This is a genomic window from Actinoplanes sp. NPDC048796, assembly GCF_040650035.1.
Taxonomy (GTDB): Bacteria; Actinomycetota; Actinomycetes; order Mycobacteriales; family Micromonosporaceae; genus Actinoplanes.
Genome location: NZ_JBEZGO010000002.1, coordinates 718,335 through 828,697 on the forward strand (window position 1 = coordinate 718,335; position 110,363 = coordinate 828,697).

122 protein-coding genes, 4 tRNA genes and 1 pseudogene (2 of these 127 cut by a window edge) are annotated in these 110,363 nt (G+C 69.9%); 26 read left to right on the forward strand and 101 right to left on the reverse strand.

Features of this window, described 5'->3' with window-relative positions; genetic code table 11:
• The 4 genes from AB0C26_RS11640 to thiC all read left to right on the forward strand — a co-directional run.
• Positions 1-314, forward strand: partial view of a thiazole synthase gene (locus AB0C26_RS11640; RefSeq protein WP_360245506.1) — the 3' end only. It extends 433 nt beyond the left edge of the window; 314 of the gene's 747 nt are visible here — the last part of the coding sequence; its start codon lies off the left edge, out of view; its stop codon occupies positions 312-314.
• A complete protein-coding gene (locus AB0C26_RS11645) occupies positions 308-892 on the forward strand; it encodes a thiamine phosphate synthase (RefSeq protein WP_360245509.1) in 585 nt (194 codons plus the stop codon). Before AB0C26_RS11640 ends, AB0C26_RS11645 begins: the two co-directional genes overlap by 7 nt.
• On the forward strand, positions 889-1,647 hold the full coding sequence (gene thiD / locus AB0C26_RS11650; protein WP_360245512.1) for a bifunctional hydroxymethylpyrimidine kinase/phosphomethylpyrimidine kinase: 759 nt from the start codon (positions 889-891) through the stop codon (positions 1,645-1,647). The genes AB0C26_RS11645 and thiD overlap by 4 nt, the downstream gene beginning before the upstream one ends.
• 76 nt (positions 1,648-1,723) lie before the next feature.
• Positions 1,724-3,247 (forward strand): phosphomethylpyrimidine synthase ThiC, encoded by a 1,524-nt coding sequence (thiC, locus tag AB0C26_RS11655; RefSeq protein ID WP_360245515.1) that lies wholly within the window; start codon positions 1,724-1,726, stop codon positions 3,245-3,247.
• Here thiC and AB0C26_RS11660 read toward each other — a convergent pair.
• Positions 3,244-4,890 (reverse strand): ATP-binding cassette domain-containing protein, encoded by a 1,647-nt coding sequence (locus AB0C26_RS11660; RefSeq protein ID WP_360245518.1) that lies wholly within the window; start codon positions 4,888-4,890, stop codon positions 3,244-3,246. The two genes, thiC and AB0C26_RS11660, sit on opposite strands and share 4 nt — an antisense overlap.
• A 32-nt stretch (positions 4,891-4,922) precedes the next feature.
• The gene (locus AB0C26_RS11665; RefSeq protein ID WP_360245521.1) at positions 4,923-5,531 is read right to left on the reverse strand and encodes a methyltransferase; all 609 of its coding nucleotides are present in this window, start codon (positions 5,529-5,531) and stop codon (positions 4,923-4,925) included.
• Between the two features lie 95 nt (positions 5,532-5,626).
• Between AB0C26_RS11665 and AB0C26_RS11670 the strand changes: the two genes are divergently transcribed.
• The gene (locus tag AB0C26_RS11670) at positions 5,627-6,415 is read left to right on the forward strand and encodes a hypothetical protein (protein WP_360245524.1); all 789 of its coding nucleotides are present in this window, start codon (positions 5,627-5,629) and stop codon (positions 6,413-6,415) included.
• On the opposite strand, the gene truA is transcribed toward AB0C26_RS11670, so the two are convergent.
• The 12 genes from truA to secY form a co-directional block, all read right to left on the reverse strand.
• Positions 6,393-7,202, reverse strand: a complete 810-nt coding sequence (gene truA / locus AB0C26_RS11675; protein ID WP_360245527.1) for a tRNA pseudouridine(38-40) synthase TruA — start codon at positions 7,200-7,202, stop codon at positions 6,393-6,395. The genes AB0C26_RS11670 and truA overlap by 23 nt on opposite strands.
• 67 nt (positions 7,203-7,269) lie before the next feature.
• On the reverse strand, positions 7,270-7,854 hold the full coding sequence (rplQ, locus tag AB0C26_RS11680; protein WP_360245530.1) for a 50S ribosomal protein L17: 585 nt from the start codon (positions 7,852-7,854) through the stop codon (positions 7,270-7,272).
• A 36-nt stretch (positions 7,855-7,890) separates the two neighbouring features.
• Positions 7,891-8,913: a DNA-directed RNA polymerase subunit alpha gene (locus AB0C26_RS11685; protein WP_097322755.1), complete on the reverse strand. Its 1,023-nt coding sequence runs from the start codon at positions 8,911-8,913 to the stop codon at positions 7,891-7,893.
• Between the two features lie 87 nt (positions 8,914-9,000).
• Positions 9,001-9,627 (reverse strand): 30S ribosomal protein S4, encoded by a 627-nt coding sequence (rpsD, locus tag AB0C26_RS11690; protein WP_097322756.1) that lies wholly within the window; start codon positions 9,625-9,627, stop codon positions 9,001-9,003.
• Between the two features lie 17 nt (positions 9,628-9,644).
• Positions 9,645-10,052 (reverse strand): 30S ribosomal protein S11, encoded by a 408-nt coding sequence (gene rpsK, locus AB0C26_RS11695; protein WP_014440747.1) that lies wholly within the window; start codon positions 10,050-10,052, stop codon positions 9,645-9,647.
• Positions 10,053-10,069: 17 nt separating this feature from the next.
• Positions 10,070-10,450, reverse strand: coding sequence for a 30S ribosomal protein S13 (rpsM, locus tag AB0C26_RS11700; protein ID WP_097322757.1), 381 nt, complete (start codon positions 10,448-10,450; stop codon positions 10,070-10,072).
• A gap of 147 nt (positions 10,451-10,597) precedes the next feature.
• Complete coding sequence (gene rpmJ, locus AB0C26_RS11705) at positions 10,598-10,714, reverse strand: 50S ribosomal protein L36 (protein WP_015619018.1); 117 nt, start codon at positions 10,712-10,714, stop codon at positions 10,598-10,600.
• 49 nt (positions 10,715-10,763) lie between these two features.
• Positions 10,764-10,985, reverse strand: a complete 222-nt coding sequence (gene infA / locus AB0C26_RS11710; RefSeq protein ID WP_007073013.1) for a translation initiation factor IF-1 — start codon at positions 10,983-10,985, stop codon at positions 10,764-10,766.
• Between the two features lie 189 nt (positions 10,986-11,174).
• Positions 11,175-11,747 (reverse strand): DUF1707 domain-containing protein, encoded by a 573-nt coding sequence (locus AB0C26_RS11715; RefSeq protein WP_360245536.1) that lies wholly within the window; start codon positions 11,745-11,747, stop codon positions 11,175-11,177.
• Between the two features lie 44 nt (positions 11,748-11,791).
• On the reverse strand, positions 11,792-12,625 hold the full coding sequence (map, locus tag AB0C26_RS11720; protein WP_360245539.1) for a type I methionyl aminopeptidase: 834 nt from the start codon (positions 12,623-12,625) through the stop codon (positions 11,792-11,794).
• Position 12,626: 1 nt separating this feature from the next.
• On the reverse strand, positions 12,627-13,280 hold the full coding sequence (locus AB0C26_RS11725; RefSeq protein WP_360245542.1) for an adenylate kinase: 654 nt from the start codon (positions 13,278-13,280) through the stop codon (positions 12,627-12,629).
• Between the two features lie 68 nt (positions 13,281-13,348).
• On the reverse strand, positions 13,349-14,692 hold the full coding sequence (gene secY, locus AB0C26_RS11730) for a preprotein translocase subunit SecY (protein WP_360245545.1): 1,344 nt from the start codon (positions 14,690-14,692) through the stop codon (positions 13,349-13,351).
• A 484-nt stretch (positions 14,693-15,176) separates the two neighbouring features.
• Between secY and AB0C26_RS11735 the strand changes: the two genes are divergently transcribed.
• On the forward strand, positions 15,177-15,569 hold the full coding sequence (locus AB0C26_RS11735; protein WP_360245548.1) for a hypothetical protein: 393 nt from the start codon (positions 15,177-15,179) through the stop codon (positions 15,567-15,569).
• A gap of 67 nt (positions 15,570-15,636) precedes the next feature.
• Here the strand turns inward: AB0C26_RS11735 and rplO are convergent, their stop codons facing one another.
• The 44 genes from rplO to AB0C26_RS11955 form a co-directional block, all read right to left on the reverse strand.
• Positions 15,637-16,080, reverse strand: a complete 444-nt coding sequence (rplO, locus tag AB0C26_RS11740) for a 50S ribosomal protein L15 (RefSeq protein WP_360245551.1) — start codon at positions 16,078-16,080, stop codon at positions 15,637-15,639.
• On the reverse strand, positions 16,080-16,262 hold the full coding sequence (gene rpmD, locus AB0C26_RS11745) for a 50S ribosomal protein L30 (protein ID WP_014687772.1): 183 nt from the start codon (positions 16,260-16,262) through the stop codon (positions 16,080-16,082). The genes rplO and rpmD overlap by 1 nt, the downstream gene beginning before the upstream one ends.
• Positions 16,262-16,885: a 30S ribosomal protein S5 gene (rpsE, locus tag AB0C26_RS11750; RefSeq protein ID WP_360245554.1), complete on the reverse strand. Its 624-nt coding sequence runs from the start codon at positions 16,883-16,885 to the stop codon at positions 16,262-16,264. Before rpsE ends, rpmD begins: the two co-directional genes overlap by 1 nt.
• 13 nt (positions 16,886-16,898) lie before the next feature.
• Positions 16,899-17,294 carry a 50S ribosomal protein L18 gene (rplR, locus tag AB0C26_RS11755; protein ID WP_360245557.1) on the reverse strand — a complete coding sequence of 132 codons (396 nt, stop codon included), beginning with the start codon at positions 17,292-17,294 and terminating at the stop codon, positions 16,899-16,901.
• Positions 17,291-17,830: a 50S ribosomal protein L6 gene (rplF, locus tag AB0C26_RS11760; RefSeq protein ID WP_360245560.1), complete on the reverse strand. Its 540-nt coding sequence runs from the start codon at positions 17,828-17,830 to the stop codon at positions 17,291-17,293. The genes rplR and rplF overlap by 4 nt, the downstream gene beginning before the upstream one ends.
• A 17-nt stretch (positions 17,831-17,847) precedes the next feature.
• On the reverse strand, positions 17,848-18,255 hold the full coding sequence (gene rpsH / locus AB0C26_RS11765) for a 30S ribosomal protein S8 (protein ID WP_360245564.1): 408 nt from the start codon (positions 18,253-18,255) through the stop codon (positions 17,848-17,850).
• Positions 18,256-18,328: 73 nt separating this feature from the next.
• Positions 18,329-18,514: a type Z 30S ribosomal protein S14 gene (locus AB0C26_RS11770; protein ID WP_014440734.1), complete on the reverse strand. Its 186-nt coding sequence runs from the start codon at positions 18,512-18,514 to the stop codon at positions 18,329-18,331.
• Between the two features lie 2 nt (positions 18,515-18,516).
• Entirely contained in the window at positions 18,517-19,086 is a 570-nt protein-coding gene (rplE, locus tag AB0C26_RS11775; RefSeq protein WP_360245567.1) for a 50S ribosomal protein L5, read from the reverse strand.
• Entirely contained in the window at positions 19,086-19,406 is a 321-nt protein-coding gene (gene rplX, locus AB0C26_RS11780) for a 50S ribosomal protein L24 (protein WP_097322767.1), read from the reverse strand. Before rplX ends, rplE begins: the two co-directional genes overlap by 1 nt.
• Positions 19,403-19,771, reverse strand: coding sequence for a 50S ribosomal protein L14 (gene rplN / locus AB0C26_RS11785; protein WP_007073026.1), 369 nt, complete (start codon positions 19,769-19,771; stop codon positions 19,403-19,405). Before rplN ends, rplX begins: the two co-directional genes overlap by 4 nt.
• Positions 19,772-19,866: 95 nt before the next feature.
• Positions 19,867-20,145 carry a 30S ribosomal protein S17 gene (gene rpsQ / locus AB0C26_RS11790; RefSeq protein WP_203761916.1) on the reverse strand — a complete coding sequence of 93 codons (279 nt, stop codon included), beginning with the start codon at positions 20,143-20,145 and terminating at the stop codon, positions 19,867-19,869.
• Complete coding sequence (gene rpmC / locus AB0C26_RS11795) at positions 20,142-20,375, reverse strand: 50S ribosomal protein L29 (protein WP_360245572.1); 234 nt, start codon at positions 20,373-20,375, stop codon at positions 20,142-20,144. Before rpmC ends, rpsQ begins: the two co-directional genes overlap by 4 nt.
• The gene (rplP, locus tag AB0C26_RS11800; RefSeq protein ID WP_097322770.1) at positions 20,375-20,800 is read right to left on the reverse strand and encodes a 50S ribosomal protein L16; all 426 of its coding nucleotides are present in this window, start codon (positions 20,798-20,800) and stop codon (positions 20,375-20,377) included. Before rplP ends, rpmC begins: the two co-directional genes overlap by 1 nt.
• Before the next feature lie 3 nt (positions 20,801-20,803).
• Positions 20,804-21,661, reverse strand: coding sequence for a 30S ribosomal protein S3 (gene rpsC / locus AB0C26_RS11805; RefSeq protein WP_203761914.1), 858 nt, complete (start codon positions 21,659-21,661; stop codon positions 20,804-20,806).
• Positions 21,661-22,122: a 50S ribosomal protein L22 gene (gene rplV / locus AB0C26_RS11810; RefSeq protein WP_360245576.1), complete on the reverse strand. Its 462-nt coding sequence runs from the start codon at positions 22,120-22,122 to the stop codon at positions 21,661-21,663. Before rplV ends, rpsC begins: the two co-directional genes overlap by 1 nt.
• A 31-nt stretch (positions 22,123-22,153) precedes the next feature.
• On the reverse strand, positions 22,154-22,435 hold the full coding sequence (gene rpsS, locus AB0C26_RS11815) for a 30S ribosomal protein S19 (RefSeq protein ID WP_097322773.1): 282 nt from the start codon (positions 22,433-22,435) through the stop codon (positions 22,154-22,156).
• A 13-nt stretch (positions 22,436-22,448) separates the two neighbouring features.
• Entirely contained in the window at positions 22,449-23,288 is an 840-nt protein-coding gene (rplB, locus tag AB0C26_RS11820) for a 50S ribosomal protein L2 (RefSeq protein ID WP_203761912.1), read from the reverse strand.
• 14 nt (positions 23,289-23,302) lie between these two features.
• Positions 23,303-23,605, reverse strand: a complete 303-nt coding sequence (gene rplW / locus AB0C26_RS11825) for a 50S ribosomal protein L23 (RefSeq protein ID WP_097322775.1) — start codon at positions 23,603-23,605, stop codon at positions 23,303-23,305.
• Positions 23,602-24,249, reverse strand: coding sequence for a 50S ribosomal protein L4 (gene rplD, locus AB0C26_RS11830; RefSeq protein WP_360245581.1), 648 nt, complete (start codon positions 24,247-24,249; stop codon positions 23,602-23,604). The genes rplW and rplD overlap by 4 nt, the downstream gene beginning before the upstream one ends.
• On the reverse strand, positions 24,246-24,896 hold the full coding sequence (rplC, locus tag AB0C26_RS11835; protein ID WP_360245584.1) for a 50S ribosomal protein L3: 651 nt from the start codon (positions 24,894-24,896) through the stop codon (positions 24,246-24,248). Before rplC ends, rplD begins: the two co-directional genes overlap by 4 nt.
• Positions 24,897-24,909: 13 nt before the next feature.
• Positions 24,910-25,218: a 30S ribosomal protein S10 gene (rpsJ, locus tag AB0C26_RS11840; protein ID WP_007073037.1), complete on the reverse strand. Its 309-nt coding sequence runs from the start codon at positions 25,216-25,218 to the stop codon at positions 24,910-24,912.
• A gap of 307 nt (positions 25,219-25,525) precedes the next feature.
• On the reverse strand, positions 25,526-26,719 hold the full coding sequence (gene tuf / locus AB0C26_RS11845) for an elongation factor Tu (RefSeq protein WP_360245587.1): 1,194 nt from the start codon (positions 26,717-26,719) through the stop codon (positions 25,526-25,528).
• A 129-nt stretch (positions 26,720-26,848) separates the two neighbouring features.
• Positions 26,849-28,945 (reverse strand): elongation factor G, encoded by a 2,097-nt coding sequence (fusA, locus tag AB0C26_RS11850; RefSeq protein ID WP_360245590.1) that lies wholly within the window; start codon positions 28,943-28,945, stop codon positions 26,849-26,851.
• Between the two features lie 89 nt (positions 28,946-29,034).
• On the reverse strand, positions 29,035-29,505 hold the full coding sequence (rpsG, locus tag AB0C26_RS11855; protein ID WP_043531103.1) for a 30S ribosomal protein S7: 471 nt from the start codon (positions 29,503-29,505) through the stop codon (positions 29,035-29,037).
• A 1-nt stretch (position 29,506) separates the two neighbouring features.
• Positions 29,507-29,881: a 30S ribosomal protein S12 gene (gene rpsL, locus AB0C26_RS11860; protein ID WP_014440718.1), complete on the reverse strand. Its 375-nt coding sequence runs from the start codon at positions 29,879-29,881 to the stop codon at positions 29,507-29,509.
• A gap of 417 nt (positions 29,882-30,298) precedes the next feature.
• Complete coding sequence (locus AB0C26_RS11865) at positions 30,299-30,760, reverse strand: hypothetical protein (RefSeq protein ID WP_360245594.1); 462 nt, start codon at positions 30,758-30,760, stop codon at positions 30,299-30,301.
• A 26-nt stretch (positions 30,761-30,786) separates the two neighbouring features.
• Positions 30,787-31,101: a hypothetical protein gene (locus AB0C26_RS11870; protein ID WP_360246534.1), complete on the reverse strand. Its 315-nt coding sequence runs from the start codon at positions 31,099-31,101 to the stop codon at positions 30,787-30,789.
• Between the two features lie 99 nt (positions 31,102-31,200).
• Positions 31,201-35,091 carry a DNA-directed RNA polymerase subunit beta' gene (locus tag AB0C26_RS11875; protein WP_360245597.1) on the reverse strand — a complete coding sequence of 1,297 codons (3,891 nt, stop codon included), beginning with the start codon at positions 35,089-35,091 and terminating at the stop codon, positions 31,201-31,203.
• Between the two features lie 87 nt (positions 35,092-35,178).
• Positions 35,179-38,619 carry a DNA-directed RNA polymerase subunit beta gene (locus AB0C26_RS11880; protein ID WP_360245600.1) on the reverse strand — a complete coding sequence of 1,147 codons (3,441 nt, stop codon included), beginning with the start codon at positions 38,617-38,619 and terminating at the stop codon, positions 35,179-35,181.
• A 466-nt stretch (positions 38,620-39,085) separates the two neighbouring features.
• Complete coding sequence (rplL, locus tag AB0C26_RS11885) at positions 39,086-39,472, reverse strand: 50S ribosomal protein L7/L12 (RefSeq protein ID WP_360245603.1); 387 nt, start codon at positions 39,470-39,472, stop codon at positions 39,086-39,088.
• 54 nt (positions 39,473-39,526) lie between these two features.
• Entirely contained in the window at positions 39,527-40,072 is a 546-nt protein-coding gene (gene rplJ / locus AB0C26_RS11890) for a 50S ribosomal protein L10 (protein ID WP_360245606.1), read from the reverse strand.
• A gap of 270 nt (positions 40,073-40,342) precedes the next feature.
• Positions 40,343-41,020 carry a hypothetical protein gene (locus tag AB0C26_RS11895; protein ID WP_360245609.1) on the reverse strand — a complete coding sequence of 226 codons (678 nt, stop codon included), beginning with the start codon at positions 41,018-41,020 and terminating at the stop codon, positions 40,343-40,345.
• On the reverse strand, positions 41,017-41,862 hold the full coding sequence (locus AB0C26_RS11900; RefSeq protein ID WP_360245612.1) for an ABC transporter ATP-binding protein: 846 nt from the start codon (positions 41,860-41,862) through the stop codon (positions 41,017-41,019). Before AB0C26_RS11900 ends, AB0C26_RS11895 begins: the two co-directional genes overlap by 4 nt.
• 69 nt (positions 41,863-41,931) lie before the next feature.
• Positions 41,932-42,645, reverse strand: a complete 714-nt coding sequence (gene rplA, locus AB0C26_RS11905; protein ID WP_360245615.1) for a 50S ribosomal protein L1 — start codon at positions 42,643-42,645, stop codon at positions 41,932-41,934.
• Positions 42,646-42,709: 64 nt separating this feature from the next.
• Complete coding sequence (nusG, locus tag AB0C26_RS11910) at positions 42,710-43,441, reverse strand: transcription termination/antitermination protein NusG (RefSeq protein WP_360245618.1); 732 nt, start codon at positions 43,439-43,441, stop codon at positions 42,710-42,712.
• Positions 43,442-43,522: 81 nt separating this feature from the next.
• Complete coding sequence (secE, locus tag AB0C26_RS11915; protein ID WP_360245621.1) at positions 43,523-43,888, reverse strand: preprotein translocase subunit SecE; 366 nt, start codon at positions 43,886-43,888, stop codon at positions 43,523-43,525.
• Between the two features lie 104 nt (positions 43,889-43,992).
• A tRNA-Trp gene (locus AB0C26_RS11920) sits at positions 43,993-44,065 on the reverse strand.
• A 117-nt stretch (positions 44,066-44,182) separates the two neighbouring features.
• On the reverse strand, positions 44,183-44,566 hold the full coding sequence (locus tag AB0C26_RS11925) for a MaoC family dehydratase (protein WP_360245624.1): 384 nt from the start codon (positions 44,564-44,566) through the stop codon (positions 44,183-44,185).
• The gene (locus tag AB0C26_RS11930) at positions 44,567-45,016 is read right to left on the reverse strand and encodes a MaoC family dehydratase N-terminal domain-containing protein (RefSeq protein WP_360245627.1); all 450 of its coding nucleotides are present in this window, start codon (positions 45,014-45,016) and stop codon (positions 44,567-44,569) included.
• A 72-nt stretch (positions 45,017-45,088) separates the two neighbouring features.
• Complete coding sequence (gene rpmG / locus AB0C26_RS11935; protein WP_067495822.1) at positions 45,089-45,256, reverse strand: 50S ribosomal protein L33; 168 nt, start codon at positions 45,254-45,256, stop codon at positions 45,089-45,091.
• A 106-nt stretch (positions 45,257-45,362) separates the two neighbouring features.
• Positions 45,363-45,435 (reverse strand) — tRNA-Met (locus AB0C26_RS11940).
• 46 nt (positions 45,436-45,481) lie between these two features.
• Positions 45,482-45,554: transfer RNA gene (locus AB0C26_RS11945), tRNA-Thr, on the reverse strand.
• 120 nt (positions 45,555-45,674) lie between these two features.
• Positions 45,675-48,209 (reverse strand): bifunctional diguanylate cyclase/phosphodiesterase, encoded by a 2,535-nt coding sequence (locus tag AB0C26_RS11950; protein ID WP_360245630.1) that lies wholly within the window; start codon positions 48,207-48,209, stop codon positions 45,675-45,677.
• Positions 48,210-48,268: 59 nt separating this feature from the next.
• Positions 48,269-48,415: a hypothetical protein gene (locus AB0C26_RS11955; protein WP_360245633.1), complete on the reverse strand. Its 147-nt coding sequence runs from the start codon at positions 48,413-48,415 to the stop codon at positions 48,269-48,271.
• Positions 48,416-48,674: 259 nt separating this feature from the next.
• On the opposite strand from AB0C26_RS11955, the gene AB0C26_RS11960 reads away from it, so the two are divergent.
• Entirely contained in the window at positions 48,675-49,001 is a 327-nt protein-coding gene (locus AB0C26_RS11960) for a hypothetical protein (protein ID WP_360245636.1), read from the forward strand.
• Here AB0C26_RS11960 and AB0C26_RS11965 read toward each other — a convergent pair.
• From AB0C26_RS11965 to AB0C26_RS11975, 3 genes are read right to left on the reverse strand one after another with little or no spacing between them, the layout of a single operon-like run.
• Positions 48,996-49,805, reverse strand: a complete 810-nt coding sequence (locus AB0C26_RS11965; RefSeq protein WP_360245639.1) for a sulfurtransferase — start codon at positions 49,803-49,805, stop codon at positions 48,996-48,998. The genes AB0C26_RS11960 and AB0C26_RS11965 overlap by 6 nt on opposite strands.
• Before the next feature lie 15 nt (positions 49,806-49,820).
• Positions 49,821-50,129 (reverse strand): hypothetical protein, encoded by a 309-nt coding sequence (locus AB0C26_RS11970; RefSeq protein WP_360245642.1) that lies wholly within the window; start codon positions 50,127-50,129, stop codon positions 49,821-49,823.
• A 30-nt stretch (positions 50,130-50,159) separates the two neighbouring features.
• The gene (locus AB0C26_RS11975) at positions 50,160-50,654 is read right to left on the reverse strand and encodes a YajQ family cyclic di-GMP-binding protein (protein ID WP_360245645.1); all 495 of its coding nucleotides are present in this window, start codon (positions 50,652-50,654) and stop codon (positions 50,160-50,162) included.
• 149 nt (positions 50,655-50,803) lie between these two features.
• On the opposite strand from AB0C26_RS11975, the gene AB0C26_RS11980 reads away from it, so the two are divergent.
• Positions 50,804-50,884: transfer RNA gene (locus tag AB0C26_RS11980), tRNA-Tyr, on the forward strand.
• A 109-nt stretch (positions 50,885-50,993) separates the two neighbouring features.
• Here the strand turns inward: AB0C26_RS11980 and AB0C26_RS11985 are convergent.
• The 3 genes from AB0C26_RS11985 to AB0C26_RS11995 are packed head-to-tail and all read right to left on the reverse strand — an operon-like array spanning position 50,994 to position 52,920.
• A complete protein-coding gene (locus AB0C26_RS11985; protein ID WP_360245648.1) occupies positions 50,994-51,407 on the reverse strand; it encodes an arsenate reductase ArsC in 414 nt (137 codons plus the stop codon).
• 24 nt (positions 51,408-51,431) lie between these two features.
• Positions 51,432-52,511 (reverse strand): ACR3 family arsenite efflux transporter, encoded by a 1,080-nt coding sequence (gene arsB / locus AB0C26_RS11990; protein ID WP_360245651.1) that lies wholly within the window; start codon positions 52,509-52,511, stop codon positions 51,432-51,434.
• 46 nt (positions 52,512-52,557) lie between these two features.
• Positions 52,558-52,920: a metalloregulator ArsR/SmtB family transcription factor gene (locus AB0C26_RS11995; protein WP_360245654.1), complete on the reverse strand. Its 363-nt coding sequence runs from the start codon at positions 52,918-52,920 to the stop codon at positions 52,558-52,560.
• Positions 52,921-53,022: 102 nt separating this feature from the next.
• On the opposite strand from AB0C26_RS11995, the gene AB0C26_RS12000 reads away from it, so the two are divergent.
• Positions 53,023-54,435 carry an FAD-dependent oxidoreductase gene (locus AB0C26_RS12000; RefSeq protein ID WP_360245657.1) on the forward strand — a complete coding sequence of 471 codons (1,413 nt, stop codon included), beginning with the start codon at positions 53,023-53,025 and terminating at the stop codon, positions 54,433-54,435.
• Positions 54,436-54,456: 21 nt separating this feature from the next.
• A complete protein-coding gene (locus AB0C26_RS12005; RefSeq protein WP_360245660.1) occupies positions 54,457-55,761 on the forward strand; it encodes an MFS transporter in 1,305 nt (434 codons plus the stop codon).
• On the opposite strand, the gene AB0C26_RS12010 is transcribed toward AB0C26_RS12005, so the two are convergent.
• The 3 genes from AB0C26_RS12010 to AB0C26_RS12020 are packed head-to-tail and all read right to left on the reverse strand — an operon-like array spanning position 55,662 to position 58,200.
• On the reverse strand, positions 55,662-56,330 hold the full coding sequence (locus AB0C26_RS12010; RefSeq protein ID WP_360245663.1) for an MOSC domain-containing protein: 669 nt from the start codon (positions 56,328-56,330) through the stop codon (positions 55,662-55,664). The genes AB0C26_RS12005 and AB0C26_RS12010 overlap by 100 nt on opposite strands.
• The gene (locus tag AB0C26_RS12015) at positions 56,327-57,148 is read right to left on the reverse strand and encodes a GNAT family N-acetyltransferase (protein ID WP_360245666.1); all 822 of its coding nucleotides are present in this window, start codon (positions 57,146-57,148) and stop codon (positions 56,327-56,329) included. The genes AB0C26_RS12010 and AB0C26_RS12015 overlap by 4 nt, the downstream gene beginning before the upstream one ends.
• A 41-nt stretch (positions 57,149-57,189) precedes the next feature.
• Entirely contained in the window at positions 57,190-58,200 is a 1,011-nt protein-coding gene (locus AB0C26_RS12020; protein ID WP_360245669.1) for an LLM class flavin-dependent oxidoreductase, read from the reverse strand.
• Between the two features lie 113 nt (positions 58,201-58,313).
• Here AB0C26_RS12020 and AB0C26_RS12025 point away from each other — a divergent pair, with 113 nt between their 5' ends.
• On the forward strand, positions 58,314-60,443 hold the full coding sequence (locus AB0C26_RS12025) for an acyltransferase family protein (RefSeq protein WP_360245672.1): 2,130 nt from the start codon (positions 58,314-58,316) through the stop codon (positions 60,441-60,443).
• On the opposite strand, the gene AB0C26_RS12030 is transcribed toward AB0C26_RS12025, so the two are convergent.
• Positions 60,440-60,898: a DUF1707 domain-containing protein gene (locus AB0C26_RS12030; RefSeq protein ID WP_360245675.1), complete on the reverse strand. Its 459-nt coding sequence runs from the start codon at positions 60,896-60,898 to the stop codon at positions 60,440-60,442. The genes AB0C26_RS12025 and AB0C26_RS12030 overlap by 4 nt on opposite strands.
• 58 nt (positions 60,899-60,956) lie before the next feature.
• Here AB0C26_RS12030 and AB0C26_RS12035 point away from each other — a divergent pair, with 58 nt between their 5' ends.
• Entirely contained in the window at positions 60,957-61,577 is a 621-nt protein-coding gene (locus AB0C26_RS12035) for a class I SAM-dependent methyltransferase (protein ID WP_360245678.1), read from the forward strand.
• Here the strand turns inward: AB0C26_RS12035 and AB0C26_RS12040 are convergent.
• Together AB0C26_RS12040 and AB0C26_RS12045 are read right to left on the reverse strand one after the other, a co-directional pair.
• Positions 61,568-62,026 (reverse strand): DUF4396 domain-containing protein, encoded by a 459-nt coding sequence (locus AB0C26_RS12040; RefSeq protein WP_360245681.1) that lies wholly within the window; start codon positions 62,024-62,026, stop codon positions 61,568-61,570. The genes AB0C26_RS12035 and AB0C26_RS12040 overlap by 10 nt on opposite strands.
• 41 nt (positions 62,027-62,067) lie before the next feature.
• Positions 62,068-62,955 carry a calcium-binding protein gene (locus AB0C26_RS12045; protein ID WP_360245684.1) on the reverse strand — a complete coding sequence of 296 codons (888 nt, stop codon included), beginning with the start codon at positions 62,953-62,955 and terminating at the stop codon, positions 62,068-62,070.
• A gap of 144 nt (positions 62,956-63,099) precedes the next feature.
• Between AB0C26_RS12045 and AB0C26_RS12050 the strand changes: the two genes are divergently transcribed.
• Positions 63,100-63,579, forward strand: coding sequence for a hypothetical protein (locus tag AB0C26_RS12050; RefSeq protein ID WP_360245687.1), 480 nt, complete (start codon positions 63,100-63,102; stop codon positions 63,577-63,579).
• Positions 63,580-63,661: 82 nt separating this feature from the next.
• On the opposite strand, the gene AB0C26_RS12055 is transcribed toward AB0C26_RS12050, so the two are convergent.
• The 8 genes and pseudogenes from AB0C26_RS12055 to AB0C26_RS12090 all read right to left on the reverse strand — a co-directional run bounded on the left by AB0C26_RS12055 (position 63,662) and on the right by AB0C26_RS12090 (position 72,800).
• Positions 63,662-64,930: an MFS transporter gene (locus AB0C26_RS12055; RefSeq protein WP_360245690.1), complete on the reverse strand. Its 1,269-nt coding sequence runs from the start codon at positions 64,928-64,930 to the stop codon at positions 63,662-63,664.
• Positions 64,931-65,080: 150 nt separating this feature from the next.
• Positions 65,081-65,968: a zinc metalloprotease HtpX gene (gene htpX, locus AB0C26_RS12060; protein ID WP_360245693.1), complete on the reverse strand. Its 888-nt coding sequence runs from the start codon at positions 65,966-65,968 to the stop codon at positions 65,081-65,083.
• Between the two features lie 84 nt (positions 65,969-66,052).
• Positions 66,053-67,513 (reverse strand): proton-conducting transporter membrane subunit, encoded by a 1,461-nt coding sequence (locus tag AB0C26_RS12065; RefSeq protein ID WP_360245696.1) that lies wholly within the window; start codon positions 67,511-67,513, stop codon positions 66,053-66,055.
• Positions 67,510-68,970: an NADH-quinone oxidoreductase subunit M gene (locus tag AB0C26_RS12070; protein WP_360245699.1), complete on the reverse strand. Its 1,461-nt coding sequence runs from the start codon at positions 68,968-68,970 to the stop codon at positions 67,510-67,512. Before AB0C26_RS12070 ends, AB0C26_RS12065 begins: the two co-directional genes overlap by 4 nt.
• Complete coding sequence (locus tag AB0C26_RS12075) at positions 68,967-70,862, reverse strand: NADH-quinone oxidoreductase subunit L (protein WP_360245702.1); 1,896 nt, start codon at positions 70,860-70,862, stop codon at positions 68,967-68,969. Before AB0C26_RS12075 ends, AB0C26_RS12070 begins: the two co-directional genes overlap by 4 nt.
• Complete coding sequence (nuoK, locus tag AB0C26_RS12080) at positions 70,859-71,239, reverse strand: NADH-quinone oxidoreductase subunit NuoK (protein WP_360245705.1); 381 nt, start codon at positions 71,237-71,239, stop codon at positions 70,859-70,861. Before nuoK ends, AB0C26_RS12075 begins: the two co-directional genes overlap by 4 nt.
• A 455-nt stretch (positions 71,240-71,694) precedes the next feature.
• Positions 71,695-72,186, reverse strand: a pseudogene (locus tag AB0C26_RS12085) (NADH-quinone oxidoreductase subunit J); the annotation flags it as partial.
• Entirely contained in the window at positions 72,183-72,800 is a 618-nt protein-coding gene (locus tag AB0C26_RS12090) for an NADH-quinone oxidoreductase subunit I (protein WP_360245708.1), read from the reverse strand. The pseudogene AB0C26_RS12085 and the gene AB0C26_RS12090, both read right to left, overlap by 4 nt.
• Before the next feature lie 107 nt (positions 72,801-72,907).
• On the opposite strand from AB0C26_RS12090, the gene AB0C26_RS12095 reads away from it, so the two are divergent.
• Positions 72,908-73,474: a Uma2 family endonuclease gene (locus AB0C26_RS12095; RefSeq protein WP_360245711.1), complete on the forward strand. Its 567-nt coding sequence runs from the start codon at positions 72,908-72,910 to the stop codon at positions 73,472-73,474.
• An 11-nt stretch (positions 73,475-73,485) separates the two neighbouring features.
• The gene (locus AB0C26_RS12100) at positions 73,486-74,043 is read left to right on the forward strand and encodes a Uma2 family endonuclease (protein ID WP_360245714.1); all 558 of its coding nucleotides are present in this window, start codon (positions 73,486-73,488) and stop codon (positions 74,041-74,043) included.
• Position 74,044: 1 nt separating this feature from the next.
• Here the strand turns inward: AB0C26_RS12100 and AB0C26_RS12105 are convergent, their stop codons facing one another.
• The 6 genes from AB0C26_RS12105 to AB0C26_RS12130 form a co-directional block, all read right to left on the reverse strand.
• On the reverse strand, positions 74,045-75,004 hold the full coding sequence (locus tag AB0C26_RS12105) for a complex I subunit 1 family protein (RefSeq protein WP_360245717.1): 960 nt from the start codon (positions 75,002-75,004) through the stop codon (positions 74,045-74,047).
• A complete protein-coding gene (locus AB0C26_RS12110) occupies positions 75,004-75,609 on the reverse strand; it encodes an NADH-quinone oxidoreductase subunit C (protein ID WP_360245720.1) in 606 nt (201 codons plus the stop codon). The genes AB0C26_RS12105 and AB0C26_RS12110 overlap by 1 nt, the downstream gene beginning before the upstream one ends.
• A gap of 24 nt (positions 75,610-75,633) precedes the next feature.
• A complete protein-coding gene (locus AB0C26_RS12115) occupies positions 75,634-76,932 on the reverse strand; it encodes a DUF2252 domain-containing protein (protein WP_360245723.1) in 1,299 nt (432 codons plus the stop codon).
• 11 nt (positions 76,933-76,943) lie between these two features.
• Positions 76,944-77,501 (reverse strand): NADH-quinone oxidoreductase subunit B family protein, encoded by a 558-nt coding sequence (locus AB0C26_RS12120; protein WP_360245726.1) that lies wholly within the window; start codon positions 77,499-77,501, stop codon positions 76,944-76,946.
• A gap of 9 nt (positions 77,502-77,510) precedes the next feature.
• The gene (locus AB0C26_RS12125) at positions 77,511-78,980 is read right to left on the reverse strand and encodes an aminotransferase class V-fold PLP-dependent enzyme (RefSeq protein ID WP_360245729.1); all 1,470 of its coding nucleotides are present in this window, start codon (positions 78,978-78,980) and stop codon (positions 77,511-77,513) included.
• Between the two features lie 72 nt (positions 78,981-79,052).
• Positions 79,053-80,381 carry an MFS transporter gene (locus tag AB0C26_RS12130; protein WP_360245732.1) on the reverse strand — a complete coding sequence of 443 codons (1,329 nt, stop codon included), beginning with the start codon at positions 80,379-80,381 and terminating at the stop codon, positions 79,053-79,055.
• 49 nt (positions 80,382-80,430) lie between these two features.
• Between AB0C26_RS12130 and AB0C26_RS12135 the strand changes: the two genes are divergently transcribed.
• Positions 80,431-81,822, forward strand: a complete 1,392-nt coding sequence (locus AB0C26_RS12135; RefSeq protein WP_360245735.1) for a gamma-glutamyltransferase — start codon at positions 80,431-80,433, stop codon at positions 81,820-81,822.
• Between the two features lie 4 nt (positions 81,823-81,826).
• On the opposite strand, the gene AB0C26_RS12140 is transcribed toward AB0C26_RS12135, so the two are convergent.
• Positions 81,827-82,759: an NAD-dependent epimerase/dehydratase family protein gene (locus AB0C26_RS12140; RefSeq protein ID WP_360245738.1), complete on the reverse strand. Its 933-nt coding sequence runs from the start codon at positions 82,757-82,759 to the stop codon at positions 81,827-81,829.
• A 103-nt stretch (positions 82,760-82,862) separates the two neighbouring features.
• Here AB0C26_RS12140 and AB0C26_RS12145 point away from each other — a divergent pair, with 103 nt between their 5' ends.
• The gene (locus tag AB0C26_RS12145; protein ID WP_360245741.1) at positions 82,863-83,543 is read left to right on the forward strand and encodes a TetR/AcrR family transcriptional regulator; all 681 of its coding nucleotides are present in this window, start codon (positions 82,863-82,865) and stop codon (positions 83,541-83,543) included.
• On the opposite strand, the gene AB0C26_RS12150 is transcribed toward AB0C26_RS12145, so the two are convergent.
• Positions 83,536-83,847 carry an MGMT family protein gene (locus tag AB0C26_RS12150; RefSeq protein WP_360245744.1) on the reverse strand — a complete coding sequence of 104 codons (312 nt, stop codon included), beginning with the start codon at positions 83,845-83,847 and terminating at the stop codon, positions 83,536-83,538. The two genes, AB0C26_RS12145 and AB0C26_RS12150, sit on opposite strands and share 8 nt — an antisense overlap.
• A gap of 61 nt (positions 83,848-83,908) precedes the next feature.
• On the opposite strand from AB0C26_RS12150, the gene proB reads away from it, so the two are divergent.
• From proB to AB0C26_RS12165, 3 genes are all read left to right on the forward strand, one after another.
• Positions 83,909-85,021 (forward strand): glutamate 5-kinase, encoded by a 1,113-nt coding sequence (proB, locus tag AB0C26_RS12155; protein ID WP_360245747.1) that lies wholly within the window; start codon positions 83,909-83,911, stop codon positions 85,019-85,021.
• A 10-nt stretch (positions 85,022-85,031) separates the two neighbouring features.
• Complete coding sequence (locus tag AB0C26_RS12160) at positions 85,032-86,279, forward strand: glutamate-5-semialdehyde dehydrogenase (RefSeq protein ID WP_360245750.1); 1,248 nt, start codon at positions 85,032-85,034, stop codon at positions 86,277-86,279.
• Between the two features lie 182 nt (positions 86,280-86,461).
• Entirely contained in the window at positions 86,462-86,806 is a 345-nt protein-coding gene (locus AB0C26_RS12165; RefSeq protein WP_360245753.1) for a hypothetical protein, read from the forward strand.
• A 457-nt stretch (positions 86,807-87,263) separates the two neighbouring features.
• Here the strand turns inward: AB0C26_RS12165 and AB0C26_RS12170 are convergent, their stop codons facing one another.
• The 6 genes from AB0C26_RS12170 to AB0C26_RS12195 form a co-directional block, all read right to left on the reverse strand.
• Positions 87,264-87,776 carry a hypothetical protein gene (locus tag AB0C26_RS12170; protein WP_360245756.1) on the reverse strand — a complete coding sequence of 171 codons (513 nt, stop codon included), beginning with the start codon at positions 87,774-87,776 and terminating at the stop codon, positions 87,264-87,266.
• Between the two features lie 249 nt (positions 87,777-88,025).
• Positions 88,026-88,832, reverse strand: coding sequence for a prenyltransferase/squalene oxidase repeat-containing protein (locus AB0C26_RS12175; protein ID WP_360245759.1), 807 nt, complete (start codon positions 88,830-88,832; stop codon positions 88,026-88,028).
• A gap of 106 nt (positions 88,833-88,938) precedes the next feature.
• The gene (moeZ, locus tag AB0C26_RS12180) at positions 88,939-90,120 is read right to left on the reverse strand and encodes an adenylyltransferase/sulfurtransferase MoeZ (protein ID WP_360245762.1); all 1,182 of its coding nucleotides are present in this window, start codon (positions 90,118-90,120) and stop codon (positions 88,939-88,941) included.
• Positions 90,121-90,226: 106 nt separating this feature from the next.
• Complete coding sequence (locus AB0C26_RS12185) at positions 90,227-91,036, reverse strand: DUF3152 domain-containing protein (RefSeq protein WP_360245765.1); 810 nt, start codon at positions 91,034-91,036, stop codon at positions 90,227-90,229.
• Positions 91,037-91,177: 141 nt separating this feature from the next.
• A complete protein-coding gene (locus tag AB0C26_RS12190) occupies positions 91,178-92,140 on the reverse strand; it encodes an alpha/beta hydrolase (RefSeq protein WP_360245768.1) in 963 nt (320 codons plus the stop codon).
• A complete protein-coding gene (locus AB0C26_RS12195) occupies positions 92,137-94,623 on the reverse strand; it encodes a hypothetical protein (protein WP_360245771.1) in 2,487 nt (828 codons plus the stop codon). Before AB0C26_RS12195 ends, AB0C26_RS12190 begins: the two co-directional genes overlap by 4 nt.
• Positions 94,624-94,766: 143 nt before the next feature.
• Between AB0C26_RS12195 and AB0C26_RS12200 the strand changes: the two genes are divergently transcribed.
• From AB0C26_RS12200 to AB0C26_RS12210, 3 genes are all read left to right on the forward strand, one after another.
• Complete coding sequence (locus tag AB0C26_RS12200; RefSeq protein WP_360245774.1) at positions 94,767-95,426, forward strand: TetR/AcrR family transcriptional regulator; 660 nt, start codon at positions 94,767-94,769, stop codon at positions 95,424-95,426.
• A 38-nt stretch (positions 95,427-95,464) separates the two neighbouring features.
• Positions 95,465-95,689: a DUF3107 domain-containing protein gene (locus AB0C26_RS12205; protein ID WP_097322850.1), complete on the forward strand. Its 225-nt coding sequence runs from the start codon at positions 95,465-95,467 to the stop codon at positions 95,687-95,689.
• Positions 95,690-95,933: 244 nt separating this feature from the next.
• Entirely contained in the window at positions 95,934-97,886 is a 1,953-nt protein-coding gene (locus AB0C26_RS12210; protein ID WP_360245777.1) for a DEAD/DEAH box helicase, read from the forward strand.
• A 35-nt stretch (positions 97,887-97,921) separates the two neighbouring features.
• On the opposite strand, the gene AB0C26_RS12215 is transcribed toward AB0C26_RS12210, so the two are convergent.
• On the reverse strand, positions 97,922-98,221 hold the full coding sequence (locus AB0C26_RS12215) for a DUF2470 domain-containing protein (protein ID WP_360245780.1): 300 nt from the start codon (positions 98,219-98,221) through the stop codon (positions 97,922-97,924).
• A gap of 4 nt (positions 98,222-98,225) precedes the next feature.
• A complete protein-coding gene (locus AB0C26_RS12220) occupies positions 98,226-98,885 on the reverse strand; it encodes a biliverdin-producing heme oxygenase (RefSeq protein ID WP_360245783.1) in 660 nt (219 codons plus the stop codon).
• Between the two features lie 94 nt (positions 98,886-98,979).
• Between AB0C26_RS12220 and AB0C26_RS12225 the strand changes: the two genes are divergently transcribed.
• Entirely contained in the window at positions 98,980-100,110 is a 1,131-nt protein-coding gene (locus AB0C26_RS12225; protein WP_360245786.1) for an SAM-dependent methyltransferase, read from the forward strand.
• Here the strand turns inward: AB0C26_RS12225 and AB0C26_RS12230 are convergent.
• The 4 genes from AB0C26_RS12230 to AB0C26_RS12245 are packed head-to-tail and all read right to left on the reverse strand — an operon-like array spanning position 100,107 to position 103,888.
• Entirely contained in the window at positions 100,107-101,192 is a 1,086-nt protein-coding gene (locus tag AB0C26_RS12230; RefSeq protein WP_360245789.1) for a hypothetical protein, read from the reverse strand. The two genes, AB0C26_RS12225 and AB0C26_RS12230, sit on opposite strands and share 4 nt — an antisense overlap.
• A complete protein-coding gene (locus AB0C26_RS12235) occupies positions 101,185-101,397 on the reverse strand; it encodes a cation transporter (protein WP_360245792.1) in 213 nt (70 codons plus the stop codon). Before AB0C26_RS12235 ends, AB0C26_RS12230 begins: the two co-directional genes overlap by 8 nt.
• 23 nt (positions 101,398-101,420) lie before the next feature.
• Positions 101,421-101,726, reverse strand: a complete 306-nt coding sequence (locus AB0C26_RS12240) for a metal-sensitive transcriptional regulator (RefSeq protein WP_097326679.1) — start codon at positions 101,724-101,726, stop codon at positions 101,421-101,423.
• A 47-nt stretch (positions 101,727-101,773) separates the two neighbouring features.
• On the reverse strand, positions 101,774-103,888 hold the full coding sequence (locus tag AB0C26_RS12245; protein ID WP_360246536.1) for a DEAD/DEAH box helicase: 2,115 nt from the start codon (positions 103,886-103,888) through the stop codon (positions 101,774-101,776).
• A 194-nt stretch (positions 103,889-104,082) separates the two neighbouring features.
• On the opposite strand from AB0C26_RS12245, the gene AB0C26_RS12250 reads away from it, so the two are divergent.
• The gene (locus tag AB0C26_RS12250; RefSeq protein WP_360245796.1) at positions 104,083-104,652 is read left to right on the forward strand and encodes a hypothetical protein; all 570 of its coding nucleotides are present in this window, start codon (positions 104,083-104,085) and stop codon (positions 104,650-104,652) included.
• A gap of 9 nt (positions 104,653-104,661) precedes the next feature.
• Here the strand turns inward: AB0C26_RS12250 and AB0C26_RS12255 are convergent, their stop codons facing one another.
• Positions 104,662-105,387 (reverse strand): SDR family oxidoreductase, encoded by a 726-nt coding sequence (locus tag AB0C26_RS12255; protein WP_360245799.1) that lies wholly within the window; start codon positions 105,385-105,387, stop codon positions 104,662-104,664.
• A gap of 9 nt (positions 105,388-105,396) precedes the next feature.
• Positions 105,397-106,599 (reverse strand): MFS transporter, encoded by a 1,203-nt coding sequence (locus AB0C26_RS12260; RefSeq protein WP_360245802.1) that lies wholly within the window; start codon positions 106,597-106,599, stop codon positions 105,397-105,399.
• 260 nt (positions 106,600-106,859) lie between these two features.
• On the opposite strand from AB0C26_RS12260, the gene AB0C26_RS12265 reads away from it, so the two are divergent.
• Entirely contained in the window at positions 106,860-109,058 is a 2,199-nt protein-coding gene (locus tag AB0C26_RS12265; protein WP_360245805.1) for a protein kinase, read from the forward strand.
• 7 nt (positions 109,059-109,065) lie between these two features.
• Here the strand turns inward: AB0C26_RS12265 and AB0C26_RS12270 are convergent, their stop codons facing one another.
• On the reverse strand, positions 109,066-110,363 hold the 3' portion of the coding sequence (locus tag AB0C26_RS12270; RefSeq protein WP_360245808.1) for a fused MFS/spermidine synthase. Its footprint extends 193 nt past the window's final position; 1,298 of the gene's 1,491 nt are visible here — the last part of the coding sequence; its start codon lies beyond the right edge, outside the window — the gene reads right to left on this strand; its stop codon occupies positions 109,066-109,068.

Sequence of the window (110,363 nt, forward strand, 5' to 3'; positions counted from 1 at the left end):
CGGGTTCGCCGATCGGCTCCGGCCTGGGTATCTCCAACCCGCACCACATCCGGCTGATCCGGCAGAGCGTCGACATCCCGGTCGTGCTCGACGCGGGCATCGGCACGGCTTCGGACGCGACCCTGGCGATGGAACTGGGCTGCGACGCGGTGCTGATCGCCAGCGCCATCACCCGGGCCGACGACCCGGCGGCGATGGCGTCGGCCATGCGCCACGCGGTCCTGGCCGGAAGGCTGGCCTACACGGCGGGGCGCATCCCACGGCGCTTCCACGCGCTGGCGTCCACGTCGGATGAAGGGCTGGCCCAATGGTGACGCCGGGCGGGCTCGTCGTCCTCACCGATCGGCGGATCGCCACGGGCCCGCTGGTCTCGGTGGTCCGGGCCGCGATCCGCGGCGGCGCCGAGTGGGTCGTGCTGCGCGAGAGAGATCTGCCGTACGCCGAACGGGCCGCGCTCGCCGAGCAGTTGCGCTCGCTGCTGCCGCCCGGACGACTGATCGTGGCGGGCCCTGATCCGCTGGGCGGGAACGCGGTGCACCTGGCCGAGGCGGACCTGCTGCCGGTCAGTGGTGTCGAGCTGGTCGGGCGCTCGGCGCACGGAGTACCGCGCCTGTCCACTGAGGACTACGTGACGTTGTCGCCGGTGTTCCTGACGAAAACCAAGCCGGGGTACGGGCCGGCGCTGAGCCCGGAGGGGGCGGCGGCGCTCGCCGGGAAGGTGCCGTGGCTGGCGCTGGGCGGGATCGACACACCATCGCGGGCGGCGGCTTGCGTCGCGGCCGGGGCACGCGGGGTCGCCGTCCTCGGGGCCGTCATGCGGGCTCCCGATCCGGAACGAGCCGCCGGGGAACTGGCGGAAGCCCTGTCGGCGAGCCCGGCGGCCGCGCGATGACGCCGCCGGTCGTACTCACCATCGCCGGCTCCGACTCCGGCGGCGGCGCCGGCATTCAAGCCGACCTCAAGACCTTCGCCGCCCTGGGCGCCTACGGCACCTCGGTCATCACCGCCGTGACCGCCCAGAACACGCTCGGCGTCACCGCCATCCACCCCATCCCCGTCGACATCGTCGCCGCGCAGCTCGACGCCGTCCTGGCCGATTTCCCGGTCGCCGCCGTCAAGGTCGGCATGATCGGCGACCCCGCCGTGGCCGCCCTGATCGCCGACCGCGCCGACCGCCTGCCCAACCTCGTCGTAGACCCGGTGCTGGTCGCCACTTCCGGCGCCCGCCTGGCCGACACCGCGGCCGTCGCGCCCCTGGTCTCGCACCACTGTGTCCTGACCCCGAACCGCCAGGAGGCCGGCGCCCTGACCGGAAGCCCGGTCGAGACGCCCGAGGAGATGGTCGCGGCGGCCGAGCTGCTGGCCAAGCGGGGCGCACGCGCTGTGGTGGTGACCGGCAGTGAGACCGCCGCCGATGTCCTGTGGCACGACGGCGCCGCCGAGACGTTGCACGGCGAGTCCGTGCCGACCGCGAACAACCACGGCTCGGGCTGCACCTTCTCCTCGGCCGTGGCCGTGCGTCTCGCGGCCGGGGACTCCATGCCGGTGGCCGTCCGCGCGGCCAAGCGTTACGTGACCGCCGCGCTGTCCGGCGGGAGCGACTGGCGGCTGGGTGCCGGGCCCGGTCCGCTGAACCACTTCATCTAAAAGGCTCCGACGGCTGCGGTACGGGAATCCGTGCTGCCACTCGCCGCCGGTTTTGTCACGATTGGGGAGGAAAAGCATGAGGCGCAAGGTGTACGTCGAGGGATCGCGCCCCGACCTGAAGGTGCCGTTCTCGGAGGTCGTGCTGAGCGACGGGAACGACCCCGTACGGCTCTACGACACCTCCGGCCCGGGCAGCGATCCGGCGGTGGGCCTGCCCCCGTTGCGGAAACCGTGGGCCGGCGGCCGGACGCAGCTCGCCGCCGCCCGGGCCGGCGAGACGACGCCCGAGATGGAGTTCGTCGCCATCCGTGAGAACGTTCCGGTGGAACTGGTCCGCGACGAGATCGCGGCCGGCCGGGCCGTTCTGCCGGTGAACGTCAACCACCCCGAGTCGGAGCCGATGGTGATCGGCTCCCGCTTCCTGGTGAAGGTCAACGCCAACATCGGCACCTCCGCGGTGACCTCGTCGGTCGCCGAGGAGGTCGAGAAGATGACCTGGGCGACCCGCTGGGGCGCGGACACCGTGATGGACCTGTCGACCGGCCCGCGCATCCACGAGACCCGCGAGGCGATCATCCGGAACTCGCCGGTGCCGATCGGGACCGTGCCGATCTACCAGGCGCTCGAGAAGGTCAAGGGCGACCCGGTCAAGCTGACCTGGGACCTGTTCCGCGACACCATCATCGAGCAGGCCGAGCAGGGCGTCGACTACATGACGATCCACGCCGGCGTGCTCCTGCCGCACGTGCCGCTGGCCGCCGACCGGGTCACCGGCATCGTCTCCCGCGGCGGCTCCATCATGGCGGCCTGGTGTCTCGCCCACCATGAGGAGAACTTCCTCTACACCCACTACGACGAGCTGTGCGAGATCTTCGCCCGGTACGACATCACGTTCTCCCTGGGCGACGGCCTGCGCCCCGGTTCGATCGCCGACGCCAACGACGCGGCCCAGTTCGCCGAACTGCGCACCCTGGGCGAGCTGACCCACCGGGCCTGGGAGTACGACGTCCAGGTCATGGTCGAGGGTCCCGGCCACGTGCCCATGCACAAAATCAAGGAGAACGTCGACCTGCAGGTCGAGCTCTGCGGCGGCGCACCCTTCTACACGCTGGGCCCGCTCGCCACCGACATCGCCCCCGCCTACGACCACATCACCTCGGCCATCGGCGCCGCGATGATCGGCATGTACGGCACGGCGATGCTCTGCTACGTCACCCCCAAGGAGCACCTGGGCCTGCCCGACAAGGACGACGTGAAGGCCGGCATGATCGCCTACAAGATCGCCGCACACGCGGCCGACCTGGCCAAGGGCCACCCCGGCGCCCAGGCCTGGGACGACGCCCTGTCCAAGGCTCGCTTCGAGTTCCGCTGGGAGGACCAGTTCGAGCTGGCCCTGGACCCCGAGACGGCCCGCGCCTACCACGACGAGACCCTGCCCGCCCCCGCCGCCAAGACCGCCCACTTCTGCTCCATGTGCGGCCCCAAGTTCTGCTCCATGAAGATCAGCCACGAACTGAAGGCCAAGGGCATGCAGCAGAAGTCGGAGGAGTTCACCGCAAGCGGCGGAAAGGTCTACGTCCCGCTCACCACGCAGTCCTAGCGGACGTCCCAGACCGGCTCGGGGGTTTCGACGACCTCGCCGTCGCCCTGGAAGAGGATGAAGCGGTCGAAGGAGCGGGTGAACCAGCGGTCGTGGGTCACCGCGATCACCGTGCCCTCGAACTGGCGCAAGCCCTCCTCCAGGGCCTCGGCCGAGGCCAGGTCGAGGTTGTCGGTCGGCTCGTCGAGCAGCAGGACCGTGGCGCCGGAGAGTTCCAGCAGCAACACCAGGAAGCGGGCCTGCTGACCGCCGGACAGGGTGCCGAAGCGCTGATCGCCCTGTCCGGCCAGCTCGTAGCGGTTCAGGGCCTTCATCGCGCCGGCCCGGTCCATGCCGGAGCGGTGGTCGTCGCCCCGCCACAGGATCTCGACCAGGGTGCGTTCGAGCAGTTCGGGCCGGTCGTGGGTCTGTGAGAAGTGGCCGGGCCGCACCCGGGCGCCGAGCCGGGCCACGCCGTTGTGGGCCACGTGGGCCAGCGGCGCCCCGTCGACCGGCTTGTTCTCCGCTTCCGGGTCGCTGCCGCCGGCCGCCAGCAGGCGCAGGAAGTGGGACTTGCCGGTGCCGTTCGCGCCGAGTACGGCCACCCGGTCGCCGTACCAGATCTCCAGGTCGAACGGGAACGTCAGGTCCTCGAGTTCCAGCTGTTCGAGGATCACCGCTCTTTTCGCCGTACGGCCGCCGCGCAGGTTCATGCGCAGCGACTGGTCTTTCGGCGGCAGCGGCGGCGGGCCGATCTCCTCGAACTTGCGCAGCCGGGTCTGCGCCGACTGGTAGCGCGACGCCATGTCGGAGTTGTAGGCCGCCTTCTGCTTGTACATGAACATCAGTTCGCGCAGCTTCTGATGTTCCTCCTCCCAGCGGCGGCGGTTCTCCTCCAGCTTGGAGTGGCGATGCACGCGAGCCTCGTGCCAGGACGCGAAGCCGCCGGGGTGGGTCCACGCGCTGCCGCCCTCGACCGCCACCACGCGGTCGGCGGTCTGCGCCAGCAGTTCCCGGTCGTGCGAGACGTACAGGACCGATTTCGACGACTCGCGCAGCCGGGACTCGAGCCAGCGCTTGCCCGGCACGTCGAGGAAGTTGTCGGGCTCGTCGAGCAGCAGCACCTCGTCGTCGCCGCGTAGCAGCAGGTCGAGCGCGAACCTTTTCTGCTGCCCGCCGCTGAGGGTCCGGACCGGACGATGCCGCACGTCCTCCCACGGCTTGCCGAGGATCGCCACGGCCACGGTGTCGAACAGCACCTCGGCGTCGTATCCACCGACCTCGCCCCAATGGGCGAGGGCGTTGGCGTACGCCAGTTGGCTGCGCTCGGAGTCGTCGAGCGCCGCCGCGGCCCGTTCGAGCCGCTCCCCCGCCTGCGACAGCGCCGGTTTCACCAGCGACAGGGCCAGGTCGGCCAGCGTACGGTCGTCGCCGATCATGCCGATGAACTGGCGCATCACGCCGAGCCCGCCGGAGCGCGCGATGCTGCCCTCCGGGGTGGACAGATCGCCGGCGACCAGCCGCATCAGCGTGGTCTTGCCCGCGCCGTTCGGCCCGACCAGGGCGACCTTGGCCCCTTCGCCGACCCGGAACGACACATCGGCGAACAGCCGCCGCCCGTCGGGCAGCACGAATCCGGCGCCGGCGACATCCACGTACCCCATGGCCGACATCCTTCCTGGCGACTGGCCGGAAGTCAGGCGGTTTTCTCGGGCGCGGACGTCACACGCAGCACCCGGAAGCCCTTCTTGCTGGCCACCCGCGTCACCGCCCAGCCCTTCCCGACCAGCCAGGTGTGCAGCGAGTCACCGCCGAGGTTGCGGTTGATGACCAGCCAGGCCACGCCGCCGGGAGCGAGCCGGGGCAGCCAGCGCTCCATGATCGCGTGCAGTTCGGCCTTGCCGACGTGGGTGGGCGGGTTGCTCCAGATCTCGTCGAACGTGACGTCGGCCGGCACCTCGTCCGGCGCGGCGACGTGGATGGTCAGCCCGAGCGAGGCCGCGTTCTCCACCGTCAGCTGCCGGGCCCGCGCGTTGACGTCGACGGCGTGCACGACCGCGCCGGGCGCCGTCCGGGCCAGCACGCACGCGATCGGCCCATAGCCGCACCCGAGGTCGAGCAGCGTCCCGCCGGTCGGCAGGTCACCCTTTTCCAGCAGTACGGTCGTGCCGGGGTCGAGCCGTCCCGACGAGAACACGCCGGACGCGGTGGCGAGCTTGTAGTCCTGGCCCGAGACGCTGAACTGGATCTCACGGCGCTGCTCGGGCCCCGTCGGCTCAGAGCTGAAGTAATGGTCGGCGGTCACCCGTCAAGTCTGCCGGTTTTCAACGCGGCACCAACCTCCGGGGTGCCGCACAAACTGTGCGTTCATTGATCACCATGCGCTCCTAGCGTGGCCGCATGCGGTACGGCACCCCTTCCCGACCGGCCCACCGCGCGACCGCCGACGGCGGCCTGGTTCTGCTCGCCCGCGGCGTCGCCCCCGCCGGACAGCATCGTCCGGCCCCTTCCCCGCCCCGGGTTCGGCGCCGCGCCCGAGTGGAGCCGTTGCGCCCTTTCCAACTGCTCACCCGCGGCCTGGCCGCGCTGATCCTGGTGGCCCTGCTCGGCATGTTCGGTTTCCTGGTCTTCGCCGACCGGTTCCGCGACCGGGCACCGGCCACCACTCTGGCGCCGGCCGGCGTCTCCCAGCCGCGGACGCTCTCGCTCGGCGAGGTCTTCCCGGCCGACGACGGGATACGCCCGGCCGGGGCGGCCGGGCCGTACGCCGTCGACCTGCGGCACATGAGCGCCGAGTGCGCCGAGGCGACGACGGGTGAGATCGGCGCCTTGCTCGAGCGTTACGGCTGTACCGAGGTGGTCCGGGCCGGCCTGATCGCGCCCTACCCGGGTTACCGGGTCACGGCCGGCGCCTTCAACCTGGCCGATCCGGCCGGCGCGGCCGAGGTCGAGGACCTGCTGCGCGGTCTGGTCGAGGGCGGTGACGGCGGGTTCGCGACGCTGCCCGCGTCCGAGGCCGGTACGACCCCGCCGCAGGTGGGCTGGCACGCCCGGGGCCACTATCTGCTCTACTGCGTGATCACCCGGGCCGACGGTTTGCCGGACGATGAGGTGGCGACCCGGATCACCACCGAGATCATCGACACCCATCTGGCCGAGTCGCTGCTCAGGCCCGTAGCCGCCGGGTAGCTTCGGCCCGTACGGCGTACTCGGTCTCGGCCGGATAGCCCACCTCGACCAGGGTCAGCCCATGGGCGGGGGCCACCGTGACCTCGCTGGAGCGTTCCGTGCGGCTCAGCAGGGTGGCCGGCCAGCCCGGGTCGCGGCGGCCGTCACCGACCGCCAGCAGCGCGCCGACCAGGCTGCGGACCATCGACTGGCAGAACGCGTCGGCCTGCACGGTGGCCACGCAGACGCCGTCCGGGTCACGCCGCCAGTCGAGCCGGTTGATGGCCCGGATCGTGGTGGCGTGCTCCTTGCGTTTGCAGTACGCGGCGTAGTCGTGTTCGCCGGTGAGCCATTGCGAGGCCGCGTTCAGCCGGTCCAGGTCGAGCGGCCGCACCCAGTTGATGGTGTCGTGCCGGCGCAGCGGCTCCGGCCCCCAAACGGTGTCGGCGACCCGGTACTCGTACCGGCGGAAGGTGGCTGAGAAGCGCGCGTCGAAGGTCGGCGGCACCGGCCGCACCGCCCGGACCCGCGCGTCCGGCGGCATCAGTGCGGCCAGCCGCCGCAGCAGCGACGCCTCCAGCCGCTCCCACGCTTCGGCGGGCAGATCCACATGGCAGACCTGCCCACTCGCGTGCACGCCCGCATCGGTACGTCCCGCGACCGTCAGCCCCAGCGAAGAGGCGTCGACCAGCCGCCCGAGCGCTTCGACGAGCACCCCGGCGACCGTCCGCCGGCCGGGCTGCGCCGCCCACCCGGAGAAGTCGGCCCCGTCGTACGACACGTCCAGCCGCAGCCGGATCGATTCCATCTCTCCCCCACACAAAGAAAAGACCCGGTGCTCCCACAGATGGGAGCACCGGGTCTTTCGCGTTACGTCACGCCTTGGTGTCGTCGCCCTCGGCCTGGTCGCCCGGGCCCTCGGCGCCCTTGTCACCGGACGCGTTGACCGGAGCCTCGGCGTCCTGGTCACCGTCGGTGTCGGCCTTGGCGGCCGGCGCGGTGGCCGGAGCCTCGTCCTCGCGGGCCAGGGCCTCGACCTTGTCCTGCTGCGCGGTGGCCTTGCGGGCCGCCTTCTTGGCCGGCGCGGTGGTCGCCGCGACCTGGAGCTCCTCGACCAGCTCGATGACGGCCATGGGAGCGGCGTCACCCTTGCGCGGGCCGGTCTTGGTGATCCGGGTGTAGCCGCCGGGGCGGTTGCCGTAGCGCGGCGCGATCTGCTCGAACAGGGCGTACACGACGTCCTTGTCCTTCACCGTGGCCAGCACCCGGCGACGGTTGTGCAGGTCGCCGCGCTTGGCCTTGGTGATGAGCTGCTCAGCCAGGGGGCGCAGCCGGCGGGCCTTGGCCTCAGTGGTCTTGATCTTCCCGTGCCGGAAAAGCTCGGTGGCCAGGTTGGCCAGGATGAGCTTCTCGTGCGACGGGCTGCCGCCGAGGCGGGCTCCCTTGGTGGGCGTGGGCATTTCCAATGCTCCTTTAGATGGCCGAGCTTAAAAAACTCAGAGCTGCTCGGTCTCGCGGTAATCGTCGGTGTCGTAGTCCACGTCGCCGAACGAGTCCACGACGTGAGCGGGGTCGAAGGACGGCGCGCTGTCCTTGAGGCCCAGCCCCATTCCGGCGAGCTTCATCTTGACCTCGTCGATGCTCTTCTGACCGAAATTCCTTATATCCAGAAGGTCGGCCTCCGTCCGCCCGATGAGCTCACCGACGGAGTTGATGCCCTCGCGCTTGAGGCAGTTGTACGACCGGACGGTGAGGTCCAGCTCCTCGATCGGCAGGGCCAGGTCGGCAGCGAGCTGCGCGTCCTGCGGCGACGGACCGATGTCGATGCCCTCGGCGGTCTCGTCCAGCTCACGGCAGAGCCCGAACAGCTCGACCAGGGTCGAGCCGGCCGAGGCCAGCGCGGTGCGGGGCGAGATGGACGCCTTCGACTCGACGTCGATGATGAGGCGGTCGAAGTCGGTGCGCTGCTCGACACGGGTCGCCTCGACGCGGTAGGTCACCTTCATGACCGGCGAGTAGATCGAGTCGACCGGGATACGGCCGATCTCGGCGCCGGCGCTCTTGTTCTGCGCCGCCGTGACGTAGCCACGGCCCCGCTCGACGGTGAGCTCCATGTCGAGCCGGCCCTTGCTGTTGAGCGTGGCCAGCTTCAGGTCGGGGTTGTGCACGGACACGCCGGCCGGGGGCTGGATGTCACCGGCGGTGACGTCGCCCGGGCCCTGCTTGCGCAGGTACATGCTGACCGGCTCGTCGTGCTCGGAGCTGACGGTGAGCTCCTTGACGTTCATGACCAGCTCGACCACATCCTCCTTGACACCGGGGATGGTGGTGAACTCGTGCAGAACGCCGTCGATCTTGATGCTGGTGACAGCAGCACCGGGGATGGAGGACAGCAGAGTACGCCGCAGCGAGTTGCCGAGGGTGTACCCGAAACCGGGCTCCAGGGGCTCGATGGTGAACCGGGAGCGGGTCTCGCTGATCGACTCCTCGGAGAGGGTCGGCCGCTGGCTGATGAGCACGCTACTTCTTCTTTCTGTCGGGCCACCCACTATTTGATGGCCGTCGGTGATGCACCGGGGGCGCCGAGTGGCGCCCCCGGTAGAGCACTACTTGGAGTAGAGCTCGACGATCAGCTGCTCCTGGACCTGCGTGTCGATGACAGCGCGGGCCGGGAGCGAGTGCACGAGGACCTTCATCTCGCTCGGGATCGGCTCCAGCCACGCCGGAACCGGACGCGAACCGGCCTGAGCCTGGGCGACGACGAAAGGAGTCATCTCCTTCGACTTCTCCCGGGTCGTGATGATGTCCTTCTCCTTGACGCGGTACGACGGGATGTCGACCTTCACGCCGTTGACCAGGAAGTGGCCGTGCTTGACCAGCTGCCGGGCCATGTCGCGGGACTGGGCGAGGCCGGCCCGGTAGACGACGTTGTCGAGACGGGACTCGAGGATCTGCAGGAGGACCTCACCGGTCTTGCCCTGCTTGTTGACGGCTTCCTCGTAGTAACCGCGGAACTGCTTCTCGAGCACGCCGTAGACGCGGCGGGCCTTCTGCTTCTCGCGGTGCTGCAGCAGGTACTCGGTCTCCTTGGTCCGGCCACGGCCGTGCTGGCCGGGCGGGAAGGGACGCGACTCGAACGGGCACTTCGGCCCGTCGCACTTGCTGCCCTTGAGGAACAGCTTCATCTTCTCGCGGCGGCAGCGCTTGCAGTCCGCACCTGTGTAACGAGCCATTGCTTCTTGTCTCTCCCTTAGACCCGGCGGCGCTTCGGCGGACGGCAACCGTTGTGCGGCTGCGGCGTGACGTCGGAGATCTGCCCGACCTCGAGGCCGGCGGCCTGCAGCGAACGGATGGCGGTCTCACGGCCGGAGCCCGGACCCTTGACGAACACGTCCACCTTGCGCATGCCGTGCTCCATGGCACGGCGAGCGGCGGCCTCGGCGGCCAGCTGCGCGGCGAACGGGGTCGACTTGCGGGAGCCCTTGAAGCCCACCTGGCCGGACGAGGCCCAGGAGATGACAGCACCGGTCGGGTCGGTGATCGACACGATGGTGTTGTTGAAGGTGCTCTTGATGTGCGCCTGCCCGTGGGCGACGTTCTTGCGTTCCTTGCGCCGGACCTTCTTTACAGCGGCCCCAGCGCGTGCCTTCGGTGGCATAAGTCAGTGCGCTCCTATTACTTCCGACCGGGCTTCTTCTTACCGGCGACCGTGCGCTTCGGGCCCTTGCGGGTACGAGCGTTGGTCCGGGTCCGCTGACCGCGCACGGGCAGGCCCCGGCGGTGGCGGATGCCGGCGTAAGAGCCGATCTCGACCTTGCGGCGGATGTCCGCGGCGACCTCGCGGCGCAGGTCACCCTCAACCTTGAAATTGCCCTCGATGTAGTCGCGGAGCTGGACCAGCTCCTCGTCCGTGAGGTCCTTGGCGCGCTTGTTCAGGTCAATCGCGGTGGCGGTCAGTGCCTCGACGGCACGGGTGCGACCGATCCCGTAGATGTAGGTGAGCGCGATCTCCATCCGCTTCTCGCGGGGAAGATCGACGCCGACGAGTCGTGCCATAAGCGGGCGAACTCCTCAGAATCGTTCGGAGGTCTGGGCCTTCCCACCCCGTCTGCCCGGACGGGCCCCGGCCTCCGCGCCGGGGGTGTAGTCACCGAAGTGACTGGGAAAGGCTCTTGCATGTACCGGATCTGGCAGTACCGGGGCTCAGCCCTGGCGCTGCTTGTGGCGCGCGTCGGTCTTGCAGATGACCATGACGCGACCGTGCCGCCGGATGACCCGGCAGTTGTTGCAGATCCGCTTGACGCTCGGCTTGACCTTCACGGTTTGCCTTAACTCTCAGCGGGACGGGATACGAGGTCCCCGCGCCCAGTCACTTGTAGCGGTAGACGATTCGCCCACGGGTGAGGTCGTACGGCGACAGTTCGACGACGACTCGGTCCTCGGGAAGGATACGGATGTAGTGCTGCCGCATCTTGCCGGAGATGTGTGCAAGAACCTTGTGACCATTTGCGAGCTCAACGCGGAACATGGCGTTCGGCAGGGGCTCGATCACGCGGCCCTCGATCTCGATGGCTCCGTCTTTCTTGGGCATGTCCTCCGCTACCTGACACTGGGAATCGGGGCTAACGCGACCTGACGTCTCACACAGGTCACACAGTGACCTATGCCAGCCGCGGCTCCCGGCAGTCCTCGAAGCGCTGAGGACATGCGGGAGTGGACGCAGGCGCGCCAGCTAGCCAGTGTACGCCCGCTCAGCAGGGACACCAAACCGAGGTCGCCGCTACCCGTGGTCGGGTGTGTCGGCGACTTTGGAATCGGACATATTCCATTTTTCCCCTGCCGAGGGCGGCAATGCGGCCCGCATCGCCCGGCGCTCACGTTTGCGCTGCTTACGCTCGCGTTTGCGCTCCCGCTCCTCGACCATCTTGCGCGGGGCGCCGCCGCTTAGGCCGCCGATCGTCGCGAACAGCTGGAGGACGCCCCAGGGGCCGGCGACCCAGATCGGCCAGAAGTATTGCCACTCGTCACCGGCGAGGCTGGTGATGAACCAGATGGCGGTCGTGAGCAGCGTGACGAACAACCACGAGCCCCACACCTGGCCGATCCACTCGGCGGTCGCCCCGCGACCGGCCGCCTTCACCGGATTCGCCACCGGCGCCGGCTGGGCCGGCCGGCTGCCCGGAAGATCGGCGATCAGAAGATCCAATTCGGCGTACGTCTTCGCGGCGTACGCCTGCTGGAGGCGCTCGTCGTACTCGGAGAGGTCGAGCCGGCCCTCGTCCAGCGCGGTCTTGAGCGTGTCGGCGATCTGCCGTCGATCGTCGTCGGCGGCGCGCATCTGGTCACGGCTCATACCACCCAGAGTGCCAGTCCGGCACCAGAACCGGAAGGCCGGCCTCAGGGCTGTCGGGACGTCACCAGATCGCCGAGACGGGCCCGGCCACCGTCGGGCGCCGTGGTGACCCACACGCCGTCCTCCAGCAGCGCCATGGTGTGCTCCACGTGGGCGGCGTACGAGCCGTCCCGGGTCACCACGGTCCAGCCGTCGTCGAGTTCCGCCGTGCGCGGCGAGCCCATCGTGATCATCGGCTCGATGGCCAGGCACAGGCCGGGCACCAGCCGCGGGCCCTTGCCGGGCTTACCGTGGTTGAGCACGTGCGGGTCCTGGTGCATCTCGGTGCCGATGCCGTGACCGCCGTAGCCGTCCACGATCCCGTACCGCCCGCCCTTGCGCACGACTTTCTCCACGTTGAAGGAGATGTCGGTGAGCTTGCCCCGGCCGTTGGCCGCGCCGCGGGCGGCGGCCGCGATGCCGGCCCACATGGCGTCCTCGGCGACCTCGGCCATGCGCAGCAGCGCCGGGTCGGTCTCGCCGACCCCGACCGTGATGGCCGAGTCGCCGTGCCAGCCGTCGAGGATGGCCCCGCAGTCGAGCGAGATGAGGTCGCCCTCCTTGAGGATCTGCTCGTTGCTCGGGATGCCGTGGACGACCTGGTCGTTCACCGAGGCGCAGATCGAGGCCGGGAAGCCGTGGTAGCCCTTGAACGACGGGATCGCGCCCGAGTCGCGGATGACCTTTTCGGCGATGGCGTCGAGGTCGCCGGTGGAGACCCCGGGCGCCACGGCCTCACGCATGGCCTCGAGCGCGGCGAAGACGACGAGGCCGGCGCCGCGCATCTTCTCGATCTGCTCGGGCGTCTTCAGTTGGATGTCGAGTTGGGGGCGGCGCACGTCAGCCCCCGTAGGACCGCAGGGCGTCGATGGCGCGCACCGTGACGTCCTCGACCGGCCCGGTGGCGTCGATGCCCACCAGCTTGCCCTGAGCGCCGTAGAAGTCGACCAGAGGAGCGGTCTTCTCCGCGTACTCGACCAGGCGGTTGGCGATCGTCTCGGCCTTGTCGTCGTCCCGCTGGAACAGCTCCGACCCACAGCGGTCGCAGATGTTCTCCTTGGTGGTCGGGTCGAACTCGACGTGCCAGATCTTGCCGCAGCCGCGGCAGGTCCGGCGGCCGGAGAGCCGCCGGATGACCTCGTCGTCGTCGACCACGAGCTCCATCACGAGGTCGAGCGCGGTGCCCAGGTCGGCCAGGAGCTTGTCGAGCGCCGACGCCTGCGGAACCGTGCGCGGGAACCCGTCGAGCAGGAAGCCGTCGCCGGCGTCCGGCTCGGCCAGCCTGTCCCGGACCATGTTGATGGTCACCTCGTCCGGAACGAGCTGTCCCGCGTCCATGTACCGCTTCGCCTCGACACCGAGCGGCGTGCCCTGCGACACGTTCGCCCGGAAGATGTCGCCCGTAGAGATCTTCGGTACGGCGAGATGGGCGGCAATGAACTCAGCCTGGGTCCCCTTGCCGGCCCCCGGAGGGCCCACCAGCACCAGCCGCACCTACATCGCCTCGCTTAGGTGAGTCGTTGAGATCCTCGACGCCAGAGCCCCCCGGCTCCGCGCCGCCACTACCGGAGGAATCCTTCGTAGTTGCGCTGCATCAGCTGGCTCTCGATCTGCTTCACCGTCTCCAGACCCACACCCACCATGATCAGCACGGCCGTACCACCGAACGGGAAGTTCTGGTACTGCTGCTGGTCGAGCCAGATGAAGAAGAAGTTCGGCAGAACCGAGATCAGGCCCAGGTAGAGCGCGCCCGGCAGGGTGATACGGCTGAGGATGAAGTCCAGGTAGTCGGCGGTCGGCTTCCCCGGGCGGATGCCCGGCACGAACCCACCGTACTTCTTCATGTTGTCAGCGACCTCGGTCGGGTTGAACGTGATCGAGACGTAGAAGTAGGTGAAGAAGATGATCAGCAGGAAGTAGACGCCGATGTAGAGCTCACTCGTCGGGTCGGCCAGCCACTTCTGGATCCAGATCTGGTAGCCCTTGAGGTTGTTCGGGTCGAAGAACTGCAGGTACAGCTGCGGCAGGTACAGCAGCGACGACGCGAAGATGACCGGGACGACACCGGCCTGGTTGACCTTGAGCGGGATGTAGGTCGACGTGCCGCCGTACATCCGGCGGCCGATCATGCGCTTGGCGTACTGCACCGGGATGCGGCGCTGGGCCTGCTCGATGAAGACGACCAGGGCGATGATGACCAGAACCAGCACGATCACCAGGAAGAACTTGGCGACACCGCTCGACTCCTTGATCGTCCAGCCCTCGCCGGGGAGGCGGGCGGCGATCGAGGTGAAGATCAGGACGGACATGCCGTTGCCGACGCCGCGGTCGGTGATGAGCTCGCCGAGCCACATGACCATGCCGGTGCCGGCGGTCATCGTCAGCACCAGGACCGAGAGCGTGAGCCACATCGGCAGGCCGGTGTTCTCCGGGATGATCTGCTGCGACGGGACACTCTGGTCACAGGCGTTACCGAACAGCTGGCCGGTCCGCGCCAGGGCGACGAAGGCCGAGGACTGCAGGACCGCGAGGCCGAGCGTCAGGTAACGGGTGTACTGCGTGATCTTCGCCTGGCCGGACTGGCCCTCCTTGCGAAGCTGCTCCAGGCGGGGAATCACCACGGTGAGCAGCTGCAGGATGATGGAGGCGGTGATGTAGGGCATGATGCCCAGCGCGAAGACCGACAACTGCAGTAGCGCGCCGCCGGAGAACAGGTTGAGCAGGTTCAGCACGCCGGACGTGCCGCTCTCCTGGCTCAGTTTGATGCAGGTCTGGATGTTGGTGTAGGACACACCAGGGCTGGGCAAGGTGGCACCCAACCGGTAGAGCGCGATGATAGCGACCGTGAAGAGCAACTTTTTGCGCAGATCAGGCGTCCGGAACGCACTGGTGAAGGCGGACAACAACTGATCCTCCTGCGTAGGTTGCCATGTGATGGAAGCGTGTTGCGCTCCCGCAAGTCGGGCATCACCCATCAAGCAGCCCAGATAGGCCGCCAGCGGAGGACTGTATCAGCACCCGCGCAGAAACCACCACTGAGCCCGGCACCCCGTTGTCGCACCAGGGCCCCAGAACGACTTGTCGGTTGCATCGTACCCGCTGATCGGCGGGTCACCGGTACACCGCCACGGCGCAGTCCGCGCCGAGGGCTGCCGGAATTAGCACGTACCTCGTCACGACGCGACCCCGCGATTCACGAACCCGCCGAAAGCAGACGACTTCCCGGCTTTTTCGGGCCCCGGGCGGCGCCGGGTGACCTCGGCCAACCGCCGGCGCACACGCTCCCACGTGCCAACTTCACAAAATATCGGCGTTGACCGATGTCACAACCCGTGCTCGGATGTTCACCGGCCTGCCGCGCAGGCCACGACAACCACACGGGAGGAACCCATGAAGCGCAGAACCGCAGCCGCCTTGGCCGCTCTCGGCATGACGATCACCGGAGTGGCCTTCGCACCGTCGCCCGCCTCCGCCGCCGAGTCGGACGTCTCGATCCAGGCGTGCACCCTGTCGGTGGGCGCGCCGACCAAGAGCGGCTCGACCATCACCGGAACCGGCTCCCGGACCTCCGGCTGCGGCACCGGAAAGACCCGCATCGGCATCCAGCGGTCCCGCTGGTACGGCTGGGAGTACATGGCGACCAAGGAGATCACCGGCTCCGGCTCGGTGAGCTACAACTGCGCCGGCACGGGCACGCACGACTTCCGCACCATCCAGGAAGGCCGGAACGTCGGCGGTAGCCCGCTCGTGGTCACCTCCGGCAGCCGCACCTTCAGCTGTTAGAAGCGGACCCGCGGAAAGCAGAAAGCCGTGCTCTCGAGTCCGAGAGCACGGCTTTCCCCAGTACTGACTACAGCTCGGTGGTGGAACCACCGGCGGCCGCGATCTTCTCCTTGGCCGACTCGCTGAACGCGTGGGCCGAGATGGTCAGCGAGACGCCGTCCAGCTCGCCCGAGCCCAGCACCTTGACCAGCTGGCCCTTGCGGACCGCGCCGGCCTGAACCAGCTCGTCCGGTCCGATCTCGCCGCCGTTCGGGAACAGCGCGGCCAGACGGTCCAGGTTCACGACCTGGAAGACGACCTTGTTCTTGTTCTTGAAGCCCTTCAGCTTCGGCAGCCGCATGTGGATGGGCATCTGCCCACCCTCGAAGCGGGCCGGAACCTGGTAGCGGGCCTTGGTGCCCTTGGTACCGCGACCGGCGGTCTTACCCTTGGAGCCCTCACCACGACCCACGCGGGTCTTCGGGGTCTTGGCTCCGGGCGCCGGGCGGAGGTGGTGGACCTTGATCGCCATTACTCGACCTCCTCAACAGTGACGAGGTGGTTCACGGCGAAGATCATGCCCCGAATCTCGGGACGGTCCTCCTTGACCACCACATCGTTGATCCGCTTCAGGCCGAGCGAACGCAGCGAGTCCCGCTGGTTCTGCTTGCGCCCGATCTCGGACCGGATCTGGGTGACCTTCAAACGAGCCATCAGTGCACCGCCGCTTCCGCACGCGCCGCCAGCATGGCCGCCGGCGCCACGTCCTCGACCGGAAGGCCACGACGGCTCGCGACCTGCTCCGGCGACTCGAGGCCCTTCAGAGCGGCCACCGTCGCGTGCACGATGTTGATCGGGTTCGACGAGCCGAGGCTCTTCGAGAGCACGTCGTGGATGCCCGCGCACTCGAGCACGGCACGCACCGGGCCACCGGCGATGACACCGGTACCGGCGGAGGCCGGCTTGAGGAGCACGACACCCGCGGCGGCTTCACCGGTGATCGGGTGCGGGATCGTGGCGCCGATCCGCGGAACCTTGAAGAAGTGCTTCTTGGCCTCCTCGACACCCTTGGCGATGGCCGCGGGCACCTCCTTGGCCTTTCCGTAGCCGATGCCGACGGTGCCGTCGCCGTCGCCCACGATCACCAGAGCGGTGAAGCTGAAGCGACGACCGCCCTTGACGACCTTGGCGACACGGTTGATGGCGACGACCCGCTCGAGATGCGGGGTCTTGTCGACGGGCGCGTTGCCGCGGCCGCCCTCGCGGCGGTTGTCCCGGCGGTTGCCACCCTCGGTGTTACCGCCGGACCCGCCGCCTCGGCGCTGCTGACCAGGCATTGGTCAATTCCTCCTAGAACTCGAGTCCGGCTTCGCGAGCGGCATCGGCCAGCGAGGCGATCCGCCCCGCGTACTTGTTGCCACCGCGGTCGAAGACGACCTTGGACACGCCCGCGGCCTTGGCCCGCTCGGCGAGGAGAGCGCCGACCTTGCCGGCCTTCGCGCTCTTGTCACCCTCGCCACCCCGCAGGGAGGTGTCGAGCGTGGAGGCCGAGGCCAGGGTGTGGCCCTTGAGGTCGTCGATGATCTGCGCGGTGATGTGCCGCGCGGAACGGGTGACGACCAGGCGGGGACGCTCGGCGGTGCCGAAGACGTTCCGGCGGACTCGGAAGTGGCGACGCGCCTTCCCGACAGCCCGCTTGGCGGACACACCCGCGCCGTTGCGACGCTTGAGAAGCGTGGCGGTCACTTCTTACCTGCCTTTCCAGCCTTGCGGCGGATGACCTCGCCCTGGTACTTGACGCCCTTGCCCTTGTAGGGCTCCGGCGGGCGGATCTTCCGAATGTTGGCGGCAACCTCGCCGACCAGCTGCTTGTCGATGCCCGAGACCGTGAACTGGGTCGGCTTCTCGACCGAGAAGCTGATGCCCGCCGGCGGCACGACGTTCACCGGGTGCGAGAAGCCCAGGGCGAACTCGAGGTCCTTGCCCTTGGCCGTGACCCGGTAACCGGTGCCGTTGATCTCGAGCGTCTTCTTGTAGCCCTCGGTGACGCCGACGATCATGTTGGCGACCAGGGTACGCGACAGGCCGTGGAGCTCCTTGGCCTTGCGCTCGTCGTTGGGGCGGTTGACGTGCAGCTCAGCGCCGTCCTTCTCGACCGTGATCGGTTCCGAGACGGTGTGCGACAGCTCGCCCTTGGGGCCCTTGACCTTGACGGTCTGGCCCGTGATGGTGACGTCGACGCCGGCCGGGACCGGGATCGACTTACGTCCGATTCGCGACATGGTTTCTCAGTCTCCAGTTACCAGACGAAGGCGAGGACTTCCCCGCCAACGCTCCGCTTGCGGGCCTGCCGGTCGGTCAGCAGCCCCTGGGACGTCGAAATGATCGCGACGCCCAGGCCGCCGAGCACGCGAGGGAGCTCGTCGGACTTGGCGTACACCCGGAGGCCGGGCTTGGAAACGCGCTTGATGCCGGCGAGGCTGCGCTCGCGGTTCTGGCCGTACTTGAGCTCAACGACCAGACGCCGTCCGACAGCGCCTTCCTCGGGCTCCTCGGCCGACCAGGAGGCGATGTAACCCTCGCTCTTGAGGACCTCGGCGATGTTCGCCTTGATCTTCGAGAAGGGCATGGTCACCTTGTCGTGGTACGCCTGGTTGGCGTTGCGCAGACGCGTCAGCATGTCTGCGATCGGGTCCGTCATCGTCATGGGTGTTCGTCAACCTTTCTCGCCGGGGTTCCCGCGGACGGGCCTACGGCGAAGCGGTAGTACAAAAAGTCGGTTACCAAGAAGCCTTCGACACGCCGGGCAGCTCGCCCCGGTGCGCCATGTCCCGCACGCAAACGCGGCACAGGCCGAACTTGCGGTAGACCGAGTGCGGGCGACCGCACTTCTGGCAGCGGGTGTAGGCACGCACGGCGAACTTCGGCTTCGCGGCCGCCTTGATGATCAGCGCCTTCTTAGCCATGCTCAGTTCTCCTTGAACGGGAAGCCCAGGAGCTTGAGCAGCGCCCGGCCCTCGTCGTCGGTCGTCGCGGTGGTGACCACCGTGATGTCCATGCCCCGCGGACGATCGATCTTGTCCTGGTCGATCTCGTGGAACACCGACTGCTCGGTCAGACCGAAGGTGTAGTTACCGTGCCCGTCGAGCTTGCGCCCGTCGAGGCCGCGGAAGTCACGGATACGCGGGAGGGCGATCGACAGAAGCCGGTCGAGGAACTCCCACATCCGGTCGTTGCGCAGGGTCACCTTCGCGCCGATCGGCATGCCCTCACGCAGCTTGAACTGCGCGATGGACTTGGTCGCCCGCCGCACGAGCGGCTTCTGACCGGTGATGGTGGTCAGGTCACGCACGGCGCCGTCGATCAGCTTGGCGTCGCGGGCGGCCTCGCCAACACCCATGTTCACGACGACCTTCACCAGGCCGGGAACCTGCATGGGGTTGCCGTACTTGTACTGCTCCTGGAGGCCGGCGACGACCTCCGAGCGGTACTTCTGCTTCAGACGCGGAAGCGTCTTGGTCTCGGTGGCGGCAGTCATCAGATTTCCTTACCGGTCGTACGCGCGATACGGACCTTGGTGCCGTTCTCGTCGACCTTGTACCCGATGCGGGTCGGCTTGCCCTGGTCGTCCACGATCTGCACGTTCGAGATGTGAACGGGGGCTTCCTGGGTCACGATGCCACCGGTCTTCGAACCACGCTGCGTGGTGCGAATACGTTCGTGCTTCTTGACGCGGTTGACGCCCTCGACGAGGACCTTGTCCTGCCGCGGGTAGGCCGCGATGACCTTGCCCTTGGCACCCTTGTCCTTGCCGGCGATGACGACGACCGTGTCGCCCTTCTTGATCTTCACGGTCAGAGCACCTCCGGCGCCAGGCTGATGATCTTCATGAACCGCTTGTCGCGCAGCTCGCGGCCGACCGGGCCGAAGATGCGGGTACCGCGGGGGTCCCCACCGTCCTTGATGATGACGGCGGCGTTCTCGTCGAAGCGGATGTACGAGCCGTCGGGACGGCGCTTCTCCTTGGCGGTGCGAACGACGACGGCCTTGACGACGTCGCCCTTCTTCACACCGGCGCCGGGGATGGCGTCCTTGACCGTGGCCACGATGACGTCGCCGATGCTCGCGTAACGGCGACCGGAGCCGCCGAGCACCCGGATGCACAGGATCTCCCGGGCACCCGTGTTGTCAGCGACGCGCAGTCGCGACTCCTGCTGAATCACGTCTGTCTCCTATGTCTGCCAGTTCTTCGGCCCGGGGGCCGAAGCTTGGCGGAACGATGGTGGGCCGGGCCGGCCCGAAGGCCGGCCCAGCGCACTCACTTGGCCTTTTCGAGGATCTCCACGACACGCCACCGCTTGGTGGCCGACAGCGGACGGGTCTCCATCAGGAGAACCCGGTCGCCGATGCCGCACGCGTTCTGCTCGTCGTGCACCTTGAGCTTGCGGGTACGACGCAGAACCTTGCCGTAGAGGGCGTGCTTAACGCGGTCCTCGACCTCGACGACGACGGTCTTGTCCATCTTGTCGCTGACCACCAGGCCCTCGCGAACCTTGCGGGTCGCCCGGGCCGAGGTGGCCGTGCTCTCGTCACTCATGCTGTCACCTCATCCGGCGCAACCGAGAGCCCCAGCTCGCGCTCACGCATGATCGTGTAGATCTTCGCGATGTCCTTGCGGACGACCTGCAGCCGACGGTGGTTGTCGAGCTGGCCGGTCGCGCCCTGCACGCGAAGGTTGAACAGCTCCGCCTTGGCCTCCCGCAGCCGCGCGATCAGCTCCTCCTCGGAGAGCTCGCGCAGCTCGGCTGCCTTAACGCCCGCTGCCATCAGCTTTCACCCACTTCGCGTGTCACGATGCGGCACTTCATCGGGAGCTTGTGGATCGCACGGCGCATCGCCTCGCGCGCGATCGTCTCGTTCGGGAAGGACATCTCGAAGAGAATCCGGCCCGGCTTGACGTTCGCCACCCACCACTCGGGAGAACCCTTACCGGAACCCATGCGGGTTTCGGCCGGCTTCTTGGTCAGAGCGTTGTCGGGGAAGACCGAGATCCAGACCTTGCCGCCACGCTTGATGTGACGGGTCATCGCGATACGGGCCGACTCGATCTGCCGGTTGGTCACGTACGCGGGCTCCAGCGCCTGGATACCGAACTCACCGAAGACAACCCGGTTGCCGCCCTTGGACGCGCCGTGGCGGTCCGGGTGGTGCGGCTTGCGGAAGCCCTTCGGGGGCTTACGCGGCATCAGCATCTGTCAGCCCTCCTGCTGCGTTTCGGCCTGAGCCGGAGCCGCGGCGACCGCGGCGTCGTTCGTGTTCTCGCCGGTCGGGGTGTCGCCACCCCGAGCCTGCGCGGCGGCGCGACCGGCCTCGGTGCCACCGGCCGTCGTGCCCGACGAACCGGAACGGCCACGACGCGGACGGTCGGGGCGGTCACCACGGTCGCGGCGCGGACGCGCCGGCGCCTCGGTGACGACCTCGCGACCCGGAACGGCGTCGCCCTTGTAGATCCAGACCTTCACGCCGATGCGGCCGAACGTCGTGCGGGCCTCGAAGAAGCCGTACTCGATGTTGGCGCGCAGCGTGTGCAGCGGAACGCGACCCTCACGGTAGAACTCCGTGCGGCTCATCTCCGCGCCGCCGAGACGGCCGGAGACCTGCACCCGGATGCCCTTGCAGATCGGGTTCTTCATCGCGGACTGCATGGCCTTGCGCATCGCCCGGCGGAAGCTGACCCGGGAGGACAGCTGCTCGGCGACGCCCTGCGCCACGAGCTGAGCGTCCGACTCCGGGCTCTTCACCTCGAGGATGTTGAGCTGGACCTGCTTGCCGGTGAGCTTCTCGAGCTCGCCGCGGATCCGGTCGGCCTCCGCGCCCTTACGGCCGATGACGATGCCCGGCCGGGCGGTGTGGATGTCGACGCGCACCCGGTCACGGGTCCGCTCGATGTCCACCTTGGAGATGCCGGCGCGCTCGAGGCCCTTGGACATCATGCGGCGGATCTTGACGTCCTCGCCGATGTAGTCCTTGTAGAGCTTGTCGGCGAACCACCGAGACTTCCAGTCGGTGGAGATACCGAGGCGGAATCCGGTGGGGTGAACTTTCTGACCCATTACTCGGACTCCTCCGTGGTCTGGGACTCGGTAGCGGGCGCGGCCTTGGCCGGCGCCGCCTTCTTCGCCGCGGCCGCCTTCTTGGCGGGCCGTGCGACCTGGACCGCCTCGACGGCGATCGTGATGTGGCAGGTGCGCTTGCGGATCCGGTACGCCCGGCCCTGCGCCCGCGGACGGAACCGCTTCAGCGTCGGGCCCTCGTCGACGAACGCCTCGCTGACCAGGAGCGCGTCCGGGTCGAGCCGCTCGTTGTTCTCCGCGTTCGCGATAGCGCTCGCGAGCACCTTGTAGACCTGCTCGCTCGCCGCCTGCGGCGCGAACTGCAGGACCGTCAGAGCCTCCTTCGCGGGCAGACCGCGGACGAGGTTGACCACACGGCGTGCCTTGCTCGGCGAGATGCGGACGTGCTTGGCAACCGCACGACTGCCCGGAAGCGCCGGTGCGTCGTTCTTGACTGGCATCGCTGTGACCCCTTTCTTATCCGTGGACTGACTAGCGACGACGGCTCTTGCGGTCGTCCTTCTCGTGACCCTTGAACGTACGGGTCAGAGCGAACTCGCCGAGCTTGTGACCGACCATGGCCTCGGTGATGAACACCGGGACGTGCTTGCGGCCGTCGTGCACGGCGATCGTGTGCCCGAGCATGTCGGGGATGATCATCGAGCGACGCGACCACGTCTTGATGACGTTCTTCGAGTTCTTCTCGTTCTGGACTTCCACCTTCTTGAGCAGGTGGTCGTCGACGAACGGGCCCTTCTTCAGGCTGCGTGGCATCTTCTAACTCCCGTTACCCGCGCTTGCGGGTGGCGTAGCGGCGGCGAACGATCAGCTTGTCGCTCTCCTGGCCCTTGCGGCGGGTACGGCCCTCCGGCTTACCAGCCGGGTTGACCGGGTGGCGACCACCCGAGGTCTTACCCTCACCACCACCGTGCGGGTGGTCGATCGGGTTCATGGCGACACCGCGGACGGTCGGGCGCTTACCCTTCCAGCGCATACGGCCGGCCTTGCCCCAGTTGATGTTCGACTGCTCGGCATTGCCGATCTCGCCGACCGTGGCACGGCAACGGATGTCGACCCGCCGGATCTCACCGGAGGGCATACGCAGCGTGGCGTACGCGCCCTCACGGCCGAGCAGCTGGATACCGACACCGGCCGAACGGGCCAGCTTGGCGCCACCGCCGGGACGAAGCTCCACACCGTGGACCGTCGTACCGACCGGGATGTTGCGCAGGGGAAGGTTGTTCCCCGGCTTGATGTCGGCGCCCGGTCCGGACTCGACCCGGTCGCCCTGCTTGAGGTCCTTCGGCGCGAGGATGTAGCGCTTCTCGCCGTCGGCGTAGTGCAGCAGCGCGATGCGCGACGTGCGGTTGGGGTCGTACTCGATGTGCGCGACCTTGGCCGGCACGCCGTCCTTGTCGACCCGCTTGAAGTCGATCAGCCGGTACTGGCGCTTGTGGCCACCGCCCTGGTGCCGCGTGGTGATGCGGCCGTGGACGTTGCGGCCACCCTTCTTGGGCAGCGGAGCCAGCAGAGACTTCTCCGGCGTCGACCGGGTGATCTCGGCGAAGTCGGCGACGCTGGAGCCACGACGGCCCGGCGTGGTCGGCTTGTACTTACGGATAGCCATTGTCTTCTAACCCCTTAGCTGACCGGGCCGCCGAAGGCCTCGATACGGTCGCCGTCAGCCAGCTTGACCATCGCGCGCTTGGTCGCCTTGCGCTGTCCGAAGCCGGTCCGGGTGCGCTTGCGCTTGCCCTCGCGGTTCGCGGTGTTCACCGAGAGCACGCGGACGTTGAAGATCTGCTGGATCGCGATCTTGATCGCGGTCTTGTTCGCGTCCGGGTGGACCTCGAACGTGTACCAGTTCTGGTCGAGGACGCTGTAGCTCTTCTCAGAGACCACCGGGCGGACGATGATGTCGCGCGGGTCAGCGATCGTGGTCACTTGTTCCCCTCCTCGGCCGTCGCCGGGGTGCCCAGGAACTCGTCGAGCGCGTCCTTGGTGAACACAACCTCGTCGGCGACCAGCACGTCGTACGTGTTGAGCTGTCCGGCCTCGAGCAGGTGAACCGTGACCTCGTTGCGCAGCGAGAGCCAGTTGAGCTCGTCGGTGCTGCTGAGCACGACCAGAACCTTCGTGGTCTGAGCGACCTTGCGCAGCGTGGCGATCGCGGCCTTGGTCGACGGCGTCTCGCCGCTGACGAAGGACTCGACCACGTGCACGCGGCCGTCGCGGGCCCGGTCGGACAGGGCGCCACGCAGGGCGGCGGCCTTCATCTTCTTGGGGGTCCGCTGGCTGTAGTCGCGCGGCACGGGACCGTGCACGACGCCACCGCCGGTGAACTGAGGCGCGCGGATCGAGCCCTGACGGGCGCGGCCGGTGCCCTTCTGCTTGTACGGCTTCTTGCCGCCGCCGGCGACCTCGCCGCGGGACTTCGCCTTGTGCGTGCCCTGGCGGGCGGCCGCGAGCTGGGCCACCACGACCTGGTGCATCAGCGGGATGTTGGCCTGGACGTCGAAGACCGAGTCCGGCAGCTCGACCGAGCCGGCCTTGTTGCCCTCAACGTTGATCACGTCAACCGAGCTCACTTGGCACCGCCCTTCTTCGCCGCGGTACGGACCAGGATCAGCGCGCCCTTGGGACCGGGCACCGCGCCCTTGACCAGGATCAGGTTGTTCTCGGTGTCCACCGCCTGCACGGTGAGGTTCTGCACGGTGAATCGCTGGCTACCCATGCGACCGGCCATGCGGACACCCTTGAACACGCGACCGGGGGTCGCGCAGGCGCCGATCGAGCCGGGCGAGCGGTGCTTGCGCTCGACACCGTGGCTGCTCTTGAGGCCGTGGAAACCGTGCCGCTTCATGACACCGGCGTAGCCCTTGCCCTTGGTCTTGCCGGTGACGTCGATCGGCGTACCGACCGGGAACGTCTCGACGGTGACCTCTTGGCCGAGCTCGTAAGCGCCGGCGTCGCTGGTGCGCAGCTCGACGACGTGCCGCCGCGGCGACACACCGGCCTTCGCGAAGTGACCGCCCTCGGGCTTGTTCACCTTGCGCGGGTCGATGGCGCCGTACGCCAGCTGGACGGCGGTGTAGCCGTCCTTCTCATCGGTACGAACCTGGGTCACGACACAAGGGCCGGCCTGGACCACGGTCACCGGGACAACCTTGTTGTTGTCCCAGACCTGGGTCATGCCGAGCTTGGCGCCCAGGATCCCCTTTACTTCCCTGTCCATTAGTCGCAGATCCCTACAGCTTGATCTCGATGTCGACGCCAGCCGGCAGGTCGAGGCGCATGAGCGAGTCGACCGTCTTGGGAGTCGGGTCGATGATGTCGATCAGCCGCTTGTGCGTGCGCATCTCGAAGTGCTCGCGCGAGTCCTTGTACTTGTGCGGCGAGCGGATGACGCAGAAACGGTTGATCTCCGTGGGCAGCGGCACCGGGCCAGCAACCTGCGCCCCGGTACGCGTCACCGTCTCGACGATCTTCCGAGCCGAGGAGTCGACGACCTCGTGGTCATAGGCCTTGAGCCGGATGCGGATCTTCTGTCCCGCCATGGTGGCTTCTGTTTCCTTCTCTCGATGCCGCTACGTGCGAGAGGGGTGCCCCTCGCATGCCCGCAGGACCGTTGATCCTGCGTTGTCCGACCCCCGCGGTCGGGCGTGTCGCGCCTGCACTCAGAAATCTGCGCACAGCAGCTATCCAGATCACGGGGATCTTGGAGTGTCCAGCGGGCGGCTCAAAAACACACCCCAGACACCCGGCGAGGGTGGGCAGCTGCCAAGGCAGCTACCCACCCCGCTCGGACGCAACCTGACTAGTATGCCCGAAAGAACGCGGCATTGCTAATCGGGGTCATCGACCTTACTTGTTGATCTTCGTAACCGTTCCGGCGCCGACGGTGCGGCCACCCTCACGGATCGCGAACTTCAGGCCCTGCTCCATGGCGATCGGCTGGATCAGCTTGACCGACATGCTGGTGGAGTCGCCCGGCATGACCATCTCGGTGCCCTCGGGCAGCGTGACGACACCGGTGACGTCCGTGGTGCGGAAGTAGAACTGCGGGCGGTAGTTCTGGAAGAACGGGGTGTGCCGGCCGCCCTCTTCCTTCGAGAGGATGTAGACCTGGCCCTCGAACTCCGTGTGCGGGGTGCTGGTGCCGGGCTTGACCACGACCATGCCGCGCTCGACGTCCTCGCGCTTGATGCCGCGGAGCAGCAGACCGACGTTCTCACCCGCGCGGGCCTCGTCGAGCAGCTTGCGGAACATCTCGATGCCGGTGCAGACGGTCTTCGTCGACTTCTCGCGGATGCCGACGATCTCGACCTCCTCGTTCGGCTTGAGGATGCCGCGCTCGGCGCGACCCGTGACCACGGTGCCACGACCGGTGATCGTGAAGACGTCCTCGATGGGCATGAGGAACGGCTTCTCGGTCTCACGCTCGGGCTGCGGGATCGCGGTGTCGACCGCGTTCATCAGCTCCATGAGGCGCTCGGTCCACTGAGCGTCGCCCTCGAGCGCCTTGAGCGCCGAGACGCGCACGACCGGCAGGTCGTCGCCCGGGAACTCGTAGGTGCTCAGCAGCTCACGGACCTCGAGCTCGACGAGCTCGAGGAGCTCCTCGTCGTCCACCATGTCGCTCTTGTTCAGGGCGACGACGATGTACGGAACGCCGACCTGGCGGGCCAGGAGCACGTGCTCCTTGGTCTGCGGCATCGGGCCGTCGGTCGCGGCGACCACCAGGATCGCGCCGTCCATCTGGGCGGCACCGGTGATCATGTTCTTGATGTAGTCGGCGTGGCCGGGGCAGTCCACGTGCGCGTAGTGACGCGCCGCGGTCTGGTACTCGACGTGCGCGATCGAGATCGTGATGCCGCGGGCCTTCTCCTCCGGCGCCTTGTCGATCTCGTCGAACGGGGTGTACGGGTTCAGGTCCGGGTACTGGTCGTGCAGGACCTTGGTGATGGCCGCAGTCAGCGTCGTCTTACCGTGGTCGATGTGACCAATGGTGCCGATGTTGACGTGCGGCTTAGTCCGCTCGAACTTCGCCTTCGCCACTGGTGTCCTCCTGTGGACTGTGGTTTTACTTTCGCCCGGCACGCCCGATAAGGCGATGGGGACTCTGTCGACTGCTCGCGCGCGTGCGGTCCTCGACGGACCGCACGCGCCTCAACGCTTCGGCGGGAACTAGGCGCCCGTCGCCTTGGCGATGATCTCCTTCGCGACGCCCTGCGGGACCTCGGCGTAGGAGTCGAACTGCATGCTGTAGCTAGCCCGGCCGGCGGTCTTCGACCGGAGGTCGCCGACGTAGCCGAACATCTCGGAGAGCGGGACCAGAGCCTTGACGACGCGGGCGCCGGAGCGCTCCTCCATCGACTGGATGATGCCACGCCGCGAGTTGAGGTCGCCGATCACGTCGCCCATGTTGTCCTCGGGCGTGGTGACCTCGACGGACATCATCGGCTCGAGCAGCGCGGGGTCGGCCTTGCGGGCGACCTCTTTCATCGCCATGGAGCCGGCGATCTTGAACGCCATCTCGGACGAGTCGACCTCGTGGTACTGACCGTCGACCAGCGTGAACTTCACGCCGACCAGCGGGTAGCCGGCGAGAACGCCGTACTGCAGCGAGTCCTGCGCGCCCGCGTCCACCGAGGGGATGAACTCCTTGGGGATGCGGCCACCGGTCACCGCGTTGACGAACTCGTACGTGGGGCCGTCGGCCTCGAGCGGCAGCGGCTCGACGTTGACGACGACCTTCGCGTACTGGCCCGAGCCACCGGTCTGCTTCTTGTGGACGTACGTGTGCTTCTCCACGGTGCCGCGGATCGTCTCACGGTAGGCCACCTGCGGCTTGCCGATGTTGGCCTCGACGTTGAACTCGCGGCGCATGCGGTCCACCAGGATGTCCAGGTGGAGCTCGCCCATGCCGGCGATGATCGTCTGGCCGGTCTCCTCGTCGTTGAAGACCCGGAACGTCGGGTCCTCCTCGGCGAGGCGCTGGATCGCGGTGCCCAGCTTCTCCTGGTCCGACTTGGTCTTCGGCTCGATGGCGACCTGGATGACCGGCTCCGGGAAGGTCATCGACTCCAGGATGACCGGGTTGGCCGGGTCGCTGAGCGTGTCACCGGTGGTGGTCTGCTTGAGACCCTGGACGGCGATGATGTCGCCGGCCTGCGCGGTGGCGCGCTCCTCACGCTTGTTCGCGTGCATCTGGTAGATCTTGCCGATCCGCTCCTTGCGGTCCTTGGTGGAGTTGACCACCTGAGAACCGGACTCGAGCGTGCCGGAGTAGACCCGCACGTACGTGAGCTTGCCGAGGTGCTTGTCGGTCTGGATCTTGAACGCCAGCGCCGAGAACGGCTCCGAGTTCGACGGCTTGCGCTGGATCGGCGTCTCGCCGTCCGTCGCGGTGCCCTCGATGGCCGGGATGTCCAGCGGCGACGGCAGGAAGTCGATCACGGCGTCGAGCATGGGCTGAACGCCCTTGTTCTTGAACGCCGAGCCGCACAGCACCGGGTTGGCCTTGCTGGCGATCGTGGCGCGCCGGATGGCGGCCTTGATCTCGTCCTCGGTGAGCGACTCGCCCTCGAGGTACTTCAGCATGACCTCGTCGTCGACGTCGGCCAGGGTCTCGATCAGCTTCTCGCGCCACTCGTTCGCGGAGTCGACCAGGTCAGCCGGGATCTCCTCGACCGCGTAGTCCTCACCCTTCTGGGTCTCACCACGCCAGGTGAGCGCGCGCATGCCGATCAGGTCGACGACGCCGATGTGGTCGCCCTCGAGGCCGATCGGGATCTGCAGGACGAGCGGCGTCGCGTTGAGCCGGTCGATCATCATCTGCACGCAGCGGAAGAAGTCGGCGCCGGTCCGGTCGAGCTTGTTGACGAAGCACATCCGGGGGACGTGGTACTTGTCCGCCTGCCGCCACACGTTCTCGGTCTGCGGCTCCACGCCGGCGACGCCGTCGTAGACCGCCACAGCGCCGTCCAGCACACGCAGCGACCGCTCGACCTCGACCGTGAAGTCGACGTGACCGGGCGTGTCGATGATCTGGATCGTGTGACCCTTCCACTCGCACTTGGTGGCGGCGGAAGTGATCGTGATACCGCGCTCCTGCTCCTGCTCCATCCAGTCCATGGTGGCTGCGCCATCGTGGACCTCACCGATCTTGTACGTGATACCGGTGTAGAACAGGATTCGCTCGGTGGTCGTGGTCTTACCGGCATCGATGTGCGCCATGATGCCGATGTTGCGTACGTTGGCGAGCGCGTCTGCGGCGGCCACTTGAATCCCTACTCTTCTTCGTCGTCGTCTCGTGAACCGGTACGACTTGCGTCCCGGCCCGGTTCAATCACCGGGCCGGCAGCGGGGTCTTACCAGCGGTAGTGCGCGAAGGCCTTGTTGGACTCCGCCATCTTGTGGGTGTCCTCGCGCCGCTTGACGGCGGCACCGAGACCGTTGCTGGCGTCGAGCAGCTCGTTCTGGAGACGCTCGATCATGGTCTTCTCACGGCGGGCCTTGGAGTACTGGACGAGCCAGCGGAGGCCGAGCGTGGTCTGACGCGGGGTGCGGACCTCGACCGGAACCTGGTAGGTCGCGCCACCGACGCGGCGGCTGCGGACCTCGAGGGTCGGCTTGACGTTGTCCATGGCGCGCTTGAGGATCACCACGGGGTCGGTGCCGCTCTTCTCGCGGGCACCCTCGAGGGCGCCGTACACGATGCGCTCAGCGAGCTGACGCTTGCCGCCGATCAGGATCTTGTTCACCAGCTGGGTGACCAGCGGCGAGTTGTAAACCGGGTCCGCGACCACTGGGTGGCGCGGAGCGGGGCCCTTACGCGGCATGTCAGCTCTTCTCCTTCTTCGCGCCGTAACGGCTGCGGGCCTGCTTGCGGTTGCGGACACCCTGGGTGTCCAGCGAACCGCGGACGATCTTGTAGCGGACGCCCGGGAGGTCCTTCACACGACCGCCACGCACGAGCACGATCGAGTGCTCCTGCAGGTTGTGGCCGACGCCCGGGATGTACGCCGTCACCTCGATCTGGCTGCTGAGCTTCACACGAGCGACCTTGCGCAGCGCAGAGTTCGGCTTCTTGGGGGTGGTGGTGTACACGCGCGTGCACACGCCGCGCCGCTGGGGACTTCCCTTCAGCGCCGGCGTCTTGGTCTTGCTCGTCTTCGCCTGGCGGCCCTTTCGGACCAGCTGCTGGATCGTGGGCACCGGGTTCTCTCCGCTCCCTTCGGCCGCCTTTCACCGCGACCGCACCGTCTTAGATATGCCTCTGTGTGCCGAAGGCTCCCCATGCCCGGGGGGCTTCCGGCACCCGCGGTCGGGCGTGTCGTCCGGCTCACGGTCCCGCCGCGCGTTTGTCAACGCGCACCGGGTCTTGTCTGTGTCGGCGCCCGGAAAGGCGCCGCGCTCGGCTTGTCGACCCCGTCGTAGTACTACCGACTCGGGCGCACGCACGAGTTGCCCTGGCAAGCCAGGGCACGAGGGGAAAGAGTACCCACCCCAAGCATCCAGGTCAAAATGAGCACCTAGTCCTCGTGACGGATACCTCCGAGGCAAGTGTACCGGGTGCTGGAACGAACCGGCGCCGCGGTGCCCGATCCACGGCCGGAGAGACACACGGGTCACTCAGGATGACAACTGCAACACCAGGGTCAACGCGAGTGACAGGAGAGCAATTCCCGCTCCGCACGATCCGCAGATGATCCCGGCCATACCGAGGCCGCCGCCGGTGAACCGGACCTGGCCGACCTGGCCGGAACGGCGGATCTGCCGCCGGGCCACCATGCCGACGATCACAGCGCCGGCGCCGGCCAGCACACTGAGAACGGTGAAGGCTCCGCCGACCCAGCCGCCCCAGCCGCCCGAGGCGCCGAGCAGGCCGAAGCAGAGGACCAGCGTGGAGACCAGGATCGAGCCGATGCCGGCGAGCAGGGAACCGATGGCGAGGCCGGAGGTGATCGGCTCGACCCGCAGCTGGACCAGGCCGAACTCGGTGCCCGGCAGGGGGTCGACCCGCTCCGGCTGCCAGCGCCCGTTGGGCGGCGGAGGCGGAGGCGGATAGGGCATGGCCGCCGGCGGGTGCGTCATGACATGAGCATGTCACCCGAACGGGGTCAGTCGGTACCCGGGGCGAAGTCGGGACCGCCGGGCGAGGCGGCCAGATGCAGCAGGCCGGCGATCGCGGCGATCACCAGCGAGGTGAGGGCCAGGACGATGCCGGCCCAGGCGAACCGGCGGCCGCGGCGGATCCACGCGGAGCCGGTCAGGAAGCCCTGGGCCTCGTACGCCTGCCGCGCGGCCTGGCGCGCGAGCAGCAGCGCCAGGACGGCCGGGATGACCCCGCCCACGAACGGGCCGGTCAGGAAGCCCACCAGGCCCAGCGCGAAGACCGCCCGTGCCTTCGACGACGGCGCCGGGTCGGGATCCATCGGGTGGCGGGTGAGGGCGGGAAGCGTCACCAGCCCATAGTAGGTACGCCGAAGGGCGGCCGCGCAGTGCGCGACCGCCCTTCAGGCGTTCAGAGACCCTTAGCGGTACGACCCGAAGTCGAAGTCGTCCAGCGGCACAGCCTGCCCGCTGGCCGGCCCGAAGCCGTAGTCGGTCTCGGGGTACCCGGTCATCGAGTACACCTTGGCCTTGGCCTCCTCGGTCGGCTCGACCCGGATGTTGCGGTACTTGCTGATGCCCGTACCGGCCGGGATGAGCTTACCGATGATCACGTTCTCCTTGAGGCCGACGAGCGAGTCGCTGCGCGAGTTGATCGCCGCGTCGGTCAGCACCCGGGTCGTCTCCTGGAAGGAGGCGGCCGAGAGCCAGGAGTCGGTGGCCAGCGAGGCCTTGGTGATACCCATCAGCACCGGGCGACCGGCGGCGGGCTCGCCACCCTCGCCCACGATCCGGCGGTTCTCCGACTCGAAGAGCGCCCGGTCGACCAGGACACCGGGGAGGAACTCCGCGGCACCCGAGTCGATGACCGTCACCCGCTTGAGCATCTGGCGGATGATGATCTCGATGTGCTTGTCGTGGATGAGCACACCCTGCGAGCGGTAGACCTCCTGGACCTCCTGGGTCAGGTGGACCTGGACCGCGCGCGGGCCCATGATGCGCAGCAGCTCGTGCGGGTCGATGGTGCCCTCGGTGAGCTTCTCGCCGACGCCGACGTGGTCGCCGTCGTGCGCGCGCAGCTTCACGCGCTTCGAGATCTTGTCGTACACGATCTCGTCGCTGCCGTCGTCCGGCACCACGATGATCTTGCGCGACCGCTCGCCGTCCTCGATGCGGATGCGTCCCGGGGTGTCGGCGATGGGCGCCTTGCCCTTGGGAACGCGGGCCTCGAAGATCTCCTGGACACGCGGCAGACCCTGGGTGATGTCCTCACCCGCGACACCACCGGTGTGGAAGGTACGCATCGTCAGCTGCGTACCGGGCTCACCGATGGACTGGGCCGCGATGATGCCGACGGCCTCGCCGATGTCGACCGACTTGCCGGTCGGCAGCGAACGGCCGTAGCAGGCCGCACACACACCGAGCTTCGACTCGCAGGTCAGGACGCTGCGCACCCGGACGTTCTCGACGCCGGCGGCGACGAGCTTGTCGACCAGGATCGAGTTCAGGTCGTCGCCACGCGACACCACCCGGTTGCCCTGGGCGTCGTCGATGTCGTCGGCCAGCGTACGAGCGTGGACACCGGTCTCGGCGTGCACGTGCACGACCAGCGTGCCGTCCGCCTCGCGGTCGGCCACCTGCATCGGGATCGCGCGGTCGGTGCCGCAGTCCTCCTCGCGGATGATCACGTCCTGCGAGACGTCCACCAGACGACGGGTCAGGTAACCCGAGTCGGCGGTACGCAGCGCGGTGTCGGCCAGACCCTTACGGGCACCGTGCGTGGAGATGAAGTACTCCAGCACGGTCAGGCCCTCGCGGTACGACGAGGTGATCGGCCGCGGGATGATCTCACCCTTGGGGTTGGCCACCAGGCCGCGGATCGCGGCGATCTGCCGCAGCTGCAGCAGGTTACCGCGGGCGCCCGAGTTGATCATGACCCAGAGCGGGTTCTCGTGCGGCAGCGAGTTCTCCATCTCCTTGGAGATCTCGTTGGTCGCCTTCGTCCAGATCTCGATGAGCTCGCCGCGACGCTCCTCGGCGGTCATCAGACCACGCTGGTACTGCTTGTCGATCCGGTCCGCCTCGACCTGGTAGCGCTGCAGGATCTCCGGCTTGCGCGGGGGGCCGATGACGTCGCCCATGCCGATCGTCACACCGGACCAGGTGGCCCAGTGGAAGCCGGCCTCCTTGAGCGCGTCCAGGGTCGCGGCCAGGGCGACCTTGGGGAAGCGCTCGGCGAGGTCGTTGACGATCGCCGACAGCTGACCCTTGCGGATCTCGTAGTTCACGAAGCGGTAGCCCGGGGGCAGCGTCTCGTTGAAGATGACCCGGCCCAGGGTGGTCTCGACCAGGAGCGGCTCGCCCTCGGTCCAGTCCTCCGGAGCCTCCCACTTGGCGCCCTTGGCGCCGTTGTCGACACCGATGACGCCCTGGAGTCGGATCTTGACCGGCGCCTGCAGGTGCAGCTCGCCGTTGTCGTACGCCATCCGCGCCTCGGCGTCCGAGCTGAACACCCGTCCCTCGCCCTTGTTGCCGGGCGTCTCGTGGGTCAGGTGGTACAGGCCGATGACCATGTCCTGGGTGGGCATGGTGACCGGCTTGCCGTCGGCCGGCTTGAGGATGTTGTTCGACGACAGCATCAGGATCCGGGCCTCGGCCTGCGCCTCGGCCGACAGCGGCACGTGCACCGCCATCTGGTCACCGTCGAAGTCGGCGTTGAACGCCGTACAGACGAGCGGGTGGATCTGGATCGCCTTGCCCTCGACCAGCTGGGGCTCGAAGGCCTGGATGCCGAGGCGGTGCAGGGTCGGCGCGCGGTTCAGCAGCACCGGGTGCTCGCTGATGACCTCTTCGAGGACGTCCCACACGACCGGGCGCTGACGCTCGACCATCCGCTTGGCCGACTTGATGTTCTGCGCGTGGTTCAGGTCGACCAGGCGCTTCATCACGAACGGCTTGAACAGCTCCAGGGCCATCTGCTTGGGCAGACCGCACTGGTGCAGCTTGAGCCGCGGGCCGACGACGATGACCGAACGGCCGGAGTAGTCGACGCGCTTGCCCAGCAGGTTCTGGCGGAAACGACCCTGCTTGCCCTTGAGCATGTCGGACAGCGACTTCAGCGGGCGGTTACCCGGGCCGGTGACCGGCCGGCCGCGGCGGCCGTTGTCGAACAGCGCGTCGACGGCCTCCTGCAGCATCCGCTTCTCGTTGTTCACGATGATCTCGGGCGCACCCAGGTCGATCAGGCGCTTCAACCGGTTGTTCCGGTTGATGACCCGGCGGTACAGGTCGTTGAGGTCGGAGGTCGCGAAGCGGCCACCGTCGAGCTGCACCATCGGGCGCAGGTCCGGCGGGATGACCGGGACGCAGTCCAGCACCATGCCGAGCGGCTTGTTGGTGGTGTTCAGGAACGCGGCGACGACCTTGAGGCGCTTGAGCGCACGGATCTTCCGCTGGCCCTTACCGGTGCGGATGATCTCCCGCAGGTTCTCGGCCTCGGCGTCCAGGTCCATGTTCTCGAGCAGCGCCTTGATCGCCTCGGCACCCATGCCGCCGGTGAAGTACTCACCGAAGCGGTCCCGCAGCTCGCGGTAGAGCAGCTCGTCGGTGACCAGCTGCTTCGAGTCGAGCTTGCGGAAGGTGTCGAGCACCTCGTCGAGACGGTCGATCTCGCGCTGCGCCTTGTCCCGGATCTGGCGCATCTCGCGCTCGCCGGCTTCCTTGACCTTGCGGCGCACGTCCGCCTTGGCACCCTCGGCCTCGAGCTCGGCCAGGTCCTGCTCCAGCTTGGCGGCCCGCTTCTCGATCTCGGAGTCGCGGCCGTTCTCGGACTGGCGCTTCTCGGCGAAGATCTCGTTCTCGATCGTGGACATGTCGCGGTGACGCGCCTCGGCGTCAACGCTCGTGATCACGTAGGAGGCGAAGTAGATGATCTTCTCGAGGTCCTTCGGCGCCAGGTCGAGCAGGTAGCCCAACCGGCTCGGCACACCCTTGAAGTACCAGATGTGCGTGACCGAGGCGGCCAGCTCGATGTGGCCCATGCGCTCACGGCGGACCTTGGACCGGGTCACCTCGACGCCGCAGCGCTCACAGATGATGCCCTTGAACCGGACCCGCTTGTACTTTCCGCAGTAGCACTCCCAGTCCCGCTGAGGACCGAAGATCTTCTCGCAGAAGAGTCCGTCCTTCTCGGGCTTGAGCGTGCGGTAGTTGATCGTCTCGGGCTTCTTGACCTCGCCGTGCGACCACTGCCGGATGTCGTCAGCGGTGGCCAGGCCGATGCGCAACTCGTCGAAGAAGTTGACGTCGAGCACTTGGTCTATCCCTCGTATTTCTTGCTCGAATGGATTCCAGGCCGGCGGTGGCGTCCCCCGCCCTCAAAGGAGCGGGGGACGCTTCCGTCAGATCTCTTCGACGCTGCTGACGCCCTCGTTCGGGCGCCGGGACAGGTCGATACCGAGTTCCTCCGCGGCCCGGAAGACCTCGTCGTCGGTCTCGCGCATCTCGAGAGCCACGCCGTCGCTGGAAAGCACCTCAACATTCAGGCACAGCGACTGCAGCTCCTTGAGCAGCACCTTGAACGACTCCGGGATTCCCGGCTCCGGGATGTTCTCGCCCTTGACGATGGCCTCGTAGACCTTCACGCGGCCGAGCACGTCGTCGGACTTGATGGTGAGCAGCTCCTGCAGCGCGTAAGCGGCGCCGTAGGCCTGCATCGCCCAGCACTCCATCTCGCCGAACCGCTGGCCACCGAACTGCGCCTTACCACCCAGCGGCTGCTGCGTGATCATCGAGTACGGGCCGGTCGACCGAGCGTGGATCTTGTCGTCGACCAGGTGGTTCAGCTTGAGGATGTACACGTACCCGACCGAGATCGGGTCCGGCAGCGGCTCGCCGGAGCGGCCGTCGAACAGCTGCGCCTTGCCGTCACCGTTGACCAGCCGCTTACCGTCGCGGTTGACCAGCGTCGACTCGAGAAGACCCTTGATCTCCTCCTCCTGCGCACCGTCGAAGACGGGGGTCGCGACGTTCGAGTCCTTGGGGGACTCGTGCGCCTCGATCGCGCGCAGCTGGCGCTTCCACTCGGCGTCGTCGCCCTCGACCTCCCAGCCGGTCTTGGCGATCCACCCGAGGTGGGTCTCCAGAACCTGGCCGATGTTCATACGCGAGGGCACACCGAGCGGGTTGAGCACGATGTCGACGGGGGTGCCGTCCTCGAGGAACGGCATGTCCTCGACCGGAAGGATCTTGGAGATGACGCCCTTGTTGCCGTGCCGGCCGGCGAGCTTGTCACCGTCCTGGATCTTGCGCTTCTGGGCCACGTAGACGCGGACCAGCTCGTTGACGCCCGGAGGAAGCTCGTCGCCGTCCTCGCGCGAGAACGTGCGGACGCCGATGACCGTGCCGGTCTCGCCGTGCGGCACCTTCAGCGAGGTGTCCCGGACCTCCCGGGCCTTCTCACCGAAGATCGCGCGGAGCAGGCGCTCCTCGGGGGTCAGCTCGGTCTCGCCCTTGGGCGTGACCTTGCCGACCAGGATGTCGCCGGGGACGACCTCGGCGCCGATCCGGATGATGCCGCGCTCGTCGAGGTCGGCGAGCATTTCCTCGCTGACGTTCGGGATGTCGCGGGTGATCTCTTCCGGGCCGAGCTTGGTGTCACGGGCGTCGACCTCGTGCTCCTCGATGTGGATCGAGGTGAGGACGTCCTGCTGGACGAGGCGCTGCGACAGGATGATCGCGTCCTCGTAGTTGTGACCCTCCCAGCACATGAACGCGACGAGCAGGTTGCGGCCGAGGGCCATCTCCCCCTCGTCGGTGCACGGGCCGTCGGCGATGACCTGGCCGGCCTCGACCCGGTCACCCTCGAACACGACCGGCTTCTGGTTGACGCAGGAGCCGGCGTTGGAGCGGCGGAACTTGTGCAGCAGGTACGTACGGCGGTGGCCGTCGTCCTGGTGGACCGTCACGTAGTCGGCGCACAGGTCCTCGACCACGCCGCCGACCTCGGCGACGACGACGTCACCGGCGTCGACCGCGGCGCGGTACTCCATGCCCGTACCGACCAGCGGGGCCTCGGCCTTGACCAGCGGCACCGCCTGACGCTGCATGTTCGCACCCATGAGGGCGCGGTTGGCGTCGTCGTGCTCGAGGAACGGGATCATCGCGGTCGCGACCGACGTCATCTGCCGCGGCGACACGTCCATGTAGTCGACCTGCGTGCCGGGCACGTAGTCGACCTCACCGCCCTTACGGCGGACCAGGACGCGGTCGTCGGCGAAGGTGCCGTCGCTGCGCAGCGTGGCGTTGGCCTGCGCCTTGATGTACCGGTCTTCCTCATCGGCCGTGAGGTAGTGGACCTCGTCGGTGACGACGCCTTCCTCGACCTTGCGGTACGGCGTCTCGATGAATCCGAACGGGTTGACCCGCGCGAACGTCGAGAGCGCGCCGATCAGACCGATGTTCGGTCCCTCGGGCGTCTCGATCGGGCACATGCGGCCGTAGTGCGAGGGGTGCACGTCACGGACCTCGAAGCCGGCGCGCTCACGCGACAGACCACCCGGGCCGAGCGCCGACAGGCGGCGACGGTGGGTCAGACCCGCAAGCGGGTTGGTCTGGTCCATGAACTGCGACAGCTGCGACGTACCGAAGAACTCCTTGATCGCCGCCACCACGGGGCGGATGTTGATCAGGGTCTGCGGCGTGATCGCCTCGACGTCCTGGGTCGTCATGCGCTCGCGGACGACGCGCTCCATCCGGGACAGGCCGACGCGGACCTGGTTCTGGATGAGCTCGCCAACCGTGCGCAGACGGCGGTTGCCGAAGTGGTCGATGTCGTCGGCCTCGTAGCCCTCCTCACCGGCGTGCAGCCGGGCGAGGTACTCGACGGTCTTGACGATGTCTTCCTCGGTCAGCGTCCCGCGGTCGATCGGCAGGTCGAGCTCGAGCTTCTTGTTGAACTTGTAACGGCCGACCTTGGCGACGTCGTACCTCTTCGGGTTGAAGAAGAGGTTGTCGAGCAGGGTCTGCGCGTTCTCCCGCGTCGGGGGCTCGCCAGGGCGGAGCTTGCGGTAGATGTCGAGCAGGGCCTCGTCCTGCCCGGCGATGTGGTCCTTCTCGAGGGTGGTCATGAGAAGCTCGGACCACCCGAACCGCTCACGGATCTGGTCGGCCGACCAGCCGATCGCCTTGAGCAGGACCGTGACGGCCTGCCGGCGCTTGCGGTCGATCCGGACACCGACGGTGTCGCGCTTGTCGATGTCGAACTCCAGCCAGGCGCCCCGGCTGGGGATGACCTTGACGCTGGAGAGGTCGCGGTCGGAGGTCTTGTCCGGCTCCTTGGTGAAGTACACGCCCGGCGAGCGGACGAGCTGGCTCACCACGACGCGCTCCGTGCCGTTGATGACGAACGTCCCCTTGGGGGTCATCATCGGGAAGTCACCCATGAACACGGTCTGGCTCTTGATCTCGCCAGTCGTGTTGTTGGTGAACTCCGCGGTCACGAACAGCGGCGCGCAGTAGGTCAGATCCTTCTCCTTGCACTCCTCGATCGAGGCCTTGACCTCGTCGAATCGGGGAGACGAGAAGGACAGCGACATTGTGCCGGAGAAGTCCTCAATGGGACTGATCTCTTCGAGGATCTCTGCGAGGCCCGACTGGGCGTGCGGGTCGTCCGTCGACCGGGCCTGCCAAGCCTCGTTCCCGACCAGCCAGTCGAAAGACTCCGTCTGGAGGGCGAGGAGGTTGGGGACCTCTAGTTGCTCGGTGATCCTGCCGAAAGAGACACGGCGGGGTGCGTAAGCGCTCGACGTACGGCTGGTCTTCGCAGGGCGGGAAGCTGCCAAGATGCGTCCTTCCGAGGACCGGTGCTGCTGATGCGGCTGCAGCTGCGGGTATGCAACTGTCTGCGTGCACTCTGACGAGCCCACAGGAAATAATTTCCGGCAGGGCTCAAGGCAGAAGGCAGCGCAAACTAGCAGTGTAGCCGCTCGGCTAACCGCTGTCCAGCCCACACCGGAGGAAACCTGCGGAGCGTGGCCCACGCGGCCTCTGACCTGCGCCTCGACTGGGCCAGGGCCTTCAAGCGGGGCCGCTCAACGCGGCGATCTTCCTCGGTGCCGGCCGTAGGACCGGCTAGACCGGAATACCCACGGGGTGGCTGTCGCAAGCGCGGAAACTTGCTGCCATCAGCGTGCCTGTCAGCGGACACACAGTCAAGGGCCTCCGAGCGGGTCGGGCCCGAAAGCACGAACGGCGAGGGCCCTTGAGCAGGGCCCTCGCCGAAACGAGGTGAAACTGTGAAGCGTCAGATCACTTGAGGGTGACCTTGGCGCCCTCGGCCTCGAGCTTCGCCTTGGCGGCGTCGGCCTTCTCCTTGTTGACACCCTCGAGGATCGCCTTGGGGGCGGACTCGACGGCGTCCTTGGCCTCCTTGAGGCCCAGGCCGGTCAGCTCACGCACGACCTTGATGACCTGGATCTTCTTGCCACCGTCACCCTCGAGGACGACGTCGAACGAGTCCTTCTCCTCCTCGACGGGAGCAGCGGCAGCGCCGCCGCCACCGGCCGCCGCGACGGCGACGGGAGCGGCCGCGGTGACCTCGAAGGTCTCCTCGAACTGCTTCACGAACTCGGAGAGCTCGATCAGGGTCATTTCCTTGAACGCGTCGAGCAGCTCGTCGGTGCTGAGCTTCGCCATGTCTGGCAACCTTTCCTAGGTACTGATGAAAAAGTCTTGCTGGTGCGCGGTGGCTCAGGCCTCCGCGGAACCGTCCTTCTCGCGCTTCTCCTGAAGAGCGGCCGCGAGGCGCGCCACCTGCGACAGCGGGGCCTGGAAGAGGCCGGCCGCCTTGGACAGGTTGCCCTTCATGGCGCCGGCCAGCTTGGCCAGCAGAACCTCACGCGACTCGAGGTCAGCGATCTTGTTGACGTCGTCAGCGCTGATCGCCTTGCCCTCGAACACACCGCCCTTGATCTTCAGGACGGGGTTGGCCTTGGCGAAGGCACGAAGGCCCTTGGCCGCCTCGACCGGGTCGCCGCTGATGAAGGCGAGCGCGGTAGGACCGGCAAACAGGTTGTCGAGGCCCTCGATGCCCGCGTCGGTTGCCGCGCGCTTCGCCAGGGTGTTCTTGGACACCGAGTACTTGGTGTCCTTGCCCAGCGAACGGCGCAGCTCCGTGAGCTGCTTGACCGTGAGACCGCGGTACTCGGTCAGCACGGTGGCCGACGAGTTACGGAAGTCGTCCGTGAGCTCGGAAACGGCGCTGGCCTTGTCGGCCCGGACCGGCTTGTCCGCCATGTCCCTCCTCTCTCAATGCTCGAGCCACTGGCCGGAACGAAGGAGGGGGCGGAATGAGAAACGCCCCGGCGCAGGGCGCACGGGGCGGAGCGGGCAGATGGAACACCCGGTCACGAACCGTTCTCCCCTGCGCGGGCCGCCCGCATTCAGCGGGGCCTTCGACCGCGACCTTCCGTCGTGACGACGGTGGTTGCGGCGACCAGCGGTCTTTGGGTGGAACTTCGAGAAGCAACTGTACGGGGTGAGACGGCCAGCGCCAAATCGGCGGCCTCACGCCCTGGATCGGCGGAGCCATCCGTAGCCGCCGAGGGCGGCCACGCACCACAGAGCGGCCCAGCCGGTGATCAGCAGCAGGGTCGCGGCCGGGGGCGGATCGGCGTCGTTCAGGACCCGGGCGGTGGCCATCACCGGCGGGACGAGCCAGGGCGCGATCGAGCCCTGCAGGCCGAGCACGACCACCAGGACGGCGGCGACGACGAGCACGGCCACGCCGTTGCGGACGCCGCCGGTCACGGCCCGGCTGGCCAGTCCGCCGACGGCCACGGCGGGGACGACCGCGAGCAGGTGGGCCAGGACGCCGAGGGCCGAGCCGGTGAGGGCGCCCTCGGTCTCGATGCCGCCGAAGAGCCACGGGGCGAGCATGGCGGCGGCACACACGGCCAGCGCGAGCAGCACGGCGGCCAGCAGGCCGGCGGCCGCCTCGCGGCGGGCGCCCACGGCGGTACGGGCCAGGCGGCGCTGCACGTCGGGCTCGGTGTCCAGGACGAGCTTGGACTGCCAGGCCAGCACGGGGAACAGGGCGGCGGCGGAGTAGCCGTAGGCGACGGCGGCCGGTGAGGAGCCACCGCCGTAGATCACGCCGAGGACTACGAGCACGGCGATCAGGGGCGCCAGGGCCCGCCCGCCACGGACGAAGGCGGCCAGCCGCATACGGACGAGCGCGGTCACCGGCGGTCGGCGTTCGTCTGGGGGTCTGTCATGTGGGGGTCTTTCGCGTACGAGTCGGCTCGCCACTGCGGGGCCGCGGAGGACCCGTCGGGCCCGGAGGGGCCGCTGTGCGGCCGGGGTGCGGGGAGGTCTCGTACCTCTAGAACGCGGTGACCCTCGGCACGCAGCCGGACCACCGCCTGGTCGGCCTCCGCGCGGCGGACGGCCACCTCGATGACGACCTCGTCGGACGGGCCCGCCGGGGCCTCGAAACGCAGGGCCGACTCGGTGACCGTCCAGTGGGTGGCGCCGGGAAGGCCGGCGATCTCGTTGCGGTGGTCGCTGACCAGGACCATGCCGCCGGTCGCGGTGACCTCGGCGACGATCTCGGGGATCAGCGTGCGGGCGGCGGCGTCGAGTCCTTCCCACGGTTCGTCGAGTACCAGCAGGCCGGGGCGGGCGAGCAGGGCCTGAGCGACGCCGACCTTCTGCGCGGTGCCCTTGGAGAGATCGCCGAGGCGGGTGCCGGCGTGCTCGGTGAGCAGCAGGCGCTCGATCCACTCCCCCGCCGCGCTCTCCGCCACACCGCGCAACCGGGCCATTCGGCGCAGATATTGCCCGGCCGTGAACGGCTGGTCGGCCGGGAAGCGCTCGGGCACCCAGCCGACGACCGGCGGACGGTCGCGTACCGCGCCTCGCACCGGGCGCAGGACGCCGGCCGCGAGCTGGAGCAGCGTCGACTTGCCGGCGCCGTTGCGGCCCAGCACGACGACGGTCTGGCCGGGCTCGACGGTGGCGTCGACCGCGCGCAGCGCCCAGGGCAGACGGCGCCCGTAGCGGAACCACACCCCGTCGAAACGCACGAGCCGAAGCCTCCCACAGAAAACGCCCCCGGGGTGTACCCCGGGGGCGTTCCTGGTGACCTGTGTCGATCAGGCCTCGGCGCCGGCCTTGAAGTTCTTCACGACGTTCGGGTCGATCTGCACGCCCGGGCCCATCGTCGTGGTGACGACGACCTTCTTGAGGTACTTGCCCTTGGCGGCGGACGGCTTGGCCCGCAGGATCTCGTCGAGCACCGCGGCGTAGTTGTCCACCAGCTGGTCCTCGGAGAACGAGGCCTTGCCGATGATCAGGTGCAGGTTCGAGTGCTTGTCCACCCGGAAGGTGATCTTGCCGCCCTTGATCTCGTTGACGGCCTTGGTCACGTCCATGGTGACCGTGCCCGTCTTCGGGTTCGGCATGAGGCCACGCGGGCCCAGGATCCGGGCGATACGGCCGATCTTGGCCATCTGGTCCGGCGTCGCGATCGCGGCGTCGAAGTCCAGCCAGCCACCCTGGATGCGGGCCACGAGCTCGTCCGTGCCGACCTCGTCGGCGCCGGCCGCGACGGCCTCCTCGGCCTTCGCGCCCTGGGCGAAGACGATCACCCGAGCGGTCTTGCCGGTGCCGTGCGGCAGGTTGACGGTGCCGCGGACCATCTGGTCGGCCTTACGCGGGTCGACGCCCAGCCGCATCGCGACCTCGACGGTCGCGTCGAACTTGGTCGGGCTCGCGTCCTTGGCCAGCTTGATGGCGTCGGCCGGCTCGTAGAGCTTGTTGGCGTCGATCGACTCGGCCGCCTTGCGGTAGCCCTTGCTGCGCTGCATGTTCTTACTCCTGTGGTAGATGGCGGGCTTTACCGAAAGCCCTCCCACTGACTGCTGTGTTGCGTCAGATCTTGGTGACCTGGTTGAAGTTCAGCTCCACCGGCGTCTCACGGCCGAAGATGGAGACCAGAACCTTCAACTTCTGCTGGTCGGCATTAATTTCGCTGATCGAGGCCGGCAGCGACGCGAAGGCGCCGTCGGTGACCGTGACCGAGTCGCCGACCTCGAAGTCGAGGACCTTGATCTCGGGCTTGGCCTTCTTCTCCTCCTGCTCGACGGCAGGGGCGAGCCACTTCAGCACCTCGTCGAGCGAGAGCGGGGCGGGACGGTCGACCCGGTCGGTCGCGCCCACGAAGCCGGTCACACCCGGCGTGTTGCGCACGCAGGAGTACGACTCGGGGGTCAGGTCCATGCGGACCAGGATGTAGCCCGGGAAGACCTTGTTGCTGACCTGAACGCGCTTGCCGCTCTTGACTTCGATCTCTTCGCGGGTCGGCACCTCGACCTGGAAGATGAAGTCCTCCATGTCGAGGCTCGTGATGCGGGTCTCGAGGTTGGTCTTGACCTTGTTCTCGTAACCCGCGTACGAGTGCACCACGTACCAGTCGCCGGGGGCGTACCGCAGTTTCTGCCGCAGCTCCTGAACCGGGTCGTAGTCCTCGTCCTGCTCCACGGCGGCCGGCGTCGCCGCCGCGGCCTCGGGCTGGGCGGCCTCGGCCGACTCGTCGTCGTCCGCCGTCGCCACCGACGACTGCTCGTCGACGGACTCCGCGGTCTCCTCGTCGTACTCAGGCACGCTCGCTCACTTCCAGGTAAGTCATGGTCTTCATGCGGGCGCACACGCCCCTGCCGGCCGTCGGGCCGGGCCCGGCGGCGATCAGCCGCCGAACGCCCAGAGGACGGCCTTGCCCAGGCCGAGGTCCAGAAGGCCGACGATCGTGGTCATCACGGCAACGAACACGATGACGATCGTGGTGTAGGTCAGCAGTTCCTTGCGCGTGGGCCAGATGACCTTACGCAGCTCGCTGACGACCTCACGGAAGAAACCACCGATACGGCCGAAGAAGCCGGTCCTGCTGGCTTCCTTCTTCGACTTCGGGGTCCGCTCGGCGACAGCTGTTCCGCCGCGGCCTACCGGCTCGGCGTCGTCGTCCGCGACGTCCTTGTCGTCGTCAACGGCATCCGCGAACACCTCGTCGTCGGCCGGGTCGCCGGCGTCACCGGGTCGGTTCCTCTCGGCCATGGCGCCCTACTTCCGTCATCGGTGGTGATGGGTCCCCGCCACGCTGCGTCCGGCGCGGCGTCGTGCGGACCGCGCACCGGGCGGGCACGTCTCGAGGGCTTGCGCAGGGGTGACAGGACTTGAACCTGCAGCCTGCGGTTTTGGAGACCGCTGCTCTGCCAATTGAGCTACACCCCTTCGCGGGACGGCTGATCCCCGAATTCGCCTGCTCGGGGCAGGCTGGTTCGAGGGGTCACTGCCCCACGGCGCACCAGTGTACGGGTTCACACGGCGCTTGCCCAACCCGGGCTCGCCCTAACGTTTGCGGATGACCGCCTGAGCGAGGGAGAGCACCTTTTCGCCCTGGCAGGTGGCGGTCAGGGCGAGCCGGGTGAGGCCGTCGTCGGTGGTCTCTTTCACCGTGGCGGTGACGACCACCTCGGTGCCCTCGTCGGTGTCGGGCACCGGGACGGGGCGGGAGAACCGGACGCTGAACTCGACCACGGCGTCGGGCGCGCCGGCCCAGGCGGTCACCGCGCGGCCGACCAGGGCCATGGTGAACATGCCGTGCGCGATCACACCGGGCAGGCCGACGCCGGTGGCGATCCGGTCGCTCCAGTGGATGGGGTTGAAATCGCCCGAGGCGCCCGCGTAGCGCACCAGGTCGGCCCGGGTCACCCGGAAGGTCTGCGGCTCCATTTACGCCTCCCCGCCCCGCTGGACCAGCTTGGACCACACAGTCACGACCCGCTCGCCGGACTCGGTGGTGACCTCGGTGCGGGTGGTGATGAAGTCGTGCCCCCCGCGCGAGGTGATCTCGTCGACCGAGTTGACGCAGACGAGCGCGTCGCCGGCCACCACGGGCCGGGTGTACGCGAATTTCTGGTCGCCGTGCACCACGCGGCTGTAGTCGAGCCCGAGCTCCGGGTCCTCGATGATCTGCCGGCTGGCCGCCATGGTGATCGCGACCGGGAAGGTGGGCGGGGCGACCACGTCGGCGTAGCCGAGGGCGCGGGCGGCCGCGGGATCGTGGTACTCGGGGTCGGCGGCGCCGATCGCGCGGGCGAACTCGCGGATCTTCTCGCGGCCGACCAGATAGGGCTCCGTGGCGGGCCAGCTACGGCCCTGGAAAGACTGGTCGAGGGGCATGGCCCACAAACTACTCTGCGCCGCCCGGTCGATGACCGTGCGGCGCAGGAGTGAAGCTGTGAGATGCTGAGATCAGCGGGTCTCGCGGTGCAGGGTGTGCTTGCCGTCCCGGGGGCAGAACTTCTTCAGCTCGATGCGGTCCGGGTCGTTGCGGCGGTTCTTACGGGTGATGTAGTTCCGCTCCTTGCACTCCGTACACGCCAGGGTGATCTTCGGACGGACGTCGGTCGCCTTGGCCACGACGGATTGCCTTCCTGCTAACGGGAAACTTAACGACGCTCCAGCGTACTCGCTAAGAGTGCCGACATGCAAAGTGGGACCCCGGGCGGGATCCCTTACTCGCAAGTAGCGGTGGCCGGACTTGAACCGGCGACACAGCGATTATGAGCCGCTTGCTCTGCCATCTGAGCTACACCGCCGAGCCAGGCTCAAGTCCAGCGCCTCCGGCGGGAACGAACCCGGTAGAGCCCCCTTACGGAATCGAACCGTAGACCTTCTCCTTACCATGGAGACGCTCTGCCGACTGAGCTAAGGGGGCCTATCGCACTTCAAGCCCAGCGCGATCGCTCGCTTGTTGCGCAGGAGTAAGACTACACGGCCTCGCACCGGGGGTGAAATCGACTCCCCCATTACCCTGAAGCCGCAGGTCAGAGCATCTTTACCCGACCGCGCGGAGCTTGCGTACCTCGCCCGCGGGGGTGGTGGCCGGCTCGGTCTGCGCCGAGAACCAGGCCTCGAGACGCTCGTACGGCAGCGGGCGGCTGAACAGGTAGCCCTGGCCGATCTCGCAGCCCATCTCCTCGAGCAGGTCGAGGGTGAGCTCGCTCTCGACGCCCTCGGCGACGACGGTGAGGCCGAACTCGCGGGCCAGGCTGACCACCGCCCGGACGATCGCCAGATCGCCCGTGTCGGTCGCCATGCCCTGCACGAAGCTGTCGTCGATCTTCACCTCGTGCACCGGCCACTGCCGCAGGTACGACAGGGAGGACGCGCCGGTGCCGAAATCGTCGACGCTGAGCCGGACGCCCAGATCGCGCAGCCGGTACAGGGTGGGCAGCACCCGCTCGATGTCGCCGAGCATGCCGGGCTCGGAGATCTCGAAGGTGACCTGGGCCGGGGCCACCGCGAAGCGTTCCAGCAGCGCCGCCACCTGGTCGGGGAAGCGGGAGTCGAGCAGGGTCCGCACCGACAGGTTCACCGCGATGGACAGCGGGCGGTCCTGGTCGGCCCACTCCCGGCAGCGCCGCAGGCCCTCGGTGAGCACGACCTCGGTGAGGCGGGACAGCTGACCGGTGTGCTCGGCCACGGCCACGAAGTCGTCGGGGGCCACCTCGCCCTGCGCCGGGTGTTGCCAGCGGGCCAGGCACTCCACGCCGACCAGGTGGCGGTCGGTGAGGGTGACCTTGGGCTGGAAGTACACGTCGATGGCGCCGCTGTCGAGCGCCACCCGCAGGTCGGCGGCGATGCCGAGGCGGCGGACGGCCCGGGACTCGAGCGCCGGGTGGAAGAGCTGGACCCCGTACGGCAGGACCTTGGCCGCGTTGGCGGCCAGCTCGGCCCGCTGGATCAGCGTCTCGGGGTCGGTGCCGTGATCGGGGTAGACGGAGACGCCGACCGCGGTGTCGAGGTCGAGCGTGAGCGTGCCCACCGTCATCGGGCCGCGCAGCTGCTCGCGCATCTCGGTGGCGAGCTGCACGGTGGCGTCGGTGCTCTCGGCACGCAGGGTCACCACGAACTCGTCGCCGCCGATGCGCCCGACCAGCGCGCCCGGCCCGGCGATGCCGCGCAGCCGGCCCGCCACCTCGGCCAGCAGCTTGTCACCGGCCGCGTGGCCCATCGACTCGTTGACGTCGCGCTGGCCGTCGACGTCGAACAGCAGCACGGCCACCACCTCGTCCTCGGCGCGCACCTTGACCGACTCGGCGAGCGCGTCGGTGATCCGCCGCCGGTTGGGCAGGCCGGTGAGCCGGTCGTGGTAGGCGTCGTAGCGCAGCCGGTCGACCAGGCGGGTGTTCTCGACGGCCACGGCGACGTGGGCGGCGATCGTCTCGAGCACCTGCACGTCGGCCGCGCGGAAGGTGCGGGTGTCGCCGAGCCGGTTGACCACCTCGAGGCTGCCGATCGGTGTGTGGCCCGACCGCAGCGGCACGACGATGACGTCTTTCACCTTGGTGTTGCGCAGCTCGTGGCGCAGCGGCTCGGAGTCGGGGAACTGGTTGCCGACCGCCACGGTGTGTCCCTCGGCGATGGCGCGTTCCCGGATGGCGGCCGGTGTCGGCGAGAGGTCGAGCAGGCCCTTGTTCTCCACGCGGGCGGTGAGCAGCACCTCGGGGTGGCGGCCCTGCGGCGAGAGCCAGAGCGTCGCGTACTCCGAGCGCATCAGCGCCCGCATCCGCTCCAGCATCACGTCGGGCAGGCCGGCGTCGCTGCCCTCGTCACGGACGGCCTTGGTCAGCTCGTAGACGTCGGCGAGCGTGCGGTGCTGTCGGAAGAACTCGGCGTACGACCGCAGCATCAGGATGAGCGCGATCACCAGGGCCGCGAGCAGGGCCGCCGACCACGCGGTGGCGACCAGCGCGACCAGGAAGATCAGCCCGATCACCACGTTGACGCCGGCCATGGCCCAGACCGGGATCGAACCGCGGATCACTTCCTGCCCGGCGCGCGCGTTCTGCACCACGGCCATGACGGCGGCCAGACCGAGGACTTCGACCAGCACGCTCACGCCGACCGCGGCGAACAGGATGGCCCACGTGCCCGGGCCCGCGCCCCGGATCGGGGGCGCGGCCGCGACGACGAGGGCGGCCGCCGCCGCACCGGCCGACGACTTGGCGACGTTGAACCACAATTTGCTCGCGACGACCTCGGAGCGGCGGCTCAGCTGGACGATCAACACAGCCAGGGTCATGACCACGATGACCATGACCGGCGGGAGGTAGTACAGAGCGAGCAGGAAGGGCACTTCGGTGATGTAGAAGCTCATCGTGCTTCGGCGGATCACCACATTGATGACGCCGATATACGCGACGATGATCCCGGCGAGCGCGACCAGGCCACCGAGCCACTCGGTGTACCAGTCCGTCTCGCGCACCCAGAACGCGGCAGTGCAGATGGCGGCGAAAAGCGCCAGAGGGTTAGTGATCAACCAGGCGTAACGCGCGGAACGACGCGCTGCCCGCGGTCGCCCGACCATTGCACTCCCTCGTCAGTCGACGCGGTCCCGCAACGCGAGGTGAGCGCGTCACCGAACCTTCAGTCCCATTCCAGAACGCCGTTGGTGGTCTGCACGGCCCCTGCACCGACAGACGACGGGTGCCCGCTCAAGCCGGCCACGCCGCCGAAAACGACAGCGAGCGCGAGAACCAAGCCGGCCACTCGGCCCAGCCTCTTTGCGAACATGTGTGACTCCTGCGGTATGTAACAGGCTCCGGTGGGGGGTCCCATGATGGTGCCACACCAGTTGTGCGACTGGCAGCGTCCACGGGCGGGTCGAAACCGCACATTCCGAAATCCTGACCGAACGGTTGAGCTTCCTCCCCCACCGCCAAGCGCAGAATTGACGCTTTTACGACCGAAATAACGGGAGAAGTGAGGGCAATTCGCCTCGCCCGGTCAGGCCATCTTGACGTCAGGTCGCCCTGACGCCAGGCTGTCGCCCGTGACCGCGTACTCCTTCTCCCCCGACGATCTGGAGCGCCAGCACACGCTGTCCTCGGCTACAACGCGATACGACGAACTGAGGATGCGCACCGCCCTGGCCTCGATGGCCGGCGACCGGGCCGAGCCGCTGAGCCGGGCCGAGGCGCTCGAACTGCTCGCCCTCAACGAAGTGGTGATCCGCAAGGCCGGATACGGGCGGCAGGCGATGGTGCGCACGGCCCGCGACGCCGGCGCGTCCTGGACCCAGATCGGGGCCGCGCTCGGCAGCACCAAACAGGCCGCCTGGGAGGCACACAACCGCTGGGCCGAAGAACAGGTCTCATGAGCCCTTCGCCGCGGGGCGGTCCGTGGCCGCGTACTGCGACCAGGAGCCCGGGTAAAGACGGCCCGGAGCGAAACCGGCGCGCTCGAGCGAGAGCAGGTTGTGGCAGGCGGTGACGCCGGAACCGCAGTAGGAGATGACCTCGCCGCCGTCGGTCACACCGGCCGCGGCGAACCTCGCGCGCAGCACCTCGGCCGGCAGGAAACGACCGGTGGCGTCGACGTTCTCCCGGCAGGAGACGTTGTGGGCGCCCGGGATGTGTCCCGGCCGGGAGTCGATCGGCTCGGACTCGCCCCGGAACCGCTCGGGCTGGCGGGCGTCGATCACGACGCCGGCGCCGTCGGCCGCCTCGTCGATGGTGGCGAGCCGCTCGGCCGGCCAGGGCTTCGCGGTGAAGACCTTCAATCGCGGCTGCGGTACGGCGGTTTCCAGCTCACCGTCCCACGCACCGATACCGCCGTCGAGCAGAGCCGCGTCGTGGCCCAGGGCCCGCAGCATCCAGACCAGGCGGGCGGCCATCACGCCGCCGGCGTCGTCGTACGCGACGACCGTGTCGCCGTCGCCGATGCCGAGCTCCCCCATCCGTACGGCGAAAGCCTGAAAATCGGGCAGCGGGTGGCGCCCGCCGGCCGCACTGGGCGCGGCCGCGAGATCCTGATCGAGGTCGGCGAAGACCGCGCCCGGCAGATGACCCCGGCGGTAGGCGTCACGGCCCGACCGGCCGTCCAGGTAAGCGCGGACGTCAGCGAGGACCAACCGGTCCCGGCGCGCCCTGACCCACTCGACATCGACAACCGGCTCGATCAACGCTGTTCCTCTCCGCTATTTGCCCACCGGGTGCTCCCGTCGCCGGGCGCGCGGCCGGAAACGGACCAGGGCCACGCCGACCATGGCCACCGCCAGAATCGTGACGGTAATGGTGACCACGGGAGTGTCGAGAGCCGTACCGAGCGACACCAGCCCCAGCCCCACCCCGAACAGCAGGTGGTAGAAGCCGGCGTCCCGGACGCTCCGGAAGGCACGGGCGGTGGCCTGCGGGGCGCGCCCGGTGATCAGCATCGACGCTCCGAAGATCGCCAACACGGCACCGGCCACCCCGCCGACCACCAGGGTCCACGTACTGGTGCTCATAGGCCCAGTCTGGGCCTGGTTTGCGCCTTTTTAGCGGTAATTGGTGAACTGGAGGGCCACGCCGAAGTCCTCACCCTTCAACAGCGCGATCACGGCCTGCAGGTCGTCCCGCTTCTTGCCGGTCACCCGCAGCTGGTCACCCTGGATCTGCGCCTGCACACCCTTGGGGCCCTCGTCCCGGATCTTCTTGCTGATCGCCTTGGCCTTGTCGGTCTCGATGCCCTCGACGACCTTGCAATCGATCTTGTACGTCTTGCCGGACTGCCGGGGCTCCCCCGCGTCGAGCGCCTTCAGCGAGATGTTCCGCTTGACCAGCTTCTCCTTGAAGACGTCGAGGGCGGCCGACGCGCGCTCCTCGGTCTCGGAGGTGATGGTCACGCCGGACTCACCCGACTTGGCGATGCTCGTGCCCGTGCCGCGGAAGTCGAAGCGGGTGCCCAGCTCCTTCTCCGCCTGGTGGAACGCGTTGTCCACCTCCTGCTGGTCGACCTTGCTCACGATGTCGAAAGACGGGCTGGCTGCCATGAAAGACTCCTGCGAAGCTGGCGTACGTCAATGGGAGGAGGAGACCGCCGAGCGGCCTCCGACATGCCGACCGTACCCGGTTGCGAGAAGCACCGGCGGTGCGGCTATTCTGTTCTCCGCCGCTTCGGGAAACCGAGGTGGCATGCCCAGGCGGGTTGCCCGAGCGGCCAATGGGAGCGGACTGTAAATCCGTCGCGAAAGCTACAGAGGTTCGAATCCTCTACCCGCCACAGGCAGACAGAACGGCCCCGGTATCAGCGGAAATGCTGACCGGGGCCGTTCTCTTTGTGATCGGGCGGAGTCCAGCTCTCCACAAGCGGTTGCGGGCGGAAAAGGCGGTCAAGGCCGGCGGGCGGGGACGAGGTCGGCGAGCAGGGCCTCGACGCGCTGCTTGATCTCGTCGCGGATGGGGCGGACCGCCTCGACGCCCTTGCCGGCCGGGTCTTCGAGCTGCCAATCCTCGTAACGCTTGCCCGGGAAGAACGGGCAGGCGTCGCCGCAACCCATGGTCACGATCACGTCGGAGTCCTGGGCGGTCTCGTAGTCGAGGCGCTTGGGGGTCTGGGCGGTGATGTCGACGCCGACCTCGCGCATGGCCTCGACGGCGGCGGGGTTGATCTGGTCGGCGGGCTCGGACCCGGCGGAGCGGACCTCGACGGCGTCGCCAGCGAGGTGGCGCAGCCATCCGGCGGCCATCTGGGAGCGGCCGGCGTTGTGGACGCAGACGAACAGGACGCTGGGCTTGGCGGACATCCGGGGTGCCTCCAGTTATGGGGTTCAGACGGTGGCGTGAGCGAAGAACCGGCGGCGCAGGGCCAGGCTGACGTAGACCAGGGCGACGAGGACGGGCACCTCGATCAGTGGGCCGACGACGCCGGCCAGGGCTTGACCGCTCGTGACGCCGAAGGTGCCGACGGCCACGGCGATGGCGAGTTCGAAGTTGTTGCCGGCGGCGGTGAAGGCGAGCGTGGTGGTGCGCTCGTAGGTCAGGCCGATGGCCTTGCCCAGGGCGTACGAGCCGCCCCACATGATGGCGAAGTAGGCGAGCAACGGCACCGCGATCAGCGCCACGTCCCACGGCCGGGAAGTGATCGCGTCACCCTGCAGGGCGAACAGGATGACGACGGTGAACAGCAGCCCGTACAGCGCGACCGGGCCGATCTTGGGGATGAACCGGTCCTCGTACCATGTCCGGCCCTTGACCTTCTCGCCGAGACGACGGGTGAGGAAGCCGGCCGCCAGCGGGATGCCCAGGAAGATCAACACGTTGCGGGCGATGTCCCAGCCGGACACCTCCAGCTCGGCGCCGGACAGGCCCAGCCAGCCCGGCAGCACGGACAGGTAGAACCAGCCGAGCACACCGAACGCGATGACTTGGAAGACCGAGTTGAGGGCGACCAGTACGGCCGCGGCCTCCCGGTCGCCGCAGGCCAGGTCGTTCCAGATGATCACCATGGCGATGCAGCGGGCCAGGCCGACGATGATCAGGCCGGTGCGGTACTCGGCGTGATCGGCCAGGAAGATCCAGGCGAGCGCGAACATGACGGCCGGGCCGACGATCCAGTTCAGGACCAGCGAGGAGATCAGCAGGCGCCGGTCACCCGTGACGGTGTCGAGCCGGTCGTAGCGCACCTTGGCCAGCACCGGATACATCATGATCAGTAGGCCGAGGGCGATCGGCAGCGAGATGCCGCCGATCTTGATGGCGTCCAGGGCGCTGTCCAGACCCGGGATGAACCGGCCGAGCAGAAGGCCGCCCGCCATGGCCAGAAGGATCCACAGCGGCAGAAACTGATCAAGGCGGGACAGGCGCCCCACCACTGCGGGCGGGGCATGGACGGTTGTGGCGTCGGTCATGGGGTGGCGTTCCTGAACTGTCGAGCGTCGCTGAGCTTTTGAAGGGTCAAGCCCGAGGGTCGAGCAGGCCCGACAGCTGGCGCATGAGCGCCGGCTGGGCGCGGTAGTAGACCCAGCTGGCCCGGCGCTCCGCGGTGACCAGGCCCGACTCCTTCAGCACTTTCAGGTGGTGCGAGATGGTCGGACCGGAGATCTCGAACGCCGGGGTCAGATCACAGACACAGATCTCGCCGCCGGGCGCCGACGCGATCATGGACATCAGCTGGAGGCGGATCGGGTCGCCCAGCGCCTTGAACGCCTGGGCCAGCGTGCCGGCCGCCTCCGAGGGGATGCGGCTCTGCGTCATCGGCGCGCAACAGCCGTCGGCGTTGAGGTCGATCACGTCCAAGGCCCGCGCCGGTTTTGACATGCGTCGAGGTTGACAGATATCGAAACCGTGTGCAAGCTTCGGTTTCGACAATCATCGAACTCGACAGACTTCGAAACTGTCTCGCCTTTATCCGGAGGAGCCGTGCCCACTCAGCTCGACAGCCTGCCCATCGCCGTCATCGGCGCCGGTCCGGTCGGCCTGGCCACCGCCGCCCACCTCGCGGAGCGCGGCCTGCCGTTCGTCGTCCTGGAAGCCGGCGAAGAGCCCGCCGCGGCCATGCGTCAATGGGGCCGCGTCCGGTTGTTCTCCCCATGGCGTTTCAACATCGACGCTGCCGCCGCTCGTCTGCTCGCCGAGGCCGGATGGGTTCACCCGGACGACGACAAGCTGCCGACGGGTGCTCAGCTCGCGGAGAACTATTTGCAGCCGCTCGCCGACCTCCCCGCCGTCAAGCCTCATGTGCGCTACGGCAGCCGCGTCGCCGCCGTTACCCGGCTCGGGCTCGATCGGCTCCGCAGTGCCGGCCGCGCCGGCACGCCGTACCTGATCCGGCTCGCGACCGGCGAAGACGTCCTCGCCCGCGCGGTCATCGACGCCTCCGGCACCTGGGACTCCCCCAACGTGCTGGGCGCCTCCGGCATACCGGCTCACGGCGAGAGCCAGGCTTCCGCGTTCATCGAAAGCGCGCTTCCGGACGTCCTCGGACACGACCGGGACCGCTTCGCCGGGCGCCGCACTCTGGTGGTGGGTGCCGGGCATTCCGCCGCGAACACTCTCCTCGTTCTGGCTGAGCTTGCTCAGCAGATATCCGGAACAACCGTGACGTGGGCGATCCGCACAGCCTCGCCGGGGCGCACTTACGGCGGCGGGACGGCCGACGCGCTCCCCGCACGTGGCGCGCTCGGGACCCGTCTCCGGGAGCACGTCGAGGCGGGCACCATCACCGTTCTCACCGGCTTCCAGGTCCAGGCCGTCACCGAGATCACCGACGGCGTCGAGGTCTCCGACGGCACGCGCACCGTGACCGTCGACCGGATCGTGTCGGCCACGGGCTTCCGCCCCGACCACACCATCACCGGCGAACTCCGCTTGGATCTCGACCCGATCATGGGCTCCACCCGGGCACTCGCCCCGCTGATCGACCCCAACGAGCACTCGTGCGGCACTGTTCCGCCGCACGGCGTCGACCAGCTCGCCCACCCGGAGCCCGGCTACTACGCGATCGGATCGAAGTCTTACGGCCGCGCCCCCACGTTCCTGATGGCTACGGGATACGAGCAGGCGCGCTCTGTCGTCGCGGCGCTGGCCGGCGACTGGGAGGCCGCCCGGGACGTCCGCCTCGATCTGCCGGCGACCGGCGTGTGCTCCAGCAGCGTGCCGCTCGATGCCGAGAGCATCGACGCCGCGTCCGGGGGCTGCTGCGGCACTCCCGCCGCCGAGCCGGCCGGCCGGGGACTGGCCACCGGCGTCGAGGGCGGCCTGCTTCGGGCGCCGCTGGCCGTGATCACAGCGTCGCCGCGGTCGGATGAGCAGTCCGGCCGCTGCTGCGGCTGAGTAGTGGGAACCTCGCCCCTGATGGCTGCCGGCCGGTCCGCCGGCAGCCACCGCAGCCGGATGATCGTCGGGGCGCTGGCGGTCACCCAGACCGTCGGCTACGGCACGCTCTACTACGCGTTCTCGGTCTTCCTGGTTCCCCTCGCCACTGACCTGAACGCCTCCACCACGGCAGTCACCGGCAGCTTCACCGCCAACGTGCTCGCGTCCGCCGCACTCGCCATACCCGTTGGCCGGTGGCTCGACCGGCACGGTGGCCGAGCACTGATGACGGCCGGCTCCACGGCCGGCACACTGCTGCTGGCCGCCTGGTCCCAGGTGGATGGTCTGTGGCAGTTGTACGCGGTGCAGATCGGCATCGGGATCGCCTCCGCCGCGTGTCTCTACGAGGCGGCCTTCGCCGTCATCATCGCCTGGCACACACCCGAGAAGCGGTCCATGGCGCTGCTCGCCCTGACCGTCGTCGCGGGGTTCGCCAGCAGTATCTTCCTGCCCTTGACCGGCTGGCTGGTCAACCAATACGGCTGGCGCGCGGCATTGCTCATTCTCGCCGCCGTTCAAGCACTTCTCACCATCCCCGCCCACGCGACGGTTCTCCGGCCGGCACCGGGCCGACCGGCCGACGCGCGCCACCGTCCCCTCCGCCTCAAGGCCGTTCTTGCCGATCGCCCCTTCTGGCTGCTCACTCTCGGCTTCACCGCGCACAGCGCCGCCGTGGCCACTGTCGGAGTGCTCCTCATCGCGGCGCTCGTCGACTGGGGTCATTCCCCCACTTTCGCCGCCACCGTCGCCGGCCTTTTCGGCGTCCTGTCAGTCACCGGCCGTCTCGTGACCACCGGCCTGCAACGACGCTTCCGCACCACAATCGTGGTCGCCGCGATCTTCGCTCTGCAAGGCTCGGCCGCGGTCGTCCTGGCCCTGGCCGGACGGAACGCGATCGCCGCTGTGGTCGCGGTGACCAGCTTCGGCCTGGGCTTCGGTGTCGGCAGCATCGCCAAGCCACTGCTGCTGGCGGAGCGATACGACACCCGGAGATACGCCTCCATCGCCGGTGTTCTCGTCGTACCGATGACCATTGCCAAGGCCACCGCTCCACTCGCCGGCGCGGGACTGCACGTCCTGAGCGGTGACTTCGCCGGGGTCTTCCTGGCAACCGCCGCAACGTGCGCCGTCGGAGCCGCGGCCATCGCCGCCGTACCTCGTCCGCACTACTACCGCCCGCCTTGTCACAAGCGGGCGATGCGCTCCTCTACCTCGGCTCGCAGGTGCTCCGACATGCCCTCGGCCTCCAGCAGGCGCGGGAGGGAGGCTGGGTCGAACATGTAGATGGCGAAGGCCTCGGTGACGGTCATGCCGCGGGTGGGGCGGTGGACGACTGTGATGGCGTCGCCGGCCTGGACCGGGCCGGGGGTGACCACGCGCAGGTAGGTGCCGGTGCGGTTTTCCCGGGCGAAGCGTTTCAGCCACTGCTTTTCGCCGCCCATCTTGGCCTGGAAAGTGGCGCAGGGGATACGGCCGAAGGTGGGGGACAGTTCCAGCGTGTCACCGATTCGCCATACCTCGCCGATCTGGGTGGTCAGGAGGTCGAGGCCGGCTGTGGTCAGGTTTTCGCCGAACATGCCGTCGGGGAGGGTCCGATTCAGTTCCTTCTCCCAGAAGGCGTAGTCCTCGCGGGAGTAGGCGTACACGGCCTGGTCGTCGCCGCCGTGGTGTTTCGTGTCGCCGATCTCGTCGCCGACCACGCCGCTGTGCAGGCCGGTGCGGCGGGGGCCGGGGGCGCGCACGTCGACGGGGTGGGTGACCGGCTCCTTGTAGATGCCGGTTTTTCCGACCTTCTTCGCCGGGTTGGGGCGCATCGCGCCGACGTTCACCGAGAGGACCTTGCCGTCTGTCATGCCGCGAACTCCAGGATTACTCGATCTTCGACGGGACGGTAGCCCAGCCGCTGATACAGCCGGTTGCTGGTCGGGTTGGCCGCGTCGGTGTTGAGCACGACCTCGGTGACGCCGGTGGCCTGGGCCGATCGGGTGGCGGCCACCGTGGCGCCGGCCGCGTAGCCGTGGCCGCGGTCGGCCGGCGGGGTGTAGACGATCAGCACGCGGGCCATGCCGGAGTCGGGGCGGGAATGGCTCGCCATCGCGACCGGGCGGCCCTCGTCCTCCCAGATCAGCTGGCCGCCGTAGCCGATGCGGTCGTCGATGACGTCGCCGAGACCGCTGAAGCCCTCACCGCCGGTCTCCGCGTAGAACGCCTCGTGCCACTCCATCAGCAGTTCCCGGTCGGCCGGCGTGGCCAAGCGCGCCCGGCCGGGTGGGGACGGCTCGGTCAGGGACTCGAGGCGGTACAGCCGGGTCCGGCGTCCCTCGGCGGGCCGGTGTCCCGTGCGCCGCTGCCAGGCGGCGGCCAGGATCTCGGCCGCCTCCGCCGGGAGATTGACTTCCGATGCTTGCGGTACGGCCTCCGCGGCCTCCGGCGGGACGGCGCTGACCAGCATCGGGTGCGGCGGCGTTCGCAGGAACACCCCGTCGACGGCGCCTGACGCCGTACGCCAGTAACCGAACAGCGGATCCGATGGCCCGAACGCCCGGAGTCCCCGGCGCCGCAAGGCGTCGACGATCGTGAGAAACACCGTGTGCTGAACCGGCCGGGCGGAGAGGAAGTCCCCCGCGGCCGTGGCGAATTCGTCGAGGTCGTTCGTCAGCCCCCAGCTCATCCTGTGATCCTCGCCAGCGGCCGCCGCGCCCGCACCCGAATTTAGAGGCCCCACGCCTTCGCTATCCGGGTCAGGGAGTCCTGACGGGTGGCCGGGTCGTAGACCGTGCCGGCCAGCATCAGCTCCTGCGCCCCGGTGCGCTCGACCAACTCGTCGAGGGCGGCGACGACCTCCTCGGCGGTGCCCGCGTACTGCGTGCCGGGCAGCGACTCGAGCAGGCTCCGGTCGAGGTCGCTGAGCTCGACCGCGGCCGCCGCCTCGGGTGTGACGATCGGGCCGAGGCGGCCGGTACGCAGGCTCAGCGCCATGATGCGGCTGGGGCCGGCCAGGTACTGCGCCTCCTCAGCCGTCTCGGCGGCGATCACCGAGGCGCTGACCATGGCCCACGGCTCGGGGTGGCGCGGCGACGGCGTGAAACCGGCCCGGTAGAGGTCGAGCGCCTTGTCCACATCGGAGCTCATCGCGAAGTGGTACGCGTAGCAGAACGGCAGGCCGAGGGCAGCCGCGACCTGAGCGCCGTAGGTGGAGGAGCCCAGCATCCACACTTCCGGGTAACTCTCGGCGACCGGCGTCGCCCGCAAGGATGACGGCTCGATGCGGTCGTCGCCGAGCAGCGACAGGACCGTCTGCAGGTGGTCGGGGAACTGCTCGACGGTCAGGTACGGCGAGACGCCGCGCAGCGCGGCCGCGGTGGCCTGGTCGGTGCCGGGGGCGCGGCCGATGCCGAGATCGACCCGGCCGGGGAAGAGCGCCTCGAGGATGGCGAACTGCTCGGCGACCACGAACGGCATGTGGTTGGGCAGCATCACGCCACCCGATCCGACGCGAATCGTTGTGGTTTGTGCGGCCACCGCACCGATCAGCACCGGCGGTGAGGTGGACGCGACGGCCGGCATGTTGTGGTGCTCCGCGACCCAGAAACGGGCGTAGCCCAACTGGTCGGCGGTCTGCGCGATCTCGACCGTGCCACGCAGGGCATCCGCACTGGAATGCCCCTCACGCACAGTGGCCAGGTCGAGGACGGAAAGTGGGACACGGTCCGCGGTGGTCACGATCCGACCCTACCGCGCCGGTCGCCGGGTCGACCTGTGACCAGGTCATCGGTGTCCTCCGGCTCAGCTCCCAACCCAACTTGATCGCCGACCAGCGACTGGAGCAGCAACTCATGGTGTCCTCCACCATCGAAGTCCGGGAAGCCCCGGCCACTCCGCCCGCCCGCCGGGCCGAGGGGGGCCACATCGGCTTCCGGCCGGACATCGAGGGTCTCCGGGCCATCGCCGTGACACTGGTCGTGCTGAGCCACGCGGGTCTCAGCACATTCGCCGGCGGGTACGTCGGCGTGGACGTCTTCTTCGTCATCTCCGGCTTCCTGATCACCACGCTGCTGCTCAAGGAGCTGAACAGGACCGGAAAGATCTCACTGCCGGGCTTCTACGCGCGCCGGGCCGTCCGCCTGCTGCCGGTCTCGACGGTCGTCGTGGTCGCGACCATCGTGGCCGCCTGGCTCTTCGTGCCGGCGACCCGGTTCACGTCGATCACGATGGACGGCCTGTTCAGCACCTTCTACGGCATCAACTGGCGTCTGGCGTACGAGGGGACCGACTACCTCAACGCGACGGCCGCCCCCTCGCCGTTGCAGCACCTGTGGTCGCTCGCCGTCGAGGAGCAGTTCTACCTGGTCTGGCCGCTGCTGCTGCTCGCCGTCGGTGCCGGCGCGCGCGGGAACCGCCGGGCCGCGATCGCGCTGAGCGCCCTGGTCGTGGTCTCGCTGATCGTCAGCGTGCAGCAGACGGCCGGCGCGGCGCCCTGGGCCTACTTCGGTTCGCACACCCGGGCCTGGGAACTCGGCGCAGGGGCGCTGGTCGCGCTGGCGGCCGGGCGTCTGGGCCGTACCCCCGAAGCGCCGGCGGCGGTGTTGACCTGGGGCGGCCTCGCGGCCGTGGTCGCGGCGGCCGTGACCTACGACGAGTCGACACCCTTCCCGGGCTCGGCCGCGCTGCTCCCGGTGCTGGGCACGGCCGCCGTGATCGCCGGCGGCACCTCGGCCGGGAGATGGGGCGCGGGCCGGGTCATCGGCACGGCGCCGTTCCGGTTCATCGGCAAGCTGTCCTACGGGTGGTATCTCTGGCACTGGCCGGTCCTGATGATCTGGCCGCTGGCCTTCATGCGCGACGCCGGCGTCACGTCGAACCTCGTGGTCGCGGCCGGTGCGCTCGGGCTCGCCTTCATCACGTACCACCTGATCGAAAACCCGGTCCGGACGCGCCCGGCGCTGCGCTCGCGGGCCCGCCGCGGCCTGGCCCTCGGCCTGATCCTCTCGGCCGGGGTGGCCGCCCTGACGCTGATCGCCGGGCAGTTCACACCGCCCGTCCCGACCGGGGCGGCCACAGTCGACACCGCGGCCGAGCTGGCCCGGGCGGCCGACCCGCAAGCCCGGCTCGCCCAGCTGATCAGCGGCTCCATCCGCGCCTCGCGCCTACCGGACAACCTGACGCCGAAACTGACCGAGGCGCGGGACCTCAACCCCCGCCCCTACGGGGACCGCTGCCACCTCGGCTACGGCGAAAGCGAACAGGACAGGGCCTGCGTCTACGGCGATCCGAACGGCGCCCGGACGATGTACCTGATCGGTGACTCGCACGCGGCACAGTGGTTCCCGGCGGTGGAGGGTGTCGCCCGCGGGCACGGCTGGAAGCTGATCGCGCTGACCAAGGCGGCCTGTCAGCTGCCGTCGGTGCTCAACTTCAACACGGTGCTCGACAAGCCGTACACCGAATGCGTCGCCTGGCGCGACCAGATCCTCGACCGCGTCGCCGCCGACCAGCCCGACCTGGTCGTCATGGCCTCCAACGACCTGGACAACGGCGGCATCTACGACGCGCACGGCCGGATCATCGAACGTACCGGCCGCCAGGACGACCCGGCCTGGGTGAGCGGCTGGCAGAAGACGTGGGCCCGGCTCGCCGGCGTCACCAAGGTGCTGCTGCAGGACACCCCGTACCCGGCGGACGTGGCGCCGGAGTGCGCGGCGACGAACCCGCGCCAGATCTTCAAGTGCGACCGCTCGGCGGTACGGGCCATCGCCGAGCCGCGACGGCGCGCGATGGTCGCCGAGCAGGCCGCGAAGAACGGCATCCGGGTGATCAACCCGACGCCGTGGTTCTGCGCCGACCGGAAGTGCCCGATCGTGGTCGGCAACACACTGGTCTACAAGGACGACAACCACATGTCGCTGCCCTACTCGCGGGCGCTCACCCCGGTCCTGGACGAGGCACTGTTCCCCACTGAGCGCTAGCCGCGCCGCTGCTGGTGGCGGATGGCCTGGACGCCGACCGTCACCGCGGCGAGGGCGGCGCCCGGGGCCAGCAGCCAGACCGGCCACGGGTAGACGTCGCCGTCCACAGTGGCGGCGACCAGGCCGAAGACCACCAGGTTGACGGTGGCCAGGGCGGCCCAGATGGTCCAGAGCACCATCATCGCGGTCGGCAGCCGGCGCGCCTCGCGGCGCTGCTCGGCGTCGCGCCGGGCGCGGACCTCGGTCGCGCTGAGGCCGGGGCGTGGCAGGTCGGTGAGGAGAAGAAGCAGTTCCTGGTACGTCTTCGAGCCGTACGCCGAACGCACGCGGTCGTCATACTCGTCGAGACTGAGGCGGCCCTCGTCGAGGGCGGCCTTGAGCTGTTCGGCGACCTTGTGACGGTCGGCGTCGGCGGCACGCATCGTCTCGATGTCGGTCCGAACCTCTTTCGTCATCGGACACTCCTTATACGCACCCCCGCCGACCGGGTCAGGCTAACGGAGGAACACCACGATGAGATACAGCGACATAGCGGCCCGCAACCGCGCGGCGTACGGGCCGGACGCCGCCGCCGACCGCGACACGTTCGCCAAGGAGCCGTGGAAGCTGTCCGAACGCTCGGCGTTCCTGTCCCGGCTCCGCGCCGCGCGGGCGTCGTCACTGCTCGAGGTGGGTTCGGGCACAGGTCAGGACAGCGCCTGGTTCCAGTCCGAGGGCCTGGACGTGACGGCTGTCGACATGTCGCCGTCGATGGTGGAGAGGACCGCGGCCAAGGGCGTACGGGCGTACCCGAGAGACGTCCTTGACCTGGGCTTTCCGGCCGAGTCGTTCGACGCCGTCTGGTCGATGAACACGCTGCTGCACGTCCCGACGGACGCCATGGACGAGGCGCTGGCGTCGATCTGCTCGGTGCTGCGCCCCGGAGGGCTGTTCCACCTGGGTGTCTTCGGCGGGAAGCACGAAGAGGGTGTGATGGCCGAGGACCATCACACCCCGCCCCGCTTTTTCGCGTTTCGCACCGACGAGCAGATGCTGTCGCTCGCGGCCCGCCACTTCGAGATTCTTGATTTCCATGTGTACGCGGTGGGCGTCCGCTACCAGTCGCTGGCGCTGGTCCGCCCGGTTCAGTGGTGATGGTGGTAGTGGTGCGCGACCGCGTGCCCCTTGCCCCGCGAGATCATCCACCGGTTGACCGGCACGGTGACCACGAAGGCGATGGCGAGCGCCACGATCAGGCTCCCCCAGAAGAGCGGGTCGCCGAGGCCGGCCTCCATCGCACCCGGGATGACGAGTAGCGCGGCGTTGTCGACCAACTCCATCACCGCGATGGAGACGGTGTCGGCGGCCAGAGCGACGCCGAGCGCCCGCTGGAACCCGACGCCCGCGGCCAGCACCGGCCGGATGGCCAGCGTGTAGCCGAAGAGGAAGGCCAGCGCCACGGAGAGCGCGATGGTCGGCCCGGTTCCCCAGCCCAGCGCCGTTCCGATCACCATGCCCAGGATTTCTCCGATGGCACAGCCGGTGAGGCAGTGCAGAGTCGCCGAGATCGCGGACCGGGTCAGTTCCTTCGATGCCGTAGACATGACCCGACCATACCCCCTGGGGGTATGGTCGGGTCAATGGGTCACTGGCTGATCGTGTTGCGACCCGGGCCACCGAAGAGCCGGTCGGTGCCGGTGCCGCCGACGACGACGTCGTTGCCCTGGTCGCCACTGAGGAAGTCGTTGCCGCTCTCGCCGTACAGCTTGTCGTTGCCCTCGTCGCCGTGAATCAGGTCCTTGCCGGCGCCGCCGTAGAGGCGGTCGTCGCCCTCGAAGCCGTGGAGCTGGTCGTTGCCGGCGCCGCCGTAGGCGACGTCGTGGCCCAGGTTGCCCATGATGGTGTCGTTGCCGGCGTCGCCGTAGATGGTGTCGTTGCCGGCCAGGCCGTACAGGAAGTCGTCACCGGCCCCGCCCAGGATCTTGTCGGTGCCGTAACCGCCCACGACGGTGTCGCCGCCGGCGCCGCCGGAGAGCCAGTTGCTGCCGTACGCGTCGGTGAGGTGATCGTTGCCACCGCCACCGGACAGCGTGTCGTTGTCGGTGCCGCCGATCAGGGTGTCCGCGCCACTGCCGCCCCACAGGATGTCCTGGCCCGAGCTGCCGTCGGCGTACATGCGTACGGACGTCTTGTTCTGGACCTTGTCGTTCTTGTCCTCGAGCAGAACCCGGATCTGACTCGCCGGCCGGGGAGTCGTGCAGCGGACCTTGGTGGCGTCGCCCTTGACGGCCTGGCAGCCCTTCCCGGCCTTGACGGCGACCCGGTCGTCGAGCGTGACGGTGCGGCCGGAGATGGTGAGGACCAGAGAGTTGGCCTGGCCGAGACCGGCGGTGAACCGAACAACACTGCCGTCGACCCGGGCCGCGCCGGCCCCCGAGGCGGCCTGGGCCGGAGAGACGAACAGGGCGCTCGCACCGACAGCGGCGGCGGCGATTCCGATGGCGGACAGCGCCTTACGGTTGAACAAGAACATGACAACAACCCCCGTGGTTGATTTCGATTGAGCGGTTTCGTTCACCGCGATGCCGAAATCCTAAGAGGATCAACGTGGCCGGCATCTCACCGATTCGTGCCACCCCTAGATCCCCCGGGCGGGGTCGCACTGAATGATCACCGGATGGACTTCGAGCTGGATCCACCGCGTGGCGTAGGGCCGCTGCGCCTCGGCATGACCGCCGAAGAGGCAAGGTCGACAGTGGACACCCTGAACCGGGACCGGCCGAGCGGACTTCGGTTCGATGTGGGTTTCGGGGCGGCCGGCCCGACACTGCACCGGGTCAACGCGATCGAGGTCTGGCGCCCCTCCGTCCCGGACGACGTCGTGCGCTTCCGGGATGTCGACGTCTTCGGGCTCCCGGCCAAGGAGGTCGTCGCACGCATCCGGCGACATGCCGCACTCGAGGAGTTCGAGTCGGGCTCCGGCTACGCGGCGAAGGACCTGTATCTGGCGTTCTGGCGCCCCTTCGTCGCGGACGACGATCCCGGCGAGGAGGAGGGCTACTTCTTCCAGACCGTCGCCGTGGCCCGGCCCGGTTACGGCGACACCCCGGCCGAGGCGGCGGCAAGAATCGCCGCGGGCGGCGAGCCCGGCTACTGAGCGCCGCTCGCCGGGCTCAGACCGGCTCGGTGAGCGGCTGGTCGATCCGGGCCCTGATCTCGGGGCGGAGCGTCTGTAGCGGTCAGACCGGCTCGGTGGCCAGGGCCTGGCGTTGGCGGTCGGTGGCTCGGCGGTCGGCCTGGGCGATGGAGCCGTGCGGGACGGCGGCGACCAGGGCGGCGATCAGCAGGGCCACTGAGGCGAAGACGAAAGCCCACGGGAGGCCGCCGGGGCGGTCGACGATGGCGCCGGCCACGGCTCCGCCGGCGGCGCTGCCCGTCACCGAGACGGTGACGATCCAGGTGTAGGCCTCGTTCAGCATCGACGGCGGGGCCAGGCGGCCCACCAGGTTGCTCTCGACGGTCAGGGCGGGTGCGATCGTGGCGCCGCCCAGGACCAGGGCCGCGCCGAGCCAGAGGGGGCTGGGCATGAAGGCCAGGATCAGGAAGCTCAGGGAGACGCTGGCCAGCAGCCAGGCGAACTGGCGGGGCAGGGGCATGGCGGGGCGGCGGGTGCCGAACCAGATGCCGCCGATGGCGCTGCCCACGCCCCAGATGCCGAGCAGCACGCCGCCCAGGCCGTCGCCGCCGCCGTGGTGGGTGGCGTAGGCGGGGACGATGACGCCGGCCGCGCCGAAGGCTATTCCGAGGGCCACCACGCACAGCAGCAGAGCCGGGAAGCCTGAGACCTTGAGCGGGCCCAGGCCGCGGGCGGCGTCGAGCGCCTCGTGGCGGTGCCAGCGGCGCATGACGGGCAGGCGGGCGATCCACAGCGTGCCGAGCAGCGTGGCGCCGGCGGCGCCCAGCAGGGCCGTGGCCGGGTTGCTGGTGAGGACGACCAGGGCGGCCACGAGCATCGGGCCGAGGACGAAGACCAGCTCGAACAGGGACGTCTCGGCCGCCATGGCGGCGCCGCGCAGGTGGTGGTTGCCGCCGCCGATCTCGGTCATGTCGGTCCAGGCCCGGCGGATGGCGGCGGTCAGCGGCGGGTACGTGGCACCGGCCACCGCCGAGGCCACGAAGATCCACGGCAGGGCGGACTCGCCGGAGCGGCTGGTGAGGACCAGGGCCACGAGCGCCAGGGGATGCAGGATCGCGGTGGCGAAGAGGATCGGGGACGGGCCGATGCGGTCGGCGAGACGGCCGGCGATCGGGCTCACGGCGGCGCCGGCCAGGGCGTACACACCGCCGGCCAGACCCGCCGCGGCGTAGCGGCCGGTCTCCTGCTGGACGAGAAGCAGCAGAGCCAGCGGGGTCATACCGATGCCTAGCCGGGCAAGGATCCCCACGCTGAGCAGGACCCGTCCGCCCGGCAGGTGCCAAACGCCCAGGTACTGACGCAACGCGGTCACTTCTTCGCTCCCTCAGGTATGTAACGACCGATACGGTCCCCGACCCTAACGCCGGGTGCGGCGGCAACACATCCGAAATCCTGGCGCCGGTGTTGGGAAACACAGCGAGGGGCCGCCCGCTCGCGCGGACGGCCCCTCGGCGGGAACGGGTCAGCGGTACTGGATGGCACCGGCCTGCTGGCGCAGGCGGGCGACGCGCTGCTCCATGGGCGGGTGGGTGGAGAACAGCGACGCGATGCCGCCGCCCTTGAGCGGGTTGGCGATCATCAGGTGCGCGGCGCTGGTGAGGCGGTTGTCGGCCGGCAGGGGCAGGCGCTGAGCCCCGTACTGAATCTTCTCGAGAGCACTGGCCAGAGCCAGCGGGTCGCCGGTCAGCGCGGCGCCGTCGGCATCCGCCTGGTATTCGCGGTTGCGGCTGATGGCGAGCTGGATGATCGTCGCGGCCAGCGGGCCGAGGATCAGCATCGCCAGCAGCGCGGCCGGGTTGGGGCCGTCGTCGTCGTCCGAACCGCCCAGCGGCAGGAAGATCGCCAGCTGCGCGAAGCTCGTGACGATGCCGGCCAGCGCGGCGGCCACGCTCGAGATCAGGATGTCCCGGTTGTAGACGTGGGAGAGCTCGTGGCCGATGACGGCCCGCAGCTCACGCCGGTCGAGCAACTGGGTGATGCCGGTGGTCACCGCGACCGCGGCGTGCCGCGGGTTGCGGCCGGTCGCGAACGCGTTGGGCTGCATCGTCGGCGAGACGTAGAGCCGCGGCATCGGCTGGCCGGCGGCGGTGGCCAGCTCACGGACGATCTGGTGGAGGGCCGGGAACTCGGCCTCGGTGACCGGCTGCGCGCGCATCGCCCGCAGGGCCAGCTTGTCGGAGAAGAAATACGATCCGGCGTTCAGGGCCAGCGAGATGACCACCGCGAACACCAGGCCGCCGCTGCCGCCGAGCCAGTAGCCCGCGCCCAGGATGAGGGCGGTGAGCAGACCCAGCAGAGCGGCCGTCTTGAGGCCGTTGTGATGGCTGGACAACAGAAACTCCTTCGGCATGCGGACCGGGTGAGGTCCGCATTCCATGGAACATCGCCCGCCGGGGAATTCATCCGTCACGGACTGTGAGTTCGCTGAGGAACCCTAGGTCAGGGCGTCGAAGAGCAGCTGTGGGGCGAAGCCGAGGCCCACCGCCACCAGCGAGGCCGCCGCCAGGACGAAGCCGACGGATCGGGACACCGGCCGGCGCGGGTGCGTGGCCGCCTCCAGCAGGGCCGGGTCGGCGACCGAGATGCCCGGCGCCTCGGCTTTTGTGTAGAGCAGCGCCGACACCCGTACGTAATACGCCAAACCGATCACCGCGTTCAGCGCCACCACCCCGGCCAGCCACCCGTGCCCGTTGTCGATCAGGGCGTCCACCACCGTGACCTTGGCGAACAGGCCGGCCAGACCCGGCGGCAGCCCGGCCAGGCCCGCGAAGGCCAGCACCAGCGCCGCCCCCAGCCACGGTGAGCGCCTTCCCGCCCCTCGATAGGCCGTCAGCGACCCGCCGTCCGCGCCCGGCGCCCGCAGGGCCACCACCGCGCCGAAGGCGATCAGCTCCAGCACCACGAAGAAGACGGAGTACGCCGCCGCGGCCGCCACCCCGGCCTCGCCCAGCGCCAGCGCGGCCAGGATGTAGCCGGCCTGGGCGATCGACGACCACGCCAGCAGGCGCACCATCCGGCTCTGCCGGAGCGCGACCAGGTTACCCACAGTCATCGTCAGGACGGCCAGGACGCCGGTCAGCGCGGTCGCGTCGACCCGGGACACGATCGCGGCCAGGGCCAGCACACCGCCCAGCTTCGAGGCCGTCGACAGGTAGGTCGCGACCGGCAGGGGCGCGCCCTCGTAGGTGGCCGGGGCCCACGCGTGCAGCGGCACCGCCGCCACCTTGAAGGCCAGGCCGATCACCAGCAGCGCCACCCCGGCGTCGGCCACCGGTGCGAACGGGCCGGTTCCGTCGATGAGGCGGTCGAGGTGCAGGGCGCCGGTGGCCGCGTAGTTCAGGGCCGCGCCGAGCAGCGCGATCGCCGTCGACACGACGCTGATCAGGAAGAACGTGACCGAGGCGGAGGCCGAGGCCGTGCTGATCCTTTCACCGGGCGCGAAGCGGCGCAGGCCGACGAGCAGGTAGAGCGGCAGGGTCAGCGTCTCCACGCCGACGATCAGGGTGACGAGGTCACCGGCGTAGCCGACCACCACGCCGCCGGTCATCGAGCAGGCGAGCAGGAAGCAGTACTCCCCCGCCGGGGCCGTGCCGATCTTCAGGGACGGTACGGACAGCCCGAGTACGCCGACGGTCAGGCCGGCGAAGACGACGGCGGCCACCATGGCCAGTGGGCTCGGCACCCAGGAGCAGGAGGTTCCCGCGCAGAAGGTGCCGGCCCGGGAGCCGCCGACGACGATCGCGCTGACCGCGGTGGCGACGCCGCCGGCCGCCAGCGCGGTGAAGATCGCGGGCCGGGAGGAGAAGAGCAGGTCGGCCAGGAGTACGAGGACAGCGGTGCCCGCCGCGGCGTAGAGCGGCAGCAGCGAGACGTGATCGACAGTCTGCGCCGTCATGGCAGGGCCTCCGTCAGGGCTCGCATGGGTGCGCTCGTCGCGATCAGCACCAGGGCCGGCGCGAGCCCCACGACCAGGGTCAGCACGGCCAGCGGCGACCAGGCCAGCCACTCGCGGCCGGTGACGGCCGGCATGAGGGAGCCCGGTTCGAAGGCGGGGCCGTGGGTCACCCGGCGGAGAAGGCGCAGGAAGTACGCGGCGGTCAGCGCGCCGCCGATCGCCGCGAGCACGGCCAGGGTCGTCCACAGGCCGCCGCCGCGCTGGACCGCGGCCACCACGGCGAAGGCCTCGCCCCAGAAACCGGCCAGGCCGGGCAGGCCGAGGGAGGCGATGGCGGCGAAGCCGAGCAGGCCGGCCAGCCGGGGCGCCGTCTCGCGCAGACCGCCGAGCTGGGACAGCTCACCGGTGTGGGCCCGGTCCTTGATCGCTCCGGCCAGGAAGAACAGGAGACCGGTGATGAGCCCGTGGGCGACGTTGCCGAGCAGCGCCGCCTGGAGGCCGGTCTCGCTCAGGGTGGCGATGCCGAGCAGCACGAAGCCCATGTGCCCGACGCTGGAGTAGGCGATCAGCCGCTTCAGTTCGGTCTGGCGCAGGCAGATCAGGGAGCCGGCCAGGATCGCCGCCACGGCCAGGACGCCCAGCACGGGCGCGGCCTTCTCGGCGCCGAGCGGGGCCACGCCGACGCCGACCCGGATGAGGCCGTAGGTGCCCATCTTGAGCAGCACGCCGGCCAGGATCACCGAACCGACGGTGGGGGCCTGGGTGTGCGCGTCGGGCAGCCACGTGTGCAGCGGCCAGAGCGGGGCCTTCACCGCGAAGGCGATGGCGAGCAGGGTGAAGACCGCGTACTGGGTGGTGCGGTCGAGTCCGGCCCCGCCGGCCAGCTCGGCCAGGTCGGCGCTGCCGGCGGATACCGCGACGGTGACGACGCCGAGCAGCAGGAACACCGAGCCGAACAGGGTGTAGAGCACGAACTTGCGGGCCGCCCGGCGCCGGTCCTCGCCACCCCAGCCGGCGATCACGGCGTACATGGGAAGCAGCACGACCTCGAAGAACAGGAAGAACAGGATGAGGTCGAAAGCCAGGAAGGTGCCGGCTATGCCGGCTTCGAGGACCAACAGCAGGGCGGTCAGGGCACGACCGGAGCTTTTTTGGAGGTACGCCGTGCAGAGCACCGTCAACAGGCCGGTCAACGCGACGAGCGGGTAGGAGACGCCGTCCACGCCGAGGTGGAAGTCGAGGTGCAGCGCCGGGACCCAGGAGACGTCCACCTCGGTCCAGAGGCCACCACCCGACGAGGACCGCGCGAAGGGCAGCAGGATGATCGGCAGGAGCGTGACCGCGGCGAAGGCGGTGCCGGCGATGCGGGCGGTGCGGTCGCGCAGGAGGGCCACGACGGCCGCGCCCAGGGCGGGCAGCGCCACGACGGCGACCAGAGCGACTTGGTAGATCGTCATGAGGCGGCTCCGAACCAGACGGCCACGACGCCGAGCAGCAGGGCGCCGGCGAGGACGGCCACGGCGGCGGCCGGCAGCGGCACCCGGTGGGCCAGGGCCAGCGCGTTCCCGACGCCGGTGGTTCCGGTGCCGGTGCCTTCGACGGCCGCGTCCACCACCTTCTCGTCGGTGGCGGTGACGACTCCGGCGAGCGCGCGTACCGGCCGTACCACCAAGCGGTCCTGAACCGCGTCGAGATGGAAGCCGGAGGCGAACAGCTGCCGGGCCGGGCCCAGCGCCTCGGCCGGGTCGGCCCCGGGCACCGCCCGCCACAGCCACCAGGCCGCGCCGGCGCCGGCCGCCAGCAGCACCAACGGCAGGACGAGGGCGACGCTCAAGTGCGGATCTTCCATCTCGAGGGCGGTGCGGAAGCCGGGCGCGTACGCGACGAGGCCGAGCAGCGCGGCCGGGATGGCCAGGATCAGAATCGGCCAGCGCATCGCGCCCGGCGGGTCGTGCGGGGTGGCCGGCGCGGTGTAGCGGGCGTCGTCGAAGCCGATCTCCCAGTCCGGGCCGTCGGGCCCGTGCGCGCGCGAGATGCCGAAGAAGGCGCGGAGCAGGAGCCGGGTCGCGTACCAGGCGGTGATCGCAACGGCGAACAGGGCGGCCAGCCAGACCACCCAGCCGACCCACACCGGCGCCGTCTCGCCGCCCTCGGTGGCATGGGCGGCCGCGGTCAGCACGTTCTCCTTGGACCAGAAACCCGACAGCGGGGGTACGCCGGCGAGCGCACCCAGGCCCACCACGAACGACCAGAACGTCACGGGCATGTGCTCGCGCAGCCCGCCCATCCGGGACAGGTAGTTGGTGCCGACCGCGTGGATCACGGCGCCGGCCGCGAGGAAGAGCAGCGCCTTGAACGCGGCGTGGGTGAGCAGGTGGAACAGGGCGGCGGCGGGCGAGCCGACGGCGAGCGCCCCGGTCATGTAGCCGATCTGGCTGACCGTCGACCAGGCGAGGACGCGCTTCAGGTCGTCCTGCGCGGTCGCGCTGAGGGCGCCGAGCAGGATCGTGACGGCCGCCATGACACCGAGCGTGGCCAGCGCGGCCGGCGACTGGTCGTAGAGCGGGTAGAGCCGGAAGACCACGTACACACCGGCGGCGACCATCGTGGCCGCGTGGATCAGCGCCGAGATCGGCGTGGGGCCGGCCATCGCGTCGGGCAGCCAGGTGTGCAGCGGGAACTGGGCGCTCTTGCCGGCCACGCCGGCCAGGATCAGCAGCAGGGCGGCGGTGAGGGTGCCGCTGGAGTAGTCGTGAGTGAGCAGGTCGGCGATCCGCGAGGTGCCGGCCCCGGCGATCAGGATCGCGACGCCGAGCAGGAATCCGACGTCGCCGACGCGGGTGACCAGGAACGCCTTCACAGCGGCGGCGGGCGCCTCCGGCAGGCGGCGGTCGTGGCCGATCAGCAGGTACGAGCAGGCGCCCATCACCTCCCAGCCGACCAGCACGCCGATCAGGTCGCCGGACGTGACGACCAGCAGCATGGCGCCGGTGAAAAGGCTGATCTGGGCCGCGTACGGGGCGTAGCGCGGATCGTCGTGCAGATAGGCGACCGAGTAGATCTGCACGAAGAGGGCGACGGTGGCGACGGCGAGCGCGACATAGAGGGCGGCGACGCCGGCGCTGAAGCCGATGGTCAGGTCGATGCCGCCGATGCTCACCCAGCGTGTGCTCACGTCGATCGGCTTGTGCGCGAAGAGCAACAGGCCCAGGGTCACCAGCAGTGCGGCGGCGGCCCCGGCGATACCGAGGGTGGCGGCCGGGCGGCGTCGCTCACCGTCGCCCGGAGGCAGCAACAGTCCGATCAGGCCCAGCAGCAGCGGCACGCCGGGAATCAAGGCGGCGATCACCCGGTCACCCGCTCTTCGTCCTCGTGCTCGTGCTCATGGAGCGCGACGTCGTCGAGCACCACGGCGCGGCGCAGGCGGTAGTACTGCAACACGATGGCCAGGCCGACGCCGACCTCGGCGGCCGCGATGACGATGATGAACAGCGCGAAGATCGCGCCGGCCTTGGGCTCGGCGGCGGGATAGGCCCAGGCTTCCGGTTGGACGCCGGTGAGCGTCGACTTGATCGACGCGTCGGCCGCGACCAGGATGAGATTGACCGCGTTGAGCATGAGCTCGACCGCCATGAGCACGAGGATCGCGTTACGCCGGCGCAGCACGCCGTAGACCCCGAGGGCGAAGAGCAGAGCGGCGATCACGTACGGGATGACGGCGTGCATCAGGCGTCATCCCCCTTCGGAAGCTCGCGCGGGGGCGGTGGCAGGGCCGGCTGCTCCTCGTCGGGGATGGGCTCACCGACCGTGTTCTCCACCTTGCGCGGGCCGGTGTCGGGCGGGGGTGGATCCTCGCCGCCGAGCGTCGGGCCGGCCTCGCGGGCGCGGAAGACGACGTCGTGGGCCTGCTGCCGGAGCAGTTCGTCGCGGGTCATCTCCGAGGGGTCGCGGCGCTGGTCGGGCTGAGCCTCGACCACGGTGGCGACGTTCTGCGCGGCGCCGTTCTCGGCGGCGGCGGCCTGGTTGGCCGCGGCGACCTCAGCCGCGTGCTGGGCGCGGACGCGGGCCTGGGCGGCGGCCTGGCGGGCGGCGATCCGCTCCAGGCGGGCGACCACCTCGGGCGACTCGTCGATCGGGCTGGGCGGCGGCGCGACGGCGGCCGGGTCCGGGCCGCCGCGGGCGCCGATGTCGGGGCGGGAGAGGACGATCGCGCCGACCAGGGCGGCCAGCAGCAGGATCGAGAGCACTTCGAACGGCAGCACCCAGGCGCCGAAGATCTGCTCGCCGACCCGGCGGCCGGTGCCCGGCGGCGGCAGCTCGTAGCGGGTCCAGCGGAACGCGTCCATGAGCAGAACGGACAGTCCCAGGCCGACACCGGCGCCGATCAGGGCGGCCGGCCCGGCCGGGCGGTCCAGGTCGGGTGAGGGACCGATCGGCGCCCGGGTGAGCATGACGGCGAACAAGAGCAGCACGACGACGGCGCCGACATAGACCAGAACCTGCACCCAGGCGACCAGTTCGGCGCCGAGCACCAGGTAGAGGCCGGCGATCGCGCCCAGGCTGACCACCAGGTAGAGGCCGGCCCGGACCAGATGGGTGCTGGTGACGACGAGGGCGCCCGAACCGACCGCGATCACGCCGAGAGCCAGCATCAGCGCGTCCGCGACCGTCACTTCTCCGGCTCCGCGTTCGGCCGCTGCGCGGTGGGGCGCTCGGTCCGGCGTACCGAAGGCCTGGCGGTCTTGGCGGCAGTGGCCGCACCCGGACCGGCGGCCTTGCGTTGCGCCGTGGCCTCCTCCTTCGAAGGCTCGCCGAGAACATCGTGGGCCGGCGGCGGCGGAACGGTGCGCATCCACTCGCCCAGCCGGTCCTTGTCGTGCAGCAGGTCGAGGACGTCGACCTCGGAGTATTCGAACTCGGGCGTCCAATGCAGCGCGTCGAACGGGCAGACCTCGATGCAGATGCCGCAGTACATGCACAGCGAGAAGTCGATGTCGAACCGATCAAGCACGTTGCGCTGACGCGCCCGCGCGGCGCCCGGGACGACGACCTCTTCCTTGTGCGAGTCGATGTAGATGCACCAGTCCGGGCACTCGCGCGCACAGAGCATGCAGACGGTGCAGTTCTCCTCGAGAAGAGCGATCACACCGCGGCTGCGCGGCGGCAGATCGGGCTCGACATCGGGATACTGCTGAGTGGTGGACCGCTTGGTCATCGTCTTGAGCGTGACCGCGAGCCCTTGGACCAGACCCTTACCGGGCGTGCCGCGCTCCCCGTCGTCACTCACAAAGAGACATCCTGCCCCGTCCGGCCGAGTGACGCGAGCACACCCCCACCAGATCTTCCGGTACGGTGAACGCGGCAGGAAATACCGGGAGGCGATTTATGAGCGCTATGACCAGCGACACGCCCCCGAAGGACGACTGGACCTCCAGCGATCTTGAGCAGTTTCCCGAGGATGGCGTGCGCCGCGAACTATTCGACGGAGCAATGCACGTGACCCCTGCTCCATCCAGCATCCACCAGTCCTTAGCTCTGATCTTGGGTGCCACGCTGACGCGTGGCTGCCCTGATCATCTATTTGTCAGTCAGTCGAATGAAGTCGAGCTGACGACGGATCGGGTCTACATTCCCGACCTTCTAGTGATCAAATTTGAGGCCGCCAAGTCGGGGCGAGGGAAATTTCCCGCCTCTGACGTCGTGCTGGTGGCCGAGATCGTGTCTCCCAGCACGAAGGGCACCGATCGGGTAACCAAGCCGACCGGTTACGCGCACGCCGGAATCCCGTACTTCTGGTTGATCGAGACCCTGGACGGCCTTGAGGTCACCACCTTCGAGCTGAACTCAGAAACCCAGAGCTACGACGAGACCGGATTCTTCTCCGGGGATGACACCCTCCGCGCCGAACAGCCCTGGAAGATCGAGATTCCGCTGGCCTCCATCCGCCCGCGCAATCTCTAGGGAGCACCGCAGTGGGCGACCTTCCTCCGGAGGACGGTTGGACCACAGACGATCTGAACGCTTTTCCGGATGACGGGGTGCGGCGCGAGTTGCTGGACGGAGTGCTACTCGTGCCGCCCTCCCGCACCGACATCCACCAGATCGTCGCGATGCGCCTCATGGCGGCTTTGGAGGGCTCCTGTCCGATCGCTTACCAGGTCACGCAGGGCATGGAGGTACGGATCGGCCGCCGCTGCTGCTTCAGTCCCGACGTCCTGGTGGCGACGGACGAAGCAGCCTGTCGCCGCCCGGCTTTCTATGAACCGCAAGAGATCGTGCTCGCCGCCGAAATCGTCTCGCCGGCCTCTCAGAGCATGGATCACATCACGAAGAAGGCCCTCTACGCCGCTAGCGGGATTCCACACTACTGGGTGATCGAGACCGACAACGGTCTCGTCGTCCACACGCATGAGCTGGATTCTCGGGTCCGGATATACAGGCCGGCCATAACCTTCGACGTCGAAGTCGACGTCCCGGAGCCATGGCCGATCCGGGTGCCACTCAAGCGGCTCACTCCCCGCTACCTCTGAGTCAGGTAAGCACCTTGACCGTGGCGGTCAGGACTAGCTGGGCCAGGGAGACGGGGACCAGGACCAGCCAGCAGAGGCGTTGGAGCTGGTCCTCGCGCAGGCGGGGGTAGCTGACGCGCAGCCAGATGATGACGAACGAGACGGCGAAGATCTTGGTCAGGGTCCAGAGCCAGCCGAGGTGGTCGGCGAAGGGGCCGTGCCAGCCGCCCAGGAACAGGACTGTGGTCAGCGCGGCGATCACGACGATGCCTACGTACTCCGCAAGCAGGAAGAACGCGAAGCGCAGGCCCGTGTACTCGGTCATGTAGCCGAAGACCAGCTCCGAGTCGGCGATCGGCATGTCGAAGGGTGGGCGGCGGATCTCGGCCAGGCCGGCGATGAAGAAGACGAGCGCGGCCGGGGCCTGCCAGAGCAGCCACCAGGGGCGCCACGCCTCGACGATGCCGGGCAGGCTCAGCGTGCCGGCCGCCATGGCGACGCTGGCCGCCGCCAGCACCAGGGGAAGCTCGTAGCCGAGCAGCTGGGCGGCGCCGCGCAGGCCGCCGAGCAGGCTGTATTTGTTCGCCGAAGCCCACGCCGACATCAGCACGGCGACCACGCCCACGCCCAGCACGGCCAGGACGAAGAACAGACCCACGTCCAGGGCCTGCGCGACGAGGCCGTCCGGTCCGAGCGGGATGACGAGCAGGACCAGCAGGTACGGGAACAGGGCGACCAGGGGCGCCAGGCGGAAGACCCGCCGGTCCGCGTCGCCGGGAGTGATGTCCTCTTTCTGGACGAACTTCACGCCGTCGGCGACCAGCTGCGCCCAGCCGTGGTAGCCACCGGCGTACATCGGGCCGAGGCGGCCCTGCATGTGGGCCATCACCTTGTGCTCGGCCTGGCCGACGACCAGCGGCAGCACCAGGAAGCCGACCACGACGGCCAACACCCTGATCGTGAGATCGAGCCACAGCGGCATCAGGCTTGGGGTCCCCACTCGTGGGGCGCGGGCACGCCCGGCGGCCGCATGGGGGCGCGCTTGGCCGTACCGGCCTCGGACTCGCCCGGCTCTTTGGCGCCCGGCCAGGCCTTGGCGACGCGGGAGGCCAGCACGAACTCCTTGCGCAGCGGGTGACCCTCGAAGCCGGGCGGCAGCAGCAGCGGCCGCATGTCGGGGTGGCGGGCGAAGGTGACGCCGAACATCTCGTGCGTCTCCCGCTCGTGCCAGTCGGCGCCGGCGAACAGCTCGGTCACCGACTCGATGACCGGCTCGTCGCGCGGCACGAGCGTCCGGAGCAGCAGCGCGTGCCGGCGGCGGGTCGAGTAGAGGTGGGCGACGACGCGGAACCCGTCGGCGCCCTCGTCGACGGCCGACAGCCAGTCGAAGAAGTCGCAGCCGAGGGCGCCGTTGTGCTTGGCCGTGCCGACCGTCTCCCACCACCGCGCGACCGGCACGTCGACGACGGCCCGCTCGTGGCCGGGGCCGCCACCGGAGAGACCGGCGACGATCTCGCCCGGAGGCGCGTCCGGCGAGTCGTCCGTCAGGAGCGCGACCAGGCGCTCGCCGACCTCGTCAGGCGTCATGGCGTCATCCTAGGGGCTCCGGCGTCAGAGTCCGGGGAGCCGGCCGTTGCGGAACACGTCGACGAAGTCCTGGTGGTCCTCGCGGGCCTGGTCGCCGTAGCGATGGGCGAACTCGACCAGATGCCGGACGAAACCGGCCTCATCCTTGTCGATCTCGGCCACGATGGCCTCCTCGGTGGAGAAGTCGACGAGGTCGTGGCTGGACTCGTCGTCGGCCACCGAGTGCATGCGGGCGACGGCCCGGCCCAGGTCGGACAGGACGCCGGTGAGCTCCTCGGGCTCGTTCACGTCGGCCCAGTCGAGGTCGGCCGCGTACGGCGAGACCTCGGCCACGAGCTGGCCGACACCGTCCAGGGTGGTGTAGCCGACCCACGGATCGGCGTGTGCCTGCAGGGCGTGCTGCGACTCGGCGGTGCGGTGCCCCTGATGCCGGAAGTACGCGCGGACCCGCTCGTCGTCGATCCAGCGGGCGACGGCCGGCACCTGCGCCTGCTTCATGTAGATGATCACGTCGTTCTCGAGGGCCTGGGTGTGCCCTTCGAGCAGCAGGTTGTAGCTGGGCAGCCCGGCCGATCCGATGCCGACGCCCTTGCGCAGCTTGATGTCCTTGATGTGGGTGGCCACCGGCCGGGTGGCCTGCGGCAACGTGGTCAGGTACTGCTCGAAGGCGGCCTGGACCATGGCGTCGGTGGCCTCGTCGGTCTCGTAGACGCCGTCGAGCAGCGCGAACCGGCGCTCATAATCGTCGATGACGGTCTGCCCGTTGAGCAGGTCGACGCGCGTGTTGAGGCGTGCCTCCTGGAGCACCCGGCGGAGCACGCCGTCCGCGGTGTCCAGGGTGATCGACCCGATCGCGTCGTCGCCGCCGGTCGCGATGGCCCGCAGCTCGGTCAGGTAGGAGCGGGCGAACGTGGTGACCAGGGTGGTGATGTTGTCGTCGGAGAGCGCCTTCTGATATCCGATGAGCGCCACACTGGCCGCGAAGCGCTTCAGATCCCAGGAGAAGGGCCCGACGTACGCCTCGTCGAAGTCGTTGACGTTGAAGACGAGCTGCCCGGACGAGTTCATGTACGTGCCGAAGTTCTCGGCGTGCAGGTCGCCGTGAATCCAGACGCGGCTGGTGTGCTCGTCGAGGAAGCTGTCGTCGGCATAGCCGGCCGACAGGTCGGCGTAGAACAGCGAAGCGCTGCCGCGATAGAAGGCGAAGGGCGAAGCCGCCATCTTCCGGAACTTGCGGCGGAAAGCGGCCGGATCGACAGCTATCAACCCACCGAATTCCCTGGTCAGGACCTCGATGATGAAGTCCGCGCGCTGCTCAGTCATACCTGCGGAGACTAGTCCCCACTTGCACCCTGCGGGGTCACGATCGGAGCGCTGAGTGACGCGACGTCCCGCTTGGCCGCCAGCGGATCGGGCCGGGACACACCGCCGGGCCCGGCCTGCTCGGCCGCGATCTTCTCTTGCAGCCGCAGAATGCCGTGCAGCAGCGCCTCGGGCCGCGGCGGGCAGCCGGGCACGTAGACGTCGACCGGAATGATCTGGTCGACGCCCTTGGTCACCGAGTACGAGTCCCAGTACGGCCCACCGCAGTTGGCGCAGGACCCGAACGAGATCACGTACTTCGGCTCGGGCATCTGGTCGTAGAGCCGCTTGATCGCCGGCGCCATCTTGTCGGTGACCGTGCCCGAGACCACCATGAGGTCGGCTTGCCGGGGCCCGTGCGCGAACGGGATGACGCCCATCCGCATGAAGTCGTGCCGGCTCATGCTGGAGGCGATGAACTCGATCGCACAGCAGGCGAGCCCGAAGTTGAACACCCAGAGCGAGTAGCGCCGCCCCCAGTTCAACACGAACTTGATGGGCTCCCCGAGGACTCCTGGCAGACCGGACACAGGCTCAACCTACCCCTGCCGCACGGCGGGACGCTGGAGCAGGCTCAGGAAGCCGGTCAGCAGCGCCTCGCGCAACGCGGGCGGAGCCACGTTGAGCAAGGAGTTGACGGCGGCCATCTTGGTGAAGTCGCCGCCGCCCAGGCCCATGGTCTCGGCCAGGCCGGCGATGAGCTCGGGGGTGACCTGCTCCGGTGTCAGCGCGCCGGCGGCCTCGAGCAGCGGGGCGGGCAGGGCGACGGGACCGGCGGCCCGGGCCGCGGCCACGGCGTCGGCCAGGTCGGTGGCGAAGTCGGGGGCCGTCGCGTGAACGGAGGCGGTCACGGTCAGGTGAATCGTGGGCGGGAGGTCGGCGTACGCCATCTGCGGTTGGGTGTGCCATCCGCGCGCGGCGAGCTCGTCGGCGAGGACGAAGACATCGACGGCGCCCTCACCCTCCTCGGCGCCTTTGCCCTCGGCTGTCAGGCAGACGACGCTGGTCTCCGGTGGAGCGAAGAGGCGGAGACCGGGGGTGGCCGTCACCGCGTCGGCCAGGACGGTCACGGACTCGCGGGTCCGCGCGGCCAGATCCAGATAGCCGGCGTCGCCGATGTGGCGGAGGGTGGCCAGGGCAGCGGCGATCGGGCCGCCGGAGCGGGTGGACGAGATGATCGGGTTGATCATCGTGTAGCCGGGCCAGCCCGCGTACGCGAAGTACTGCGGGAGGCGCAAGGCCTCGTCGCGGTGGAGCAGGATCGAGACGCCCTTGGGCGCGTAGGCGTATTTGTGCAGGTCGACCGAGATGCTGGTGACGCCGGGCACCGAAAGGTCGAAGGGCGGCAGGTCGGCGCCGAGGCGGCGCAGGTAGGGCAGGACCCAGCCGCCGAAGCACGCGTCGACGTGGAAGCGGACGCCGCGCTCGGCGCAGAGGGCGGCGATCGGCGGGATCGGGTCGACGACGCCGTGGGCGTACGACGGGGCCGAGGCCGCGACCAGCACGGTGTCGGGGCCGATGGCCGCCGCGAGGGCGGCCGGGTCGGCTCGCAGGTCGCCGCCGACCGGGACCACGTCGAGGGCGACACGCAGATAGTGCGCCGCCTTGGCGAACGCGGCGTGGGCGGTGGACGGGATCACCAGGCGCGGGGTCGCCAGCTCGGGACGGGAGTCACGGGCCGCCTTGACCGCGAGGATCAGCGACTCGGTGCCGCCGCTGGTGACACTGCCGACCGTGCGCTCGTCGCCGCCGAGCAACCCGGCCGCGGCGCCGACCAGAGCGTTTTCCATGGCGAGCAGCGAGGGGAACGCCGTGGGGTCGAGGCCGTTGACGTGCGCGGAGATCGCATAGGCCGCGCGGGCCAGCTCGTCGAGGCCGTCCAGCGCCGGGTCGTAGACATAGGCGAACAGGCGGCCACCGTGTGTCGGCAGATCGGCCGCCCGCAGCTGCTGGAGCTCGGCGAGGATCTGGTCACCTGGGACGCCCTTGCCGGGCAGTGCCTCGAACATGCCGCTGACGCTAGTCCACGATCCACGCGGCGATAAGCGACCAAAGGATTGGCCGGACCCCTACCAAAGTAGCTACCGCGCGATGTCCCGATAGGCGCGTAATAGCGGGACCGCGGCCGCGACCAGCACGGCCGGCACCACTGTGAAACCGAGCAGCACGCCCAGCCGGGCGGTGTCGTCCTGGGTGGCGGCCTCGCCCGTCGACGACGAGACATATCCGAACAGTTGGAGGACCAATGCGAACAGCCCCGGCCCCAGCGCGAGGCCCAGCGTCTCACCGGCCGTCCAGAGGCCCGTGAAGACTCCGGCCTGCCGCTTGCCGGTTCGCTCGGTGTCGTGGGCGATGCAGTCCGGCAGCATGGCCATCGCGAAGACCTGCTGTCCGGCGTAACCGACGCCGATCATCGCGACGATCAGATAGATCGGCACGGGCGCCAGGGCGGGTGCGGCCAGCAACACGAAGGCGCCCGCCGCGAAGAGCAGCGATCCGGCCACCAGCGACCGCAGTTTGCCGTATCGACGGCCGGCGCGCGTCCACAGTGGCATGACCAGCAGCGCCGGTCCGACGAAGGCCGCGAAGAGGAAGGTGGCGCCCGACTCGCGGGCCACGACGTGGTCGGCGAAGTACTGCACGCCGGCGAGCATCGTGCCGATGCCGACGGCCTGAATCACCCAGCAGAGCAGCAGAGCGCGGAAGGGGCGGTTGGCCACGGCGACGCGCAGCTGAGTTCGCAGGTCGGGCTCGGCCGCCGGCGCGGCGCGGGTCGCGGCTCCGCGCGTACCGAAATAGACGCCCAGCGTTCCCACGGCGATGAGGAGGCCGACGAAGATGCCCGACCACCGATGGCCCACCAGGCCACCACCCGTCTGCTCCACGACCAGCGGAGCGAGCGCGCCGGAGATCAGGATGGCCAGCGCCAGGACGGCGACCCGCCACGTCATGAGCCGGGTCCGCTCGCCGTAACCGTCGGTCAGCTCGGCCGGCATGGCGATGTAGGGCACCTGGAAGAACGCGTACGCGGTGGCGGTCACCAGGAAGGCGAGGGCGACGTAGGCGCCGGCGGCGGCCCCGCCGTGGAAGGGACCGGCGAACATGGCCGCGAAAAGCACGGCCAGGAGCAGCCCGGCGACCAGCAGGAACGGCCGGCGGTCGCCGCTGCGGTCCGAGATCCGGCCGGCGATCGGGTTGACCAGCACGTCCCATGCCTTCGGCAGCAGGACGAGCAGGCCGGCCACGCCAGCCGCCACACCTAACGTATCCGTCAGATAGGGCAGGAGGAGCAAACCCGGCACGGTGCCGAAAGCGCCGGTCACCAGCGAACCCACGGAATATCCGGCCAAGACACGACGAGGCAGGGCGGGCACCGGCCGTACGTCGGGAGAGGGACCCGCAGGCGTCATGAATGCGGATGGTAACCATGATCATGCGCTTGGCTCTACGCTTCGCGAAATGAAAAGGATTCCTGCCGGGGTCGCCGCCAGCCATCCGGCGACTGCGGAGGCCGGGCTACGAATCCTGCGCGAGGGAGGCACGGCGGCGGACGCGGCGGTCGCGGCCGTTCTCGCCTGCTGCGCGGCCGAGACCATCTACACCGGACTGGGCGGAGGCGGGTTCGCCACCTACTTCGACGCGGCCAGCGGCGAGGTCACCTGCCTCGACTTCTTCGTCGCGGTGCCGGGGACCGACGGCGACCGCGAGGCCGGCCCGATGGTCGCGGTCGACGTGTTCTTCGGTGGGATGCCGCAGGTCTACTCGATCGGCGGGGCGAGCGTCGCGGTGCCGGGCGTTCCGGCCGGGTGCGGCGAGGTGCACCGGCGCTGGGGGCGCCTGCCGTGGGCGGACGTGGTGGCGCCCGCGACGGCCATCGCGTACAGCGGCGTGGCCGTGCCGGCTGCGCACGCCCAGACGCTCGACGCGTGCGCGCCGGCGCTGGCCTGGGGCGAGGGCGCCGACGTCTACACGCCCGGCGGACGGCGCTTGCAGGGCGGTGACCTGCTGCGCCACGAGGGGCTCGGCACGGCGATGGAGAAGCTGGCGGCGGCCGGGCCGGAAATCTTCTACACCGGCGAGTACGCGGAACTGCTGGTCGACACCGTCCGCGCCGCCAACGGCTGCCTCGGGCCGCGCGACCTGGCCGACTACCGGGTGCTGGAGACGCCGGTCGACCACGCAATGCTGGCCGGGTACCGGGTGCGGGCCCGCCACGATCTCAATCGGACGGTCGACACGATCGCCGGTCTGCCGGACGGCCTCAGCCAGCCGGAGCGGGCCGTCGGGGTGGCCACGGCGCTGCGCGACCAGGGGCGGCAGAAGATCGGCGACACCACGAACGTCTCGGTGGTGGACGCCGAGGGGAACGCCTGCGTCATCACCACGACGCTCGGTCTGGGATCGGGGGTCTGGCTGCCCGGGCTGGGCATCAACTTGAACTCGATGCTGGGCGAGGGTGAGCTGATCACCAGCGACCTGGCGCCGGGCCGGCGGATGTCGTCGAACATGTGCCCGCTCGTGGTGATCGATCCGGAGGGCGAGCTGGCGGTCGCGGCCGGCTCGGCCGGGGCCTCGCGGATCCGGACGGCGCTGATCAGCACGTTGCTCGGGGTGCTGGTCGACGGATTGGACATGGGTGAGGCGATCGGGCGGTCGCGGTACCACGTGGTCGACGACACCGTGCACGCCGAGCCGGGATGCCGCCGGGACGAACTGGCCGCGCTGGCCGGCGCGGGCTTCCAGATCCAGCAGTGGCCGGAAAAGAACCACTACTTCGGCGGCGTGACCGCTGTCGGTCAGGCCGGCGCCGCCGGCGATCCTCGTCGCGGCGGCGTCGGACTGCTCCTCTGAGCCGTCACATCGTGCGGGTGGCGATGGACTTGGCGTCGTCGGCGGTCTCGCGGATGCCGACGTCGAGGGAGGTCGCGGTCAGGCCGAACGTGCGCTCGGTCAGCGAGCTGTCCAGGCGGAAGGGCGCGTAGAACTGGTAGTCCATCTCGGCCAGCTCGCGGCTCATCGGGTGGACCAGGCCGGCGGTGTGCATCACGAAGCGCGGCATCTTGTGCAAGGTCAGGCGGGACTTGCCGGTCAGCGCGCAATACCGGTCGGCGAGCTCACCGATGCTGATGGCGGGGGCGGTCGGCGCGTGCCAGGCGCGGCCCCACGCGCGTGAGTCGGCGGCCAGCGTGACCATCGTGCGGGCCATGTCGCCGGTGTAGGTGAAGCTGTGCGGCAGGGTCGGGTCGCCCGGCACCCAGGCCGACTTGGCACCCTTGTCGATCGCGGGCAGCAGCACCGCCGAGAAGACGCCGACCGCGCCCGCGCCGATGTAGTCGGAGCCGCGCACCTCGACCGTGCGCACGCCGCTGGCCAGGGCGTCCTGCCACATCTTGATGCGGACCTTGCCCTTGCGCCCGACTGCCGCCATCGGGGTGTTCTCGTCCATGTGGCCGCCGGGCTGCGGGCCGTACACATAAAGGTTTCCGGTGATCACGTAGACCGCGTCGGTGGCCTTGGTGGCCGCGATCATCGCGTCGTTCATCGGGAACCAGAGCTTCTGCCACTCCGTGTACTTCGGGTTCGCGCAGTTGTAGAGCGCCTGCGCGCCCTCGGTCAGCTCGGTCAGCCGGCGGGCGTCGGAGGCGTCCGCCGCCACCCGCTCGATCAGCGGGTGCGAGGGGCCGCTGCCGCTGCGGGTCACCATCGTGACGCTCTCCCCGCGGTCGGCGAGGAGGCGGGCGACGGAGGAGCCGATCGGGCCGGAACCGACGATCACATGCGAAGCCATGAGGTGTTCTCCTTTGCGAGCAGTGCTCTCTGACAGGACCAACCATGACACGAGCGCCGAGCAAAAGCAAGAGCACTGCTCTCGTTATGGCACACTGGTCTACATGAGCGCCTCCGGAGTACGGGCCCGCGTACGGGCCGAAATGACCGAAGAGATCAAAGCGGTGGCGAAACGCCACCTGGTCACCGACGGTGCCAACCTCTCCCTGCGCGCGGTCGCGCGGGACATGGGCATGGCCTCGTCAGCGGTCTACCGATACTTCGCGAGCCGCGACGAACTACTGACGGCGCTCATCGTCGACGCCTACAACGCGGTCGGTGAAGGGGCCGAGCGCGCGGCCGCGACAGGGACCGGCGACCTCGATCGCTTTCTCCGGGCGACCCACGCCGTACGGGACTGGGCGCTGGCCAACCCGCACGAATGGGCCCTTATCTACGGCAGCCCGGTGCCCGGCTATCAGGCCCCGCAGGACACCATCGGCCCCGCCACCAGGGTGATCCTGCTGATCGCGGGCATCGTGCGAGACGCGTACCTGGCCGGCCGGGTCGCCGAGCGCGAGCCGATCACCGGCGGGTACGCCGACGAGCTGGGCCGGGTCGCCGAGCAGTACACCCCCGGCGCGCCGGCCCGCCTGGTCGCCGCCGCGATGTCGGCCTTCATCCACCTCGGCGGCGCGATCAGCGCCGAACTCTTCGGACAGCTCAAGAACTCGGTCGACGAGGACCGCCGGGGCTTCTTCGAATATCAGATGCGCGGCGAAGCCGACCGCATCGGCCTCACCTGACCGGGGGAAGCCAGCTGGCGCGAGCCATGTCCACGTGGTCACCCCTCAGGGGGACACCCTCGGAAAGCAGGCGCTGACGGGCCTCACGCTCGTGGCCGGGCGGCATCCGGCCCGCGCTGGTGACCACCCGATGCCACGGGACGCCACCGCCGTGCCGGGCCATGATGCTGCCGACCTGGCGGGCCGAGTTGCGCCCGGAGAGCTCGGCGAGGGCATCGGCGACCGCGCCGTACGACATCACGCGGCCCTCGGGGATCCTCTCCACGAGTGAAAGCACCTCTTCGACGTACTCCTGCGGTGTCACTCGGGCCACGATATGGGATCTCGGCCAGGTTCCGAGCGCCCCTCCGAGCAGAATTGGCCGGGTGCGCGATGAAGTGACCGGAGCTCGCCGGATCGTGGTCAAAGTGGGCTCGTCCTCGCTGACCACGGCCTCGGGCGGAATCGACGAGCAGCGCGTCGACGCGCTGGTCGACGCCCTCGGCGGTCTGGCGACCGGCGGGCGCGAGGTGGTGCTGGTGTCCAGCGGCGCGATCGCCGCGGGACTCGCCCCGCTGCGGCTGAGCCGGCGACCACGCGACCTCGCCACCCAGCAGGCGGCGGCCTCGGTCGGCCAGGGCCTGCTGATCGGACGGTACGCGGCCGGCTTCGCCCGGCACGGCCTGACGGTCGGGCAGATCCTGCTGACCGTCGACGACGTGACCCGGCGCGCGCACTACCGCAACGCGTACCGGACACTGCGCAAGCTGCTCGACCTCGGCGCTCTGCCGATCGTCAACGAGAACGACACGGTCGCCACCGAGGAGATCCGCTTCGGCGACAACGACCGGCTCGCCGCCCTGGTGGCCGCCCTGGTCGACGCCGACCTGCTGGTGCTGCTCTCCGATGTGGACGCCCTCTACACGGGCAGCCCGTCCGACCCCTCGTCCCGCAAGATCTCGTACGTGGGCGACGACTCCGACCTCGAGGGCATCAGCATCGCCGTCCCCGGCAAGTCCGGCGTGGGCACCGGCGGCATGGTGACCAAGGTCGAAGCGGCCCGGATAGCCACCGGTTTCGGCATCCCGGTCGTGCTCACGGCCGCGCCGCACGCCGGCGCGGTGCTGGCCGGTGAAGAAATCGGCACCCTGTTCCGGGCGGCGGCGCACCGGCCGGCGGCCCGGCTCTTCTGGCTGGCCCACGCCACCGCGCCGCGCGGACGGCTCCACCTCGACCCGGGAGCGGTGGCGGCGGTGGTGGCCCGCCGCAAATCACTGCTGCCGGCCGGCATCACGGCGGTCGACGGCTCGTTCGCCGCCGGCGACCCGGTCGACCTGGTCGACGCCGGCTCCGGCGCGCCCGTCGCCCGCGGGCTGGTCAACTACGACGCCGTCGAACTGCCGGCGCTGCTGGGACGCTCCACCCCCGAGTTGGCCGCGGCGCTCGGGCCAGGCTATGAACGTGAAGTAGTGCACCGCGACGACCTCGTACTCCTCTGAGAGGGCCACCATGAGCACCGTCTTGCAGCAGGCCGCCGACGCGCGGGTGGCCTCGATCGACCTGGCCGCCGCGACGCGGGCCGAGAAGGACCGCGCCCTCCTGCTGATGGCGGACCGCCTGGAGGAGAACACCGGCGACATCGTCGCCGCCAACGACGTGGACGTACGGAACGGGCGCGCGGCCTCGCTCTCCGACGCGATGATCGACCGGCTGACCCTGAACCCCGCCCGGGTCACGGCGATGGCCGACGGCCTGCGCGAACTGGCGGCGCTGCCCGACCCGGTGGGTGACGTGGTGCGCGGCTCGACCCTGGCCAACGGCCTCGAGCTGCGCCAGGTACGGGTGCCGTTCGGCGTGGTCGGCATGGTCTACGAGGGCCGGCCGAACGTGACCGCCGACGCGGCCGGGATCTGCCTGAAATCGGGCAACGCGGTGCTGCTGCGCGGCTCCGGATCGGCGCTCAACTCGAACGCGGCGATCGTCGCGGTGCTGCGCGAGGCGGTCGCCGACAGCGGCCTGCCGGCCGACACGATCCAGCTGCTCGACGCCACGACCCGCGACTCGGTGAAAGAGCTGATGCGGGCGCGCGGCCTGGTCGACGTGCTGATCCCGCGCGGCGGCGCCTCGCTGATCAAGGCGGTGGTCGAGGAGTCCACGGTGCCGGTGATCGAGACGGGCGTGGGAAATTGCCATGTGTACGTCGATGAGGCGGCCGACCTGGAAAAGGCGCTGGCCGTGGCGCTGAACTCGAAGACCCAGCGCCTGTCGGTGTGCAACACCGCGGAGTCGCTGCTGGTGCACAGCGAGATCGCCGGCCGTTTCCTGCCGCTGATCCTGGCCGAGCTGGCCGACGCCGGGGTGACGGTGCACGGCGACGCCCGGGTGGCGTCCTACGACGACAGTGTCGTGCCGGCCACCGAGGAGGACTGGGGAACGGAATACCTCTCGGCCGACATCTCGGTCGCGGTCGTCGACTCGCTCGACGACGCGCTGGACCACATCCGCCGCTACGGCACCGGCCACACCGAGGCGATCATCAGCGAGTCGCTGGCCGCCACCCGCCGCTTCGCCGCCCGCGTCGACGCCGCCGCCGTCATGATCAACGCGTCCACCCGCTTCACCGACGGCAGCGAGTTCGGCTTCGGCGCCGAAATCGGGATCAGCACCCAGAAACTGCACGCCCGGGGGCCGATGGGCTTGCCCGAGCTCACGTCGACGAAGTACATCGTCACGGGCAACGGCCACACGCGCGGCTAGCACAGAACGGCCACGCCACAACGCTTGTCCACAGTCGCCGGTTGTCCACAGGCTCCCGACACGATCAAGCCCAAAGCCGCGATACTGACCTGCGGGGGCTCCCCCTGGGAGGGCGGGCTCCGTGGGTGGCCGTTTTTGCGGCGGCTGCTCGTCAGGCGGCGGAGCTGGTCACAGCTGGGCCGGTGGTCCTCGACGGGGATGCTGAGCTCGCGCGCTTCGCCGGCGCCTCGGCGGTGGCACTCGCCGGGGACGAGGCGGATTCGCCGGGCTTGGGAGACTTTGACGGCTCGGGCGACTTCAACGGTTCGGGCGACTTCGGCGGTTCGGGCGACGTCGACGGCTGCACGGAGGCCGCCGGTGGCACCGGCGACGCAGCTGACGGCGCCGGAGAGACGGCCGACGGCACTGGAGAGACGACCGACGGCGTCGGGGAGACAGCTGACGGCGTCGGCGAGACAGCCGACGGCGTCGGGGAGACGACTGTTGGTGCCGGCTTGTCGGCTGTCGGTGAGTCTTTGAGGACCTGAACCGGTGTGCTCGTGCCTGGGGCGGACGTCCAGCTGTTGCCGGCGACGGCGACGATTTCGTACGTCCATCGGCCGTTCGGCACGTGACTGTCCGTGCAAGTGCTTGTCGTCACCAGGCCGGCGCAGCTTCCGGTCGCGCTGACCCTGTGTTCTGTCGACTGATCGATGCGTGTCACCCGATAGCCGCTGACGGGTACCCCGGTCGTGTCCGGCCAGCTCACCTTCACCTGGGTGCCGCGCACGGCCGCCGTCGGGGCTGCCGCCCTCGGCAGCTCGGCCGCCCACGCGGTGGCCGCTCCGCCGGCGCTGGTGTCCCAGGCAGCCAGCGCCGCTGTCGGTGCCGTGAACACCGTTGCCGCTATCAAGCTCACAGCAGGGACGGATCGGGGCAATCTCATCGGGGCCCTCCGGGCGAAGACAGCCGGCGGCGGGGCGCCGCCCCACCGCCGGCTTGCGATCACTTGGCGGCGCTGAGGCCGGTCACCTTGACCTTGATGGTGAAGGCGGCGCCCTGGCAGCCGTTCTGCGAGTCGTTTGTCATGTGGACGGCCTTGGCCAGCGGGAACGTCTGGGTCTCGCCGCCCTTCAGGTGCAGGTCCAGGTTGGACAGCACGCCGCCGCTGCCGTTGTCGTCCTTGCTGAAGTCACCGAAGTAGACGCCGGTGTTGTAGCAGACGTCCATGCGGTCGGACTGGACGCCGTCGGAGGGCTTCCACTCGATCCGGTTGACCGTCACCGGGTACTTGTTCGGGTTCTTGATGGTGACGGCGGCGTCGCCGGTGCCGGTCGGGTAGAGCAGCCCGCCGGTGACCTTGGCCGCGCTGACCTCGAGCTCCTGGGCCGTGGTGGCGTTGGCGCCGGCGACACCGGAGCCGGTGGCGTTCCAGGCGGCGAAGGCGGCGGTGGCGGCTCCGCCGACGGCGACGACGGCCACACCGGCGATGACGGCGCGCTTGACAGACTGACGCATGGTGGCGTTCCTCCGGAGAAAGAAGGAGGCGCCGGTTTCGCCACTGACTCCCCGCCGGACTGGAGCGACCATCTTCATCGCCCAGCGGATCTTCGCCTCGCCTCGGCCCGTGCTGGGCCTGCCATCACTATGCCGGTCTTGTCCGGGACAGCCCATACGCCGTTATTACGCACAGTGATGCCGGTCGGGTAGCGGGACGGTAGCCGAGCAGGCACATTGGGGTGCAGCTTGGTTGCAGCCCTTGACGTCTCAGCGGAAGGCGCGCAGGACGGTCAGGGTGGCGTTCACGTCGAAGATCGGGCCCTCGGCGCTGTCCCAGCCGCCGTCGTTGCGCTGCGTGTCGCCGAGTCGCTTGCGGGCGCTCTGGAGCAGCCAGTCGTCGCCCAGGTTGAGCCGTCGCAGCGCGGCCACCATCGAGGCGATGTCGGCCGGTGACATCTCGGGCAGCCGGTCGCCGAGGACCAGCTGGAGCCGGGCCGACTCGTAGAAGAACTGCTGGCCGTGCAGCAGGCCGGCCGCGTGCCAGCCGGCGGCCAGGAAGGACGGCCAGGTGCCGTCCGGCCGCAGCTGGGCGACGACCCACCGGGCCGCGGCAGCCAGCGCGGACCCGTAGCGGGCGGGCACCTCGAGATGGGGGTGGGCCTCGAACTCGGCCACGGTCATCCAGAAACCGGCGAGGGCGGTGAGGTAGAGGGTGGCCTCGGGGTCGCCGGGCATGGCCCAGGCCGGCGCCTCGCCGGCCAGCGACTCGTCCTCCTGCCAGGTGCCGTCCTGGCGTTGCACGGTGGCCAGCCAGGCCAGCGCGCGGTCGACCGGCTCGCCGCGCAGGCCGCCGAGGTCGTCGAGCTCGTTGAGGCGGAAGGCGGTCGCGTCGATCGAGGGGGTCGCGGCGTCGGCCGCCGCGGGCCAGCCGCCGCTCTCGGTCTGGCCGGCGACGATGCGTTCGATCACCTGCGGCTCGGGGCGCTGCCCGGTACGCAGGTAGGACAGCCGCGCCCGCTCCACCGGGTCCCCGTGCGCCACGACGTACCCGATGGCGGCGTCGATATCTACCACTCCGGTGACGCTACAACCACGCGATGCATTGCGCTGTGCCGTCTTGACACAGAATCACGCTGGGGAATCGATGGATGACTCCCCAGCGTGACATCTGTGCGATGGATCAGTACGACGGCTGTGACGGGTCGACGGTGTTGACCCAGGACACGATGCCGCCCTGCACGTGCACGGCGTCCTTGAAGCCGGCCGCCTTGAGCGCCGCCAGCGCCTCGGCCGAGCGCACACCCGACTTGCAGTGCAGCACGATCTGCCGGTCCTGCGGGAAGCGGGACAGCGCCTCGCCGGACAGGATCTCGCCCTTGGGGATCAGGACCGAGCCCGGGATCCGGTTGATCTCGTACTCGGCGGGCTCGCGCACGTCGACCAGGAACACGTCCTTGCCGGCGTCCTGCCAGTCCTTCAGCTCACGGGCGGTGATCGTGGCGTCGAGCGTGGCTTCCTGGGCCTCGTCGGAGACGGCGCCGCAGAAGTCCTCGTAGTCCTCGAGCAGGTCGGTGACCGTGGGGTTGTCCCCGCAGAGCGCGCAGTTCGGGTCCTTACGGACCTTGATCTTGCGGTACTCCATCTCGAGGGCGTCGTAGACCATCAGCCGGCCGACCAGCGGCTCACCGATGCCGGTGATCAGCTTGATGGCCTCGTTGACCTGGATCGAGCCGATCGACGCGCACAGCACGCCAAGGACGCCGCCCTCGGCGCAGCTCGGCACCATGCCGGGCGGCGGGGGCTCCGGGTAGAGGCAGCGGTAGCAGGGACCGTGCTCCTCCCAGAAGACCGAGGCCTGGCCGTCGAAACGATAGATCGAGCCCCAGACGTACGGCTTGCCGAGCAGCACCGCGGCGTCGTTGACCATGTAGCGCGTCGCGAAGTTGTCGGTGCCGTCGACGATCAGGTCGTACTGACTGAAGATCTCCTTGACGTTGTCGCGGTCGAGCGCGGTGTTGTGGATGACCACGTTCACCAGCGGGTTGATCTCCGCGATGCTCGCCGCGGCGGACTCGGCCTTGGGCCGGCCCACATCGGAGACGCCGTGGATGACCTGACGCTGGAGGTTGGACTCGTCGACCGTGTCGAAGTCGACGATGCCCAGCGTGCCCACGCCGGCGGCGGCCAGGTAGAGCAGCGCCGGCGAGCCGAGACCGCCCGCGCCGACGACCAGGACCTTGGCGTTCTTCAGCCGCTTCTGACCGTCCATCCCGACATCCGGGATGATCAGGTGCCGCGAGTAGCGGCGGATCTCATCGATCGACAGCTCTGCGGCCGGCTCGACGAGCGGGGGCAGTGCCACGTTAACTCCCCGGGTTGACGGTAAGGATCGGCACCCATTGTCGCTCGTGCCGGACGGTGACGGCCATGACAATCACCACCGGCCCGACATGCGGGATGCGGGAATTTTAGATGGCCGGCCCGGTGAAGAGTTTTCCGTTGCGGGTGGGCCACGCGTACGCCGTACACCCTCGCAAGGTCAATGTCTGTTGCACCATGACCGGGGCCGGTCCGCCCGCCTTGGGGCAGTTCTGGTGGTGATGTCCCAGCTCGTGGCCGACCTCGTGGTTGATGACGTACTGCCGGTAGACGGCGAGAGAGACCTTGCTTTTGAGGTACGGCGGTGACGAGAGCCGCCAGCGATCGAGGTTGATGATCGCGCGGCCGGTCGTCCGGCACGACGTGTACGGGACGCCGCCGACTTTGATGTTGGTGCCGCCCTGGAGGCACATCTTGCCGGCCGTGTCGCGGGTGGCCAGGAAGACCGTGAAATCGGCCTTGTCGGCGCCGGGCACGAGCTGGAGCCGCAGCTGACCGGTGCCGGTCCAGCTGCGCTTGTCACCCAGCGTCGCGGCGACGGCGGCCGCGAACGCGGTGGCGTTCTCGCCGCTGCCCCGCTCGACTGCCACCTTGAACCGGCGCAGCGGCCCCTTCGTGCCGATCACCGGGCCGCGCGTGGCGGCGTACGTGAAAACGCCCGGGCCGTGTGTGGGCGGAGACGCCGCTGTCGCCGGTTTGGTGGTCGCCTCGACCAGTGGCGCCGGCGAAGACGACAGGGCGGGCGCCGGCGCGGACGAGATGCCCGGGGCCGATGAGGCCGAGGTGGCCGGAGTGGGCGCCGAGGAGACGGACGGGGCGGCCGAGGCCGGGTTGCCCTGCTCGATGCGCCGGCCCACCGCGAAACCCGCGGCGACCACGATGACCAGGGCAAACAGCACAAGCCACCAGCGTCGCCACCCATCGGGACGCGACGGCGGACGGTCTCCTGGCGTGGTCGGTGCTTCGTGGATCATCGTCCGTCAGCCTCGCACACGGCGCGGACGCTGTCGCGCCCTATGGATCTTGTGTAATTCGTTTCGCTAACCGGCGACCGGGGCGCCGACGTCGTCGAGCATGCCCACGACCGCGCGGGCCACCAGACGCGGCACCTCCATCTGGGCCACGTGGCCGACGCCGGGCAGGATCAGCAGGCGGGCGTCCGGGATCGTGCGGGCGACCTGCACCGGCACCCGGGCGTCGACCAGCTTGTCGTTCAGGCCACCGATCACCAGCGTCGGCGCCTGGACCCGGGCGGCGAGGCGCCACTGCGAGTTCTCCCCCGGCAGGTACGCCCGCAGGAAGCTCGAGACCAGACCGCGCAGCGTCCCGAGGTACGCCTTGGGGTAGTGGGCCACGGTGTAGCGGAGCTTGATCTCCTCCATCGCCTCGGCCCGGCGCTGCGGCGTGACCTTGCTGGTGTCGCCGAAGCAGGCCGCCAGCACCTGCTCGGCCATCTCCTCGGCGGTCAGCCGGGCCATGCTCCAGGCCAGCAAGCGATCGGCCCGGGGCAGGGCGAGCAAGGGCAGAACCGGTCCTTGCGCCGTACGGCGGGGGTCGAGGAACGGCATCGCGGGCGAGATCAAAGTGAGGGTGCGGACGAGGTCGGGCCGCAATGCGGCCACCCGGACGGCGATGGACCCGCCGAGCGAGTTGCCGACCAGGTGGACCGGGCCGCGGCCGTCGTGCTCGAGGTAGCCGATCAGCGTCGCGGCGAACGCCGGGATCGAATAGCGCGGGCTCGGATCGCTGTAGCCGAAACCGGGCAGGTCGACGGCCTGGGCGTCGAAGCGATCGGCGAGCAGGCCGGCGACGTCGGTGAAGTTCTGTGACGAACCGCCGAGGCCGTGCACGTAGACGGCCGGTTCGGCGGCGGGGCCGGTGCCCGGGGTGTCCCGGACGTGCAGCATCGCGCCGCCGATGGTAACCCGGCGGGCGGGCCAGGGAGCTGGTGCTTCGCCCTCCGGCAGCAGTGCGCTGTCGGGGGCCAGGATCGCGCCTCTCATCGGGTCAAGAGTGCCTCAAGCCGGCGGTTGACCGCGGCCAGAGTGGCCCGGACCATGGCGTGCCGGTCGTCGCTGGTCACCACGGCCGAGCCGGCGAGCTGCTCGACCCAGCCGCCGCACGAGAGCAGCAGCACGACGACGGCGACCTGCGAGGCCCCGAACGGGACGGCGGCGGCGTGCTCGACGAAGCACCGGGCCGGGCCCTCCGGATGATCGGAGGCGGACAGCAACTCGTCGACCGCGCCGGCGGTCGCCATCGCGCACAGCCGCAGCAGGTAGCCGTCCACGGCCGGGCCGGTGGCCACACCGGACGCGGCCCGCGAGCCGACGGCCAGCTTGACCTCGACCGTGGCGTCCGCGCCGAACGTGTTGACCTGGACATTCTCGATGACGACGCGGGGGCCGGGGTGCTCACCAGGGTAGAGCGGGCGGGGCGGTCCGCACTCGGCGCCGCTGGGCACGACCTCGGCGTCCTCCAGCGTCTCGGAGCTCTCCGACCGGGCGTGCTGCGCCGAAAGCTCGGACCGGCGGGATTCCGCCTCGACGGGACGGGCGGGCGCCGCCGGCCGCGTCCCCGTGTTGTCGCGCGCCGGCGCGTCCGGCGGCGCGGAAACGGGCGCCGGGGAAGGTGTCCGCGGCTCCGCCCGGGCCGCCGGCGGCGTCGATCCCGACGCGGGGAAGGCACGAGCGGAAGACGCCGGCTCGGCCGAGGCGCGGCCGGGTGACGCCGACTCGGCGGAAGCCCGGGCGGCAGCTGACGGCTCGGCGGAGGACCAGGCCGGAGACGTCGGGGCCGCGTCGGTTGACGCCGGGGTGGTGGGAGCGCGGCCGGGCGACGTCGGGGCGGCGGAGGACCAGGCCGGAGACGTCGGCGCCGCGGAGGCGCGCTCGGAAGGCGCCGGGGCTGCGGACGACCACGCGGGAGACGTGGGGGCGGTGGAGTCGCGAGACGGGGGCGCGGGTGACGTCGGAGCGGTGGAGGCCCGGGCCGGTGAGACCGGCGTCGGAGCGGCCGAGGTGGGAGAGGCTGAAGTGGGAGAACTCAGGGCGGAGGCGGCGGGGGCCTGTGAGGTCGTGGGCGCGTGCGAGGCCGAGGGCACCTGCGGGCGGGCGCGGGGCAGCAGCGCGGACGGCGAGACCGGCGCGGGCGCCGGGCTGTCGGCCCTCGGCGGGGTGGGCTGGCCCTCGCCCTGCATCGCCGCGTCCAGGCCCATGCGGTCCTGGAGCAGGCGGGCGACCTGGCGGCTGACCTCGGCCGGGTCGGCGCCCTCGGCGAGGTCGAGGCGCAGGCTGTGCGCGCCGGCCTCGGTGGAGCGCAGCGAGGCGTCGCGCACCCCCTCGACCTCACGGACCGCGGCGAGGATGGCTCGCACGTCGAAACCCTCCTGGCGTTCCTCGGCGGGCAACACGTCACCTCGGCGCAGATGGGTCGCGATCCGCGCCAGCGCGGGCGTCTCGGCGGTGGGCTCCACCAATGGCGGCTCCGGAACTTGAGGCACGTCCGGCTGGGCCGGTACGCGCTGGGGCAGCCCCCGCGAATCGGTCTCGCCGGAACGCGTGCCGAACCCGGCGAAGGGCGGCTCGTAGGCGGGCGGCTCGTAGGGCGCCGGGGTGGGCGACTCGTAGGACAGGCGGCGCGGGAAGCTCGACGGGTCGTACGCCGGCCGGGACGGCTCGGGCTCCTCGGCGGCGGCCTCGGGGCGGGGCGTGACCCGCTCGACGCGGGGAAGGCCCTGCGCCGGGGTGTTCAGGGCGTGCCGCGCGGGCTCGCCGCCCTCCCACTCCGGCCGCCGGGCGTCGGGCGCGGCCGGGCGGACCATCGGGACGGCGGAGCGCTGCCGGGTGATCGGCGGCGGGGGCGGCGCGTCCGGCGTCTCGTCGAGGTCCCCCTCGTACGGGTAAGGGGGTGCGCTGTTGGGTGTCGGCACGTCGAAGCGGCGCAGCGACCGGAGCGGGTCGCCGGTACGCAGCCCGGGCTCGCGGATCTCGCCGGTGGTCATGCCGGGGTGGGCCGGCGCGCTGGTCTGCGCGACGGGCGGCGGCGAGCTGGACAGGCTTTGCGGGCGGGTCTCGGGCTCGGGGGCACTCACGCCGGAGGACGGGGCCAGGTGGGACATCAGGTCGCTGTAGCGCGGGCGGTTGTCCCAGCGCGGGGCGGGCGACTCGGGTGACACGGACGGGGGAATCGCACCGGTCCGGCCGGCGTCGACGAAGCCCGGCGGAGCGGGCGCGGGAGACGGCGCGGGCGCGCTCGAGGCGGGTACGGCAGATGAGGGAAATGCCGGATTACGCGGGAAGGCTCGGCTCTCGGCCCCGGGACGGCGCCACGCCGGCACCTCGGACTCCGGTTCGGCGCCGGGGCCCTGGTAGGACCAGGGGCTGTCGGAGGTCGCCCAGCCGTTCACCCTGGTGCGCTCACGCGACTCACCACCGTCGCCGCCCTCCGCGGCTCCGGTGTCTCCGGAATGCCCTGATTCATCCACCGCGCGCTCCTCGCTCCGCCCCCGCTGAGGCTACCGTGTGGTTGCAGTGGCGATAAGTTGCAGCGGCGCGACAATTGCCCGACGACAGCATCACACGCCGATCCGGGCAATCCGAGCAGGCTCCCCCTGGAGGTTCGACAGATATGACCGCTGCATCCGGCGGAGCCCAGACGGCACGGCCGACCCGGCTGCCGCGCTCCGCGCGCCGCAAGCAGCTGCTGGCCGCCGCCCAGCAGGTCTTCGTGGCGCACGGCTACCACGCGGCCGCGATGGACGACATCGCGGAGAAGGCCGGCGTCTCCAAGCCCGTCCTCTACCAGCACTTCCCCGGCAAGCTGGAGCTCTATCTGGCGCTGCTGGACACGCACTGCGACGCGATAATCGCCAAGGTTCGCGACGCGATGCTCGCCACCTCCGACAACAAGGAGCGGGTCAAGGGCGCCGTCCGGGCGTACTTCGACTTCATGGACCACGAGAGCGAGGCGTTCCGTCTCGTCTTCGAGTCCGATCTGCGCAACGACGCCCAGGTGCGCCAGCGCGTCGAGCGGGTCGAGCAGGGCTGCATCGCGGCCGTCACCGACACGATCATCTCGGACACCAACCTCAGCGGCGACCAGGCCGAACTGCTCGCTTCGGGCCTGGTCGGCGCGGCCGGGCAGTCCGCTCAGTTCTGGCTGGCGAACGGCCGGCGTACGCCTAAAGCTGAAGCCGAAGCGCTCGTAGCTGCGCTGATCTGGCGCGGGATCGCCAGCTTCCCGCTACAGGGAGGCACATCGGGGGGCGCGGCGTCGGAAATCGGATAGCCTTGCCAGCGGTAAGACCCGCGAAAAGGGAGGGCCCCGTGGAGGTCAAGATCGGCGTGCAGCACACGCCGCGTGAGCTGGTGCTCGAGAGCGCACAGACCCCGGCGGAGGTCGAGCAGGCCGTGACCGAGGCGATGGCCAAGGACAGCGTCCTGTCGCTCACAGATGAGAAGGGCCGCAAGGTGATCATCCCGATCGCCAAGGTGGCGTACGTGGAGATCGCCGAGTCGAGCAACCGTCCGTTCGGCTTCACCACGCGCTGAGATCCGCTTCAGCACCGCCGAGGGCGCCCCTTCGTTTTCGAGGGGGCGCCCTCGGCGTATATCCGCTCTGAGGTGCACGATCGTGTAGTCAGGTAGAATGGCGAAGTTGCCGTCGACGTCGATCTCCTCCGATCGCCGCGGCCAACGCGCGCGCGGCCCGCTTTTCCAGCGTGTGGCCCGCGCCCTACCCATACCGCGCCCCAGACTTCCACGGGCGCACCACGAGAGGCACCCGTAAAACTTCATGACCGACATCGAGTCCAACGAACCCGCACTGGTACCAGTCACCGATCGCGCTCCGGTCCGCAATGACAGCCCCACCTTCGCGGAGCTGGGCGTCCGTGCCGAAACCGTCGAGGCGCTGGCCACGGCCGGCATCACCCGGGCGTTCGCCATTCAGGAGTACGCGCTGCCCATCGCGCTGCGCGGCACCGACCTGATCGGCCAGGCGCCGACCGGAACCGGCAAGACCCTGGGCTTCGGCCTGCCCCTCCTCGAGCGCGTCACCGCGCCGTCCGAGGGCGCCGACGGCCAGCCGCAGGCCCTGATCGTCGTGCCCACCCGCGAGCTCGGCCTCCAGGTCGCCCGCGACCTGGCCGCGGCCGGCAGCACCCGCGGGGTGCGCGTGCTCCCGATCTACGGCGGCGTCGCCTACGAGCCGCAGGTCGAGGCGCTCAAGAAGGGCGTCGAGATCCTGGTCGGCACGCCCGGCCGCCTGCTCGACCTGGCCAAGCAGAAGCAGCTCAAGCTCACCTCGATCAAGGCGCTCGTGCTCGACGAGGCCGACCGGATGCTCGACCTGGGCTTCCTCGAGGACGTCGAGAAGATCCTGGCCATGCTCCCCGAGCAGCGCCAGACCATGCTCTTCTCGGCCACCATGCCCGACCCGATCGTGGCGCTCTCGCGGCGCTTCCTGCACCACCCGGTGACGATCCACGCCGGCCACACCGCCGAGAGTGCCGCGTCCCCGCTGACCAAGCAGGTCGTGTACCGCACGCATCCGCTCAACAAGCTCGAGATGGTCGCGCGCATCCTGCAGGCCAACGGCCGCGGCCTCACAATGATCTTCACCCGCACCAAGCGGGCGGCCGACCGGGTCGCCGAGGACCTCGATTTCCGGGGCTTCGCGGTCGCCGCGGTGCACGGCGACCTCAACCAGGGCGCCCGCGAGCGCGCCCTGCGGGCGTTCCGCACCGGCAAGATCGACGTGCTCGTCGCCACCGACGTCGCGGCCCGCGGCCTCGACGTCTCCGGCGTCACCCACGTGATCAACTACGACTGCCCGGAAGACCCCGAGACGTACACGCACCGCATCGGCCGCACCGGCCGCGCGGGCGCGACCGGCGTCGCGGTGACCTTCGTCGACTGGGAGGACATGCCCCGCTGGGTCCTCATCGACAAGTCACTGGGCCTGAACATGCCGCAGCCGCCGGAGACGTACCACACGAGCCCGGCGCTCTACAGCGACCTGGACATCCCGGCCGACGTGTCGGGCACCCTGCCGACCGCCGACCGGAGCCGGGCCGGCCTCTCGGCCGAGGTCGAGGAGGACCTCGGCGGTGGCGGTCGCCGTCGCCGTGAGAGCGGCGGCAGTGGCGGCCGTGGTCGCGGCGGACGATCGTCGCGCGGCGGCGCCCCCGCGAGCTCCGGCTCCTCGGGTCCCGCGCCCTCGGGCAGCGGCGACGACGAGGCCGAGCGCCCGAAGCGCCAGCGCCGCCGGCGCCGGGTCACCGAGCCGGGCGCCGACGAGGCCCTGACCAGCGATTCCGGCTCCGACGACACCAGCGTCGACGCTGCCGACGCCGACACCGTGACCAGCCGGGCCACGACCAGAAAGGCCCGCACCACCGCGCCGGTCGCCGAGCCGGACGCGGCTGAGGGCTCGGACGCCGACGTCGCTGAGCAGGCCGAGGCCAAGCCGCGCACCCGGACCCGTCGCCGGGTGTCCGCGCCGCTCTTCTCGGACAGCGCTGAGGGCACTGAGACCGCTACCGACTCCGACTCCCCCGACCTCTCCGAAACGGCGGATGGGGATGACGAGGGCGCGCCGCGCCGTCGCCGTCGCCGTGGGGGCCGGGGCAGCCGCGGATCCGGTTCGGGTTCCGCCGCCGAGGCGTCCGACGTGTCCGACGCTCCGGCCGCCGCGCCCGCCGAGATGACCGGGGGCTCGGAAGCTGGGGTCGGAACGACCGCCTGACCCCGTACGGCCGAAAGCTCTTGGAGCCCCGTCACTCAGTGGCGGGGCTCTTCGCCCAGAGCGGCGCAGGCGTCCCGATACATCCGGACGGCCTCGGCCCGCACCTGGCGGCGCTCCGTGAGACGCTCCGAGAACGGGATGCGCACCGGCACCTCGATCCCGTCGACCACCGAGGCGAACTCCATCGCGTCGGCGTCCAGGCCGGACATCCGCGCCGCCGTGGCCGTGGGCATCCCGCCGAGCGCGCGCACGATCAGCAGGTTGTCGCCGGCGTGGTCACCGTTCATGTGACGGGCGATCTGCTCGACCACCTCGGGCGGGAACGGGTCCGTCATCTCGTCAGCTCCATTTGTGCCACAGCTCGGTGAGCAGGTCGATGTTGAGGCGGTACGCCTCGGCGACCTCCGCGATGAACTCGTTCTGCTGCGGGTACGACCAGGGAACGCCGTCGAGCAGACCGCGGTAGTGCGCTTTGAACGAGGACGGGTCGACGCCGGCGAACTGGAAGAACCGGTGCCCGTCGGGGCTCGGCAGCCCGTACACCCGGGCGATCGCCGGCCCCAGGTACTGGCCGCCGGACAGGTCGCCGATGTAGCGCGTGTACTGGTGGGCGACGAAGCCCGTCGACGCGCGGAACGCCACGTCCCGCAGCCGCGTGCAGTAGACGGTCGTGGCGGGCAGCGCGGTCGCCTCGTCGAGCCAGTTCACCCCGTACAGGAAACGCAGATCGGCCTCGAGCGACGGTAGGCGCCGCAGCTCGGGAAAGAGGAAGGTGGCGACCACCGGATCATCGGCCATGGTCGTCGCGGCCGACTCCAGCGCCTCGTAGACGAACCAGTGCTGAGCGGTCAGGTCGGCGTAGGCCTCCCAGGTCAGCCGGCCGGCCGCGAGGGCGTCGAGGAAGCCGCTGCGCTGAGCCGCGTCATGCCAGGCGCTGGTACCGCGGCGCACGCGGACGGAGAGCCGGTCGGCCCCGGGCGGGTCGGCCATCAACGACATCGACGTGGCACCTCGCTTCTCGCGCCGACAGCCTAGTCTTTTGCGGCGGCAAGCAGTTCCGAGGGTGCCCGGCGCTCCGAGGCATTATTGAGGGATGCCCCAATCGCTCGACGACGCCCTGGCCGAGGTCCGGGACATGATCCTTGCTCCCGGTCTCACCCGCGCGGTGGCGGCGGGCAAGCGTCGTGGTCAAACCCCCTCCATCGTTCGCGCCGAGGTACGGCCGGTGACCCTCAAGGCCGGACCGAGGTTGCAGATCGTCACCAACGACGGCTCCCGGCCGTTCACCCGCAATGTCGAACCGTCCTCAACCGCCATCGACGAGCTGCTGAGCGAGCCGTTCGGCAACTGGCACGTCGAGTCGTCCACGGGAACGCTGCAACTGCGTGTCACCAAGAAGGGTGACGCTCAGGTGCACCGGTCGGCGGCGGTGGCGGCTCCGGCGGCCGCCGAGCACGACCGGGCCAAGCAGTGGCTGCTCGATCCGGGCGATCCGCTCTTCACGGTGATCGGCGGCAACGCGGCCAAGCGGCGCCAGGTCGACGCGTTCCTGAGGTCGCTGGCCGCGTCGCTGCCGGCCGAGCTGCCGTCGCCGCTGCGCGTCGTCGACCTGGGCTGCGGAAACGCGTACCTGACGTTCGCCGCCTACCGCTACCTGGCCGGGCGGGGCGCGAAGGTCCAGGTCGTGGGGGTCGACGTCCGGGAGGATCAGCGGGTACGCAACACCGAGGTCGCCGCCGAACTGGGGTGTTCCGAGGACGTCACGTTCGTGGCGGGCACGATCGAGGACGCCCAGGTGCCGTTCGACCCCGATCTGGTGCTGGCCCTGCACGCCTGCGACACGGCCACCGATCAGGCACTGGCCCGGGCCGTGAGCTGGAACGCCGAGTGGGTGCTGGCCGCGCCGTGCTGCCACCACGACATCGCGGCCCAGCTGAAGGGCCGCCCCGCACCGGCCCCGTTCGGCGAGCTGACCAGGCACGCCATCATGCGGGAACGCTTCGCCGACGTGCTGACCGACTCGCTGCGGGCGGGCCTGCTGCGCCTGCGCGGCTACAAGGTCGAGGTGGTCGAGTTCATCGACTCGGCCCACACGCCCCGCAACCTGCTGCTGCGCGCGCGCAGGACCCCGGCTCCGCCCACCGACGCGCAGCGGGCGGAGTACGAGGCGCTCACTTCCCAGTGGGGCGTGACACCCGCGCTGGAGAAGATGCTCGCCGACTAGTCGACGCGCACGGTCCACGCCGCGGTGTGGACCGTGCCGGCCACCTGGAAGTCGAAGAACATCCGGTAGGCGCCGGCGCTGGGCAGGGCCAACCAGAACTTGACCTTGCCGTCGACGAGCAGCGGCTCCGGGTGCACATGCACGTAGGCGAGGTCGCCCTCCCGCATCACCACGAGATGCCCGAAGGCGCCGAGATAGGGGTCGAGCCGGGCCGGCTTGCCGTCGGTCCCGGTCACGGTCATCAGGATCGGCTGGGTGGATCTGGTGTCGGGCTTTCCGTCGTACGTGACCTGGAAGCCCCCGCCCCGCGCGGTCACCGAGGGAGCGGGCAGCGGGGCCGGCGCGTAGTCGCCGGCGACGGTGAGATCGCCGCCGAGCGTGGTGGCGATCTGCTGGCCGCCGACCACCGCGGTGAAGTCGGCGATCATCCGGTAGATCCCCGGCTCGGCCAGCGTCAGGTCGATACTCCAGGTGCCGTCGGGCGCCATGGTGGGGTGCAGATGCTGGAAGCCGCTCAGGTCCCGCCGCACCACGATCAGATGCAACGGCTTGTCGTGCACCACCGCGAAGGTGGTCACGGCGGCCCCGCCCGCGCCGGCGATCTCGAAACTGAGCCGCTGCGCCTTCCCGGCCGGGAAGGTGGTCCCCTTCGGAACGAGAGTCAGGCCGCCCGAGCTGAGCGAGAGCCCGCCGACCGCCGCTCCCATGGACGCCGCGGAACTGGTGGCGCCGCCCTGCGTCACGGTGCCGTCGGTGTTGTGCACGTGCGGCTGGTTCTCGTTGACCGCCATGCCCGGCATGCCGGCCATGCCCGTGCCGCCGGAGGCCGCCGCCCCGCTGGTCGGCGGCGCCGACGCCGAGGCGGTCGAGTTGTTGAGCCGCCCCAGCCCGTAGCCCGCGAACAGCACGACGATGAGCACCGCCCCGAACGCGGCCAGCTTGAATCCGGCCCGGTCCCCCGCCGGCGTCTCACCGTCGTCGCCGGGCGGATCCACGTCGGCCGGCGAATCCGCGTCCCGCGCCGCCCGGCGCGCGCCCACGATGCCGAGCACGACGGGCTTGTCCGGTGGGTCGTCAGGCATCGGCGAGCTCGTAACCGGCCTCGTCCACGGCCGCGCGTACCGCGTCCTCGCTGAGCGGGGCCTCGCTGGTCACCGTGACCGCGCCCGAGGCGAGGTCGACCTGCACGTCATCCACCCCAGCCAGGGCGGAGAGCTCGCCGGTCACCGCCTGGACGCAGTGTCCGCAGGTCATGCCGGTAACGGTGTAGGTGCTGGTCACAGCCATCGCAAAGCCTTTCAGAACAACCGTCAGGAACGAACGAGCCGAGCGATCGCGTCGGACGCCTCTTTGACCTTGGCGCTGGGGTCCCCCGCCCGCGCGGCGTCGACCACGCAGTGCGCCAGATGATCCTCGAGGAGCCCCACCGCCACCGCCTGGAGGGCGCTCTTGGCCGCGGAGATCTGCGTCAGAACATCGATGCAGTACGTGTCCTCGTCGACCATCCGCTGAATGCCGCGGATCTGCCCCTCGATACGCCTGAGGCGCCCGAGCAGGGCAGCCTTGTCACCGGAATACCCATGCGGCCCATGCTGCGCCGTCGCCTCGTCGGACATGACCCCAGCATACCCCCTCCCCGTATAGTCCCCGTTCCCGCGGCCTCTCAACCGGCCACCGCCAAGGACAGTGGCAGCACGCCCCGGGCGCCGGCCTGGCGCAGGGCGCGGCCGGCCAAGGCCATGGTCCAGCCGGAGTCGACCAGGTCGTCGACCAGCAGCACGGGGCCGGGGAGGGTGGCCAGCTCGGCGGCGACCTCGGCCGGAACGGTGAACGCGTCGTGCAGCGACCGCACCCGCTGGGCGCTGTTGCCCCGGTGACCCGACTCGGCGGCGTGGCCGGACGTGACGAACCCGAGCATCGGCAGGCGGCCGACGCGGGCGATGTGGTCGGCCAGCGAGCGGATCAACTCGGGATGCCGGCGCGACGAGACGGCCAGCACGGCGGCCGGGCGCTCCGGCCACGCGTCGTCGCCGTGCGCCCAGTTCTTGAGGATCTCGACCACCGCGGCCGCCAGGTCGCCGGGGATCGGCGCGTCGGCCGCCTCGGGCGCGACCAGGCTGCGCAACCGGTTGCCCCAGCCCAGGTCGGACAGTCGCCCGACGGCCCGGCCGGACTCCATCTGCTCGCTCGGCGCGATCTTGCCCTTGAGTGAGACGCCGACCGCGGCCAGGCCCGTCGGCCACATCTTCTTCGGCGCGATCTCGACACCCGGCCGGCCGAGAAAGGCGTCCGCGGCGGCCAGCGAGGCGCCGGACACCTCGGCGTCGAACAGCGGGCCCGCGCAGTTGTCGCAGCGCCCGCAGGGCGCGGCCTCGGGGTCGTCGAGGCAGCGGCGGAGGAACTCCATGCGGCAGGCGGTCGTCGACGCGTACTCAACCATGGTCTTCTGCTCGGCCGACCTGGCCTCGGCGACCCGGCGCAGCCGCTCGGTGTCGTAGGTCCACGGCTCACCGGTGGCGAGCCAGCCACCGCGGGCACGCCTGACGGCACCGTCCACATCGAGCACTTTGAGCATCATCTCGAGCCGGTTGCGCCGCAGGTCGACGAGGGGCTCGAGCGCCTGGGTGGACATCGGCCGATCGGGCCACAGGTTGGCGAGCACGGCGCGGACCTGCTCCTCGGGCGGGAAGGCCAGCGACGCGAAGTATCGCCAGATCGCCGCGTCCTCGGCGCCCGGCAGAAGGACGACCTCGGCGTGCTCGACGGCGCGGCCGGCCCGGCCCACCTGCTGGTAGTAGGCGATCGGTGAGGACGGCGCGCCCAGGTGGACGACGAATCCCAGGTCGGGCTTGTCGAAGCCCATGCCCAGGGCGGAGGTCGCCACCAACGCCTTGATCTTGTTGTCGAGCAGGTCCTGCTCGGCCGCGCGCCGGTCGGCGTCCTCGACCTGTCCCGTGTACGAGGCGACGGGGAAGCCGCGTGAGCGCAGGAACTCGGCCGTCTCGGTCGCGCCGGCGACGGTCAGCGTGTAGACGATGCCGGAGCCGGGCAGGCGCTCGAGATGGTCGGCGAGCCAGGCCAGCCGGTGCGCCGGGTTGGGCAGGTCGAGCACGGCCAGGCGCAGCGAGTCACGGTCGAGCGGGCCGCGCAGCACCAGGGCGTCGCCGAGCTGGTCGGCGACGTCGGCGGTGACCCGGGCGTTGGCGGTCGCGGTGGTGGCCAGCACCGGCGTACGGGAAGGAAGGCCGGCCAGGAAGGTACGCAGGCGCCGGTAGTCGGGGCGGAAGTCGTGACCCCAGTCGGAGACGCAGTGTGCCTCGTCGACCACGAGCAACCCGGTGCTGGCGGCGAGGCCGGGGAGCACGTTGTCGCGGAAGTCGGGGTTGTTGAGCCGCTCGGGACTGATCAGCAGCACGTCGACCTCGCCGGCCCGGACCTCGGCCTCGATCTGGGACCACTCGTCGAGGTTGGCCGAGTTGATCGTGCGCGCCCGGATGCCGGCGCGGGCGGCCGCGTCGACCTGGTTGCGCATGAGGGCGAGCAGCGGCGAGACGATGACCGTCGGGCCCGCGGCCGCCTCGCCGGAGGCCGCGCCACCGGCCCGGAGCAGGGCGGTCGCGACGAAGTAGACGGCCGACTTGCCCCAGCCCGTGCGCTGCACGCAAAGCACCCGGCGGCGGTCGACGGTCAGCGCCTCGATCGCCCGCCACTGGTCCTCGCGCAGCTTGGCGTGATCACCCGCGAGCCGGCGCAGGATCGCCTCGGCCCGCTCGCGCACCTCGGCCCGCTGGGCCTGCGTCACATCGGTCGTCGCTCGCGTCTCGGTCACCCGGCATGTCTATCAGCCCGGTCCGACAGAACCGGAGTTATCCACAGTCCCGGAGTTATCCACAGGCGGACGAGAAAGGCACGCGGCGGGCGGGCCGATGGGCGAAGGATCGGCCGCGTCCCCGCACTCGAAGGAGCAAGGTCATGACCTTCCCGTCCTACCCCTCCCGGCCGCTCGCCCTCGCGATCCTCGTCCAGCGCCTGGTCGGCGCCTGCGCGATGTTCCTCGGCATCGGCCCCGGCCGGCCACGGGCCCGCTCGCGGATAAATGGCGAATCCTTGACAACTTTTTTTGTCGGTGACAGGCTCGGAACCATGTCGAAGACGATTGCCGAGAAGCTCCTGATCAAGCCGAACACGACCGTCTGGCTCTCCGATCCCGCGCAGCTGCCGGTGCTCGCGCCGATGCCGGACGGGGTTCGCGAGGCCGACATGCTGGCCACGGCGAGCACAGCGGTGCTCTTCGCCGAGGACGCGGCGAGCGTCCGCAAGCAGCTCGCGGAGCACTCGGCCGACCTGGCCAAGCCGGCGGTGTTCTGGGTCGCCTATCCGAAGGGCAACAAGGCCGACATCAACCGCGACACCCTGTGGCCGATCGTCGCCGACTTCGACATGCGGCCCTGCGGTCAGGTCGCCATCGACGACCGCTGGTCCGGCCTCCGCTTCCGCCCCAACCGCGAGGGCGAGGGCCGCTTCACCGGCGGAGCCAAATAGAAGGAACGGTCAGCGGCCCAGGACCGAGCCGCCGTTGACGTTGATGATCTGGCCGGTCACGTAGCGGCCGCCGGGGCCCACCAGCCAGCGCACGGCCTCGGCGATGTCGTCGGGCTCACCGGCGCGCTTGAGCAGGGTCGCGTCGACGCGCTTGGCGTGGCCCTCGGGGGTCATGCGGCCGGCGAAGAACTCGCTGTCGGTCACGTAGCCGGGCGAGACGACGTTCGCGGTGATCCCGTCCTGGCCCAGGTCGGCGGCCAGGTCGAGGACGTATCCGTGCAGGGCCGCCTTGGCGGCGGAGTACGGACCGCCGCCACCGCGCTGGGCGGCGATCGAGCTGGTCAGGATGATGTGGCCGCCCGGGCGGCGGAGGGAGGGAAGCAAGGCGGTGGTCAGCAGGACGGCAGTGACGACATTGGAGTCGAAGTTGGCTCGCCAGTGGGCGGCGACCTCGTCGAGCTTGGCGCCGGCGCCCGTCACGTAGGCGCCGGCGTTGTTGACCAGGACGTCCAGCGGGCGGTCGCCGACGGCCTCGACGACGGTGGCGACCTGGGCCGGGTCGGACAGGTCGGCGGTCACCGCGGACGCCTGCGGCCCGATCCAGTCGAGCGCCCGGGCCAGCACCTCCGGGCGGCGGCCGACGATGATCACGTCGTACCCCTCGCCGGCGAGCATGCCGGCCGTCGCCCGGCCGATGCCCGTTCCGCCCCCGCTGACCACCGCAAGCCTCGACATGCACCGACCCTATCGATGAACCGCCGCGATGGGGCGCCAAGCGGCGAGCGCCACTACGGCCATGACGGCGGCCGCCGCCCAGTAGGTGGTCACCAGGCCGAAAGCGGTGGCCACGGCGCCGCCCAGGAGGGAGCCGATGGCGGCGCCGCCGAGCTCCAGGAAGGCGTACACGCTGGTTATCCGGCCGAACATGGAGGAGGGGACGTCGCGTTGACGGATGGTGGTGACCACGACGCCCCAGATGGTGGTGTGTACACCGAAGACGACGATCATCAGGGCCGCGACCCACGGCTCGCGGGTCAGGGCCAGGGTGGCGTGCAGCGCGACCTCGACGAGGAGGCCGGCCCGCAGCAGGGCCACGGAGCCCAGGCGGCGGATCAGGGTGGGCGCCACCAGGGTGCCCAGGAGGCCGCCGACGGCGAAGGCGACCAGGAGGGCGCCGTAACCGACGTCGGTCAGGCCCAGGCGCTGGGTGGCGTAGAGGACGAAGACGGCGAAGGCGGCGCAGAAGACGACGTTGCCCACGGCCATCGTCAGGGCCAGGGTGCGCAGCAGGCGGTGCCGGGACAGCCAGCGGACGCCCTCGGCGACGTCCGCGCGCAAGCGGGACGGTGGACGCTTCTCCGGCGGCGGCACCGAGCGGATCGTGCCCACGAGGGCCGCGGCCAGGGCGAAGGTCAGGGCGTTGACGCCGAACGGTACGGCGGCGGCGATCACGAAGAGCCAGGCGCCCAGCGGCTTGGCGGCGAACTGGTTGAGGACGTTGAAGTTGGCGTAGAGCAGGGAGTTCGCGGTCGGCCGCCGGTCGGGCGGGACCAGGGCCGGCACGAAGGCCGAGCTGGCGGTGTCGGCCAGGGTCTCGCCGGTGCCGAGGAGGAAGAAGACCGCATAGATCAGGGGCACGGAAGCGGTGCGGCCCGCCACCGCGAGGGCCAGGGCGCCCAGCGCCACGGCCCGCATGATGTTCACGGCGACGACGAGGCGGCGCCGGTCGAGCCGGTCGGCCCAGGCGCCGCTGGCCAGGGCGAAGAGCAGCCACGGCAGTTGCTGGGCGAAAACGGCGCCGGCGACGGCGGCCGGGTTGGCGGTGATCGAGGCGACGAGCAGTGGGCCGGCCACCATGGTGATGCCGTCACCCAGGTTCGTGACGGCGGACGACGTCCAGAGCTTCCAGAAGTCCGCGCCCAGGGGCGCGGTGAGAAGGGCACGCAAAAGTACTCCTCGAGCGAAGGAAAACGGTCACGAGGACCGCCCCGAGGAGAGGAGCCGTGTGCCGCTGTCAGAGAGCGGCGAGTCCTCGCGCCGGGGCGGGGACGGTCACCTTGATGAGTCGCATGCGATCCCTCCGGAAAGCCGGGACATCGGACGCCTCATGGTAAACGCCGCCTGGCGAATCCGGCATTGTGGGACGAGGGACGCGGGTTTCGGCGGACGGGCATCGGGCGGGGCGCCCCTCGGGTCACAATCGGCACATGGGGCGGACGGAGCGAAACGGGCAAGACGATTCGCTTCGTATCGCCGAGCGGTACCGCCTGGTCGAGAAGCTCGGCAGTGGCGGGATGTCCGAGGTGTGGCGCGGGTTCGACGAGACGCTGGGCCGATCGGTGGCGGTCAAAGTGCTGTCGTCGAAGCTGGCCGAGGACCAGAGCTTCCGGGACCGGCTCCGGCAGGAGGCCCTGGCCGCCGCGCGGCTCTGCCATCCGCACATCACCGGCGTGTACGACTTCGGCGAGTCGGCGCTGCACGACCGGGTGACCGTGCCGTTCGTGGTGATGGAGCTCAACGACGGCGAGTCCGTCGCGGCGCGGATCGCCCGGCAGGGGCCGCTCACCTGGCGCGACGCGGTCGGTCTGGCCGTCGAAGTGGCGTCGGCGCTGGCCACCGCGCACGCCCGCGGGGTCGTGCACCGCGACGTCACCCCGGCCAACGTCATGCTCACCGGGGCCGGCGCCAAAGTGGTCGACTTCGGCATCTCCGCGATCGTCGGCCAGCGCGACGCGGCACCCGACGGCAGCCTGCTCGGCACGCCCGCCTACCTGGCGCCGGAACGGCTCGGCGGTTCGCAGGTGTCGGCGTCGGCCGACGTGTACGCGCTCGGGCTGCTGCTCTACCGGGCGCTCACCGGCCGCCTGCCCTGGCCGGCCGAGACGACCGCCGACGCCCTGCGGGCTCATTTGTACGCCGACCCGGAACCGCTGCCCACGCTGCCGGGCATGCCGCCGGCCGTGGCCGACCTGTGCATGCGCTGCCTCACGAAGAGTCCCGAGGAGCGCCCGGGCGCCGCGGAGGTGGCACACGCCCTGGCCGCCGTCATCGGCGTTCAGGCGGTCATCCCGGCGCTACCCCAGCGGTCGTCCGACGCCCCGGCGACGGTACGGGGGTCGGCGGCCGCCCGCCCCTCGACCGCCCGTCCCTCGACCGCCCGTCCCTCGACCGCCAGCTCCTCGACCGCCAGCCCTTCGACCGCCAGCCCTTCGACCGCCCGCCCTTCGACCGCCCGCCCCTCGACCGGCAGCCCTTCGACCGCCCGCCCCTCGACCGACCGCGCGGAGCTTCCGGAGGCGGGGGCGGAGGTCAACGGGCTGGGACCTACGGGCCCGATCACGCCGGCACGCGAAGCACTGGCCGAGCCCACAGCGGCGAGGACGGATCACGCCCTGGGCCAGTCGCCGCTGGGCCGGTCGCCGCTGGGCCGGTCGCCGCTGGGCCGGTCGCCGCTGGGCCGGTCGCCGCTGGGCCGGTCGCCGCTGGGCCGGTCGCCGCTGGGCCGATCGTCGCTGGGTCAGTTGTTGCTGGGACGGTCGTTGCCGGCCTGGCTGAAGTCGGGAGCGCGCCCGTCGGCGGCGGTGCTACGGCTGCGGGCGGGGTTGAAGATCGGGGCCGCTCTGCGCCGGCGTCCGCAGCCGCTGGGTGGCGGCCTCTTCGCGGGCGGGGGCTTGCGACTCCCCCACCTACAACGAGCCGGGCAGGCCCGTGGGAGGCGGCCGGAGCCGTCCGGGAGCCGGCATCGGTTCCAGGCCGGTGCTGTCACGCTCGCCGTGCTGGCGGCGGCCGGGATCAGCTGGGCCACCACCCGCGACCGCCCCGACGTGCAGGAGGCGCAGGCGGCCGGGGCCGGGGTGGTCGCGGCCGGGCCGGCCCAGATCACCTGCTCGGTGCGTTATCAGCTGCGCAGCGATTCCGGCAGCACCTACGTGGCCCGGCTGACCGTCGCCACCAGTGACACCGAGGCCGGGTGGCGGCTTCAGTTCTCCTATCCGGGCACGCAGCGTCTCACCAGTGTGCCGAAGACCGTCACCCAGAAGGGGCAGCGCGTCACAGCGAAGGGTAGCGGCAAGCAGCAGAGCTTCACCCTGCGTGGCGAATACCGCGACTACAACCCGTTGCCACTGTCGTTCAGCGTGGACGGCGAGAAGTGTCAGGCCGAGGTTCTCGGCAGCACGCCGGCCAGCCGGCGCGACCGCGCCCCCGCCGAAAGCCGGAACGGGAACGGGAGCGGCAGCGATCAGGCCGAGGCGGTCGCCGCCGAGAAGTCGCATGGGCGGGAGAGCGCGGCCCCGAAACGCCGGAAGGAGGGCACACCCCAGAAGGGGGTGACTCCCAAGCCCACCGCACCGGCCTCGCCGTCACCCATGGCTCGCAAGGGCACCGGCTACTCCCTGACGCTGTGAGAACCCCTTAGCCGGCTAGGAGCTGGTCGACCGGGGCGTAGTCGTCAGTCAGCACCCGGGCGTCGTCCACGAAAGCGTCCAGCTCCGGCCCGGCCAGCACGACCACCGGCTCCTTGGCCTGGGTGGCCAGCCGGGATCGGATCGCGTCCAGCGGCAGTGGGCTCTTCGACGCCATGATGACGAAGTTCGAGCCCGCCTTCCCGTCGATGGCTTTTTGCGGCGCGATCAATGCCACGTGCGGGAACGCCGCCGCCACGGTGGCCGTCTCGGCCCTGATGAACCTGTTCGGCGGGTAGTCGATCACGTTCTGCGCGTAGATGCCGGACGACCGGGTGACCCGGGCGATGTCCTGGGCCATCTCCCGGGTCGCGAGGTGCCACGGCACCACGAGGTAGCCGAAGGCGTCGCCCACCACGAAGTCGTACGCCCCGGTTCCCTGCTCGGCCACCGCCACGCGCGCGTCGCCCACCCGTACCCGCAGGTCGGGTCCCGTCACCAGGCCCAGCTTCTCTCTGTCGAGGTCGACCAGGCCGCCGTCGAGCTCGGCCACCACCTGATCGCTGCCGGGCCGGGTCGCCTTCAGGTAGGCCGGCATGGTGAAGCCGCCCCCGCCGATGTGCAGCGCGTCGACCGGGCCGGCCGGCAGCACGTCGGCCACCGACGCGATCCACTGCACGTACTCGAATTCCAGGTGAAGCGGGTCGTTCAGGTCGACATACGAGTGCCGCGCCGAGTTCAGGATCAGCGTCCGCCCGCCCGGCGCCGCCGCGTCCGTCTCGACCCGCGCGCAGTGGTAGGCCGTCTCCACATCGCACGGATTCGGCGACGACGCCCCCAGCCCGGCCCCCACCAGCCCCAGCGTGACCAGCGCGGCCCGGACCTTGGGCTTGACGGGCAGCGAGGCGCGCAGCCACCACCACAGCACGCCGCCCGCGACCGCCAGCAGCACGGCCAGGGTCAGCACGATCCACGACGACGGCATCGCCGCCACGAAGATGAAACCGGTGGCCAGGGTCGCCGTGATCGCGCCCAGGGTGCCGATGCTGGACAGCCGGCCGACCACCGAGCCGGTCCGGTTGAGGTCGCTGAGCTGGAGTTTCACCACCAGCGGGCTGACCGCCGACAGGATGAACGCGGGCAGGAACACGGCCAGCGCCGCCAGCAGCAGCACCGCCGGGGCGGCGCCGCCGCGCAGCACCTCGCCGCCGTAGCGGACCAGGGGCAGGGTCACCGCCGTGCCGATCGCGCCCAGCAGGAGCGCCGGCGCCAGCAGCGAACGCGGATCGTAGCGGTCGGCGAGGCGGC

Bases quoted from the DNA above. Each gene is read 5' to 3' on its own strand.
- AB0C26_RS11715 (WP_360245536.1), bottom strand. From the start codon at position 11,747: ATGAGCCGTGACCAGATGCGCGCCGCCGACGACGATCGACGGCAGATC.
- AB0C26_RS12135 (WP_360245735.1), top strand. From the start codon at position 80,431: ATGAAAAGGATTCCTGCCGGGGTCGCCGCCAGCCATCCGGCGACTGCG.
- rplQ (WP_360245530.1), bottom strand. From the start codon at position 7,854: ATGCCCACGCCCACCAAGGGAGCCCGCCTCGGCGGCAGCCCGTCGCAC.
- rplC (WP_360245584.1), bottom strand. From the start codon at position 24,896: ATGGACAGGGAAGTAAAGGGGATCCTGGGCGCCAAGCTCGGCATGACC.
- truA (WP_360245527.1), bottom strand. From the start codon at position 7,202: ATGGAATCGATCCGGCTGCGGCTGGACGTGTCGTACGACGGGGCCGAC.
- AB0C26_RS11925 (WP_360245624.1), bottom strand. From the start codon at position 44,566: ATGGAGCCGCAGACCTTCCGGGTGACCCGGGCCGACCTGGTGCGCTAC.
- AB0C26_RS12210 (WP_360245777.1), top strand. From the start codon at position 95,934: ATGACCGACATCGAGTCCAACGAACCCGCACTGGTACCAGTCACCGAT.
- AB0C26_RS11985 (WP_360245648.1), bottom strand. From the start codon at position 51,407: ATGTCCGCCAAGCCCAGCGTCCTGTTCGTCTGCGTCCACAACGCCGGC.
- AB0C26_RS12190 (WP_360245768.1), bottom strand. From the start codon at position 92,140: ATGAGAGGCGCGATCCTGGCCCCCGACAGCGCACTGCTGCCGGAGGGC.
- rpsH (WP_360245564.1), bottom strand. From the start codon at position 18,255: ATGACGATGACGGACCCGATCGCAGACATGCTGACGCGTCTGCGCAAC.
- rplV (WP_360245576.1), bottom strand. From the start codon at position 22,122: ATGCCAGTCAAGAACGACGCACCGGCGCTTCCGGGCAGTCGTGCGGTT.
- AB0C26_RS12095 (WP_360245711.1), top strand. From the start codon at position 72,908: ATGACCAGCGACACGCCCCCGAAGGACGACTGGACCTCCAGCGATCTT.
- AB0C26_RS11995 (WP_360245654.1), bottom strand. From the start codon at position 52,920: ATGTCAAAACCGGCGCGGGCCTTGGACGTGATCGACCTCAACGCCGAC.
- rplF (WP_360245560.1), bottom strand. From the start codon at position 17,830: ATGTCGCGAATCGGACGTAAGTCGATCCCGGTCCCGGCCGGCGTCGAC.
- AB0C26_RS12235 (WP_360245792.1), bottom strand. From the start codon at position 101,397: ATGGCTGTGACCAGCACCTACACCGTTACCGGCATGACCTGCGGACAC.
- rpsD (WP_097322756.1), bottom strand. From the start codon at position 9,627: ATGGCTCGTTACACAGGTGCGGACTGCAAGCGCTGCCGCCGCGAGAAG.
- AB0C26_RS12015 (WP_360245666.1), bottom strand. From the start codon at position 57,148: ATGAGCTGGGGGCTGACGAACGACCTCGACGAATTCGCCACGGCCGCG.
- AB0C26_RS11770 (WP_014440734.1), bottom strand. From the start codon at position 18,514: ATGGCTAAGAAGGCGCTGATCATCAAGGCGGCCGCGAAGCCGAAGTTC.
- secE (WP_360245621.1), bottom strand. From the start codon at position 43,888: ATGGCCGAGAGGAACCGACCCGGTGACGCCGGCGACCCGGCCGACGAC.
- AB0C26_RS12030 (WP_360245675.1), bottom strand. From the start codon at position 60,898: ATGACGAAAGAGGTTCGGACCGACATCGAGACGATGCGTGCCGCCGAC.
- rpsJ (WP_007073037.1), bottom strand. From the start codon at position 25,218: ATGGCGGGACAGAAGATCCGCATCCGGCTCAAGGCCTATGACCACGAG.
- AB0C26_RS12125 (WP_360245729.1), bottom strand. From the start codon at position 78,980: ATGTTCGAGGCACTGCCCGGCAAGGGCGTCCCAGGTGACCAGATCCTC.
- AB0C26_RS12115 (WP_360245723.1), bottom strand. From the start codon at position 76,932: ATGACTGAGCAGCGCGCGGACTTCATCATCGAGGTCCTGACCAGGGAA.
- AB0C26_RS12250 (WP_360245796.1), top strand. From the start codon at position 104,083: ATGACCTTCCCGTCCTACCCCTCCCGGCCGCTCGCCCTCGCGATCCTC.
- AB0C26_RS12140 (WP_360245738.1), bottom strand. From the start codon at position 82,759: ATGGCTTCGCATGTGATCGTCGGTTCCGGCCCGATCGGCTCCTCCGTC.
- AB0C26_RS12255 (WP_360245799.1), bottom strand. From the start codon at position 105,387: ATGTCGAGGCTTGCGGTGGTCAGCGGGGGCGGAACGGGCATCGGCCGG.
- infA (WP_007073013.1), bottom strand. From the start codon at position 10,985: ATGCCCAAGAAAGACGGAGCCATCGAGATCGAGGGCCGCGTGATCGAG.
- AB0C26_RS12070 (WP_360245699.1), bottom strand. From the start codon at position 68,970: ATGACGATCTACCAAGTCGCTCTGGTCGCCGTCGTGGCGCTGCCCGCC.
- rplA (WP_360245615.1), bottom strand. From the start codon at position 42,645: ATGCAGCGCAGCAAGGGCTACCGCAAGGCGGCCGAGTCGATCGACGCC.
- rpsC (WP_203761914.1), bottom strand. From the start codon at position 21,661: ATGGGTCAGAAAGTTCACCCCACCGGATTCCGCCTCGGTATCTCCACC.
- AB0C26_RS12230 (WP_360245789.1), bottom strand. From the start codon at position 101,192: ATGCCTGACGACCCACCGGACAAGCCCGTCGTGCTCGGCATCGTGGGC.
- AB0C26_RS11950 (WP_360245630.1), bottom strand. From the start codon at position 48,209: ATGGTCGGGCGACCGCGGGCAGCGCGTCGTTCCGCGCGTTACGCCTGG.
- AB0C26_RS11735 (WP_360245548.1), top strand. From the start codon at position 15,177: ATGAAGCGCAGAACCGCAGCCGCCTTGGCCGCTCTCGGCATGACGATC.
- AB0C26_RS12105 (WP_360245717.1), bottom strand. From the start codon at position 75,004: ATGCCGCTGTGGCTCGATCTCACGATCAGGGTGTTGGCCGTCGTGGTC.
- AB0C26_RS12130 (WP_360245732.1), bottom strand. From the start codon at position 80,381: ATGACGCCTGCGGGTCCCTCTCCCGACGTACGGCCGGTGCCCGCCCTG.
- AB0C26_RS12025 (WP_360245672.1), top strand. From the start codon at position 58,314: ATGGTGTCCTCCACCATCGAAGTCCGGGAAGCCCCGGCCACTCCGCCC.
- AB0C26_RS11955 (WP_360245633.1), bottom strand. From the start codon at position 48,415: ATGTTCGCAAAGAGGCTGGGCCGAGTGGCCGGCTTGGTTCTCGCGCTC.
- AB0C26_RS12010 (WP_360245663.1), bottom strand. From the start codon at position 56,330: ATGACAGACGGCAAGGTCCTCTCGGTGAACGTCGGCGCGATGCGCCCC.
- AB0C26_RS11645 (WP_360245509.1), top strand. From the start codon at position 308: ATGGTGACGCCGGGCGGGCTCGTCGTCCTCACCGATCGGCGGATCGCC.
- AB0C26_RS11975 (WP_360245645.1), bottom strand. From the start codon at position 50,654: ATGGCAGCCAGCCCGTCTTTCGACATCGTGAGCAAGGTCGACCAGCAG.
- rplP (WP_097322770.1), bottom strand. From the start codon at position 20,800: ATGCTGATGCCGCGTAAGCCCCCGAAGGGCTTCCGCAAGCCGCACCAC.
- htpX (WP_360245693.1), bottom strand. From the start codon at position 65,968: ATGCCGAAGGAGTTTCTGTTGTCCAGCCATCACAACGGCCTCAAGACG.
- rpsG (WP_043531103.1), bottom strand. From the start codon at position 29,505: ATGCCGCGTAAGGGCCCCGCTCCGCGCCACCCAGTGGTCGCGGACCCG.
- rpsS (WP_097322773.1), bottom strand. From the start codon at position 22,435: ATGCCACGCAGCCTGAAGAAGGGCCCGTTCGTCGACGACCACCTGCTC.
- AB0C26_RS12265 (WP_360245805.1), top strand. From the start codon at position 106,860: ATGGGGCGGACGGAGCGAAACGGGCAAGACGATTCGCTTCGTATCGCC.
- AB0C26_RS11670 (WP_360245524.1), top strand. From the start codon at position 5,627: ATGCGGTACGGCACCCCTTCCCGACCGGCCCACCGCGCGACCGCCGAC.
- AB0C26_RS12170 (WP_360245756.1), bottom strand. From the start codon at position 87,776: ATGCGTCAGTCTGTCAAGCGCGCCGTCATCGCCGGTGTGGCCGTCGTC.
- AB0C26_RS12065 (WP_360245696.1), bottom strand. From the start codon at position 67,513: ATGACGGCGCAGACTGTCGATCACGTCTCGCTGCTGCCGCTCTACGCC.
- AB0C26_RS12200 (WP_360245774.1), top strand. From the start codon at position 94,767: ATGACCGCTGCATCCGGCGGAGCCCAGACGGCACGGCCGACCCGGCTG.
- thiD (WP_360245512.1), top strand. From the start codon at position 889: ATGACGCCGCCGGTCGTACTCACCATCGCCGGCTCCGACTCCGGCGGC.
- AB0C26_RS12220 (WP_360245783.1), bottom strand. From the start codon at position 98,885: ATGTCGTTGATGGCCGACCCGCCCGGGGCCGACCGGCTCTCCGTCCGC.
- rpsK (WP_014440747.1), bottom strand. From the start codon at position 10,052: ATGCCACCGAAGGCACGCGCTGGGGCCGCTGTAAAGAAGGTCCGGCGC.
- rpsE (WP_360245554.1), bottom strand. From the start codon at position 16,885: ATGCCTGGTCAGCAGCGCCGAGGCGGCGGGTCCGGCGGTAACACCGAG.
- AB0C26_RS11865 (WP_360245594.1), bottom strand. From the start codon at position 30,760: ATGACGCACCCGCCGGCGGCCATGCCCTATCCGCCTCCGCCTCCGCCG.
- rplE (WP_360245567.1), bottom strand. From the start codon at position 19,086: ATGACTGCCGCCACCGAGACCAAGACGCTTCCGCGTCTGAAGCAGAAG.
- nuoK (WP_360245705.1), bottom strand. From the start codon at position 71,239: ATGCACGCCGTCATCCCGTACGTGATCGCCGCTCTGCTCTTCGCCCTC.
- rplL (WP_360245603.1), bottom strand. From the start codon at position 39,472: ATGGCGAAGCTCAGCACCGACGAGCTGCTCGACGCGTTCAAGGAAATG.
- rplB (WP_203761912.1), bottom strand. From the start codon at position 23,288: ATGGCTATCCGTAAGTACAAGCCGACCACGCCGGGCCGTCGTGGCTCC.
- AB0C26_RS11660 (WP_360245518.1), bottom strand. From the start codon at position 4,890: ATGGGGTACGTGGATGTCGCCGGCGCCGGATTCGTGCTGCCCGACGGG.
- rplO (WP_360245551.1), bottom strand. From the start codon at position 16,080: ATGGCGATCAAGGTCCACCACCTCCGCCCGGCGCCCGGAGCCAAGACC.
- AB0C26_RS12225 (WP_360245786.1), top strand. From the start codon at position 98,980: ATGCCCCAATCGCTCGACGACGCCCTGGCCGAGGTCCGGGACATGATC.
- AB0C26_RS12005 (WP_360245660.1), top strand. From the start codon at position 54,457: ATGGCTGCCGGCCGGTCCGCCGGCAGCCACCGCAGCCGGATGATCGTC.
- thiC (WP_360245515.1), top strand. From the start codon at position 1,724: ATGAGGCGCAAGGTGTACGTCGAGGGATCGCGCCCCGACCTGAAGGTG.
- AB0C26_RS12110 (WP_360245720.1), bottom strand. From the start codon at position 75,609: ATGACGCCTGACGAGGTCGGCGAGCGCCTGGTCGCGCTCCTGACGGAC.
- AB0C26_RS12040 (WP_360245681.1), bottom strand. From the start codon at position 62,026: ATGTCTACGGCATCGAAGGAACTGACCCGGTCCGCGATCTCGGCGACT.
- AB0C26_RS12240 (WP_097326679.1), bottom strand. From the start codon at position 101,726: ATGTCCGACGAGGCGACGGCGCAGCATGGGCCGCATGGGTATTCCGGT.
- AB0C26_RS11930 (WP_360245627.1), bottom strand. From the start codon at position 45,016: ATGCCCCTCGACCAGTCTTTCCAGGGCCGTAGCTGGCCCGCCACGGAG.
- AB0C26_RS12160 (WP_360245750.1), top strand. From the start codon at position 85,032: ATGAGCACCGTCTTGCAGCAGGCCGCCGACGCGCGGGTGGCCTCGATC.
- AB0C26_RS12215 (WP_360245780.1), bottom strand. From the start codon at position 98,221: ATGACGGACCCGTTCCCGCCCGAGGTGGTCGAGCAGATCGCCCGTCAC.
- AB0C26_RS11970 (WP_360245642.1), bottom strand. From the start codon at position 50,129: ATGAGCACCAGTACGTGGACCCTGGTGGTCGGCGGGGTGGCCGGTGCC.
- rpsQ (WP_203761916.1), bottom strand. From the start codon at position 20,145: ATGAGTGACGAGAGCACGGCCACCTCGGCCCGGGCGACCCGCAAGGTT.
- rplJ (WP_360245606.1), bottom strand. From the start codon at position 40,072: ATGGCGGACAAGCCGGTCCGGGCCGACAAGGCCAGCGCCGTTTCCGAG.
- rpmC (WP_360245572.1), bottom strand. From the start codon at position 20,375: ATGGCAGCGGGCGTTAAGGCAGCCGAGCTGCGCGAGCTCTCCGAGGAG.
- rpmD (WP_014687772.1), bottom strand. From the start codon at position 16,262: ATGGCTCGTTTGAAGGTCACCCAGATCCGGTCCGAGATCGGGCGCAAG.
- AB0C26_RS12145 (WP_360245741.1), top strand. From the start codon at position 82,863: ATGAGCGCCTCCGGAGTACGGGCCCGCGTACGGGCCGAAATGACCGAA.
- AB0C26_RS11870 (WP_360246534.1), bottom strand. From the start codon at position 31,101: ATGGATCCCGACCCGGCGCCGTCGTCGAAGGCACGGGCGGTCTTCGCG.
- AB0C26_RS12045 (WP_360245684.1), bottom strand. From the start codon at position 62,955: ATGTTCTTGTTCAACCGTAAGGCGCTGTCCGCCATCGGAATCGCCGCC.
- rpsM (WP_097322757.1), bottom strand. From the start codon at position 10,450: ATGGCACGACTCGTCGGCGTCGATCTTCCCCGCGAGAAGCGGATGGAG.
- AB0C26_RS12035 (WP_360245678.1), top strand. From the start codon at position 60,957: ATGAGATACAGCGACATAGCGGCCCGCAACCGCGCGGCGTACGGGCCG.
- arsB (WP_360245651.1), bottom strand. From the start codon at position 52,511: ATGACCGACGCCACAACCGTCCATGCCCCGCCCGCAGTGGTGGGGCGC.
- AB0C26_RS12050 (WP_360245687.1), top strand. From the start codon at position 63,100: ATGGACTTCGAGCTGGATCCACCGCGTGGCGTAGGGCCGCTGCGCCTC.